This window comes from Pseudomonas monsensis (assembly GCF_014268495.2).
Classification (GTDB): Bacteria; Pseudomonadota; Gammaproteobacteria; order Pseudomonadales; family Pseudomonadaceae; genus Aquipseudomonas; species Aquipseudomonas monsensis.
The window spans coordinates 2,774,005-2,889,347 of sequence record NZ_CP077087.1 but is presented as its reverse complement, the minus strand read 5'-3'; the positions used below and the strand labels follow the sequence as shown (position 1 = coordinate 2,889,347).

Annotated in this window: 91 protein-coding genes and 1 pseudogene (1 of these 92 running past the window's edge); 45 read left to right on the top strand and 47 right to left on the bottom strand. The window is 59.4% G+C overall.

Features of this window, described 5'->3' with window-relative positions:
- The 8 genes from HV782_RS12660 to HV782_RS12625 all read right to left on the bottom strand — a co-directional run.
- A protein-coding gene (locus HV782_RS12660; RefSeq protein WP_217890350.1) for a two-partner secretion domain-containing protein crosses the window boundary here: on the bottom strand, positions 1–9,657 show its 5' portion. Its footprint begins 1,692 nt before the window's first position; only the first 9,657 of its 11,349 coding nucleotides appear in the window; it begins with the start codon at positions 9,655–9,657; the stop codon falls past the left edge of the window.
- Between the two features lie 370 nt (positions 9,658–10,027).
- A complete protein-coding gene (locus HV782_RS12655; protein ID WP_217890360.1) occupies positions 10,028–10,579 on the bottom strand; it encodes a hypothetical protein in 552 nt (183 codons plus the stop codon).
- A 70-nt stretch (positions 10,580–10,649) separates the two neighbouring features.
- The gene (locus tag HV782_RS12650; protein WP_217890349.1) at positions 10,650–11,015 is read right to left on the bottom strand and encodes a hypothetical protein; all 366 of its coding nucleotides are present in this window, start codon (positions 11,013–11,015) and stop codon (positions 10,650–10,652) included.
- Positions 11,016–11,025: 10 nt separating this feature from the next.
- Positions 11,026–11,334, bottom strand: a complete 309-nt coding sequence (locus HV782_RS12645; RefSeq protein WP_217890348.1) for a hypothetical protein — start codon at positions 11,332–11,334, stop codon at positions 11,026–11,028.
- A 111-nt stretch (positions 11,335–11,445) separates the two neighbouring features.
- On the bottom strand, positions 11,446–11,847 hold the full coding sequence (locus tag HV782_RS12640) for a hypothetical protein (protein ID WP_217890347.1): 402 nt from the start codon (positions 11,845–11,847) through the stop codon (positions 11,446–11,448).
- A gap of 161 nt (positions 11,848–12,008) precedes the next feature.
- Complete coding sequence (locus HV782_RS12635; RefSeq protein WP_186747173.1) at positions 12,009–12,299, bottom strand: hypothetical protein; 291 nt, start codon at positions 12,297–12,299, stop codon at positions 12,009–12,011.
- 6 nt (positions 12,300–12,305) lie between these two features.
- On the bottom strand, positions 12,306–25,229 hold the full coding sequence (locus HV782_RS12630) for a two-partner secretion domain-containing protein (RefSeq protein ID WP_186747175.1): 12,924 nt from the start codon (positions 25,227–25,229) through the stop codon (positions 12,306–12,308).
- 24 nt (positions 25,230–25,253) lie between these two features.
- Positions 25,254–26,960 (bottom strand): ShlB/FhaC/HecB family hemolysin secretion/activation protein, encoded by a 1,707-nt coding sequence (locus tag HV782_RS12625; RefSeq protein WP_128614418.1) that lies wholly within the window; start codon positions 26,958–26,960, stop codon positions 25,254–25,256.
- A 523-nt stretch (positions 26,961–27,483) separates the two neighbouring features.
- On the opposite strand from HV782_RS12625, the gene HV782_RS12620 reads away from it, so the two are divergent.
- Positions 27,484–28,302 (top strand): alpha/beta fold hydrolase, encoded by an 819-nt coding sequence (locus tag HV782_RS12620; RefSeq protein ID WP_123467908.1) that lies wholly within the window; start codon positions 27,484–27,486, stop codon positions 28,300–28,302.
- A gap of 120 nt (positions 28,303–28,422) precedes the next feature.
- Here the strand turns inward: HV782_RS12620 and HV782_RS12615 are convergent, their stop codons facing one another.
- Complete coding sequence (locus tag HV782_RS12615) at positions 28,423–34,368, bottom strand: peroxidase family protein (protein WP_186747177.1); 5,946 nt, start codon at positions 34,366–34,368, stop codon at positions 28,423–28,425.
- Positions 34,369–34,441: 73 nt separating this feature from the next.
- On the opposite strand from HV782_RS12615, the gene HV782_RS12610 reads away from it, so the two are divergent.
- Entirely contained in the window at positions 34,442–35,920 is a 1,479-nt protein-coding gene (locus HV782_RS12610) for a sensor histidine kinase (protein ID WP_186747179.1), read from the top strand.
- On the opposite strand, the gene HV782_RS12605 is transcribed toward HV782_RS12610, so the two are convergent.
- Positions 35,921–36,619: a response regulator gene (locus tag HV782_RS12605; RefSeq protein WP_128615413.1), complete on the bottom strand. Its 699-nt coding sequence runs from the start codon at positions 36,617–36,619 to the stop codon at positions 35,921–35,923. It abuts the gene before it with no gap.
- 315 nt (positions 36,620–36,934) lie between these two features.
- Between HV782_RS12605 and HV782_RS12600 the strand changes: the two genes are divergently transcribed.
- From HV782_RS12600 to argE, 7 genes are all read left to right on the top strand, one after another.
- On the top strand, positions 36,935–38,671 hold the full coding sequence (locus HV782_RS12600; protein ID WP_128615414.1) for a type I secretion system permease/ATPase: 1,737 nt from the start codon (positions 36,935–36,937) through the stop codon (positions 38,669–38,671).
- A complete protein-coding gene (locus tag HV782_RS12595) occupies positions 38,672–40,018 on the top strand; it encodes an HlyD family type I secretion periplasmic adaptor subunit (protein ID WP_186747181.1) in 1,347 nt (448 codons plus the stop codon).
- Positions 40,019–40,028: 10 nt separating this feature from the next.
- Complete coding sequence (locus tag HV782_RS12590) at positions 40,029–41,363, top strand: TolC family outer membrane protein (RefSeq protein ID WP_189655908.1); 1,335 nt, start codon at positions 40,029–40,031, stop codon at positions 41,361–41,363.
- Positions 41,364–41,549: 186 nt separating this feature from the next.
- Positions 41,550–42,869 carry a flavin-containing monooxygenase gene (locus HV782_RS12585; protein WP_186747185.1) on the top strand — a complete coding sequence of 440 codons (1,320 nt, stop codon included), beginning with the start codon at positions 41,550–41,552 and terminating at the stop codon, positions 42,867–42,869.
- A gap of 55 nt (positions 42,870–42,924) precedes the next feature.
- Positions 42,925–43,341: a RidA family protein gene (locus HV782_RS12580; protein ID WP_123467902.1), complete on the top strand. Its 417-nt coding sequence runs from the start codon at positions 42,925–42,927 to the stop codon at positions 43,339–43,341.
- 154 nt (positions 43,342–43,495) lie between these two features.
- On the top strand, positions 43,496–44,173 hold the full coding sequence (locus HV782_RS12575) for a DUF1028 domain-containing protein (protein ID WP_123467900.1): 678 nt from the start codon (positions 43,496–43,498) through the stop codon (positions 44,171–44,173).
- On the top strand, positions 44,170–45,318 hold the full coding sequence (gene argE / locus HV782_RS12570) for an acetylornithine deacetylase (protein ID WP_128614315.1): 1,149 nt from the start codon (positions 44,170–44,172) through the stop codon (positions 45,316–45,318). Before HV782_RS12575 ends, argE begins: the two co-directional genes overlap by 4 nt.
- Before the next feature lie 18 nt (positions 45,319–45,336).
- Here the strand turns inward: argE and HV782_RS12565 are convergent, their stop codons facing one another.
- Positions 45,337–46,248, bottom strand: coding sequence for a LysR family transcriptional regulator (locus HV782_RS12565; RefSeq protein WP_186747187.1), 912 nt, complete (start codon positions 46,246–46,248; stop codon positions 45,337–45,339).
- A 351-nt stretch (positions 46,249–46,599) separates the two neighbouring features.
- On the opposite strand from HV782_RS12565, the gene HV782_RS12560 reads away from it, so the two are divergent.
- Together HV782_RS12560 and HV782_RS12555 are read left to right on the top strand one after the other, a co-directional pair.
- Positions 46,600–48,015 carry a purine-cytosine permease family protein gene (locus HV782_RS12560; protein ID WP_186747189.1) on the top strand — a complete coding sequence of 472 codons (1,416 nt, stop codon included), beginning with the start codon at positions 46,600–46,602 and terminating at the stop codon, positions 48,013–48,015.
- 101 nt (positions 48,016–48,116) lie between these two features.
- Entirely contained in the window at positions 48,117–48,740 is a 624-nt protein-coding gene (locus tag HV782_RS12555) for a glutathione S-transferase family protein (protein ID WP_186747191.1), read from the top strand.
- A gap of 13 nt (positions 48,741–48,753) precedes the next feature.
- Here the strand turns inward: HV782_RS12555 and ptrR are convergent, their stop codons facing one another.
- The gene (gene ptrR / locus HV782_RS12550; RefSeq protein ID WP_128614320.1) at positions 48,754–49,632 is read right to left on the bottom strand and encodes a putrescine utilization regulator PtrR; all 879 of its coding nucleotides are present in this window, start codon (positions 49,630–49,632) and stop codon (positions 48,754–48,756) included.
- A 103-nt stretch (positions 49,633–49,735) separates the two neighbouring features.
- On the opposite strand from ptrR, the gene HV782_RS12545 reads away from it, so the two are divergent.
- Positions 49,736–51,127: an aldehyde dehydrogenase family protein gene (locus HV782_RS12545; protein ID WP_186747193.1), complete on the top strand. Its 1,392-nt coding sequence runs from the start codon at positions 49,736–49,738 to the stop codon at positions 51,125–51,127.
- 87 nt (positions 51,128–51,214) lie between these two features.
- Here HV782_RS12545 and HV782_RS12540 read toward each other — a convergent pair whose 3' ends face one another.
- Positions 51,215–52,750: an MFS transporter gene (locus HV782_RS12540; RefSeq protein ID WP_186747195.1), complete on the bottom strand. Its 1,536-nt coding sequence runs from the start codon at positions 52,748–52,750 to the stop codon at positions 51,215–51,217.
- Between the two features lie 103 nt (positions 52,751–52,853).
- On the opposite strand from HV782_RS12540, the gene HV782_RS12535 reads away from it, so the two are divergent.
- From HV782_RS12535 to HV782_RS12525, 3 genes are read left to right on the top strand one after another with little or no spacing between them, the layout of a single operon-like run.
- Entirely contained in the window at positions 52,854–53,774 is a 921-nt protein-coding gene (locus HV782_RS12535; protein WP_128615307.1) for a LysR family transcriptional regulator, read from the top strand.
- A 54-nt stretch (positions 53,775–53,828) separates the two neighbouring features.
- Positions 53,829–54,425: a paraquat-inducible protein A gene (locus HV782_RS12530; protein WP_123467881.1), complete on the top strand. Its 597-nt coding sequence runs from the start codon at positions 53,829–53,831 to the stop codon at positions 54,423–54,425.
- On the top strand, positions 54,422–55,111 hold the full coding sequence (locus HV782_RS12525; protein WP_123467879.1) for a paraquat-inducible protein A: 690 nt from the start codon (positions 54,422–54,424) through the stop codon (positions 55,109–55,111). Before HV782_RS12530 ends, HV782_RS12525 begins: the two co-directional genes overlap by 4 nt.
- Here the strand turns inward: HV782_RS12525 and ydiJ are convergent.
- Entirely contained in the window at positions 55,044–58,070 is a 3,027-nt protein-coding gene (gene ydiJ / locus HV782_RS12520) for a D-2-hydroxyglutarate dehydrogenase YdiJ (protein ID WP_186747197.1), read from the bottom strand. The two genes, HV782_RS12525 and ydiJ, sit on opposite strands and share 68 nt — an antisense overlap.
- A gap of 158 nt (positions 58,071–58,228) precedes the next feature.
- Between ydiJ and HV782_RS12515 the strand changes: the two genes are divergently transcribed.
- On the top strand, positions 58,229–59,113 hold the full coding sequence (locus HV782_RS12515) for a LysR substrate-binding domain-containing protein (RefSeq protein WP_123467875.1): 885 nt from the start codon (positions 58,229–58,231) through the stop codon (positions 59,111–59,113).
- Between the two features lie 141 nt (positions 59,114–59,254).
- Here HV782_RS12515 and HV782_RS12510 read toward each other — a convergent pair whose 3' ends face one another.
- The 6 genes from HV782_RS12510 to HV782_RS12485 form a co-directional block, all read right to left on the bottom strand.
- Positions 59,255–59,860, bottom strand: a complete 606-nt coding sequence (locus tag HV782_RS12510; protein WP_186747199.1) for a DUF6338 family protein — start codon at positions 59,858–59,860, stop codon at positions 59,255–59,257.
- A 113-nt stretch (positions 59,861–59,973) separates the two neighbouring features.
- On the bottom strand, positions 59,974–61,593 hold the full coding sequence (locus HV782_RS12505; protein ID WP_186747201.1) for a GMC family oxidoreductase: 1,620 nt from the start codon (positions 61,591–61,593) through the stop codon (positions 59,974–59,976).
- Between the two features lie 154 nt (positions 61,594–61,747).
- Positions 61,748–62,965, bottom strand: a complete 1,218-nt coding sequence (locus HV782_RS12500) for a mandelate racemase/muconate lactonizing enzyme family protein (protein WP_186747203.1) — start codon at positions 62,963–62,965, stop codon at positions 61,748–61,750.
- Between the two features lies 1 nt (position 62,966).
- Positions 62,967–64,286, bottom strand: a complete 1,320-nt coding sequence (locus HV782_RS12495; protein WP_186747205.1) for an MFS transporter — start codon at positions 64,284–64,286, stop codon at positions 62,967–62,969.
- 156 nt (positions 64,287–64,442) lie between these two features.
- Positions 64,443–65,867, bottom strand: coding sequence for an aldehyde dehydrogenase (gene aldA / locus HV782_RS12490; protein WP_186747207.1), 1,425 nt, complete (start codon positions 65,865–65,867; stop codon positions 64,443–64,445).
- A gap of 163 nt (positions 65,868–66,030) precedes the next feature.
- Positions 66,031–66,963: a LysR substrate-binding domain-containing protein gene (locus HV782_RS12485; protein ID WP_123467863.1), complete on the bottom strand. Its 933-nt coding sequence runs from the start codon at positions 66,961–66,963 to the stop codon at positions 66,031–66,033.
- 186 nt (positions 66,964–67,149) lie between these two features.
- Here HV782_RS12485 and HV782_RS12480 point away from each other — a divergent pair, with 186 nt between their 5' ends.
- Positions 67,150–68,328: a hypothetical protein gene (locus tag HV782_RS12480; RefSeq protein ID WP_186747209.1), complete on the top strand. Its 1,179-nt coding sequence runs from the start codon at positions 67,150–67,152 to the stop codon at positions 68,326–68,328.
- Between the two features lie 153 nt (positions 68,329–68,481).
- Entirely contained in the window at positions 68,482–69,357 is an 876-nt protein-coding gene (locus HV782_RS12475; RefSeq protein ID WP_186747211.1) for a LysR substrate-binding domain-containing protein, read from the top strand.
- Positions 69,358–69,481: 124 nt separating this feature from the next.
- On the opposite strand, the gene HV782_RS12470 is transcribed toward HV782_RS12475, so the two are convergent.
- The 5 genes from HV782_RS12470 to HV782_RS12450 all read right to left on the bottom strand — a co-directional run bounded on the left by HV782_RS12470 (position 69,482) and on the right by HV782_RS12450 (position 74,636).
- Entirely contained in the window at positions 69,482–70,846 is a 1,365-nt protein-coding gene (locus HV782_RS12470; protein ID WP_186747214.1) for an MFS transporter, read from the bottom strand.
- A 161-nt stretch (positions 70,847–71,007) separates the two neighbouring features.
- Positions 71,008–72,441: an NAD-dependent succinate-semialdehyde dehydrogenase gene (locus HV782_RS12465; protein WP_186747216.1), complete on the bottom strand. Its 1,434-nt coding sequence runs from the start codon at positions 72,439–72,441 to the stop codon at positions 71,008–71,010.
- Entirely contained in the window at positions 72,438–73,472 is a 1,035-nt protein-coding gene (locus HV782_RS12460) for an aldo/keto reductase (protein WP_128615807.1), read from the bottom strand. Before HV782_RS12460 ends, HV782_RS12465 begins: the two co-directional genes overlap by 4 nt.
- 10 nt (positions 73,473–73,482) lie before the next feature.
- Complete coding sequence (gene fae, locus HV782_RS12455; protein ID WP_008043405.1) at positions 73,483–73,995, bottom strand: formaldehyde-activating enzyme; 513 nt, start codon at positions 73,993–73,995, stop codon at positions 73,483–73,485.
- Positions 73,996–74,300: 305 nt separating this feature from the next.
- Positions 74,301–74,636: a hypothetical protein gene (locus HV782_RS12450; RefSeq protein ID WP_186747218.1), complete on the bottom strand. Its 336-nt coding sequence runs from the start codon at positions 74,634–74,636 to the stop codon at positions 74,301–74,303.
- 185 nt (positions 74,637–74,821) lie between these two features.
- Here HV782_RS12450 and HV782_RS12445 point away from each other — a divergent pair, with 185 nt between their 5' ends.
- Complete coding sequence (locus HV782_RS12445) at positions 74,822–75,061, top strand: hypothetical protein (protein WP_123467847.1); 240 nt, start codon at positions 74,822–74,824, stop codon at positions 75,059–75,061.
- Between the two features lie 64 nt (positions 75,062–75,125).
- Here the strand turns inward: HV782_RS12445 and HV782_RS12440 are convergent, their stop codons facing one another.
- A complete protein-coding gene (locus HV782_RS12440) occupies positions 75,126–75,323 on the bottom strand; it encodes a DUF2188 domain-containing protein (protein ID WP_186747220.1) in 198 nt (65 codons plus the stop codon).
- 224 nt (positions 75,324–75,547) lie between these two features.
- Here HV782_RS12440 and HV782_RS12435 point away from each other — a divergent pair, with 224 nt between their 5' ends.
- Positions 75,548–75,910 (top strand): NUDIX hydrolase, encoded by a 363-nt coding sequence (locus HV782_RS12435; RefSeq protein WP_123467843.1) that lies wholly within the window; start codon positions 75,548–75,550, stop codon positions 75,908–75,910.
- 4 nt (positions 75,911–75,914) lie between these two features.
- On the opposite strand, the gene HV782_RS12430 is transcribed toward HV782_RS12435, so the two are convergent.
- Together HV782_RS12430 and HV782_RS12425 are read right to left on the bottom strand one after the other, a co-directional pair.
- On the bottom strand, positions 75,915–76,157 hold the full coding sequence (locus HV782_RS12430; RefSeq protein ID WP_123467841.1) for a DUF1652 domain-containing protein: 243 nt from the start codon (positions 76,155–76,157) through the stop codon (positions 75,915–75,917).
- A 185-nt stretch (positions 76,158–76,342) separates the two neighbouring features.
- Positions 76,343–77,290, bottom strand: a complete 948-nt coding sequence (locus HV782_RS12425) for an ABC transporter substrate-binding protein (protein ID WP_128615803.1) — start codon at positions 77,288–77,290, stop codon at positions 76,343–76,345.
- A 295-nt stretch (positions 77,291–77,585) separates the two neighbouring features.
- On the opposite strand from HV782_RS12425, the gene HV782_RS12420 reads away from it, so the two are divergent.
- The 4 genes from HV782_RS12420 to HV782_RS12405 all read left to right on the top strand — a co-directional run bounded on the left by HV782_RS12420 (position 77,586) and on the right by HV782_RS12405 (position 80,647).
- Entirely contained in the window at positions 77,586–78,569 is a 984-nt protein-coding gene (locus tag HV782_RS12420; RefSeq protein WP_186747222.1) for an aliphatic sulfonate ABC transporter substrate-binding protein, read from the top strand.
- 60 nt (positions 78,570–78,629) lie between these two features.
- Positions 78,630–79,472, top strand: coding sequence for an ABC transporter permease (locus HV782_RS12415; protein ID WP_128615801.1), 843 nt, complete (start codon positions 78,630–78,632; stop codon positions 79,470–79,472).
- Between the two features lie 47 nt (positions 79,473–79,519).
- On the top strand, positions 79,520–80,098 hold the full coding sequence (locus HV782_RS12410; protein WP_186747224.1) for an SOS response-associated peptidase family protein: 579 nt from the start codon (positions 79,520–79,522) through the stop codon (positions 80,096–80,098).
- Between the two features lie 276 nt (positions 80,099–80,374).
- Entirely contained in the window at positions 80,375–80,647 is a 273-nt protein-coding gene (locus tag HV782_RS12405; protein ID WP_123467831.1) for a hypothetical protein, read from the top strand.
- A 55-nt stretch (positions 80,648–80,702) separates the two neighbouring features.
- Here HV782_RS12405 and HV782_RS12400 read toward each other — a convergent pair whose 3' ends face one another.
- The 3 genes from HV782_RS12400 to HV782_RS12390 form a co-directional block, all read right to left on the bottom strand.
- Positions 80,703–80,849, bottom strand: coding sequence for a hypothetical protein (locus tag HV782_RS12400; protein ID WP_177490660.1), 147 nt, complete (start codon positions 80,847–80,849; stop codon positions 80,703–80,705).
- A gap of 63 nt (positions 80,850–80,912) precedes the next feature.
- Positions 80,913–81,224 carry an AzlD domain-containing protein gene (locus HV782_RS12395; RefSeq protein WP_177490661.1) on the bottom strand — a complete coding sequence of 104 codons (312 nt, stop codon included), beginning with the start codon at positions 81,222–81,224 and terminating at the stop codon, positions 80,913–80,915.
- On the bottom strand, positions 81,224–81,922 hold the full coding sequence (locus HV782_RS12390; protein ID WP_128615799.1) for an AzlC family ABC transporter permease: 699 nt from the start codon (positions 81,920–81,922) through the stop codon (positions 81,224–81,226). The genes HV782_RS12395 and HV782_RS12390 overlap by 1 nt, the downstream gene beginning before the upstream one ends.
- A 141-nt stretch (positions 81,923–82,063) precedes the next feature.
- Here HV782_RS12390 and HV782_RS12385 point away from each other — a divergent pair, with 141 nt between their 5' ends.
- A complete protein-coding gene (locus HV782_RS12385; protein ID WP_123467825.1) occupies positions 82,064–82,450 on the top strand; it encodes a DUF2784 domain-containing protein in 387 nt (128 codons plus the stop codon).
- Here the strand turns inward: HV782_RS12385 and HV782_RS12380 are convergent.
- Positions 82,447–82,974 carry a DUF3087 domain-containing protein gene (locus tag HV782_RS12380; RefSeq protein WP_123467823.1) on the bottom strand — a complete coding sequence of 176 codons (528 nt, stop codon included), beginning with the start codon at positions 82,972–82,974 and terminating at the stop codon, positions 82,447–82,449. The two genes, HV782_RS12385 and HV782_RS12380, sit on opposite strands and share 4 nt — an antisense overlap.
- A 222-nt stretch (positions 82,975–83,196) precedes the next feature.
- Between HV782_RS12380 and ppnN the strand changes: the two genes are divergently transcribed.
- Positions 83,197–84,570: a nucleotide 5'-monophosphate nucleosidase PpnN gene (ppnN, locus tag HV782_RS12375; protein ID WP_123467821.1), complete on the top strand. Its 1,374-nt coding sequence runs from the start codon at positions 83,197–83,199 to the stop codon at positions 84,568–84,570.
- A gap of 240 nt (positions 84,571–84,810) precedes the next feature.
- Positions 84,811–85,545: a substrate-binding periplasmic protein gene (locus tag HV782_RS12370; protein ID WP_123467819.1), complete on the top strand. Its 735-nt coding sequence runs from the start codon at positions 84,811–84,813 to the stop codon at positions 85,543–85,545.
- Between the two features lie 131 nt (positions 85,546–85,676).
- On the opposite strand, the gene HV782_RS12365 is transcribed toward HV782_RS12370, so the two are convergent.
- On the bottom strand, positions 85,677–87,071 hold the full coding sequence (locus HV782_RS12365; RefSeq protein ID WP_186747226.1) for an FAD/NAD(P)-binding protein: 1,395 nt from the start codon (positions 87,069–87,071) through the stop codon (positions 85,677–85,679).
- Positions 87,072–87,635, bottom strand: a complete 564-nt coding sequence (locus HV782_RS12360) for a helix-turn-helix domain-containing protein (protein WP_123467815.1) — start codon at positions 87,633–87,635, stop codon at positions 87,072–87,074.
- A gap of 85 nt (positions 87,636–87,720) precedes the next feature.
- On the opposite strand from HV782_RS12360, the gene HV782_RS12355 reads away from it, so the two are divergent.
- The 7 genes from HV782_RS12355 (at position 87,721) to HV782_RS12325 (ending at position 94,961) form a co-directional block, all read left to right on the top strand.
- Complete coding sequence (locus HV782_RS12355) at positions 87,721–88,656, top strand: DMT family transporter (protein WP_123467813.1); 936 nt, start codon at positions 87,721–87,723, stop codon at positions 88,654–88,656.
- Positions 88,657–88,903: 247 nt separating this feature from the next.
- Positions 88,904–91,822, top strand: a complete 2,919-nt coding sequence (locus HV782_RS12350; protein ID WP_186747228.1) for a monovalent cation/H+ antiporter subunit A — start codon at positions 88,904–88,906, stop codon at positions 91,820–91,822.
- Positions 91,822–92,166 carry a Na+/H+ antiporter subunit C gene (locus HV782_RS12345; protein ID WP_008085854.1) on the top strand — a complete coding sequence of 115 codons (345 nt, stop codon included), beginning with the start codon at positions 91,822–91,824 and terminating at the stop codon, positions 92,164–92,166. Before HV782_RS12350 ends, HV782_RS12345 begins: the two co-directional genes overlap by 1 nt.
- Complete coding sequence (locus HV782_RS12340) at positions 92,163–93,842, top strand: monovalent cation/H+ antiporter subunit D (RefSeq protein ID WP_186747230.1); 1,680 nt, start codon at positions 92,163–92,165, stop codon at positions 93,840–93,842. The genes HV782_RS12345 and HV782_RS12340 overlap by 4 nt, the downstream gene beginning before the upstream one ends.
- A complete protein-coding gene (locus HV782_RS12335; RefSeq protein WP_123467807.1) occupies positions 93,839–94,327 on the top strand; it encodes a Na+/H+ antiporter subunit E in 489 nt (162 codons plus the stop codon). Before HV782_RS12340 ends, HV782_RS12335 begins: the two co-directional genes overlap by 4 nt.
- Complete coding sequence (locus HV782_RS12330) at positions 94,324–94,602, top strand: K+/H+ antiporter subunit F (RefSeq protein WP_123467805.1); 279 nt, start codon at positions 94,324–94,326, stop codon at positions 94,600–94,602. The genes HV782_RS12335 and HV782_RS12330 overlap by 4 nt, the downstream gene beginning before the upstream one ends.
- A complete protein-coding gene (locus HV782_RS12325; RefSeq protein ID WP_186747232.1) occupies positions 94,599–94,961 on the top strand; it encodes a Na+/H+ antiporter subunit G in 363 nt (120 codons plus the stop codon). Before HV782_RS12330 ends, HV782_RS12325 begins: the two co-directional genes overlap by 4 nt.
- Before the next feature lie 123 nt (positions 94,962–95,084).
- On the opposite strand, the gene HV782_RS12320 is transcribed toward HV782_RS12325, so the two are convergent.
- A complete protein-coding gene (locus HV782_RS12320; RefSeq protein WP_186747234.1) occupies positions 95,085–95,525 on the bottom strand; it encodes a DUF3995 domain-containing protein in 441 nt (146 codons plus the stop codon).
- A gap of 94 nt (positions 95,526–95,619) precedes the next feature.
- Here HV782_RS12320 and HV782_RS12315 point away from each other — a divergent pair, with 94 nt between their 5' ends.
- Both HV782_RS12315 and HV782_RS12310 read left to right on the top strand, forming a co-directional pair.
- Positions 95,620–96,009 (top strand): DUF2946 domain-containing protein, encoded by a 390-nt coding sequence (locus HV782_RS12315; RefSeq protein ID WP_186747237.1) that lies wholly within the window; start codon positions 95,620–95,622, stop codon positions 96,007–96,009.
- 92 nt (positions 96,010–96,101) lie between these two features.
- Positions 96,102–98,234: a TonB-dependent receptor gene (locus HV782_RS12310; RefSeq protein WP_186747239.1), complete on the top strand. Its 2,133-nt coding sequence runs from the start codon at positions 96,102–96,104 to the stop codon at positions 98,232–98,234.
- A gap of 96 nt (positions 98,235–98,330) precedes the next feature.
- Here HV782_RS12310 and HV782_RS12305 read toward each other — a convergent pair whose 3' ends face one another.
- From HV782_RS12305 to HV782_RS12295, 3 genes are all read right to left on the bottom strand, one after another.
- Positions 98,331–99,347, bottom strand: a complete 1,017-nt coding sequence (locus HV782_RS12305; RefSeq protein ID WP_186747241.1) for an ABC transporter substrate-binding protein — start codon at positions 99,345–99,347, stop codon at positions 98,331–98,333.
- 129 nt (positions 99,348–99,476) lie between these two features.
- A complete protein-coding gene (locus tag HV782_RS12300) occupies positions 99,477–99,674 on the bottom strand; it encodes a hypothetical protein (RefSeq protein ID WP_123469150.1) in 198 nt (65 codons plus the stop codon).
- Positions 99,675–99,679: 5 nt separating this feature from the next.
- Complete coding sequence (locus HV782_RS12295) at positions 99,680–100,129, bottom strand: hypothetical protein (RefSeq protein WP_163005233.1); 450 nt, start codon at positions 100,127–100,129, stop codon at positions 99,680–99,682.
- A 421-nt stretch (positions 100,130–100,550) separates the two neighbouring features.
- Here HV782_RS12295 and HV782_RS12290 point away from each other — a divergent pair, with 421 nt between their 5' ends.
- Both HV782_RS12290 and HV782_RS12285 read left to right on the top strand, forming a co-directional pair.
- Positions 100,551–100,802: a hypothetical protein gene (locus tag HV782_RS12290; protein ID WP_128615792.1), complete on the top strand. Its 252-nt coding sequence runs from the start codon at positions 100,551–100,553 to the stop codon at positions 100,800–100,802.
- A 48-nt stretch (positions 100,803–100,850) separates the two neighbouring features.
- Positions 100,851–101,087 (top strand): DUF2789 family protein, encoded by a 237-nt coding sequence (locus HV782_RS12285; RefSeq protein ID WP_123467791.1) that lies wholly within the window; start codon positions 100,851–100,853, stop codon positions 101,085–101,087.
- A 6-nt stretch (positions 101,088–101,093) separates the two neighbouring features.
- Here the strand turns inward: HV782_RS12285 and HV782_RS12280 are convergent, their stop codons facing one another.
- The 3 genes from HV782_RS12280 to HV782_RS12270 all read right to left on the bottom strand — a co-directional run bounded on the left by HV782_RS12280 (position 101,094) and on the right by HV782_RS12270 (position 103,639).
- Entirely contained in the window at positions 101,094–101,297 is a 204-nt protein-coding gene (locus HV782_RS12280; protein ID WP_123467789.1) for a hypothetical protein, read from the bottom strand.
- A gap of 109 nt (positions 101,298–101,406) precedes the next feature.
- Entirely contained in the window at positions 101,407–102,630 is a 1,224-nt protein-coding gene (locus HV782_RS12275) for a methyl-accepting chemotaxis protein (protein ID WP_437180220.1), read from the bottom strand.
- Between the two features lie 604 nt (positions 102,631–103,234).
- Positions 103,235–103,639, bottom strand: coding sequence for a TraR/DksA family transcriptional regulator (locus tag HV782_RS12270; RefSeq protein ID WP_003225981.1), 405 nt, complete (start codon positions 103,637–103,639; stop codon positions 103,235–103,237).
- 443 nt (positions 103,640–104,082) lie between these two features.
- Between HV782_RS12270 and HV782_RS12265 the strand changes: the two genes are divergently transcribed.
- The 5 genes from HV782_RS12265 to HV782_RS12245 all read left to right on the top strand — a co-directional run bounded on the left by HV782_RS12265 (position 104,083) and on the right by HV782_RS12245 (position 108,214).
- Positions 104,083–104,991 (top strand): MurR/RpiR family transcriptional regulator, encoded by a 909-nt coding sequence (locus tag HV782_RS12265; RefSeq protein WP_186747245.1) that lies wholly within the window; start codon positions 104,083–104,085, stop codon positions 104,989–104,991.
- Positions 104,992–105,053: 62 nt separating this feature from the next.
- The gene (locus HV782_RS12260) at positions 105,054–105,659 is read left to right on the top strand and encodes a glutathione S-transferase (protein ID WP_186747247.1); all 606 of its coding nucleotides are present in this window, start codon (positions 105,054–105,056) and stop codon (positions 105,657–105,659) included.
- A gap of 2 nt (positions 105,660–105,661) precedes the next feature.
- Positions 105,662–106,780, top strand: coding sequence for a DNA alkylation repair protein (locus tag HV782_RS12255; protein ID WP_186747249.1), 1,119 nt, complete (start codon positions 105,662–105,664; stop codon positions 106,778–106,780).
- Between the two features lie 150 nt (positions 106,781–106,930).
- Positions 106,931–107,755: an AraC family transcriptional regulator gene (locus HV782_RS12250; RefSeq protein ID WP_186747251.1), complete on the top strand. Its 825-nt coding sequence runs from the start codon at positions 106,931–106,933 to the stop codon at positions 107,753–107,755.
- Between the two features lie 72 nt (positions 107,756–107,827).
- Entirely contained in the window at positions 107,828–108,214 is a 387-nt protein-coding gene (locus tag HV782_RS12245) for a cupin domain-containing protein (RefSeq protein WP_186747253.1), read from the top strand.
- A gap of 80 nt (positions 108,215–108,294) precedes the next feature.
- On the opposite strand, the gene HV782_RS12240 is transcribed toward HV782_RS12245, so the two are convergent.
- Positions 108,295–109,191: a hypothetical protein gene (locus HV782_RS12240; RefSeq protein ID WP_186747255.1), complete on the bottom strand. Its 897-nt coding sequence runs from the start codon at positions 109,189–109,191 to the stop codon at positions 108,295–108,297.
- 513 nt (positions 109,192–109,704) lie between these two features.
- Between HV782_RS12240 and HV782_RS12235 the strand changes: the two genes are divergently transcribed.
- Positions 109,705–110,259 carry a hypothetical protein gene (locus HV782_RS12235; RefSeq protein ID WP_186747258.1) on the top strand — a complete coding sequence of 185 codons (555 nt, stop codon included), beginning with the start codon at positions 109,705–109,707 and terminating at the stop codon, positions 110,257–110,259.
- A 358-nt stretch (positions 110,260–110,617) separates the two neighbouring features.
- On the opposite strand, the gene HV782_RS12230 is transcribed toward HV782_RS12235, so the two are convergent.
- The 4 genes and pseudogenes from HV782_RS12230 to HV782_RS12215 all read right to left on the bottom strand — a co-directional run.
- Positions 110,618–111,259, bottom strand: a complete 642-nt coding sequence (locus HV782_RS12230; RefSeq protein ID WP_186747260.1) for a hypothetical protein — start codon at positions 111,257–111,259, stop codon at positions 110,618–110,620.
- A 187-nt stretch (positions 111,260–111,446) separates the two neighbouring features.
- A complete protein-coding gene (locus HV782_RS12225; protein ID WP_186747263.1) occupies positions 111,447–111,932 on the bottom strand; it encodes a M15 family metallopeptidase in 486 nt (161 codons plus the stop codon).
- Between the two features lie 119 nt (positions 111,933–112,051).
- Positions 112,052–112,990 carry a hypothetical protein gene (locus tag HV782_RS12220; RefSeq protein WP_186747265.1) on the bottom strand — a complete coding sequence of 313 codons (939 nt, stop codon included), beginning with the start codon at positions 112,988–112,990 and terminating at the stop codon, positions 112,052–112,054.
- A 291-nt stretch (positions 112,991–113,281) separates the two neighbouring features.
- Positions 113,282–113,515 (bottom strand): annotated as a pseudogene (locus HV782_RS12215) (DUF2235 domain-containing protein); the annotation flags it as partial.
- A 158-nt stretch (positions 113,516–113,673) separates the two neighbouring features.
- On the opposite strand from HV782_RS12215, the gene HV782_RS12210 reads away from it, so the two are divergent.
- Positions 113,674–114,836 (top strand): IS3 family transposase gene (locus HV782_RS12210; RefSeq protein ID WP_217890346.1). Its coding sequence is split into 2 segments (ribosomal slippage): positions 113,674–113,935 and positions 113,935–114,836, totalling 1,164 coding nucleotides; the frame shifts between segments, so codons are not numbered across the junction.
- 55 nt (positions 114,837–114,891) lie between these two features.
- Here HV782_RS12210 and HV782_RS12205 read toward each other — a convergent pair.
- Positions 114,892–115,254, bottom strand: a complete 363-nt coding sequence (locus tag HV782_RS12205; RefSeq protein WP_186747740.1) for a DUF6124 family protein — start codon at positions 115,252–115,254, stop codon at positions 114,892–114,894.
- Between the last annotated feature and the right edge of the window lie 89 nt (positions 115,255–115,343).

Here is a 115,343-nt window from a genome sequence, read left to right as displayed (position 1 = left end):
GATGTCGATTTTCAGGCCATCGACTGCCTTGATAACGATATTGCCCTTGGCGATCATCTGGGTTTGGCGCAAGGTCTCGTCGGTATTGCCGCGACCTTTGGAGGACACCCAGCCAGCGCTGTTGTTGGTCTTGGTATGGTTTTCGTCATGGAGGTCCTTGACCCCCTGAAAAGTAATCGACCCGCCACTGTCCAGTGTGATGTTGTTACCGCTGTCCAGCTTGGCAACCTGATACAGCTGATCACCTTTGCTCGACAGCGTCAGATTGCCACCGGCCTTGATTTCGGAGCCGACGTGCTTAATGTCGGTCACTTCGTCGTGTTGCATCTTCAGCTTGCCGAAGCTGCCTTTCTTCTTCATGTCATACAGCGAGTAATCCGTATCTTGCGCGGCCAGGAGTTCTAGGCGGTCTCCCGCAACCAGGTAGGCTTCATCACCCGCAGTAACGCGGCTGGAAATCACACTGAGGTCTTTGCCCGCCTCGAGTTTGACGTCGCCACCCGCGGTAATACCGGACATAACCTGAGTGACATGATCCTCCTGACGCTTCTCTTTCTTATTCTTGGAGTTCGAATGTTCTTCATCCGCCGCCGAGCTGATCACCAGATTCTCGGTAGCCTTCATCGACACATCACGCTTGGCATCGATCTCACTGGCAATCACATTGATGTCGCGCTTGGCCTCGGCCTTGAAGTCACGTCCGGCATCGATATCTGCGGCCAGTTGAGTGATATCACTGCTGCTTGCCCTTGAACCCAACGAAACGCTGTCATTGACTTGCACGGAGACCACATTGACATCGCGCCCGGCATTAAACGCCATGTCCTGACCGCTTTTCAGCACGCCGCCGATGACGTTGATGTCGTTGGCCGCTTTGACGGTCAGGTCGTTGGCGGCTTCGATTCGCGCTGCGTTATCGGCAAAGTCCTGATGCCGGGTGACGGTGCCGTACTGGTCGTCCATCGAGGTGATGGTTCGTTCGTTGATCACATCGCCGGTGCGAGTGGTCAGGCTGACGTCCTTGCCGGCAATGATGCCGCCGGCCTTGTTGACGATGCTGTTGGTGGCCAGCAGGTCCAGACGATTGCCCGCCTCGATCGAACCGCTGTTGACCAGGTCCTTGCCCGCTGTGGCGGACAGGTTGTTGGTGGCCTTGAGCGTGCCGACGTTGTCGAGGTTTTCACCGGCGATCAGCGTCACATCCTTACCGGCAATCAGCGCACCGGTTGGGCCGAGGCGGCCATTGGCTTGCGCCAGATACACCACCGGCACCAGGACTTTTTCGCCATTCACTTCATGCTCTTCGAGCCAGACGATGTCGTGCGTCAGCGCCGCGACTTGCTGCGAGGTGAGGCCGACGCCGACCGACAGGTTTAGCGCGTCCTTGCTGGCGATGGCGTTGTTCATCAGGTACTTGAACATGCCCTCATTGGAGGTTTGGCCGTCGAGGAAAGCCTGGCCGGTGCGGGCGGTGACGGCTTGCTGGATCAGGCGTTGTTCGTAGAGTCCATCGCCCAGGCGTTTGGCGCTCAGATCGGGGTTGTAGCCGAGTTTGTCGAGCAGGTAGTCGGAACTCATGAACGACTTGAGGTTGGTGAGTGCCGGGTTGGTTTCGATCAGGTATTTGTGCGGATTCGAGGGCGCCGTGGTGTCTGGCAGACCAGTGACACGCGTGACCGGACGGGTGTCGATCGACTCTTTCATGTCGTTGCCGCGGTTGGGCCTGCCCGTGCCCGCAGAACTTTCCGGCACTTTGACTTCGACCGTACTGGCGACGGCCTGAACCATGCTTGGCGTGCGATGGAACGTATCCACGGCGCGGGTGCTATCTGATACCTGCGCAGGGGCATCAATGAACAGGTTGCGCGGCCCGCCACTGCTGGCGGCGACCATATGATCCTGGGCATTCACCGACTCGCTGCCGACCGTCCACGTCGGGGCTGGCCCGGTGTTGCTGGCCGCAGCGCCACTGGTGCCCTGCCCGCTCAAACGAAACAAACCGTTCTCGCCCGTCGGCAGAGCGAAACCCGGCAGGCTCAGCGGATTGACTTGCTGTTGTGCGAGATCGGGCGGCAGCTGGCTGTTGATGCGCACAACGACGGTGCCGCTGTTTCCGACCGAGGTATCGGCAACTTTATTGGTGCCACCGATTGAGCTGTAGTCCTGATGGATAACACTGTTTTCAACTTCGCGGGTGGCGGTGATCGAGACTTTGCCGCCCGCCTGAATCACTGCGTTGCGCGAGTTGTTGGTATCAGCTGCACCGCTGCTGTTAACCGGGTTTTCGACTGCAACGCGGCTCTCGTAAGGCGTCAGTTCGCTCGGTAAGGCGAGCAAATTATTCGGGTCATACATCGATGGCGTTGACGTTTCAAAGCCCGCGCTGAATCCAGACATGGCCCGGCCATATTTACGACTACCGACGTTTTCGCCTGTCTCGGCGTCAACGATGACGATGCCATTGCCCACGGTTTTGGCGATCGCTTTACGGATCAGGCCTTCCGGCGCGATGACGTAGTACACAAACGGGAAATCGGGGTTGTTGCGCTGGTTGTACGGCATGATCACGTCGGCCATGAATTGCGCCGTGGAGCCAGTGCCCATCTCGAAGTTGTACTGACGCGTGACTTCGACGGTGCCGCTCTTGGCACCGATATTCTTCAAGCTGTCGGCGGTGATGCTGATGTTGCCGCCCGCCGCTAGCGTACTTTTGCTGTTGAGGAAGGTGCCGCCGGTGAACGTAAAATCCTTGCCGACGTTGAACACCGCCGAAGCGCTGGTATCGGTGTCGAAGAATTGATAAGTCTCGCGGCTGGCGAGGAAGTTATTAAAGGTGCCGCCAACGCAGTCACCACACGTCGCCGCGATGAACCCGGAAATGAGCTTGCGTTCAACCGACGCCGTCGGCCCTTCTGTGCGGTTTTCAAATACATCGGCGCTCAGCGTGAACCCGCGTCCGCTCTCCATCGAGCCGGAAATGTTGTACACCCCCGCTGCCCGTGCCGCGCCGGCGTACCCGCCGATCACCACATCGCCCAGACCGTAAAAATCACCGTGCTGGTTGGTCAGCGTGCTGACGCCGAGGGTCATGTTATTGCCGCTGAAAATCAGCCCGCGATCATTGAGCAACGAAGGCGTATTGATGATGAGGTTCTGCGCCGCGCCCAAGGTGCCGGTGTTGGCAACGCCGCCCGCGTTGATCGTCAGGTCGTCGCTGGAGGTCATGCGCCCGGCGTTGCTGAGCTGGCCGCCGATATTGAGAGTCGACGCGGCACCCACCGCGAAACTGCCGCCCGCCGCGACGTTCATCTGCGCGGCGGAAAGGTAAGCGCCGCGCTGACTGGTCAAGCGGCCGCTGCCAGCATAGGTTCCGCCGATTTGCATATCGAGGATGCCGTCACTGGCGATCAAGCCATCGTTGCTCCAGTTGCCGCCACGGATCTGCAGGGAATCGGAAGCCAGCAATTTACCGCTGGCGGTCTGGCTGAATTGGCCGACATTGACGTTCAGGCGACCGGCCTGAATGACGTTGGAGTTGCTCCAGCTGTCGGCGTTGAGTTCCAGCAGCCCACCGGTGACGATGCTGCCGCCGGCGCCGATGACATTGGCGGTAGAGATGTCGAACTTGCCGCGCCCGACGTGGTTGAGTTGCCCGCCGGCATTGAGGAGGCCGCCGACAGCCAGGGTCATGTCGGCGTTGGCGGTTTCCAGCACGCCGTTGCGGTTGTCGAGCAAACCGCCGATCTGGAACAGGGTTTTGCCGGTGTTGCCCAGCGAACGCAGACGACCATTCTGGTTGTCGACGCTGGCGGCTTTTACGCTCAGTTGGGTATCGCTTTCGATGACACCCGTGCCGTTACGCAACGCGCCGCTGAGACCGAAATCGATGCGGTTGGCAGCGATCTGCCCGCCAGCGTTTTCCAGATTTGTGCCGGTGACGGCCAACAGTCCTCTCGAATACAGCACACCACTGCTGTTATCCAGCGCTGCCGTGGTAATGCTGCTGTCGGCCGACTGCGCGGAAATCCGCCCGCCGTTGTTGTTCAGCCCAGCCAATGCAGTAAGCGTCAGGCTCTGCGCCTGAATGATGCCGCCCTGGCGATTGTTATTGAGGTCGAAGCCGTTGCGCAGCACACCCACGGTGCGTGCTTCCAGTGCACCCTTGATGCTGGACAGCGTGCCGCCACGGTTATCGATGTTGGCCGCTGTGACAAAGACATTGCCGCTTTGCGCGATGACCTTGCCGCTCTGGTTGTCGAAGTCACCGCTGACTTCAAGGGTCAACGCGCCTTCGCTCTGGATCGAACCTTTGCCGTTACGCAGGCTGGCTGCGCTCAGTTGCACGCCGGCCTTCTGGCTGTAGATCAGACCGTCGGCGCTATTATTGACGGCGCCCGTTGCGGAGATCTGCAACTGGTCGTTCGCCGCGACGGTGCCCTTGTTGCTGTTGTCCAGCGAAGCGGTGCGCGCCTCCAGTGTTTTCTGGCTGGCGATCTGGCCGTTCTGGTTACGCAGATCGGTCACACCCTTGATCAACATCGCGCCGCTGCTCGCCAGTTTGCCGGCGTTGTTGTTCAGCTCGCCGCTCAGGTTGAGGGTGATCGCAGCGTTGCTGGCGATCTGGCCGCCGTTATTGTCCAGACCTGTGGCCGTAGCGGTGAACGCCTGTTCGGCATTGATTGAGCCGCCGGCATTGGTGAACGCTGTGCTGACGACATCCAGTGCCGCGCCGCTGTAAATCAGGCCTTGGCTGTTATTGAGCGCACCGCCCAGCGTCAGGGTTTGCCATGCGCCACTGCTCAGATTGCCTTTGTTGCTGTTGTCGAGACTGTCCGCCTTGAGGTGAAGATTGCCTTGGGCGACTACAGCCCCCGCGTCGCTGTTAAGCAGCGCATTGTTGAGATCGACCGAGACATCGGCGAACTTGCTGGAGAGCGTGCCGCTGTTGCGGTTGTCCAGGCTGTCGGCGTTGACGGTGAGTCCTTGCCAACCGGAGATCAGGCCTTTCTGGTTGACCAGCTCGGTGCCACGCAACAGCAGTTTTTCACCGCTGATGATTTTGCCGGCGCTGTTGTTCACGGCTCGGGCAATCAACTCGAAACCGAGCTTGCTGGAAATCTCACCACTCTGGTTGTTCACGTCACGCAGGCGCTTGAGCGTCAATGGCCCTTGCGCCGTGAGCACGCCGCGCTGGTTGTCGAGATCGCCATTGGCCAGATCGAGAGTGACGGCTTTGTCACCCACGAGGCGTCCGCCGTTCTGGGTCAGGGATGTCAGCTTCAGATCAATGTCACCGCTGGCGGAAACTTCGCCGCCGTCGCTGGAGTCCAGTCCGGTGGCGGCCAGCGTCAGGTTGCCGTGGCTGTTGATCAAGCCACTGTCGCGGTTGTTCAAATCGGCGCTGGTGATCTCGAGAGATTGCGCCGCGCTGATCAGGCCTTTGGTGTCATTGCGCAGCAGACCGTCAACGGTCAGGCCGAGGTCGCCACGGCTGACCAGGTTGCCGCCGCTGTTGTTCAGGCTGGCAGCGCTCGCGTCGATGGCGGCTGCGCCGATCATGCCTTTGACGTTGTCCAGTGCGGCCGCGATGCGCAGGGTCAGGCCCTGATTGCTCAGGAGTTTGCCGTTGCTGTTGGCGAGGCTTTGCGCGGTCAGGGTGAACGCTTCGGCGCTGGAAATTGTGCCGCCCTGGTTGTTGACGCCGTTGAGTTGCTTGAGCAGCAGTGTGCCCGGAGCGTTGATCAAACCGCCGATGTTGTTCAACTGGCCGTGGTTCAGGTCCAGGCTTAGCTGCGTGTTGCTGAACAGCTTGCCGCCCTGTTGATCAAACCCGCTGACCGAAGCCGTCAGCGCGTTCTGACTGCCGATACTGCCATCGCCACTGTTAGTGACCTGGCCGGCAGTGAGGTTCAGGGTGTCGGCGCTGCTCAGTCGACCGTTGCTGTTATCAAAGGCGTCGGTGGTGACCGTGACGGCACCTTTACCGCTGAGCGTGCCCTTTTGACGGTTGTCGAGGCTGGCGCTGTTCAGTACCAGCGCGCCGTCGGTGACGATCTGGCCGCCCTGATTGTCGATGCTGGCGTCGCTGTCCAGCATCAAGTCCGCTGCACTGGACAGACTGCCTTTTACGTTGGTCAGTTTCGCGTTGTTGACCGTCAGCGTGCCTTCGCTGCTGACCTTGCCCGAAGTGTTATCAAAGGCGCCGGTGAGGTTCAACAGCATGCCTTGCTGACTGAGCAATTCGCCGTCGCTGTTAATCAGCGAGCGCCCCTGCAGATTGAACTGCGAGCCCGCATTGATCAGGCCTTTGGTGCGGTTGAGCACTTCATCGACGGTCAGCGTCAGGGCGGTGCCGGTGAAGATTTTGCCGCCGTCGCTGTTATCGAGTTTTTTGCCCGTAATCTGCAAATCGCCGTTGCTGCTGACCTCACCGCCACGGTTGTCCAGGTCAGCGACGGTCAGGGTCATGTCTTTGCTTGAGCCCAGCAGACCGTTCTGCCGATTATCGAACTGATCGGCTTCCAGTTTGAGGACGCCGGTGGCGATCAACTGACCATTCTGGTTGTTGACGGTTTTTGCCTGCGCGCTGGCATCGACCTTGCCGGCGATATTGCCTTCACGGTTGTCCAGTTCGTCAGCAGTAACGGTCAGTTGGCCGTCAGCGATGACCGTGCCGAGTTGGTTATCCAGGGTCTTTTCGGTGGTGAGCAACAACTCGGCGCGACTGCTGATCAGACCTTCGTGGTTGTCCAGACTGCCGCTGTGGCTGTCCAGCGAGGCGGCGGAGATGACGCCTTTGAGGTTGTTCAATGCCGCCGCAATGCGCAACGTCAGGCCCTGCTGACTGAGCAGTTTGCCGTTGCTGTTGTCGAGATCATGCGCGGCGAGCAAGAAGGCTTGCTGACTGGAAATTTCCCCGCCCTGGTTGCTCACGCCGTTGAGGTTTTTCAGCAGCAGCGTGCCGGGGGCATTGATCAAACCGTTCTGGTTGTTCAGTTGGCCATTGTTCAGATCGAGGGTCAGATCAGTCTTGCTGAACAGCTCACCGCCCTGTTGATCCAGCCCGGTGAGCGAAACATCCAGCGCCTGCTGGCTGGCGATGCGGCCGGTGGCGTTGTTGACCTGCCCTGACTTGAGCGTCAGCGCCGCTCCGCTGGAAAGTTTGCCACCCTGGCTGTTGTCAAATCCGCCGGTCTCGACCCGGCTGTTGCCTTGGCCGTAGATCACACCTTTGCGGCTGTTATCAAGACTGCCGCTGTTGACGGTCAGCAGGCTGTCGCTGCTGATAGAACCGGCCTGATTAAGCAAAGCGCCAGTGCTGGAAAGTATCAGGTTGCCGGCACTGCCGAGGCTGCCGTTGCTGTTGTCGATGCGCGCAGCATCGACGGTCAGCGTGCCGTCGCTGCTGATCGCGCCGAGCGAATTGATCAGCGCGTCATCAAGGGTAATCACCAGACCGTTGAGGCTGCTGAGATTGCCGCCGCTGTTGTCCAGCGTGGTGCCGGTAACGGTTACCGCGCCCTTGGTGGCGGCGATCAAGCCTTTGCTCCGGTTGATCAGCTTGGTGACGCTCAGCCCAATGTTACTGCCGGAGAGGATTTTGCCGCCGTCGCCGTTATCCAGACGCAGGCCTTTGACGTTCATCAGCAGGTTGCTGGAGATTTCGCCACTGCGATTGTCGACGTCGTCGACCGAGAGTGTCAGCGCTTTAGTCGTACCGACCAGCCCGCCGTTGCGGTTGTCGAGGGTCTTGCCGGTCAGGCTCAAATTGCCTTGGGCAACCAGCGCACCACCCTGTTGTTGCAGCAGGCCGATGGTTGCCAGCAGGTCGCTCTGACTGGAAATCCGTCCGGCCGCGTTTTGAATTTCGGCAGCGGTCAGGTTGACGGTGCCGACCGCACTGACCAGACCACCGCTGTTATCCAGCCGGGTGCCGACATAAGTCAGGCCAGCCTTGCCGCTGATCACGCCTTTTTCGCGGTTATCCAGTTGCACAACACTCAAGGTCAACTGCTGGTCGGCCTGAATCACCCCGCCCCGGTTGTCGGCGACATCACTGCGCACGGCCAGCGTGCTTTTACCGATGACTTTACCGTCGCTGTTGAGCAAGGTGCCGGCCTGCAGATCGACGGCGCCTTTGGCAGAGATATCACCCTTGTTGCGGTTGTCGAGCGTGCCACTGATGTGTGCAGTCAGGCTGCCATCGCTGACCAGCGCCCCGGCTTCACGGTTGTCCAGACTGGCAGCTTTCAGATTCAGCGAACGCCCCGAACCGAGCGCGCCGTCGCGGTTGTCCAGCGCACCGCCGAGATCGATATTCAGGCCCAGGTCACCGAGAATCTGCCCGCTGTGGTTATCGAGCATGCCGCCAGTGATGGCGATGTTCTGACCGCTGAGCGTACCTTTCCGGTTATTCAGAGAAACGGCGTTGACCGTCAGGTTGCGGCTCGCGGTGAGACTTTTGCTGCTGTTGTCGAGTTCCTGCGCGGTCAGGCTCAGATCACCGTTGGCATTGCGGCTGCCGTCGGCGTTGACGCCCGCCTCGATGGCGCCAGCGTTGGTCAGTTGACCGCCAGCGCTGAGGTTGATGCTGTCGCGGGCCGCGAGGGTCTGACGGTTGGACAGGTTGCCTTGGGTCTGCACATTGAGCGCGGTGCCGGCATAAACCGGGCCGCGTGCGTCGAGGCTGGCAGCCTTGACGTTGACCATACCAGTGGCCGAGGTGTCAGCCAGACTCAACTGGCCGTTGGCATCGAGCTGAATATCACCGCCGCTGGCAATCAGCTTGCCGTCGAGCTTCACCCCGACCCCGGCCTCAGTGCCGACCAGTTTGATCGCCCCGGCATACATTCCGCCGAGGGCTGAGGAGTCGATGGCCAGTTGCGGCTTACCGCTGCCATCATTGGCACGGGCGGTGGCATTGAGAGTTTGTGCATTGACGTCGTTGCGCCCGGCGACAATCGTCAGGTTCTGTGCCTGAATCTCGGCGTTGATTTTCGCGCTGCGGGTGATGATTTCGAAGCGGTCGACATTGGTCGCGTTAAGGCCCGTGCCCTCGATGGCCACCGTGCCCTGATCAACCTGAAAACGATCCAGGCGACCGTTATCGAGCACCGGTTTACCGGTGGTCAAAGTCACGCGCGGCGAATTGATAAAACCGCAACCGTTGCAGGTAATGCCATAAGGGTTGGCGACAATCACCCGCGCCGACTGCCCCGCCACTTCGGTGTAACCGCGCAACTGGCTCGGGTTGCCGCTGATGACTTCGTTGAGAATTGCCTGCGCCGAACCGCTGTTTTTCAGGTTCGGGTTGTCGATGATATGCCCGCCCAACTGGGTGAGATTATTCTGCGTCGAGCCGTTGTTGAGGATCAGTCCTTGCGCGCCGACGTTGTAATCGTGGAACTGGTTGTGCGACAGACCACTGGCGTTGGGCGTGGCGATGTTGATGATCGGCACGCCATTGCCGGCGCGATCAAGCGACGTATTCGGGTTGGCCACGACGATGCCGTCGGCCTGTGCCCACATGGGTTGCCAGAACATGACGTTCGCCAGCACAAATGCCAACCCGCGCTTGGGCATGCCCAAAAAACGCTCACGGTCTTTTACGGCCGCACAAGGTTGGAACGCAAGAAAGGCGAACTGACGAACGTCCATGTCAATGATCTCGAGAAGTTGCTTTAGATGAAGAAGTCGATGCAGAAATAGATCGGTGCTTCGCGCTAGGTCAGCGCGTCCGGCCGTCCCGGGGAATGAGCAACGTCACACCGGCGACGCCCTTGAGCTCGATGCTCTGGATGGGGAACAGCGGGTATCAGTGGCGCCGCCGGGAGTCGATGCTGTGGCGACGAAATAAAGTGGAGACATGCACAGCAAAGCTGCGCACAACCTCGCCGCGAGGGCGGGTGAGGACATGTTCGATCCCTTGAAACGAAAGCGATATCAAAATAGTGGCGCGATATTAGATGGCCATCATTTTGACGTCAATCTTACGTTTCGACCGCCTGTCGCTACGTGCGGGGGATTTTTAGTTTTTGGACGTCACAGCAATTCGTTGATCCGGCTGGCTAACATCGTAAACATGCTGCTCGCAACCCTGCCCGACAAACTGAAACTCCACCAGGTAGACCTTGCTTCGTTCCGGCGTAAAAGTACTGTTCAGCGGCCCGCAGCTATAAGTGTTGCCGGTACCCATTCCGTTGGAACGCCCCGAGACCTCGAAGGGTTCGTCGGCATTGGCTTGCGTTTCCAGCTGAGGGAAATGTTTGAAGGTGGCGCTGTTGGCCGCTTCGTTGAATTTGGCGATCCAGGCGAACACCTTGCCTCGCCCGGAATCCACCACAGTACCCAACACTTCCATTCGCCGATCGGGATCTGAAGCACGGCGGACGGAGAACTCGACAGGGTATGTGTAGCCTGTGGCTTTCATGATGACTTTGGCGTGTTGTTCATCCGTGGTGACTTTTTTTTGTTGAAGTTGGATGCCATCCTTTAAAAGAGTGGGGGAAGAGTCTCTGACGTTCGAATGGCAGCCTGCAATCAGGAAAACCAGTGGAAACAAAAGTCCCGTTCTAATCAATTTTTTATCACCCCGTAAAGACGTAGCGGGCAGGCTTATCGAACTCAATAAACCTGCCCTGCAGCAACCGTTAAATAATGTCCAGAAGCTGTAAGTCCGACTCGACCTGCAAAGCATCCTGTTCAGACAACTGCGACATAAGAAACGCTAACCCATCCACCTCAATAATCCCTTTTATATGGGCGACTGCAAAATCAAAAGCCACCTTGGGCTCTCTACCCGCCGACAACACAAGTCCGGCAGTCTGGAGCATTAAATTTTCAACTGGAGTAACAAAACTTTCCTCCATCTCATTTAATGCATAGCCGACTTCAAGCTCCCCTTCAACCCAGGAAAAACCCGACTTTTTGTTCTTCCTGATTTTAGTTCTGCAGTAAATGGGATAGTAGTAAAACATTCGCTGCATTATCTCTTTATAACTTAAAATCGCAGACATGATGAGTCCCTCAACATACTATGGCCGTTGGCACGTTCAGCGGCCCGCAGCTATAAATATTGCCGGTACCCATGCCGTTGGAGCGCACCGACACATCGAGGGGTTCGTTGGCATTGGCTTGCGTTTCCAACTGAGGGAAGTGCTTGAACGTGGCGTTATTGGCTGCTTCGTTAAGCTTGGCGATCCAGCAGAACACCTTGCCCCGAGAAAGGTCTCTGACGTGGGTGTTGCAACCTGAAAGTATGAAAACCAACATAAAAAACGATAGCGTTTTAGCCAATTTTTTAACACTCCGCTCCAGCGTTACAACGACCAACACTCTCAATTTAGCCCGCGAAGACTCACGCGCCACCAACGGTTAATTGAACGACTCAATAACCCAAGTCAGCAGAACCCGCGGCGACGTGCTACCTGTATCGCGACACTCCTCTTATAACCCGCCCAGAAGGTTCTTGTATTTCTCACAAACCGACCTACTGGACAGAGTGGAATCGTCCACGTCATTTAAAACACAAGGCCAGGCTTTCGCAAAACTCAAAAAAACCTTCAGATACATTAACTTCGCGTGCTCAGTATGATCTAGATTAATCTCAATCATTGTCTGCGGAGTAGCCCCGAGAGCATCCTGCCATTCTTGCTGATCTTCGGCATCATAAAACTCATCAAGAATATCTTTTGAGTGCAGGGCCAACCAAATATCTGAATCATCCTCACCAACGCCACCGCGAGAAGGTTTTCCGGCACTCACGAACCCGCCATGTTCCAGGAGCACGGCTTTAAAATCATCCGCGCTCAACTTTTCTGATGATAGGATCATTGCCGACAATGACATAATTAAAGCCCTTCTTTTAGCTCCTTAAAAATGCACTGCACATAATGTGAGACGGACTACACGACAATACAAAAACGGGGGACAAAAAAGGTGGCGGATTTAGTTTCGGCTGGATTTGTGATCCTTTTCCGCGAAAAAACAAATCTGCCACCTTTAACTTCTCAGTTACTTGGACCAACTGGAAAAACCTGATCCCAGAGAATCGATGTGAGATATTCCTTGGCATCTGCCTCGTCATCTGCCGGATATACGACATAGTCATCGTTGTCTAGCAGCAAAACCCAGGATACAGAGTCATCTTGATAAAGAGATTCAAGTTCCCGCTCGATATTCGATCGCTGTTCCGGATCATCCAGCATACGCCTTAACAAACTTTGAGCTTCCGAGTCACTCAGCCCTACCTCTACCGAAAATACCGACCTCAAAACATTAACCACACGCGAGTAGTTCATAAGCAATCACCTAGCTGGAAATATAGTAATGGTTTGCCATGTATTACTTGCTTTATCAAGTTCATAGGTTGCCTGAACGCTGCGCAAGTTCGGCACCAAATTCGGCGCACCTTGCATAGAAGGGGACAATTTACTTCCGCCAACGCGCTCAAATCCACGCCCGAGATCGACACCGAGATCACCTACGTCGGATGGCTTGATGGTAACGACCGTGGCCCCTGGATCCCTCGCTATCGCTGCTTGAAGCGCACCATTATTGCGAACGGATTGATCTGCAAAAACAAGCAGCTCATCTGAGTTGAAAGCAGATGACATAGGTGGAACGATAGTTTTCCCGTTTACAATTTTGATACTGCCGTCAGGTGCTTGGCCGCTCACTGCCCTATACATTAGCTCGCCATCGGTAACGGCCCCTCCGTGTCGCTCAAAAGAATGCGCGTTGGGGTGGCTGGTTAAAAGGTCGACGGACTTCTTGTCGATCGAAATCGAATTTTTCGCGCCTGCGCCGAGAATCGAACTGCCTAATCCCCACGCATTCAATAAACCTTCTACACCCCATATGACCCGTTCGGACGTCGTAGCGGATTCTCCCGTAATCGGATTTGATCCACCAGCGGCCATATAGCCTTGGCACCCTATCCCAATCACACCTGACCCGCCACAACCGGCAGTGAAAAGCTCATTGGAAAGGCCCTTAAGCTGAGCTTCTGCACTCTGCTCATTCAAGTCATTTTTAACTTGCCATCCTATCGCCTGCGCGAACGTGGCGGGTTGCAGAACCCACTCTTCTCCCTGATTCGTCACAATGGTCTTGTCGGTGGCAACGCAATAACCATTCGGTGATGTGCCGCAGACGATCACATCTCCTGGCTTGGTAGTGACAACAGAAGCACGTGTGAAATCGTTATCCTCCGCTATTTGCTCCTCTTTTAAGACGCTGAAACCTTTAGCGATGAGCCCCGCGATCTCACTGGATAATCCATCGCAATAGCTAGTTGAGGCCCCTTGACACGACTTCTCGTACCTTCTTTGCAACTCCTTCAGTGAAAGCCTTTCTATGTCACTCAGATGATTGTTCTCAACAGCATTTTTCGCTGTCCCGGCGCCGAGCGCTGCGTCAAAGGCACTGCCCGCCGCAAGCGCGCCGGACATCCCACCGGCGAGAGTCGATAGAGCCGCTACTATTTGCTTTTCCGACTCGGTCAACTGGCTTGCAGATTTCTCCGGATATAGCAGGCGAGCTACCAATTCACCGGCGGTGGCTCCCGCAGCACCAGCCAATGCGGAACCACCTTGCGCCTTCGCCAGAACCGCTCCAAGTACGGCATGTGCCATCAGGTTGGCCGCATCGTCCCCTTCCGTCAGCTGTTTAACGGCTTGAGCCAGGTATGGTGCCGCTCCACCGCCAATAGCGGCGGCGATGTTTCCACTCAAAATCCCCTGAACAATTCCCGCAACTGCCTGGCTGGCTTTCTGGAAGCTGCTGCCTGTGCCGTAATCGCGCTGAACTTGCTGACTGACTTCTTCAGGGGTGGGATTGGCCACACCACTGTCATTCAACTTGTCGCGAGCAGCTTGGTAGGCCTCACTTCCTGGATCCTGGGCCTCCTTCATCTTCGCCGCAGCAACTGCGCTCCCGATGCCCCTCACCAATTCGATCGAGCTCTTCACCAGCTCGATTCGCTCTTTCATGCCACCTTCGTCGGGCTTGTCGAGCCGTTCGTTGGCATTTGCCGTGTCCCGATTCAAACCGACCAGATCTTGTGCGCCCTCAGGATCGCGAATAATGATCGTGCCTTCGCTGACTGCACTACGAGTGTGACTTTTGTCCGAATCGTTGAGAGAAATGCCGTAAAGTCCGCCCACCGAGCCGAATGCTCCAGCCCCACCGTAACCTCCCGAGAGGCTGACGCCAGCAGACTGGGCATCGATTTCACTGACGTTCTTGATGTCCCGAGTAATGAGTCGGTCGGTTATGAGAATGTTTTTATCTGGCGTGGCATCGCTGGCAATGACGCCACCTTCAAGGGTAGTGGTTTTACCAACATCAATGGTGTAACCACCCGCACCTGCGAATAAGCCGGTCTGATCGGTGACGGCTTTGTACTCACTGTTCATATTGCCTGCAGCCAGGTTGGCCGAAGCGGTAACAGTTGCGCCGTAGCAGAAGGGTGGAATACAAATGCTGGCACCGAAACCGCCGCTGCCTTGCTTGTTTTTCTGCTCTTCGGTGTCCTGACGGGAAATGATATTGAGGTTGCCGTCGATCAGCGCCTTGATGCTATCGGCGCGAACCTGAGCGCCAGCCAATGTCGTATCACCGCCGCTATGAATCAGGAGCGAGCCACTGTCTACAGTACTGTTGACCTGCGTAACAGAACTTCCGTTACCCATACCCTTCGCAACTTGTGCGCCAAGATCCAGTGTGAAGCCGTTTTGTTGGCCAATGTTGAAGCTGGCGCCGATAGCCGTCTTGTTATTACTGTTGTGGTTGGACCAATCCGACGTGTTCTGCGCGCTTTCCACAATGACATTGTTATTGGCAATCAACGAAGTCGCAGCGGCTTTGAGACTACTGCCAATGATGTGAAGATCGCCGTCATTTTCTGAAGCGTTACCATTGGCAATGATGGATAGGGTACCGCCCGCATTGACGGTACTTTGCTTCGCCGTTTGACTTTTGTAGTCGCTGGTACTTTTGCTATGGGTATTGGCGAGCTCAGTGCCAATTTTAATCAGCGAACCGTTGCTGGCCGTACCGCCTTGCTTGTCGGCAAATCCGGTTTTTTGATCATTCGCATCCGATGCCATACCGCCGAGGTTATAGGCAGCCAAGGCCGCCTGCGCAAGTTTCACCGCCTTGAGTCGCGGATCATCCGCGTTTTCGGCAGCCTCCACCGCAGAACGAATAGTATTGACGGTGTCGATAATTGCACCGCCAACAACGCGTCCCACAGCAAGACTATTGGATTTATCGACGGTGCTTTGCTGCGATGTTTCCATACCTGCGCTGATGGTGACATTCGAGCCACGAATGCTCATGTCCTTGGTGCTGATCAGGTCACTGGCAACGACACTTAGATCCCCATTCGCTACGAGGCTGACATTACCTTTACTAGAGCCAATAGTGCTGCCGGTCAGAGTCGTCTGCGAAAACGTGCCGTTATGCTTCTGATCACTGATCGACAGATGCTGATTACCGGTAATGTCATCAATACCAAGATTGTTCGCCGTCAGCACACCCGTCAGATCACGATTCTTCTCCTTGTGCATCTCGGTGCGAGTGAAAGTGTTCTGCGCCGCGTTAATGGTCAAGTCACCACCGGCACGGACAGACAGGTCATTTGTACTGACCAATGCAGAACCTGTGATGGTGGCATCACCTTTGGCATTGACAGCAATGGTGTCGCCCGAGATTAGGCTTCCCACAGCAGTTGTCTGAGTTTCAGCGAGTTGATCCTGGACCTTACTCGACTTCAAACCACCCCAACTGCTTTTGCTTTGGCTCCGTTCGTGGCGGGCGCTACTCGAGTCCGTAACCGCCAGAATTTCCACATCGTTACCAGCGCCTAGGCCGACGCCCGCTTTTTCAGAGATGACATCGCTGCCTTTGATCGTCAGATCATTGCCGGCACTCAATACATTTTTCCCCACCGCGGTGACCGAGCTGGCGACGTTGGTGATCGAACTGGTCTCATCAAGTTGGGACTTCTTCCCTGATGAAGATTTCTTGGTCTTGCTATAGAAGCTGTAATCCGAGTCCTCGGCTGATTGCAGCACCAGATTTTCGCCTGCTACGAGATAAGCCTCATTCCCCGCACTCACCCGGCTGGCAATCAAATCCAGATCCTTGCCCGCACTCAGCGTCACATTCCCGCCCGCCGTCACGCTGGTAGAAACCTGACTGACATGATCCTCCTGACTCGTCACCTTCTTGGTCTTGGTGTACGAGTGCTCTTCATCCGCCGCCGAGGCCAGGGTCAAATCACCCACGGCACTCATGTTCACATCGCGTTTGGCGTCGATCTGGCTGGCAACCGCTGAGATATCCCGGCCGGCGTTCACCTTCAGATCCTGACCGGCATTAATGGCCGAACCATATTGAGTAATCGTCTGATCCGTGTGCAAACCACGTTGACCACCTGAGACCTGCTCAGCCGAAACGAGGTTGACGTCACGCCCAGCATTGATCGTGGTGTCCAGGCCGCTTTTCAGCACGCCACCGGTGTTGTTGAAGTCCTGCCCGGCCTTGATGGTCAGGTTGTTGGCCGCTTCGATACGCGCAGCGCTATCAACAAAGTCGCTGCGCTCACTGCGGTAGCCGCTGTCGCTTTCGTGGGTGGTGACGGTGCGTTCGTTGATGATGTCGCCACGGGTGGTGGTCAACGACACTTCTTTACCCGCGATAACGCCGCCGGATTTGTTGATCAGGTTGTTGCCGGCCAGCAGGTCGAGGCGATTGCCCGCTTCGATCAGGCCACTGTTGACCAGATCGTTGGTGGCGGTGGCCGACAGGTTGTTGTTGGCCTTCAAGGTACCGGCGTTGTTCAGGTCCTTGCCGGCGATCAGGGTCACGTCGCTGCCCTGGATCAAGGCGCCGTTCGGGGCCAGGCGGTTGTTGGCGTTGGCCAGGTACAGCACTGGCACCAGCACTTGCTCGCCGTTGACTTCGGCGGTTTCCATCCAGACGATGTCGTGGGTCAGCGCCGCGACTTGTTCGGAGGTCAGGCTGACGCCCACCGCAAGGTTGAGCTCGTTTTTGCTGGCGAGTGCGTTGTCCATCAGGTACTTGAACAGGCCGTCGTTGGACGTCTGCCCGTCGATGAACCGCTGACCGGTACGAGCGATCACGGCTTGCTGGATCAGGGTCTGCTCGTAGAAGCCGTCACCCAGGCGCTTGGCGCTTTGATCAGGGTCGTAACCGAGGTTGGACAGCAGGTAGTCCGAGCTCATGAACTGCTTGAGGTCGGTCAGTACCGGGTTGGTTTCGACCAGGTATTTCTGCGGACTGGAATGGCCGGTACTGGCCGGAACACCCTGCACCCGGTTGATGGTGAACGCAGTGGAGCGCCCCGGCAGGGTCGCGCCGCTGGCGTCAGTTGCCGGCGTGCTGACGTCGATCGCACTGGCACCGCCAACCTGTTGCTGGGTCTGGTGATCGACGGTGCTCAGGTTGACGTTGCTGGCTGAGGCCGAGGCATTGTTCGTCAGAAGAATGTTGCGCGTCTGCACGCCTGGCAACGTTTGATCGCGCTGGCTCGGGTTGACGCTGGCGCCGCCCATGGTCCAGCTCTGCGGGCCGGTCGCGACCGGGGCGGTGCTTTCCTGACCGCTCAGGCGGAACAGGCCGTTCTGCCCGGTCGGCAGCGCGAAGCCCGGCAACACCACTGGGTTGACCTGCTGCTGGGCGAGGTTCGGCGGCAGTTGCTGATTGACAGTGACGCGCGTGGAGAACTGGCTACCACCCGCTCCGGTGCCGGTGCGCGGACCGCTACCGATATAGGTGTAGCCCGGACGTACGACACTGTTATCAATGTTGTTCTGGGCGGTGATGTTGACCGCGCCTGCGGCTTGAATGACGGCGGAATAGCTCTGGTCGCTGCCGGCGATTTTACGAGTGCTGCCCAGCCCCGGCAGTTCCCGTTCGGTCATGCCGATGAAGTTGGCGATACCGCCCTGCAGACCACCCAGATTATTGGCGTCGTAGCCACTGCTTTCATACCAGTACTGGTTGGTGAAGGCACTTGCTGCGCTGTACCAGCCACCCGCGTTACGGGTGCGCTCGGACATGTAGATGCGGGTGGTTTCGGTCTCACCGGTTTCCACGCCACTGTTGGTCAGGTTCGCCACGTTGGCCGTGAAGTTGCCCGCCGTGGCGATGGTGCTGCTCTGGTTGAGCAGGTCACCGCCATTGATGCTCAGGTTGCTACCTGCGGTGATGCTGGACGCAGCGCTGGCCGCAGTGACCTCGAGTTTTTCGCGCTGCACGATCTCCCAGGCGTGGTTCTGCTTGCCGCTGCAGTCACCGGCGTTGACCCCTTCGATACAGGTGACTTCACCGATGCGCGCGGTGTAGATGCCGGCGTTGTTGACCGTGAGCACGTCGCGGATGTTCTGGATCGAGCTCGCCGCCAGCGTCATGCTGCCGTCGCTTTGCAGCGATGCGGAGCGGTTGACGATGGAGTTCGCCAGACCGCCCTGGCCGTCGCGGTCAATCATCAGATTGCCGAGGCTGTAGACGTTACCGTAGTAGTTATTGAAATCGGCAACCCGCAGCGACATGTTCCTGCCGCTGAAAATCAGGCCGCTGGCGTTGACCAGATTACCGGTGGTCAGAGTCAGGTCAGTGCCGGCGGCCGTGGTGCCGTAGTTGCGCACGCCGCCGGCATTGATGGTCATGCCCGCGCCGGAAGTCAGGCGACCGGCATTATCCAGTTGGCCACTGACATTGAGCGTGGTCTGGCCACCCCCGGCGATGCTGGAGGTGGCTTCCGTAAGGCTGACTTGTGCAGCGTTCAGGGTCAGGTCGCCCTGACTGGTGAGGCGCCCCGGGCCCCAATAAGCGGCACTCAGGCCGACGTTCATGCTGCCGTCACTGGCCAGCAGGCCTTCGTTGAACCAGTTGACGCCGTTGCCGGTGAAGCTGTTGGAGGCGAGCAATTGGCCGCTGGCGGTCTGGGTCAGGTTGTTGACGTTGACGGTCAGGCGCCCGGCCTGAATCGAACTGCTGTTGGTCCAGGTGTCGGTGCTGATGGTCAGGCCACCGCGGGTAACGAGGGTGCCGCCGGCGTTGATGACGTTGTTAGTGGAGATGTCAAACGTGCCGGTGCCGACGTGCAACAGGTTGCCAGCGGTATTGAGGAAGCTGCCGGCGCCGAGCGTCAGGTCGGTGTTGGCGGTTTCCAGCGTGCCGTTGCGGTTGTCGAACAGGCCGCCAATCTGGAAGTTGGTTTTGCCGCTGGTGCCGAGGGCACGCAATTGGCCGGTCTGGTTGTCGAGGCTGGCGGCCTTGATCGCCAGGGTGCTGTCGCTCTCGATGATGCCCAGGCGGTTGTTCAGCGCACCGGTCAGGTTGAGGTCGATCTGCTGGCCGGCGATCTGGCCGTCGTTGTCGCCGCTGTTGTCGAAGTTGTTGCCGGTGACGTTGATTTTGCCTTTGGCGTAGAGCCCGCCATTGCGGTTATCGAAGTTGCCGGTCACGACGATGGCGTCGCCGCTTTGTGCGGAAATACGGCCGCCATAGTTGTCGAGGCCCATCGCCGCATTGAGGTTCAAGCGCTGGCCCTGAATCACCCCGCCCTGACGATTGTTGTTCAGGTCATAGCCGTTTTTCAGCACACCGGTCAGGCGCGCGGTGAACGCCGCTTGCAGGCTGGCGAGGACACCGCCACGGCTATCGAGCTGGCCGGCATTGATGGAAAGATCACCGGTGGTGGCGAGGATTCGGCCGCTCTGGTTGTCGATATCGCCGGTGCTGACAACGGTGACGGCGCCTTGCGCCTGTACGGTGCCCTTGGCGTTGGCGAGGCTGGCGGCCTGGACTTGCAGGTCGCCGTTCTGGCTGTAGATCAAGCCATCGGCGCTGTTCTGGATGGCGCCCGCTGTGGTGATGGTCAACAGGCCGCTGGCGGCGACGGTGCCACGGTTGCGGTTGTCCAGACCACCGCTCAACAGGGTCATCAGGCCCTGGCTGGCCAGTTGGCCGCCCTGGTTGTTGATCTGCGTGGCGCGTTGCAGCAACAGCGTGCCGCCACTGGCGAGTTTGCCGTTGGTGTTGGTCAGGGCACCAAGCAGGTCGAGGGTCACGGCGCCATTGCCGGCCAGACTGCCACCGGTGTTATCCAGGGTGGTGCCGGTGAAGCTCAGGTCCTGTGTGGCGTTGACGGTACCGCCGGCGTTGCCCAGCGTCATGGCTTGCAGCGCCAGGGTCGCATCGGTGGCGATCAGACCACCCGCCGCATTGTTCAGCAAACCGCTGACAGTCAGGGTTTGCGCCCCGGTGCTGGAGACCACGCCGTTGTTGCTGTTATCCAGATTGGCTGCGGTGACGCTGAGGTTTTTCTGGGTGACCAGTGCCCCGGCGCCGCTGTTGAGCAAATCCCCGCTCAACGTCACGCTGAGGTTGCCATCACTGGCAGAGAGCGTGCCCTTGTTGCGGTTATCGAGGCTGGCAGCGTTGACCGTCAGGCCTTGCACCCCGGAGACCACCCCGTTCTGGTTGACCAATGCACCGGTGTTGAGATTCAGCCGATTGTTGCTGACCAGCTTGCCGTTGCTGTTATCGAGGCTGCGGGCAACAAGGTCGATACTTTGGCTGCTGGCGATCTTGCCGCTGCGGTTGGTCAAGTCACGCAGGTGCTGAATGCTCAGTTGGCCTTCGGTGGTGATCAAGCCACCGTCGTTGTTCAGGTCTGCGGTGGCTGCAGCGAAATCAATGGCAATTGCACTGCCCAGCAGCGAGCCGTTCTGGTTGTTCAGACCGTTGCTGTTGATAGTCAGGCCCGTGGTGGCATTGATCAGCCCCAGGTTCTGGTTGGTGAGCAGGCCGTCGAGGTTCAGGTCCAGATTCGCGCGACTGGTCAGTGTGCCGCCGCTGTTGTCGAGGCTGGCGGCTTTGATGTCCAGCGCGGCGGCGGCAATCAGGCCTTTGAGGTTGGTCAGCGCCTGGTCGATGCGCAGCGTCACGGCCTGATTGCTGAGCAATTTGCCGTTGCTGTTATCGAGGCTGCGCGCCGTCACAGTAAACGCCTGGGTGCTGGAGATCTCACCGCCGTCGTTGTTGACGTCCTGAAGGTTCTTGAGCATCAGCAACGGCGCGCCGATCAGGCCGTTCTGGTTGTTCAGTTGACCGTGATTGAGGTCCAGATCCAGCGACGTATTGCTGAACAGCTGACCGCCCTGCTGATCCAGACCGGTAACGTTCGCGGTTAGGGCGGCATTACTGGCGATACGGCCGCCGTCCTGGTTGGTCAGTTGGGTCGCCTTCAGATCCAGCGTATCGCCACTGTTCAACTTGCCGTTGTGGCTGTTGTCGAGCGTACCGGTCTGCACCACCATCGCGCCTTTGGCGCTGAGGCTGCCGCCGTTGCTGTTGTCGAGGCTGGCACTGGTGAGGTTGAGGCTGGCGTCAGTGACGATCTGGCCACCGCGGTTGAGCACCACGCCGGTGGTGGTCAGTGTCAACGGCCCGGCAACGGACAGGCTGCCGAGGTTGTTGGTCAGACTCGCCGCCGTCACGCCAAGGCTGCCCTCGGCGCTGATCAGGCCCTGGCTGTTATTCAGATCGCCGCTCAGGTCGAGCTTCAGATTGCTCTGGCTCAGGAGCGCACCCGCAGTGCTGTCGAGGCTGCGTCCGGTCAGGGTCAGGTCGGTCTTGCCCGACAGCAGGCCCTTGGCGCGGTTGAGTACTTCGTCGACGGTCAGGGTCAACGCACCTTGCGCAATCAGCTTGCCGCCGTCGCTGTTGTCCAGACGACTGCCGAGCAGCGTCACGTCAGCCTGGCTGGACAGCTCGCCGCCACGGTTGTCGACCGCATCGACCGTCAGTTGCAGCGCGTCATTCGCGCCGACGAGACCGCCGTTACGGTTATCGAGGCTGTTGCCGGTGAGCTTCAGCCCGGCGGTTGCCACCAGTTCACCGTGCTGGTTATTGAGCGTCGCGACGTTGGCGATAACCTCGGCTTTACCGGCAATGTGCCCTTCGCTGTTGTCGACGCTGTCGGCTTTCAGGTTCAGCTCATCGTCAGCGATCAGCGTACCGCCCTGGTTGACCAGTTGACCGTCCACCGTCACCCCGAGGGTGCCACGGCTGGTGATCAGGCCGCCGCTGTTGTCCAGTCGAGCGCTTTTGACATCCACGCTCTGCGCGGAAATCAGGCCTTTGACGCTGGCCAGCAGTTGCTCGATGCGCAGGGTCAGGCCCTGATTGCTGATCAACTTGCCGTTGTTGCTGTTATCGAGGTTTTGCGCGGTCAGGGTGAACGCCTGGGCGCTGGAGATTTCACCGCCCTGGTTATCGACATCCTTGAGGTTTTTCAGCACCAGCAGCGGTGCATTGATCAGGCCGTTGCGGTTGTTCAACTGGCCGTGATTGAGGTCGAGGCTCAGGGAGGTTTTGCTGAACAGTTGACCGCCCTGCTGATCGAAGCCGGTGACCGTTGCGGTCAGCGCTTTTTCGCTGGCGATCCGGCTTCCGGTGCCGTTGCTCACCTCAGTTGCGTTGAGGTCCAGGGTGTCGCCGCTGATCAAACTGCCGCCGGAGGCGTTGTTGAAGACGCCAGTCGTCAGCGCGGTCGCTTTCTTGCCGCTGATCAAACCGCCCTGACTGTTATCCAGACTTTGTGAAGCGAGGCTCAGCCCGTTGTCGGTGGCGATCGAACCCGCCTGGTTGTTCAGGCTGCCCGTGATGGTCAGCGCCAGGGCGCCGGCGCTCGACAGATGACTGCGGGTGTTATCGAGACTGCCGGCGTGTACGGTCAACGTTCCTTCGCTGCTGATCAGGCCTTCGATATTGCTCAAGGCATTATCGAGACGTATATCCAGATTGCCCTGTCGGGTCACGAAGCTGCCGCCGCTGTTGTCCAGGCTTTGCCCGACCAGCGTCGAGTTGCCCACACTGAACAGTTGTCCGAGGGTCTGATTGATGACCCGGGCCACAGTCAAGCCAAGGGTAGTTCCGGCCAGGACCTTGCCGCTGTCACTGTTGTTCAGGCTTTGACCGATGACGCTCACATCGACGGTGCTGGAGATTTCACCGCCGCGGTTGTCGATGTCATCGACCGTCAGTTTCAGCGCGTTTGTGGTAGATACCAGACCGCCGTTACGGTTATCCAGCGACTGGCCGGTGAGCAACAAGGCGCCTGGAGCGACCAGCTTGCCGCCCTGGTTGATGAACTGCGCCACGTTGGCAGTGAGATCGGATTGGCTGGAAATGCGTCCGGCGCTGTTGTCAATGCGCGTCACGCCGATAATCATCGGCCCGGTCGCGCTGAGCAAACCGCCACGGTTATCCAGTTGCGTGCCGGTGTAGTTGACGGCGGCCTGGCTATCGAGCAGACCTTTGTCGCGGTTGTCGAGTGTGCCAACGCTGAGTTGCAGGTCTTTGGTCGCGCGAACTTTACCGCCGCGGTTGTCCACGGAATCGCTGCGCAAGGTCAGGCGATCCTTGCCGACCACGCTGCCGCCACGGTTGTCGAGACTGCCACTCTGGACATCGACCAGCCCTTTGGCGCTCAGGTCGCCGCTCTGGTTGTCGAACAGGCCAGTGATGCGTGCAGTCAGACTGCCGTCGCTGACGAGGCTGCCTTCATGGCTGTTGTCGAGGCTGGCGGCGGTGATGCTGACGCTCGCACCGGAACCCAGCACGCCGTTGCGGTTGTTCAGCGCGCCGATCAAGCCGATGTTCAGCGCCACGTCGCCAGTGACCTGGCCGTCGCTGTTGTCCAGCGTGATCGCGTTGATACGGGTGGTGCCGGCGCTGGAGATCTCGCCGTCGTGGTTATTCAGATCGCCGAGATCGGCGCCGAGGTTGCCGCTGCTGCTGATCACGCCCTGCGTGTTGAGCACCTTGCTGGCGTTCAACTGCACCGTCGAGTTGCCGAGAACGTTGCCCTTGTTCTGGTTGTCCAGGGTGGTGGCCGTGAGGCGCGTGGTCTGCTGGGCGCTCAAGGTGCCGCCCTGGTTGTTCAGGGTTTGCCCGACGTTCGCCGTCAGGTTGCGACTGGCGATGATGCTTTTGCCGTTGTTGTTGAGGTTCTGCGCACTCAGGTTCACGTCGCCGGCGTTGTTGCGGCTGTTGTCGGCGTTGACCCCGGCTTCGATGACGCCGTTGTTGCTCAGGTTGCCACCGGCGCTGAGGCTGATGCTGTCGCGCGCGGCGAGACTTTGCTGGTTGCTCAGATCACCCTGGGTTTGCACGTTCAGAGCGGTGCCGGCGTAGACCGGACCTTGGGCATCAAAGCTGTTGGCCTTGACGTTCACGGCAGTGGCCGCCGAGGTCTGCGCCAGGGTCAATTGACCGTTGGCATCAATCTGGATATCGCCACCACTGGCGGCCAGATTGCCCGCCAGTTTCACCCCGACCCCGGCCTCGGTGCCCACCAGTTTGATTGTCCCGGCATACATGCCGCCCAGCGCCGAGGAGTCGATGGCCAGCTGCGGTTTGCTGCTGCCATCATCGGCGCGGGCCGTGGCATTGAGGGTTTGCGCGTTGACGTCGTTGCGCCCGGCGACGATGGTCAGGTTCTGCGCTTGAATCTCGGCGTTGATCTTCGCACTGCGGGTGATGATTTCGAAGCGGTCGACGTTGTTGGCATTGAGGCCGGCGCCTTCGATGGCAACGCTGCCCTGATCGACCTGAAAACGATCCAGACGACCGTTGTCGAGCACCGGCTTACCGGTGGACAAGGTCACCCGTGGGGCGTTGATGAAGCCGCAGCCATTACAGGTAATGCCATACGGGTTGGCGACGATAACGCGTGCCGACTGCCCCGCCACTTCGGTGTAGCCGCGCAACTGGCTCGGATTGCCGCTGACGACTTCGTTGAGAATCGTCGACGCCGAACCGCTGTTTTTCAGGTTCGGGTTGCCGATGATGTGCCCGCCCAACTGAGTGTTCGACGTTTGCGTCGCACCGTTGTTGAGGATGACGCCCTGAGCACCGACGTTGTAATCGTTGAACTGGTTATGCGACAGACCGCTGCCGTTGGGCGTGGCGATATTGATGATCGGCACGCCGTTACCGGCGCGGTCCAGCGAGGTGTTCGGGTTGGCCACGACGATGCCGTCGGCCTGCGCCCACATCGGTTGCCAGAACATGACGTTGGCCAGCAGAAACGCCAGTCCGCGCTTGGGCATGCCGAGGAACAAATCACGGCTTTTCAAGGCGGCGGAGGGCTGGGCTGCAAAAAAGGCGAACTGGCGAACGTCCATGTCGATGATCCCGAAAGGCTGTAATTAGATGAAGAAATCCAGGCGGAAATAGATCGGTGCTTCGCGCTCGGTGAGCACATCCGGTCGTTCCAGGGAATGGGCGAATGTCACGCTGGCGGCGACGTGCTGGCCGCGGGCGAACAGTTCCAGCGAGTTGCTCGACATGCGCCCGTGCTGATCACCGTTGTAGCGACCGTTCTGGATCACGCCCTGGTCATAGCCGATGCTGGTGCCGTATTCGCTGAACACCGGTTGCAGCCATTGGGCCGTGACCGGACGCGCCCAGCGCAGATCGTTGCGCCAGTAACCGCCGCTGTCGCCGGACAACGACTGATCCTTGTAACCGCGAATCGACGACGAGCCCCCAAGGCTGGTGCGCTGCGGGCTGAACAGCACATCTTCGCTGCGCTGGCCGGTCATCAGGCTGCTGAAACTGAGCGACTCACCCCACAGCTTGAACGGCTGCAGATAGCTCACGGTCGCGGTGTATTTGCGGTAGCGCGCATCCGGTTCGCCCGGACCCGGATCGTGACTGCCCTGGGCGTCGAACGCGCCGATGCCTTCCTGCATGCCCATATCGAAGTTGACGAAAGCATTGCCGATGCGACGGCCATGGTTGATGCCGAACTGCGCTTCACTGATGCGATTGCTGCTGAGCTTGAGCTTGCTGTCTTCGATGAAGTTGTTGGTGCGCAGGTACGACAGGCCGGTGCTGAGCGAGGTCTTGCTGACGGCATCGCGATAAATCACCCGCTCGGCGCGTACCTGGTGGTTTTCGCTGTCGCCGGTCTGTTTGAAGTTGTAACCGTTGGCGGCGATCTGCGAGCGGTAGTCGCTCTGGCTGTAGGTGTAGGTGAAGTTCCACCAGCCCCACGGCAGGTTGTAGTTGAGCATGGCGTTGCTGGAAGTGTGCTGGTGATCGGTCATCGCATCGTGACCGCCACGCAGGCTCAACTGATCGGCCAGGCCCAGCGGGCTGTCCCAATCGAACGTCGTGCCCCACTGCTGCTCGCCGGTGCTGCGCTGGCCATCGTTGCTGCGCGAAAGGCCGGCACGCCAGGGTTTTTGCGGGGTATTGGTCACCAGCACCGTGCTGCCACCCACATTCTCGCCCGGTGACAGCTCCATCTTGGCCTGATTGGACGGCAGGCGATTGAGCTGATCGACCATCTGCTCGATTTCGCGCAGATTGACCAGCTCACCGGTCTTGCCAGGAAATGCCATCGCCAGTTCGCGGTCCGACAGCTTGCTGTTCTCGGCGCCCTTGAGGCCTTCGAGTTTGCCTTCGACCACCAGCACTTTCAGGTGGCCGGCGGACAGGTCCTGCTGTGGCAGGTAGGCGCGACTGGTGACCAGCCCCTTCTCGATGTAGTAGTCGGTGATGACTTTCAGCAACGCGTTGAGTTGCGGCACACCGAGACATTCACCGATGTAGGGTTTGAGCAGGCTGTTCCTGTCGCGCTCGGAGAGGCTGTCGGCGCCCTTGAGTTCGATGTCCTTGATCAGAAAGCAACGGCTATCCGTGGGCGCCGTCGGTGGCGCAGGTTTGGCTTCTTTACCCGGCAGGTCCTTGAGTTCTTCCAGTCGCCGTTGCTGCTCTTCGAGCAAACGGTTCTGGCGATCGCGAATCAGATCGGTTTCCCCGGGGGTGGGGGCGGCAAACGCAATTTGAAGCGGAGACAGGCACAGCAAAACTGCGCACAGCCGCGCCGCGAGGGCGGGTGAGGACATGTTCGATCCCTCGAGACGAAAGTGATATCAAAATAATGGCGCGATATTAGATGGCCATCATTTTGACGTCAAACTTAAGTTTCTACCGTCTGTCGGGGATTCGTGCGGGTTTTCCCCAGTGTTCTACAGCAAGCCGGGTGGCCACCTCATCGGGCGCCAATAAGCGACCCTCTGCAGACCTGAGTTCCCGTTTGCGAATCGGCTGTCGATGTTATGCATCGACCATCACCGAACCTGGCTCACCCGGCGCGTACATGAACCCCGCCCCATTGCGACAACGCGACGATCACGGTTTGCAGGGGCCGGCCAGCGGACAGGCATTGCCCTGCAGGCTTCTGCGTTTCACGCCTTCATACTCCCTCGAATAATCGCTCGAAGTTGCACCAAAGAACCTGGCGATCAATCAGACGTCATTGCAACCCAGCACCTGCATACAAGTCGCCCGCCTGCTTTGCGCAGATAGTGAAGGCTGCCATTCCGGCATCTGCACGCCCATCAGCGAACCCTGACGCAAGGAGTTTTCATGAGCACGTTCTTCACTCACGACGGCATCGAAATCTATTACAAGGACTGGGGCAGCGGTAAGCCCGTGTTGTTCAGCCACGGCTGGCCGCTGGATGCGGACATGTGGGAATACCAGATGGAATACCTGAGCAGCCGCGGTTACCGCACCATTGCCTTCGACCGTCGCGGCTTTGGCCGTTCCGAACAGCCTTGGCACGGTTACGACTACGACACCTTCGCCGATGACATCGCGCAGCTGATCAAGCACCTGGACCTGCGCGAAGTCACCCTGGTGGGCTTCTCCATGGGCGGCGGCGACGTCAGCCGCTACATCGCCCGGCACGGCAGCGAGCGGGTGGCTGGCCTGGTGCTGCTGGGCGCGGTGACGCCGTTGTTCGGCCAGAAAGCCGACTTCCCGCAAGGCGTCGACAAGTCGGTGTTCGACGGCATCAAGGCGGGCCTGCTGAAAGATCGCGCACAGTTCATTGCCGATTTTGCCGCACCGTTCTATGGCACCAACCAAGGCCAGAAAGTCTCCGATGGCGTGCTCACGCAAACCCTGAACATCGCGCTGATGGCCTCGCTCAAAGGCACAGTGGATTGCGTCACCGCGTTCTCGGAAACCGACTTCCGCCCGGACATGAGCAAAATCGACGTGCCGACCCTGGTGATCCACGGCGACGGCGACCAGATCGTCCCGTTCGAAACCACCGGCAAACAGGCGGCGGCACAGATCAAGGGCGCTGAACTGAAGGTCTACGCCGGTGCGCCGCACGGGTTTGCAGTGACGCATGCGCAGGCGTTGAATGAGGATCTGTTGGCGTTCCTCAACCGCTGAGCGGCCTTGCGTGAGGATTTGATTCAGCCGGTGCCGAACTCAATTCCTTGACCGCCAAGTGCCGTTCACGAAAAAGGCGCCCCTTTCCTGAGGTGGGCGCCTTTTTTACCGGTTGCCGATTCAAACCACGCCAACAAAATCACTCGCTGTCAGCGCAACATGCCCAACCAGATCTATTTGAATATCCGCTCCAGATCCCGAATTTACATTGCCCTCCACATAGGTGTGATCCACGCCGCCAACGTTCACGAAGTGGTACTTCAGTTGTGACTGATTGCTGAACTCGGTACCCACGCCATTCCATTCGCCGAGGAACGTGAAATCCTGATTACCGGCCGAACCGGCGCCGGAAGTTCGCGAGTCAATCAGCGACAGATCAATATGGTCCTGCCCCTGAGTGAAATCATTGATGACATCGCGCGTGAGAACCGTCGTTCCCGAGTCGCCTGTGGCAGAGAAAACGAACACATCATTGCCTGTGCCGCCGGACAAGGTGTCGCGATTGCCGCCGCCCTCGAGCGTGTCACTGCCACCTCCGCCAGCGAGTGTGTCGCTGCTGCCCTGCCCCGTCAGGACGTTGTTGCCAGCATCACCGGTCAAGGTGTTGGCGCCGCTGCTGCCGATCACGTTTTCAACGTTGATCAGCGTGTCGTTGCCAGTCTGCGAGCTGCTCGCCAGACCGGTCGCCAGGTTGACCGTGGCACTGGCCGACGTACCCGACAAGTCGTATGTGTCATTGTCACCACCACCGTCGTAGCTGTCGTTGCCGTCGTTGACCGAGGCGCGCAAAGCGTCATTCCCCAGGCCGCCAAACACGCTGTCCAGGCCTTGCCCACCCACCAGCGTGTCGTTGCCGCTGCCACCGTCCAGCCAGTCATTGCCGCCCTGACCTTGCAGCACGTTGCTGGTGCTGTCGCCCAGGATATGATCGTTGCCAGAGCCACCGTTGACGTTTTCAATGCCGGTCAGGGTGTCACTGCCGGTCTGAGTGCTGGTTGAGGTGCCTGCCTGCAAATCTACCGTGGCCGCCGCCGAGGTGGCGGAGAGGTCATAGGTGTCGGTCCCGGCGCCGCCGTCATAATGGTCGTTACCATCGTTGAGCGACGCCAGCATTGTGTCGTTGCCACCGCCCCCCGACAGCGTGTCATTGCCGGCCAGCCCGGTGAGCTGGTTGTTGCCACTATTGCCGGTGATGACGTTGTCCAGAGCGTTACCCGTGCCATTGATATTGGCCGAGCCGAGCAAGGTCAGGTTTTCGACGTTGGCCCCCAGGGTGTAACTGATCGACGACATCACAGTGTCGGTGCCCTCATTGAGGTTTTCCTGCACCACATCGCCATTGGCGTCGACCATATAGACGTCGTTACCGACATTGCCACGCATCGTGTCGTTGCCGCTACCGCCATCCAGCAGATCCGAGCCGAGACCGCCATTGAGCACGTCGTTACCTGAATAGCCCATCAGGATGTCCTGATAGTTGGTGCCGTTGAGGGTATTGCTGAAGAAGTTGGTGCCCTCGATGAAGCGTCCGACCGCTTCCGTCGGATCTGAAGTCAATTGCTCCACGGTGCCGTTATTGTCGGTGTAGGTGGTCAGCACTCGCACCTGCTGACCAAACTGCGCCGAGGTCGGGGCAAAGGTCGAAGCATTGGCGCCTGCGATGTTCAGCCACGCGGCGCCCACCAGTGCTTGCCATTGATAGGAGAAGCCGCTTGGGCCCGGCAAGCCGTCGGCATCTTGAATCGCCGACGTGTTGGCGGTCAGCCGATACTGCGTTGGCACTGGCCGGCTCGGCGTGGCGGGCGCGGTGGCAAATCCCGACACTGCAACATTGCCGGTGGGCAAATGGTTGGTGATGCTCAGATTGACCGTGCGATCGGCGAAGCGCAGTTTCTCGACACCGATCACGATGTCGGTGCCGTCGACATTCGCAGCACCCACGCGCAGATCCACCACCTTGAACGCGGTGATCAACTCGCCCCCCGGACGGGTGTCGGTGAACTTGGTGATGCTGTAGTCGGCGAAGTTGCCACTGAGGATCGCGGTATCGGCTGCGCCATCGGCCGTACCGGGCGCAGCATGGTTATCACCCAGGATGAAATCCGGACGACTGGCTTGCAGGCCGGTGAAATGCTCGGCAAAGCCCTGACTGGCGAGCAAGTGATTGAGGTCGGCAAGTTTGATCGAGTCGCCGACGATTACATCATTACCGCCGTTGCCTTGGGCGACGTCGTCGCCGCTGCCGCCAATCAGCCAGTTCTCGGTGGCGCTGCCGATCAGGCCGGCCGTCGGATTGGCCGGCACGGCACTGTTGGGCCGACTGTCACTGAAGCGCGAACCGATCAGCCCTTCAATGTCGGTGAGCAAGGCGTTGAACGGCTGGAACAGCACGCCAGTGCCCGGGGCGGCGACGATATTCTGGTTGTTCAGATCCGCCGCCGCATCCAGCGCAATGTTCACATCGCTGAATGCGGCAATGTCGAAGCCGACATCACCAATGGCCTCATCGCCATCGCCCTGACCTGGAGCACCACCGAGGCCCGGCAAGAGAATATCGTCGCCGGCACCGCCGAACTCCTGGTCACCGGTCGAGCCGCCGGAAATGATGTCGTCGCCGTCTTCGCCGAACAGGATGTCCGGGCCGTCACCACCATAGATTTCATCGTTGCCGTCGCCGCCATGCACCAGGTCGGTGTCGCCACCGGCATCGATGTAATCGTTACCGGCACCGCCGTACAGTTCGTCGATCCCGGCTTCACCGTAAAGGTGGTCATTGCCGTTGCCGCCGATCACCACATCCAGGACGCCGGCACTGGTCCCGGCATAAATGGTGTCGTCGCCATCCCCGCCATCGAGGAAGTCTTCGATGTCGCCACCGTAGATCACGTCGTTACCGGCGCCACCGTAGATATGGTCGGCACCCGACTTGCCATCGAGGATGTCGTCGCCACCCTCGCCATAGATCGTATCGTCGCCGTCGCCGGCATCCAGCCAGTCGTTATAGTCGGTACCGACCAGCACTTCGTGGGAGTTGTAGCCTACGGCTGCGGTGCCGTCAGGGTTCTGGCCCTGATCCGGCCGGTAGTCACGGATATAGGTTTGCGCGGTATGGGTTTCCGGATTGCTCAAGCTCACCAGCAAGCCGTTGCCACCAATCCCACCGACGCCCCCGGTGGAGTAGACCCCCAGGTGGTTGGCTTCAATGAGCGTGCCGTACTTGTGCTCGCTCTTGTACGCGGTCGGACTGGCGCCCGAGTCGGTGTAACTCAACTCGATGTAGCTGTCGGCATAGCCAAACACATCCCCGGCCAGGTGCCGTGCGTCGGTGGTGCGTTCGATGATGTCCTTGAACTGCTCGGTGACCACCTGCTCGTTGAGGTTGGTCATCGCCGGCAAGCCGAGGTCGAGGCGGAACAGGTAGTAGAAACGGTCACCGTCCATCAACCGTTCCATCTGATCCTCGAAGATCGCATTGAAGGTGGTCCCCAGTTGCCCGGTATAGACGTGCTTTTCCGCCAGACCGCCGATCCATAGATCGATCGCGTTGTAACCGTCATAACCGGCCACGTGATTGCCGGCAGGATCGGCTGCGCCGGAGAGGAAATAGGCCGCTTGCTCTGCCGTCACACTGCCACCGGCGTAGTTGGTGGTCACGCCCGTCGCATCGGCATCGATGATCGCCTGGGCGTGCGCCACATCACCGTCGAACGAATAGGCCGCGATGAAGTTCACCAGCGACTCGGGGTGAATCATGTTGTTGGCGAAGTCACTCCAGCTGGTATAGGGCGTCAGGCCGTCGACGATCAGGTTAGTGTGGTGCTGCGCACCGGCCGGCGAGGCCCGTTCCGCGATCAGCGCATCGTGGATCTGCTGCCGTGCCTGGTTCAGGGTTGGCAACCCCAGATCCCGACCACGCGCCAGGTTGATGGTCGCCAGGTCCAGTGGCTGGCCAAGCAAGCCTTGTTGCAACGCCGGGGTGACGAACTCATCGATTTCGTTGCTGATCTGCCGGGTCATCCCCAGCGCAATTGCGGTGGGTCCCACTTCGGCAAAACCGCCCGGATTGAGAAACGCCTGCTCCAGCGCATAGTGGGTGATCGCGCCGGTCAGGTCGTAGCCACCACTGGCGTTTTTCTCCAGAGCATCAATGGTCTCGCGCAGTTGCGAGTGGCCGAAGCGGAATGCGGCCTGACCGTACTCCAGCGAGATATTGGTGTTGATCCCCGAGTCATAGGTGACGAATTCGGGCAGATCCGGCGTGATCAACCGGGCGTACTGGTCGATCGCCACGTGCTGGTATTCCATCTCCACGGTGAGTTTGGCGGCGTAGAACAATTTGTCCTGATCCCAAGACACCGTGACGCCGTCGGCCAGGGTGAAGTTGCCATTGGCGTCGCTGTAAAAACCGCCGCTGCCATTGCTGATCTGCACTTGCCAGTTGTGCCGGACATTGACGTCAGTCTGGCTCAGCACTTCGTTCTGCAGGTTGATCAGCTGCACATTGTGATCTTCGTGGAACACGTGATGGATCGCCGTGAGACCGAAGTTTTCGTTCACCCGTCCGTCGCCGGCAATGTAGTGATCGCCCACCGATTGCAGCAACAGTTCGTTGGCCACTGCGTAATCGGCACTGCCCGCTGCCGCGCTGATGGTGAAATCAGCAAAGTTGACGAAGCTGAACAGATTCTTCGGCCCGGCATTATCGTAATTGACGACCATGCCGTAAGGGTTGTTGGCATCGAAGGTGATGCTGGTGATGTGCGCGTCCAGCGACATCAGTCGGGCCTGGTCGATGTGCGCATCATCGAAGTGCGGGTTCATGTCCAGCAACAACGCCTCACGGGTGTACACCGCCTGCACGCCAGCGGTGTTGGGATCGGCATCGAGCACATGCCCATGGGCATCGCGCACGCGGAAGTTGGCGATGTCGTCCCAGGTCAGATCATCACGACCGGTGGCCAGCACATGGGCGCGCAATTCGCTCAAGGTCGGCAGGGTCTGGTGGGTCAGTACGCCGTTGAGTGTCCAGGCGGCTTCATCGCTCAGGGTCGTGCCATCGAACAGCGCCGCGCCGGCAATGAATTGCCCCGGGTGATTGGGATCGGCCACCCACTGGCGCAACAACTGCGTGACCGCGTCATTGGAGCCGTAGGTCTGGTTCTGATCGATGTAGGGCGAGTCGAGGTTGACGTACTGCGCCTGCCCCTGCCCGTCCACTTCAGCCACGGAGGCCCGGTGGACCTTGATCGAATACACCGGCTGCCCATCCGGACCGATCGTGCCGTAGAGCGGATCGTCCGGCGCCAGCGGAATGGTGATCGTCGCGTTCTGGTTGGGCTTGTTGATGAAGTCCAGGCCGTGGTCGAAGAATTGCCCGAACAGGGTGAACCAGCCGGTGGTCGACGGATCGCCTGACACGGTGTTCTGGTTGCGGATGTAGTACTGGCCGGAGTCCGGCGCACTGGTGTCGACTTCACCGATGGTGCCGAGAATGCCCGGATCGGTGACGATCGCCACGCCCGTGGCGGTGTGCTGGATATGGCCATTGGCGTCGGTGGCGAAGGTGACCCCGCCGCTGACGATGGTCTGGCTGATCATCCGCGGGGTGTAGTCCACCAGCGATGCTGTCGGATCGCTATAGAGTGAACTACTGTCAGTCATGGGCGTGGCGCCTGCCGGAACGCCGGCGCCGGCCAAGGCGTCGTTACTCAGATTTTGCTGGACGTAGTGGTTGTAGTCCGAATGGGTCAAACGGATGAAGTTCTGCCCGAAACTGCCCCAGCTTTGCCCGTCCTGAGTCAGGTTGTTGAAATGGCCGGAGACGTTGCGCAGACCGATCGGATCGCGGGCGCCGTTGTACCAGACGGTTTCACCGGGCGGTGTGTCGAGTGGGTTGAAGCTACCAAGCAAGCCGAGCACATGGACATTGCCATCGGAACCGTCATAGCCGTATAGCGGCTGACCGGCGCTGTCGTAGCCAACGATATGGATGGTCGGAAACGTCACCTGTTGCTCGAGGAACGAAATATCGTTGCTGTTGAGGGTGAAGCGCTTTAGCTGGTACATGGCAAACTCCGGATATCCGTTGGCTCGCAAGGTTTTTCAACCGACTTACCACGATCATCAGGAAATCGACGCGATGGCAAAAGATGCAAAAGTCCAATCAAAAATCGAGACTTTTGTCGCCGATGAGTCTGAGACTTTGGTCGAACCCAGACCTGTCCACGGAAGACTCTGGCGCTGGCGCTTCAAGCAGCGCACCCGCCATCTGAGCCGCTCCACCCAGTTTGTGCTGGCCGCTGCACTGATCCTCGGGCTGACGATGTTTTTCGTCGGCAAACTGGTGAGTGCACGCATCGAGCGTGCAGCCGTGCAGAGCGCTGCCGAAGCGGGCGCGCATTACATGGAAGCGTTTCTGGAGCCGTACGTGCAGGAGATGAGTCGCGATAACGGCCTGTCCCCGACCAGCGTCAAATCCCTGGATCGGCTCATGGATAGCCGCTCGCTGAAGCGACACATCGTCTCGATCAAAATCTGGCGTGGCGATGGCACGGTGGTCTACAGCACAGACAAATCCATCACCAACCGCCAGTTCCCGATGGATGAAATTGCCGAGGCGCTCAAAGGCAATGTGGTCACCGACCTTGAAGACCTGGATCAGGAAGAGAACGAATTCGAGCGCAAGCTCAACGTACCGCTGTACGAAATCTACGCGCCACTGCGCGAATTCAGCACCCGGAAAATCATCGCCGTGGGCGAGTTCTACGAAAAAGCCGAAAGCCTGGAACAGGAAATCAACCGCGTCCGTCAACAAGTGTGGATGGTGGTCGGCACGGCTACGCTGGCGATGTTGACGCTGCTGTTTTTCATTGTCCGGCGTGGCGACCAGATCATCCAGCGTCAACAGGTGACCCTGCGAATGCGGCTGTTGGAGCAGACCCGCCTGCACATCAGCAACGCCGCCCTGCATCGCAAAATCAACACCGCGACCCAAGAGTTCTCGCGCATCAACGAATTGACCCTGCGCCGCATTGGTGCCGATCTGCATGACGGGCCGGCCCAACTGCTGACACTGATTCTGATCCGCCTGGATGACTTGGCCGAGCACTGCACAACACTGGATCAGGAGTCGCTGGAAACCATCCGCGGCGCCGCTACCGACGCCTTGCGTGAGGTGCGCGACCTTTCGCGAGGCCTGGCCCTTCCGGAAATCAACGACCTGACCCTGACGCAGGAACTGCAGCTGGTGGCCCAGCGGCATGAACAACGCACAGGCAGCAAAGTGCAGTTGAATATCGAAAATTTGCCAGACGCGGCACCACTACCGGTGAAGCTGTGCCTTTACCGTTTTGTGCAAGAGGCACTGAACAATGCCTACCGACATGCGCAGGGCAAAGGCCAGAGGATCATCGCGCATCACCAGGAAGGAACACTGACCATCACCGTCAAAGACGACGGGCCGGGCATGGCGGCCGACGCTTTAGTGGTCGATGGCCACGGACGAAACCGGCTGGGGCTGGCCGGTTTGCGCTATCGCGTGGAGTCACTGGGCGGCGTGTTCAGTATCGAGTCCTCACCGGGCGTCGGCACCGCCATCAGTGCACAGTTGCAGTGGTAATCAGGACCCCCCGTGAACATCCAGAGGCGTTGGCGCCGGGCTGATGTGCAATCGCCCGACAGCCTCGCGCTCCCAGTGGCGCCTGAGCGCCGTGACCGCTTCCACCCGGTTGCGTGCATGCAACTTTTGCATCACGCACGTCATGTAGTACTTGACGGTTTTTTCGCTGATGAACAGCTTGGAGGCCACCTCTTTGTTGGTCAGGCCCTTCGAGACTTCGCGGATAATCTGCTCTTCCCGATGAGTGAGGTCGATCTTGCGGACTTCGGCTTCATGTTTCTTGAAATTGCTCAACAGTTTGTTGGCGAACTCTGGGGTGATAAAGGTTTCGCCCCTGGCAATCGAACGGATCGCCAGCACCAGATCCGGTCCGCTGACGCCCTTCAACACATATCCGCGCGCACCCGCTTCCAGGGCTGAATAGGCGTCATCCTCAGACTCTGACACCGTCAGCATCAGCACTTTCACCTGCGGTAATTGCGTGGAGATGAACTTCACTGCGGCAAATACGTCGCCCGGCATATTGACGTCCATCAGCATCACGTCCGGTCTCATCCGCTGAGCAATATCCCGTGCCTCGTCGGCATTGCCGCCTTGTTCCACGACTTGCAGATCTGCCCTTTTTCTCAACGTGTTGGCAACACCTTCACGCAGTAGAGGGTGATCATCGGCAATACCGATGCGGATAAACGGATTCATAACGCGCTCCTGAAAAGGCCATGCGTATTGACGCCCATTGATTAATAGCAGCTAACCCGCCCGGCCGCAGGGCTCCGACCCATTGCAGACCGGGTCGCCAGCGCAAAAATTAGACTTAGGTCGGGCGATTTTTCGCCGTCAACAAGTCATCCGCTTAACAAGCGGCGACAAAATAGACGGGCAAGCCATTGTTTTTGAATAAACAAAAAACCGTCAGAAATATAACGCCAGTGAAAACCCGGACCTGAAGGTCATCCGACCAACAGTCGCTCTCCTACGCTGAGGTACATCAGGCCACGGCACTGGAACCTTGCGATGAACACGAAAAAACACCCGCGATCCGAGTTTGCCGACGTGTTTTTTCGGCTGCGCCACACGCTTTATTCGCTGGCCGGATTCAGTGGCGTGATCAACGTGCTGATGCTCTCTCCTGCCATCTACATGTTGCAGGTGTACGACCGGGCGCTGGTCAGCAGCAACCTCACCACCCTGATGATGCTGACCTTGCTGATGATCGGCCTCTACACCCTGCTGGCAATGCTCGAAGTCGTGCGCACCCGTGTGATGATCCGGGTCGGCAACCGGCTCGACATGGCCCTCAACCGTCGAGTGTTCACCGCCGCGTTCGAGCGCAACCTGCAACGTGCCGGCGGCAACCCCGCCCAGGCGCTGCAAGACCTTGCCCAGGTGCGCCAGTTTCTGACCGGCAATGGGCTGTTCGCCTTTTTCGATGCGCCGTGGACGCCAATCTACCTGTTCGTCGCCTATCTGATTCATCCGTTGCTGGGTATCGTCACCTTGTGCGGCTCGCTGATTCTGGTGGCACTGACCTGGCTCACCGAAATCGCCACGAAAAAGCCCCTGGCCGAAGCCAACATGGCCGCCCAGGTTTCAGGCACATTCGCCAACAACAATCTGCGCAACGCCGAAGTCATTGAAGCGATGGGCATGCTGCCGGCGATCACCGGGCGCTGGTTCGGCAGCCACCTGCGGATTCTGCAGATGCAGACTATGGCCTCGGATCGAGCGGCCTACATCAGCGGCCTCGGGCGTTTCGTGCGTATCACCCTGCAATCACTGATCCTCGGCACCGGTGCGTTGCTGGCCATCGAGGGCTCGATCACCCCGGGCATGATGATCGCCTGTTCGATCCTCAGTGGCCGGGCACTGGCACCCGTGGAGCAATTGATAGGAGCCTGGAAACAACTGCTGACCAGTCGCCGTGCGTGGTCGCGCCTGCGCGACCTGTTGCAGGATTTCCCGGCCCGCGCCGATGCGATGAAACTGCAAAAACCGTTGGGCATGATCTCGGTGGAACACCTGCACGCCGGTGCACCGGGCATGACGCAAGCCATCCTTCACGGGCCCAACTTCAACCTGTCACCCGGTGAATCACTGGGCATCATCGGTCCTTCTGCGTCGGGAAAATCGACACTGGCGCGTTTGCTGGTGGGCATCTGGCCCGCACTCAGTGGCAAGGTGCGACTCGACGGTGCCGACGTCTACCTGTGGAACAAACAGGAACTGGGCCCGTGGATCGGCTATCTGCCGCAGGACGTGGAATTGTTCGAAGGGACCATCGCCGACAACATCGCGCGCTTCGGCAATGTCGACAGTGAAGCAGTGATCATCGCCGCCAGGCGCGCCGGCGTACACGACATGATCCTGCGCTTTGCCCGAGGTTACGACACCACGCTGGACGTCGATGGCAACCCGTTGTCCGGTGGCCAGCGCCAACGCATCGGCCTGGCCCGCGCGCTGTATGGCGAACCTTCGCTGATTGTGCTCGACGAACCCAACGCCAACCTCGACGACGCCGGCGAGAAAGCACTGATCGAAGTGCTGGAGGATCTGAAGCAGCGGCGCTGCACCACGGTGTTGATCAGCCATCGGCCGAGCATCCTCGGCACTGTCGATAAAGTCCTGATGCTGCGCGAAGGCAGCACCCAGTTGTTCGGCCCACGGGAAGAGGTGTTCGCGGCGTTGCGTCAAACCAGCGTGCTACCGACCGTGGGCTCACCCACCCTGTCAGCCGTGCGCGGGAGAGAGTAAATGGGGGCCTTGAGTGTTGACCCGCATGGCCAGGAACTGCTGCGTGCAGTGGCCGAGATCGACGTCGACGACCGACGCCCGGCGCGCTGGGGCGTGCTGTTGGTGATCGTCGGCTTCGGCAGTTTTTTACTCTGGTCATGGCTCGCGCCGCTGGACGCGGGGATCGTTGCCACCGCCACGGTCAAGGTCACCAGTAACCGCAAGGCCATTCAGCACCAGACCGGCGGCACCATCGACGCGATTCTGGTGCGTGAAGGCGACAACGTCAGAAAGGATCAGGAACTGGTCAGGCTCGATGCCACTCAGGCGCTCTCCGAGCAAGGGGTGGTCAACGCCCAATTCATCGCCACGAAAACCATGGAAAACCGTCTGCAAGCCGAGCGCGACGGTTTATCGGAGGTGGTCTTCGACCCGCTCATGCTGCAGCGCTACGCCGACAATGAGCACCTGAGCGAGGCGATCCGCCTGCAGCGTCATCTGTTCGAAACGCGCCGCGCCAGTCTGGCCGGCGAGCTCGACATCCTGCGCGAATCGCTCAACTCGGCGGACGCGCAAATCAAGGGGCTGCAGCGCGTCTACAACGCCCGCTCATCACAGATTGGCTTCCTCAATCAGGAACTGACCGGCGTGCGCCAACTCGCCGCCGAAGGCTACGTGCCGCGCAACCGCATGCTGGAACTGGAGCGCACCGGTTCCGACCTGAATGCCTCTCAGGCCGATAACCTGAACAACATCGCCCGCGCCCGGGGGCAGGCGGCCGACATCAAGTTGCGCATCATCCAACGCGAATACGACTACCGCAAGGAAGTGCAGTCGCTGCTGGCCGATGTGCAAAAGGAAAACAGCGCCCTCACCGATCGCTTGCAAGCGCTGGACTATCAGGTGCGGCACACGGTAATCCGCTCGCCCATCGACGGCATGGTGCAGGGCTTGAGCGTGTCGACGGTCGGCGGGGTCATCGCCCCCGGTTTCAAGATCATGGAAATCGTCCCCGCCCATGAGCCTTTGCAAATCGACGCGATGATTCCGGTGCAGGCCATCGACCGTATGAACCCCGGGCTGCCGGTGATGATTTCGTTCCCCGCGTTCAACCATGTGCAGACGCCCAACATTCCCGGCAAGGTGCTGACCATCTCTGCCGACCGCCTGATGAGTGAGGACAACAAGCAGCCCTATTACCTGGCCCAGATCGAAGTGACCCAGGCCGGCATGGCCATGCTCGGCGACAATCACATACGTGCCGGCATGCCCGCCTCGGTCACCATCAAGACCGGGGAGCGCAACCTGCTCAGCTACCTGTTGAAACCTCTGCTCGACCGCGTCAACAGCGCGTTCAAGGAGCAATGAAGTGCATGGCCTGCGCCGAGTGATCGGGGTTGCCACGCTGTTGGGGCTGGCACAATCGGCCGCAGCACTGGATCTGCGCGAGTCGTGGAACCTGATGCAATTTCAGGGTCCCACCTTGCTGTCAGCCGGGTACGAGCGTGATGCCGCTCTGGAAAACCGCGCCATCGGCAAATCCGGCCTGCTGCCGAAAATCGGGATCACCGCGTTCGACAACCACATCAACGGCACGCAGCAACAGCCGGACTTCTACGGTAACAATCACACCAACGACCTGAACTACGCCTCGCGCGGTGCCACCCTGCAACTGCGCCAGCCATTATTCAACAAGCAGAAAATGGCCGAGTATCGGCAAGGCCAGTATCAGGCCGAGTACGGTAACGCGGTGTACGACGGCAAGGCCCAGGACTCGGCGGTGCGCCTGGCCGGGCGTTACTTCGACGTGCTGCTGGCCCATGAAACGGTCAAGCTTTCAACGGCCAAACTCAACGCACTGAATGAACAGGTGGCCTCAACTCAGCGCCGTCGCGAGCTGGGCGACGGCACCGTCACCGATGTCGACGAAGCCGTGGCGAGACGCGATCTCGCTCAGGCTGAACTGATCGAGGCACAAGACAGCCTTGTTGTCGCCAGACGCCAGTTGCAAGAGTACGTCGGTGAAGCACCCGAGCAGATTGCGACGTTGCAGGAAGCCTTCCCTACCCCGCCGTTGCGACCCGATAACCTGCAGGAATGGATCATCCGCGCGGGCGCCGATAATCCGTCGGTCCGCGCCCGTCGCTTGAATGTCAACACCGCCGATGAAGAAGTGGCCAAAGCCAAGGCAGGCCACTGGCCGACGCTTGATCTGGTGTTGGGCTACACCGCCGCCGACAGCGAGACCCTGTCGACGCAGAATCAACGCAACCGTTACACCTCGGCGGGAGTGGAGCTGAACATTCCGCTGTACAGCGGTGGCTACGTGAGTGCCCGCGCCCGGCAAAGCGTGGCCACCCGGGACCAGGCTGAAGAAGATCTAAATGCCACTCGCGAAGAAATCATCTCGGGGACCACTCGCGAGTTTCGCGCCGTACAAAGTGGTGAAGCGCGCATTCATGCGCTGGAAAAAGCCGTCAGTTCCAGCGAGCGCTCGCTGTTGTCGTCCAGAAAAGGCTTTCTGGCAGGCAGCAGCACCAATATCGACATCCTCAACGCCCAGGAACAGATCTTCAACGCGCGCCGCGACCTGTTCGAAGCCAAACTCCGCTACCTGCTGGCGAGGCTGCGGCTGGCGGCCGACGTCGGCGCACTGGGCGACGACGACATCGAAAGCGCCAATGCCTATCTGGGGCCCCGGCTGTCGTTCTGAGCCTGGCCGGGCAGCCGTGCAGCCCTTGATATACGCGGACTCCGGGCCTCTGCATCAGAATTTTATCTTCACATCCCAGCTTAATAATATTTTACCGATCCCCCCCTCCTCCCTAGTCTGACCGCAAGCAAAACGGACAAGCCAACAGCGCCCGAATCCCACTGCCTTGCTAGGAAGGATGTAGAGATGACCACTGAAATAATAAAAACAGACACGCTGATCGTGGGTGCCGGCCAGGCGGGCGTAGCCATGAGCGAGCACCTGAGCAAACTCGGTGTGCCGCACCTGGTGCTGGAGCGCAATCGCATTGCCGAACGCTGGCGCACCGGGCGTTGGGATTCGCTGGTGGCCAACGGTCCGGCGTGGCACGACCGCTTCCCGGGGCTGGAATTCGATGACGTCGATCCCGACGGTTTCGCCCCCAAAGAGCGCGTAGCCGATTACTTCGAAGCCTACGCGAAGAAATTCAACGCGCCGATCCGCACCGGTGTGGAGGTAAAAAGCGTGGTGCGCAATGTCGGTCGTCCGGGCTTCACCGTCCAGACCTCTGAAGGCGTCATCGAAGCCAGCCGTGTTGTCGCCGCAACCGGCCCGTTTCAGACGCCAGTGATCCCGGCGATTGCGCCCAAAGACGCGCGTCTGCTGCAGATTCACTCCGCGGATTACCGCAATCCAGAGCAATTGCCGGCAGGCGCCGTGCTGGTGGTCGGCGCCGGTTCGTCGGGCGTGCAGATCGCCGATGAACTGCAACGCGCCGGCAAGCAGGTGTACCTCTCGGTCGGCGCCCACGACCGCCCGCCTCGCGCCTACCGCAACCGTGATTTTTGCTGGTGGCTGGGCGTGCTCGGCGAGTGGGATCAGGCGGCAATGAAACCGGGGCGCGAGCACGTGACCATCGCGGTCAGTGGTGCTCATGGCGGGCGCACCATCGACTTCCGTGGCCTGGCCCATCGCGGCATGACGCTGGTCGGCGTCACCGAGTCGTTCAACAACGGCGTGGTGAGCTTCAAGCAGGACCTGATCGACAACCTCAAGCGCGGCGACGAAAACTATCTGGCGCTGCTCGACGCGGCCGACGCCTACATCGAGCGCAATGGCCTGGACCTGCCGGAAGAACCCGAGGCGCGGGAAACCTTTGCGGACCCCGAGTGCGTGAAACACCCACTGGCCGATCTGGACCTGGTCAAGGCCGGGGTCACGTCGATCATCTGGGCCACCGGGTTCGCCGTGGATTATTCGTGGCTGCAAGTCGCGGCGTTCGATGACAAAGGCAAGCCCGTGCATCAGCGCGGTGTGTCCAGCGAGCCGGGGGTGTATTTCCTCGGTCTGCCGTGGCAGTCACGGCGTGGTTCCTCGTTCATCTGGGGCGTGTGGCACGACGCCAAACACGTCGCCGATCACATCGCCACCCAGCGCAAGTACCTCGACTATCGCGATGCCGAGCAGCGTGAAGCCGCCCTGCATTCGAACGCACACAGCAAAGCCGCCGACACCGTCGACGCCTGATTCCCCTTTTCCACCGGCGCCGGTGCGCCGGGCCTTTATTCGTCAGGAGCCTCACATGAGCCAGCCCACTCACACCCGCATTCGCATGTTCAACACCAAAGACACCTACCCCAACCAGACGCTCGACAACGACCTGTGTCAGGCCGTGCGTGCCGGCAACACCGTGTATGTGCGCGGTCAGGTCGGTACTGATTTCGATGGCAACCTGGTCGGCCTGGGTGATCCCCGTGCGCAGGCCGAACAAGCCATGCGCAACGTCAAGCAACTGCTGGAAGAAGCCGGCAGCGACATGAGCCATATCGTCAAGACAACCACCTACCTGATCGACCCGCGTTATCGCGAGCCGGTGTATCAGGAGGTCGGCAAGTGGCTCAAAGGTGTGTTCCCGATTTCCACCGGGCTGGTGGTGTCGGCGCTGGGTCAACCGCAGTGGTTGATGGAGATTGATGTGGTTGCAGTGATTCCTGAGTAAGGCATCACACCGAGTCGCGGCTATCGCTGGCAAGCCAGCTCCCACAGGGTTTGGGGTTGTTTGAAAGCTTCCTGATCGACCCGATACGTTTGGGAGCTGGCAAGCCTGCGATGAGGCCTTCAAGGACAACATCTTCCTGGAAAGGAGCAAGCAAATGACCTTCTCTATTGCCGCCCGCTGCCCCGAAACCGGCCAGTTCGGCGTCGCCATCAGTTCCTCCAGCATCGCCGTCGGCGCGCGCTGCCCGTGGCTGTTGCCCGGTGTGGGCGCGGTGTCGAGCCAGAACATCACCCTGCCCTCCCTCGGTCCGGAGGTGCTCGCGCTGATGGAGCAAGGCCTGGCTCCCGACGCGGCACTGGACCAGGTGCTCACGCGCAACGGCTACAGCCAGTACCGCCAGATCACCGCCATCAACCACCTCGGCCAGACCGCGCATTTCAGCGGTTCGCAGACCCTTGGTGTACATAACGCAGTGGTCGGCGAGCAATGCGTGGCCGCCGGCAACATGCTCGCCGGGCGCTCGGTGATCGAAGCGATGGTCAGCGCCTTCGAAGACAGCGAAGGCCAACTGGCCGACCGCTTGCTCAGAGCCCTGCACGCCGCCCAGGCCCTCGGTGGCGAAGCCGGTCCCGTGCACTCCGCCGCCGTGGTGGTGGTCGGCGAACAGACCTGGCCGATCGTCAACCTGCGCGTCGACTGGGCCGATGAAAACCCGATCGGTCAGTTGCAAACGCTGTGGGACGCCTACCGCCCGCAGTTGCAGGACTACATCGACCGCGCCCTCGATCCGGCCAAGGCACCGGGCTACGGCGTTGCCGGTGACGACCGATGAACAGCGTCGAGTTGCTCGAAGTGCTGGTGGGGTTCGACACCACCAGCCGTGAATCCAACTTGCAACTGATCGAGTTCGTGCGCGATTACCTCGCCCGATTCGATGTGCCCTGCGCGCTGATCTACAACGACGAACGCAGCAAGGCCAATCTGTTCGCCACGATCGGCCCGGTGGATCAACCGGGCATCGTGCTGTCCGGGCATACCGATGTGGTGCCGGTCGATGGCCAGCCATGGACACTGCCACCGTTCGAACTCACTGAGCGCGACGGCAAGCTGTTCGGGCGCGGCACCGCCGACATGAAGGGCTACATTGCCTGCGTACTGGCCCTGGTGCCGGCGCTGGTGAACGCGTCATTGCGCAGGCCGGTGCACATCGCCCTGTCCTACGATGAAGAAGTCGGCTGCCTCGGCGTGCGTTCGCTGCTCAAGGTGCTGCAACAGCGCCCGATCAAACCGCTGCTGTGCATCATCGGCGAACCCACCGAACTGAAACCGGTGCTCGGCCACAAGGGCAAACTGGCGATGCGTTGCGAGGTGCACGGCCATCCGTGCCATTCGGCCTATGCGCCGCTCGGGGTCAACGCCATCGAATACGCCGCCGAACTGATCGGCGAACTGGGTCGCCTCGGCCAGCAACTGAAAGCGCCGGCGCATCATGACCCGCGTTTCGACCCGCCCTACAGCACCGTGCAAACCGGGGTGATCAGCGGCGGCAAGGCCCTGAACATCGTGCCCGCCGATTGCCGCTTCGATTTCGAGATCCGCGCCCTGCCCTCGCAGGATCCGGCCTTGGTCGCCGCGGCACTGAAAACCTACGCCGAACGCGAAGTGCTGCCGCGCATGCGGGCGGTCAGCGCGCAGAGTGATATCCGCTTCAGCGAGTTGTCGGCATATCCGGGCCTGGCCACCGCTGCGCAGAGCCAGGCAGCCGAGTTGATTGCGTCATTCTGCGGCTCTGCGGCGTTCGGCACCGTGGCGTTTGGCACCGAAGGGGGCTTGTTCGATGCGGTGGGGATACCCACGGTGGTCTGTGGCCCCGGCAGCATGGATCAGGGCCATAAACCGGACGAGTTCGTCAGCCTCGATCAGTTGCAGGCTTGCGATGACATGCTGCAACGGATGCTTGCCTCGATCAGCGTCTGAAAACCGGCTCGGCGGCCCTCACGGGTACAGCCGGGCCAACTCTTCGCGGCAATGATCGACAAACAACTGCACCGGTTTGGTCAGTTGCACCCGCCGCAGCCACGCGGCCGACAGCCCCGAGCCGGTCACGGTTTCCGCCAGCGGCACACACACCACTTGCTGACCGTCATAGGTGTAGTCGCTGAACGGCTTGGTCACCAGAATCGAGAAGCCGAATCCATTGCCGACCATGCCGCGCACCATCTCGATCGACGGTGAGCTGAAGACGATATTCGGCGTCAGTCCGCGTTCTTCGAAAATGCTCACGAAGTAGGTTCGGCTCGGCACCACATCGAGCAAAATCATCGGTTCCAGCACCAGATCGTGCAGCGAGACTTTCGCCTGTTGCGCAAAGCGATGGCTGGCCGGCAACAAGGCGTAAGGCTGTTGCGGCGGCATCAGCGGCGTGGTTTCGATGGTGCTGTCGAGATCGTGTTCGAACATCATCGCCACGTCGATACTGCCGGCGGTCAATGCCTGCACCAGCTCCTGCTGCTCGCCATCGCGTATGCGGATTTCCACTCCCGGCCAGCGTGCCTTGAAACCGGCGATCAGGCGCGGCAGGTAGAGCGGTGCGACGGTTTCGAAACAGCCGATATCAATCTGCCCCGCCACCACATCGTTATCGGCCAGGGCGTTCTGCTCGAACTCATGGGCCACCCGCAACAGCTCCAGCGCCTTGCGATAGAACCGTGAGCCGCTGGGCGTCAGGGAAACACCCTGGGCGTGATGGCGGATGAACAGCTGCACACCGAAACTTTCTTCCAGGTGTTTGATCGCGGTCGAGACCGACGGTTGCGCGATGTAGAGCTTGCGCGAAGCTTCGGCAACGCTGCCGCAATCGGCGGTGGTGACGAAGTATTTGAGCTGGCGCAGGTTGTAGGCAGCCATGAGCACCTCCGGTGAAATAAGTCTGGCAGTACTTTTGTGGCGAGGGCTTCATCCCCCTTTGAAGGCGCAGCAGTCCCCTGCTTTTTTAGATCAAAAGAGGGGCCGCTTCGCAGCCCGACGGGGATGAATCCCCTCGCCACGGGACCCGGCAGATCCTGATATGAAAACAGGGTTGACCATACCGGAGCCCCCCACCAGCCGAAGCATATTTTTTTTAAGGTCTGTAGCAACAAACTTACTAATTTATCTATTCCGGGGCTTTGCACATGATCGCTTCAACAAGAATTGCGCCGCCCGTGCCGGCGCTTACCGAAGTACGTCCACGTACTCATCCTTGCCTTGGAGTCCGTCATGGCTACCGTTGCATCCACCTCCGCTCCGCTGATTGAAAAACACACGATAGGATACGTGCCCCCGGAAGATCGCCACGGAAAGGTCAGGGATCTGTTCACGCTCTGGTTCGGCGGCAATATCGCGCCGTTACCCATCGTCACCGGGGCGCTGGGCGTGCAGTTGTTTCACTTGAATCTGGTCTGGGGCATCGTTGCCATCCTCGTCGGCCATCTGGTCGGCGGCGTGCTGATGGCGCTGCACTCGGCGCAGGGCCCGCAAATGGGCATTCCACAGATGATCCAGAGTCGCGCGCAGTTCGGCTCGCTCGGCGCCTTGCTGGTGGTGTTGATCGCCGGCGTGATGTACATCGGTTTCTTCGCCTCCAACATCGTGCTGGCCGGCAAGTCATTACACGGTGTGGTCGACAGCGTGCCGGTGCCGGTCGGCATCGTCATCGGCGCGTTCGGTTCGGGGATCATCGGCATCATCGGCTACCGCTTCATTCACGTGCTCAACCGCATCGGCACCTGGGTGCTGGGGATCGGCATCGTCGTCGGTTTCGGCTACATCTTCACCCATATCCAGACCGATGACTTCCTGACCCGTGGCAGCTTCAACCTCTCCGGCTGGTTGGCCACCGTTTCGCTGGCAGCGCTGTGGCAGATCGCGTTTGCGCCGTACGTGTCCGACTATTCGCGGTACTTGCCGGCCGACGTGAAAGTCTCGTCGACGTTCTGGACGACCTATCTGGGTTCGGCGCTGGGCTCGAGCCTGGCGTTCATCTTCGGTGCCGTTGCCGTACTGGCCACACCGGTAGGCATGGACACCATGGATGCGGTCAAACTCGCCACCGGCTCGATTGGCCCGCTGATGCTGGTGCTGTTCCTGCTCAGCGTGATCAGCCATAACGCGCTCAACCTGTATGGCGCGGTGCTGTCGCTGATTACCCTGGTGCAAACCTTCGCCTACCGCTGGATCCCGACCGCCAAGAGCCGGGCAGTGATTTCGATCATCGTGTTGCTGGCCTGCTGCTTCGCCGCCGTCGGCGCGTCGAAGGACTTTATCGGGCACTTCGTCGACATGGTCCTGGTGTTGCTGGTGGTGTTGGTCCCGTGGACGGCGATCAACCTGATCGACTTCTACGCCATCCACAAAGGCCAGTACGACATCCAGTCGATCTTCCAGGTCGATGGCGGCATCTACGGCCGCTACAACCCGCAAGCATTGCTGGCATACGCGATCGGCATCGCCGTGCAGATCCCGTTCATGAACACGCCGCTGTACGTCGGCCCGGTGTCGGCGCATATCAACGGAGCAGACCTGTCATGGCTGGTGGGCTTGCTGGTGACGTCACCGCTGTATTTCTGGCTGGCCAATCGCGACACGGCCTACCGTCGGCGCATGACCAGCGGCAAACTGGCGAGCAGTCTGTGAGATTGTCCCGATAGCCTAAAAAAAGGCCCGCCTCGTGCGGGCCTTCTGCATGGCGCTGTGGTATTTCTTTGAGTCCGACGATGACGGAACAAGGACCGCCAATGCTGCGAATACTCGGCAAAGCCTCATCAATCAACGTGCGCAAAGTGCTGTGGACCTGTGCTGAACTGCAACTGCCGTTCGATCGTGAAGACTGGGGTTCGGGATTCCAGGCGACCCACACACCTGAGTTTCTCGCGCTGAATCCATGCGCCATGGTGCCGGTGATTCAGGACGGTGATTTCACGTTGTGGGAATCGAACACGATCATTCGTTATCTGGTGGCCAATTACCCCGGCGCAGACCTCTACCCCACCGAGCCACGCGCCCGCGCGCGCGTCGATCAGTGGATCGACTGGCAGGCCTCGGAGCTGAACCGCTCATGGTCGTACGCCTTCACTTCCCTGGTGCGCCGCTCGCCGGATTATCAGGACAGCGCCGCATTGGCCCGCGGAATCGAACAGTGGTCGAAGAACATGGACATCCTCAACCGGCAACTGGAGAAAACCGGCGCGTATGTCAGCGGCGAGCGTTTTTCGCTGGCGGATATTCCCATCGGGCTGTCGGTGAATCGCTGGTTTGAAACGCCACTCGGACACCCGGACTATCCTGCCGTCAGGACGTATTACGAACGTCTGAGCCAACGCGAAGGCTTCCGTCTCTACGGCAGAAACGGCACGCCGTGACACAAAGTGTCAATTACCCTTCTGCGCGCACCACCCCACGCTCTTCCAGCAAGCGCACAAACATGCTCAAGCTACGCGACACCGTGCCCCGGCGCCACACCAGCCACGTCGTCAAGTAACGAAAATCCGCCGCCAGTGGCCAGACACTGACCGTGGCGCTGCCGGGCATGCTCTGCAACATTTTGCGTGGCATCAGCGCCAGCCCGGCACCGGCGCTGACGCAGGCGAGCATGCCGTGGTAGGACTCCATCTCGAAAATCTTGCCTGGCACGGCAGCGTCGGTGCTGAACCATTTTTCGAAGTGGTGCCGATAAGAGCAGTTGGAACGGAAGGCATAGATATTCTCGCCATTCACATCTGCCGCACGCTGCACCGGTGCGTGATTGAGCGGTGCAATGACGACCATTTCTTCCTCGAACGCCGGCACGCCTTCCAGCGCCGGGTGCAGCACCGGGCCATCGACGAACGCGGCCGCCAGGCGCCCGGAGAGCACGCCGTCAATCATCGTCCCGGACGGGCCGGTCGACAGGTCCAGATCAACCTTGGGATGCAACTGGTTGTACGCCGCCAGCAGCTGCGGGATGCGCACCGCCGCCGTGCTTTCCAGCGACCCCAGCGGAAACGCGCCCTGCGGTTCTTCACCCGCAACGGTGGCCCGCGCTTCCTGCACCAGGTCGAGTATGCGCCGCGCGTACTCGAGAAAACTCCAGCCGGCCGGTGACAGGCGCAATCGGCTTTTCTCGCGAATAAACAGATCGACGCCCAGATCCTGCTCCAGCTGTTTGATTCGTGTGGTCAGGTTCGACGGCACGCGATGGATCTGCGCCGCGGCGGCGCTGATGCTGCCGTGCTCGGCAACGGCCTTGAAGATTTCCAGCTGCACCAGATCCACAGTCATTCTCCAATCGTGAAAGAAACGATCTTTATTATTCAGTTTCCAGAAAACAAACACCAGCCTACTCTGGGCCCATCCACTGAACTCGCAGGAGCCAGCCATGAGCCAGATTTCCAGCCAGACCCACGCCATCTCGATCAACCCCGCCACCGGCGAGCAGATCGGTCACTACGCCTTTGAATCAGCCGAGGCCCTCGACGCTGCGCTGACCCGCGCCGCGTTCGGTTTCTCGAAGTGGAAACGCAAGCCGCTGCAAGACCGCTCCCGTGCCCTGAGCGCATTGGCCGGTGCCCTGCGTGACAGCGCCGAAGCCATGGCCACCATGATCACTCTGGAAATGGGCAAGCCCATTGCCCAGGCCCGTGGCGAAATCGAAAAATGCGCCAGGCTCTGCGAGTGGTACGCCGAACACGGCCCGGCCATGCTCGACGCCGAGCCGACCCAGGTGGAAGGCGGCAAAGCGCGAATCGAGTACCGCCCGCTCGGCCCGATTCTCGCTGTGATGCCGTGGAACTTCCCGATCTGGCAAGTGCTGCGCGGTGCAGTGCCGGCGCTGATCGCCGGCAACACCTACGTGCTCAAGCATGCGCCGAACGTGATGGGCAGCGCTTACCTGCTGCGCGATGCTTTCAACAACGCCGGCTTCGCTGAGGGCGTATTTGAAGTGCTCAACGTCACCCCGGAAGGCGTTTCGACCGCCATCGCCGACCCGCGCATCGCCGCCGTGACCCTGACCGGCAGCGTCCGCGCCGGCATGGCCATCGGTGCTCAGGCCGGTGCTGCGCTGAAAAAATGCGTGCTGGAGCTGGGCGGTTCCGACCCGTTCATCGTGCTCAATGACGCCGATCTCGACGAAGCCGTTCAAGCTGCCGTCATCGGTCGTTACCAGAACTCCGGCCAAGTGTGCGCTGCGGCCAAGCGCCTGATCATCGAAGAAGGTGTGGTCGAGGAATTCACCCGCAAATTCGTCGAAGCGACGCGCAAGCTGAAGGTCGGCGATCCGTTGTCCGCCGACACCTACATCGGCCCGATGGCACGTTTCGACCTGCGTGACGAACTTGATCAGCAAGTGCGCGACACCCTCGAAGAAGGCGCCACGCTCCTCCTCGGCGGCAGCAAGGCCGAAGGTCCGGGCAACTATTACGAGCCGACCGTGCTGGCCGATGTCACTGACCGCATGACCTCGTTCAAACAGGAACTGTTCGGCCCGGTGGCGTCGATCATCACCGCCCGCGATTGCGCGCATGCGGTGGCCCTGGCCAACGACAGCGAGTTCGGCCTGACCGCGACGATCTACACCGCTAACGTACAACTGGCCCAGCAACTGACCAGCGAGCTGGAGACCGGCGGCGTGTTCATCAACGGCTACTCCGCCAGCGACCCGCGCGTGACCTTCGGCGGCGTGAAAAAAAGCGGTTTCGGCCGCGAACTGTCGCACTTCGGCGTACGCGAATTCTGCAACGCGCAAACCGTGTGGCTGGATCGCAAATAATCGCTGATCCCAGGCGTTACCCATCTCCCTGCAGGCCTGCGCCTGCACGGGTTTTGCGGGAGCGACCGCAGCCACAAGCGTTGGCTGTCATGTCGCGACCTGCTGCGCTTCCGTGACAGTCAGCCCCTTGCTCAACAACCCCAGCACCACCGCCGCCGAGACCAGAGTAATCAACGTGAGGATGTGCAACAGATATTGAAACGCCGACGCATACCCGTCCACCAGACGTTCCTTTGTCAGCCCCGCAACGGTGTTGATTGCATGGCCCCTATCGCCGGTGGTGACCCGGTGTGCGGTCTCGGCAATCAGCGCCGCATCGACACTGCCTGCCACTGCATTTGTCAGATCGGTTTGCAACAGCGAGGTCAGCACTGCGGCGACAACCGCCAGCGCAATGCCCTCACCCGCCACTCGCACAGTGTTGAAGATCCCCGCCGCCATCCCAGCGCGCGCTTTCGGTACAACGCTGACCGACAAACCATCCATCAAGCCCCACGGTAAACCGGTGCCAATCCCGATCAACACCATCGCCATGACCAAGGCGGATTTCGGTTCGCCGATGTTGTACAGACTCAACGCGTGCAACCCTGATGCAGCGATCAGAAAACCAATCCCCGACAAGATCCCCGCCGAAACAAACCGGGTCATCGACGCCGCCAGCATCGGCACCACCAGCATCGGTGCCGACAGCGCCAGCAACAGCAGGCCGGCGTCGATTTCGCTCAAGCCTTCCACGCCGATAAAACGCAATGGCAGCATCACCACCAACACGATGTAGCAAAAGCAGGTGCCGATCGGCAGCATCTGTACGCCGATAAAGCGCGGAAAACCAAACAGGGTCAGATCGAGCATCGGGTGTTTGACGCGCATTTCGATCATCACGAACGCCGCCAACAACAATGCCGATGCACTCAGCAGACCAACCACCAGCGGGCTGCCCCAACCGCTTTCCGGGGCCTGAATCACGCCGAAGGTGAACAACGCCAGCATCGTGCTGAAGCTGATCGTGCCCGGCCAATCCAGCCCCATGGCATCCGGGTTACGACTTTCGCGCATGCGTGGCAGGCCGAAGACCATGGCGATCACCCCGATCAACGCGGTAAAGACAAAAATTGCCCGCCAGTTGAATGCCTCGATCAACGCGCCAGCCACCAAAGGCCCGAACGCCAGACCGATACCGAACGTGGTGCCGAGGACGCTGTACGCACGGGTCCGCGCATGGCCTTCGAACTCTTGCGCCAACGACGCCGAACCACTGGCCAACGCCGCCGCCCCCGCCACACCTTGAACGCCGCGCAGCACGTCCAGCCAGAACACCGAAGGCGCCAGGCTTTGCGCAATCGAGGCGCCAGTGAACAGCAGCATGCCGAAGGTGAACAAGCGTTTACGCCCATAGACATCGGCCAACGCCCCCGCTGCCATCAACAAGCTGCCGAACGACAACATGAAGGCATTGGTGATCCACGTCAGCGCGACGGGGCTGCCGCCCAAATCACGGCCAATGGCGGGGGTTGCCACCGCGCCACCGGTAAAACTCAAGGGCAATACCAGTGCCGACAGGCAGACGGCCGCGAGGATCAACCGCTTGTTACGCGCTCCTTGCAGTTGAGTGACAGGTGTCATGAACTCTTCCTTTTCAAAAAAATGCCAGGCTGCGACTGTAAGGGCGTGCTACTGATGTGATAATCCCAACAAATTTGCATAGCTTTGTGAAAGGCATTCACAGATGAAATCCCCTTCAGCGGCCGATCTTTCGGTCTTCGTGTGCACCGCGCAGCAGTTGAATTTCAGCAAAGCCGCCATCGAGCTGGGTCTGACGCCTTCGGCCCTGAGCCATTCGGTGAAAGCGCTGGAGAATCGCCTCGGCGTGCGCCTGTTCAATCGTACGACCCGCAGCGTGGCGTTGACCGAGGCTGGAGAGCGCCTGTACGCGCGGCTGAAACCGGCGTTCCGCGACATCGACGATGCTCTCGAAGACCTCAACCATTTTCGCGACAAACCCTCGGGTAACCTGCGTATCACCTCGGGGCGTCAGGCCTGCGAACTGGTGGTGCTGCCGATTGCCAGTGAGTTTTTGCTGGCGTATCCGGACATCCGCCTGGAAGTGGTCGAGAGCGACGCATTACTGGATATCGTTGCCAGTGGCTTTGACGCCGGGGTGCGCTTCGGCGATCGACTGGAGGCGGACATGGTGTCGTTGCCGATTGGCCCGCCCCTGCGTTCGGTGGTGGTCGGTTCACCGGTCTTTTTCCAACGTCATGTGGCGCCGCAAAAACCTGAGGACTTGCATGATTTGCCGTGTATTCGTCATCGGTTCCCCAGCGGGTCGATGTATCGGTGGGAGTTCGAGCACGGCGGTATTGCTCAGGACATCGAAGTCAACGGGCCGCTGACCCTCGGTGATGTCAGCCTGATGGTCGGTCCGGCCTTGCAAGGACTGGGGCTGGCCTATGTGTTCGAAAACATGGTCAGCGAGCACCTGACATCCGGCCGGCTGATTGAAGTGCTGGCTGACTGGTGCCCCTATTACCCGGGGCTGCACCTGTATTACCCAAGCCGCCGGCACGTACCGGCGCCGCTCAAGGCCTTCATCGACTTCGTCCGCGACACCCCGCTCCTGCAGGGGCATGGGGCAAGCGTTCGATGACCGGGGGATCAGCGTCTATAGTCAACGGGTTCCTGCCCTGAAGGCCCGTTGTCCATGGTCAACACCGAACAGCTGATCATCTGCGAGCACTGCGACTGCGTGTACGAGAAAGTCGCCCTCGCCAAACACCAGAAAACCCTGTGCGTACGCTGCGGTGGCGTGTTGCAGCGCTATAACGGTCTGACCGTCGAACAGCGTCTGGCGCTGTCGTTCACCGCGTCGATGCTGTGGCTGTTCGCCAATTTCTATCCGGTGATGAGCATCAGCATGAAGGGCCTGAAAAACAGCGCAACGTTGTGGGACTCGGTCCTGGCGTTGAGTCAGGGGCCGATCACGTTCATGGCGATGGTGGCGGCGATTTCGATCATCATTGCCCCGGCGTTTCAACTGGTGCTGTTGATCTGGGTGTTGAGTTTCGCCCTGTCCTCCCGGCGCGCGCCGGGGTTCAAGGTGTGCATGCGCTGGCTGGAAACGCTGCGCCCGTGGAGCATGCTTGAAGTGTGTCTGCTGGGGGCAATGGTCGCAGTATTCAAACTGGCCGGGCTGCTCGATGTGCTGCCCGGCATCGGTCTGTTCGCGCTGGCCGTGCTGAGCCTGATGATGATCCGCATCGCCGGCCGCGACATTCGTGATCTATGGGACATCCTGTGAAGCGACCACCGACCGCCAGCGAACTCAACCTGTGTCTGTGCCACAGCTGCGGCCTGGCCTGCGACATGACCGACGAGCCGCACGAATGCCCGCGCTGCGAGGCCCCCCTGCATCGACGCAAGAGCAACTCGCTGAACCGCACCTGGGCGTACATGTTCGCCGCGCTGGCGTTTTACGTACCGGCCAACCTGCTGCCGGTGATGAACACGGTGATGCTCGGCAACGGCGCCGACAGCACGATCATGAGTGGCGTGCTGGAGTTCTGGGAGGGGGGCGCGTGGGACATCGCCCTGATCATCTTTATCGCCAGTATCGCAGTGCCGGGGATCAAGTTCGTCGCCCTGACGCTGCTGCTGATCACCGTGCAACGCGATAGTGGCTGGGCGCGCCGTGAGCGCTCGAAGCTGTTCCGTTTCGTCGAGCTGATCGGCTATTGGTCGATGCTCGACGTGCTGGTGGTCGCCCTGGTCGCGGCGCTGGTGAAGTTTCAGGCGCTGGGTGATATCGAGCCACGACCGGGCATCCTGTTTTTCGGCCTGGTCGTGGTGTTCACCATGCTCTCGGCAATGAGCTTCGATCCACGGCTGATCTGGGACAACACCCCGGACGACGAGCCGCTCAGCGACGCAGCACCTCCAGCAACACCTGCAACGGATGGCGCAGCGCCTGATCCGACTGGCGCTTGACCTGGCTGCGGCATGAGTAACCGGTGGCCAGCGCTTCGCCCTTTTGCGCCGGCTCAGCGATCTGCCGTGCCCACGACTGTTCATAAATCACTGCCGACGTTTGCCGGTTGCGCGCCTCATGTCCGTACGTCCCGGACATGCCGCAGCAACCGGTGGCCTGGGTCGCCAGGCTCAAACCCACGCGCTCGAAAACCTGCTCCCACTGCCGGGTCGCCGCCGGCGCATTGGTCTTTTCCGTGCAATGGGCCAACAAACGGAAGGCACCGGCGTTGGCCTGAGGCGTTTGCTGCGGCATGACCTTGAGCAGCCACTCCTGCACCAGCGCCACTTCGGGACAGTGCTCCATGCCCGGCACCTTGAGGTATTCCTGGCGATAGACCAGGGTCATCGCCGGATCGAGGCCCAGCAGCGGCACACCGATATCCGCCAGTTCACGCAATTGACGAGCATTGCGCAGCGCGGCCCGATTGAACGCCGAGAGGAACCCCTGCACATGCAGCGGCTTGCCATTGGCGTTGAACGGCGCCAGGTAAACCTGATAACCGAGGCGTGATATCAGCTCGACCAGATCCGCCAGCAACGGTGCCTCAAAGTAACGGGTGAAGGCATCCTGCACCAACACCACGCTGCGTTCGCGTTGTGCCGGCGTCAGCGCCGACAACGTCGCCGCCGTCGCCGGTTGCACCTGCCAGCGACGCATCGCCGCATGGAAATCGAAGCGGCTGAGCAACGGCACATCGACCATTCCCCCCAGGCGTTCGAGCAGACCGCGAACCAGCGCGGCGCCCATCACACCGTTGTACAGCGCCGGAATCCGCGCCATGTAAGGGATGCTGTATTCCAGCGAGGCGATCAGATAGTCCCGTGCCGGGCGCAGATAACGACTGTGGTACAGCTCCAGAAACCGCGAACGAAACTCCGGCACATTGACCTTCACCGGGCACTGGCCGGCGCAGGACTTGCACGCCAGGCAACCGGCCATGGCGTCGTACACCTCATGGGAAAAATCGGCATCCTGGCTGCGGCTGTTGCGCCAGCGTGTCCACAGGCTGCTGAAAAATGCCGGACGACGGATCGTATCGCAAAGCACATCCACCCCCGCCTCGCCCTGCAAACGCAGCCATTCGCGAATCAGCGATGCACGCCCCTTGGGCGACTGCGCACGTTCACGAGTGGCCTTCCACGACGGGCACATGGCGTCGTCGGGGTCGAAGTTGTAGCAGGCGCCGTTGCCGTTGCAGTGCATCGCCGCACCGTAGTCCTGCCAGACTTTTTCGTCGATCTGCCGATCGAGCTCGCCACGCAACGTGACTTCATCGATTTTCAACAACGCCGCGTCGGTGTTGGCCGGGGTAGCGATCTTGCCCGGGTTGAACTGGTTGAACGGGTCGAATGCCGCCTTCAGCGCCTGCAGGGCCGGATACAGTTCACCGAAGAACGCCGGTGCGTACTCCGAACGCAGGCCCTTGCCGTGCTCGCCCCAGAGCAAGCCGCCATAACGCTGGGTCAGCGCGGCGACGCCATCGGACACCGGGCGCACCCGCGCCGCTTGCTGCGGATCCTTCATGTCGAGGATCGGCCGCACGTGCAGCACGCCGGCATCGACATGGCCGAACATGCCGTACTGCAAACCGTGACTGTCGAGCAGCTCGCGCAGCTCGGCGATGTACTCGGCCAGGTGCTGCGGCGGCACGGCGGTGTCTTCGACAAAGGGTTGCGGGCGTGCCTCACCGGCCACGTTGCCCAGCAGGCCGACCGCACGTTTGCGCATGCCGTAAACCTTGTTCACCGAGGCATGACCGACAGCCAGCGTGTGCCCCAGACGTTCGACGGTGCGGTCGCTGCCCAAGTGCGCGACAAACGCCTCGACTCGGCCCTGCAGCTCATCGGCATCATCGCCGCAAAACTCGACGAGGTTGATCCCCAGCGTCGGCCGCGCGGCACTTTCCGGGAAGTATTCGGCGACGCCGTGCCAGACGATGTCCTGCATCGCCAGCAGCAACACTTTCGAGTCGACGGTTTCGATCGACAGCGGCTTGAGCGCCATCAGTGCCCGTGCATCGCGCAGGGCATCCATGAAACCGGCGTAGCGAATGTTCACCAGCATGGTGTGTTTGGGGATCGGCAACACATTGAGCCTGGCCTCGACCACAAACCCCAACGAGCCTTCAGCGCCGCACAGCACACTATTGAGGTTGAAGCGGTTGTCCGCCTCACGCAGGTGCGCCAGGTCGTAACCGGTGAGGCAGCGATTGAGATCGGGGAAGCGTTCCTTGATCAGCGCGCCCTGTTCATCAATGATCTGCCGCGCGCAGCGATAGACTTCACCGACGCGATCTTCGCGGGCGCACTGGGCAAGCAACTCGCGCTCATCAAGCGGCTGACCGTGCAAATGCTCGCCACCGCGCAGGATCATGTCGAGCTCGAGCACGTGGTCGCGGGTTTTGCCGTAAGTGCAACTGCCCTGGCCGCTGGCGTCGGTGTTAATCATGCCGCCGACGGTGGCGCGGTTGGAGGTCGACAGTTCCGGAGCGAAAAACAGCCCGGCGGACTTCAGTGCCGCGTTGAGCTGATCCTTGACCACCCCGGCCTGTACGCGCACCCAGCGCTCTTCAACGTTGATTTCCAGAATGCGGTTCATGTGCCGCGATAGGTCGACGACGATGCCGTCGGTCAGTGACTGACCGTTGGTGCCGGTGCCGCCGCCACGCGGGGTGATCACCACTTTCCGATAAGCCGGTTCGGCGATCAGTCGCGCGACCCGCGTCACATCCTCGGCGTCCATCGGAAACACCGCCGCTTGCGGCAGGCGCTGATAGATCGAGTTATCAGTGGCGAGCACCACGCGGCTGGCGTAATCGGCGCTGATTTCACCGCGAAAGCCGCTGGCTTTCAGGGCGTTGAGGAACTGCTGGTAATCGGCGGTCAATGCAGTGGCGGGCGACAGCTGGGCAATCATCGGTCAGGAATCTCGGTCAAAATCGGGCCGTGTGGCGGTGAACAGTTGTGCGCAATGAATGATTGCGTCACGCTCCCGCCATCTCATGGTGCTTATGTTCATTGCTTGGCGCCATCGGGACAAACGTAAAATCGACCCACAATCCACGACTAAAACGAATGAATCCGCGAACACTCACGCCTTCCATGTCGTTGTTGCTGGCCTTCGAGGCCGCCGCACGGCATGAAAGCTACACCCGCGCCGCCCATGAACTGTCGCTGACGCAAAGCGCGGTCAGCCGTCAGGTGCAGATTCTCGAGAAGATGCTCGGCATGCGCCTGTTCAGCCGCGAAGGCCGGCAAGTGGTGTTGACCGATGTCGGCCGCATGTATCAGCGCGAGCTGGCCGAAGCGCTCGGGCAGATCCGCAGTGCGACGCTTCAAGCCATGGCGTTTGGTTCCGGCATTCACAGCCTGCGTCTGGCGACGCTGCCTACCTTCGGTTCGAAATGGCTGCTGCCACGGCTCAAGGACTTCTACACCGCACACCCCGGGATGACCGTGCACTTGCATTCGCGCATCGAAGCGATCGACTTCGATACCAGCGAGATCGACGCGGCGATCTGCGTCGGTGGCGGTGAATGGCCGGGGCTGAGCGCCCTGCCCCTGCACACCGAAGAACTGGTGGTGATCGCCAGCGCGCAATTAACGGCAGCCGAACGTCAGGACGCCGAACAGCAGATTGCCGGACAACTGCTGCTCAACGTCAGCAGCAATGCCCAGGCCTGGGCGGAATGGTTCACTCATCACGGCTTGCCGCACCGCAGCATGCGTATCGGACCGAGCTTTGAAATGACCTCGCACCTGATTCAGGCCGTGCGAGCGAATATCGGCGTGGGGCTGGTGCCGCGGATTCTGGTTGACGATGAATTGCTTAACGGCGAGCTGCTGCAACTGGGGGAACCGATCACCAGTCGGCGCAGCTATTACCTGGTGTATCCGCCGCGTAACGAGGCGTTGCCGTCGTTGAAGGCGTTTCGGGACTGGCTGGTGCGATCGCTATGAATTATCGCCTCACCCGAGTGAGCAATCACCGTTTTGGCGGAGGCGGAGCACTAGGACCACGAGCAGTTTGTGGCGAGTTTCTGTCGTTCGAACCAAGGTAGCGGGCCACTTCTGGCGGCATGGGTCTCGGTGCTTCGGCGGTCATGACTGGCCCTCTTTTATGGTGGTGAATTCAACCCACTGAACTTTCGACGAATCTATCACCAACAGATCTGCTTCAAAAGGCTGGGCAATGCCATCGTCGCCTAACCATTTCGGGCTCTGCATCACAAACTGTCCATTCGCAGGTTCGGAAGGCCATTCACAAGGCCAGCCGAACAGGCGCCGTTCATCGTTCAAATGCAGCGTAATGAGCCGATCATGTCGCGCAAAGGTGCTGTACCACTGACTGGGATACGAGGTTTTTCTGGTTACATTTCGAAATCGTAACCAAGCATGCAGCTTGTCATTTGACGCAAGATTGCAGGATAGAAACCCGAGCATCACTGAAACAACAAATGCCCAGATTGCCTGCGCTTTGCCATCCCATATTCCTACAGAAACCCCCTTCGCCCCCACCCATAAACAGATTGCCCCGACTCCCAACACCACCCCATGAATCACAAACGTAAAAATCAACGCCTGCACAATCTGCCCAAACGTGTCAGGTCGCTTGAATGCGGTGAGCGTGTAAAAAATCCAGGTCGAAACAAACCCGGGGATGAGGTACTGCAACAACGGAATAACTTCTTTGACCAGATCGTCCATGATCCGTGGCTCCTTGAAAGACTTGCCGGCCCGATAAGTGACCGGCAATCAAAGCCTAGTGCACGCTGAAAAAGGCCCTCGCCGCGATCTGTCACAGCGCATTACGCCAGCCGCTAAACCTGCGCATCCTGCAGAATCAGATCCGCGCCCTTCTCCGCGACCATCAGCACCGCCGCATGGGTATTGCCCGATGTCACATTCGGGAAAATTGACGCATCGACGACCCGCAACCCTGCGAAACCATGCACTTTCAGGCGCTTGTCGACCACCGACGTCTGCTCGTCCGTCCCCATCGCACAGGACCCGCACAGGTGATAGATCGAGCCACAGTTGTCGCGAAAGTACTGCAACATCTGCTCATCGGTTTCCACCGCTGGCCCCGGCAAGACTTCATCGACGGTGATGCTCCTGAGCGCCGGGGCGTTCATGATCTTGCGCATCAGGCGACTGCCCTGGATCACCTCATCAATGTCCTTTTGTGTGCTCAGGTAGTTCGGGTCGATCAACGCCGCATCCCGTGGATTTTTCGAGGCGATTTCGACGTGCCCGCGACTGGTAGGCCGGCACGGATTGAAGCACAGCAGGAAGCCTGAATACGGCTCCGGCTTGAGGCTGGCCTTGTTGTTTTTCGGGATCTGGTACGACAGCGGGTTGAAGTACAACTGCAGGTTGGGATGCGCCTGCTGCTGGTCGCCACGGAAAAATCCGCCGGCCTGATTGACGCTCATCGCCAGCGCGCCCTTGCGGGTGAGCAGGTATTTGAGGCCGAGCTTTAGCTGGCCGAACAGCGAACTCAGTTCATCGTTCAACGTCGGGATATTGGCCTTGTAGTAGTAGCTGACGCACAGGTGATCCTGCAGGTTGCGGCCCACCGCTGGCAGGTGTTTGACCAGCGGAATCTGGTGCCTGGCGAGCAGCTCGCGATCGGCCACGCCGGACAACTGCAGGATCTTCGGCGTATCGACCGCGCCCGCACAGAGGATCACTTCCTTGCGCGCAGTAAACGTGCGCACCACCCCGTGCTGGGTAATCGAGATACCGCTGGCACGCTGCTGTGCTGCGTCAAACAGCACACGATCCACCAGTGCGTAATGCTCGACAGTCAGGTTCGCCCGGCTCAGTGCCGGATGCAGATGAGCGAAGCTGCTGGAACAGCGCTGGCCGTTTTTGGTGTTGACGTCGTAAAGACCTGCGCCCTCGAATTTCGCCCCGTTGAAATCGTCGCTGCGCGGATAGCCGAGCTGCGAGCAGCCTTCAAGAAACACATCGCAGATCGGGTGGGTCTGGCCCTTCATCGGGGTGATGCTGATCGGACCGCTGCCGCCGTGGTATTCGCTATCGCCCAGCGGGTGATTTTCCAGTTTGCGAAAGTACGGCAGCACGTCCTTGAAGCCCCAGCCGTCGTTGCCGCTGGCCGCCCAATCGTCGAAATCGTGGGCCTGGCCACGCACGTAAATCATCGCGTTGATCGAGCCGGAACCACCCTGCACCTTGCCGCGCGGGGCGTAGATTTCGCGATTGCCCAGTTGCTTCTGCGGCTGGCTGTAGTACATCCAGTTGAAGGTCGGGTTGTAATACATTTTGGCGAAGCCGACCGGGATCCTGAACCACAGCGAGCTGTCTTTGCCGCCTGCTTCCAGCAGCAGCACCGTGTATTGCCCGGAGGCCGAGAGCCGATTGGCCAACACGCAGCCAGCGGCGCCTGCGCCAGCGATGATGTAGTCGTATGTCATGCACGGTTACCGCGTAAGTCGTTGTACAAAAATCGGAATAGACACTGCGATCGCCTGTAGAAGCGAGCCTGCTCGCGATGGCGTCGTATCAGTCACCACTTTCAGAGGATGACCCACCGCTATCGCGAGCAGGCCCACTCCTAAAGGGACGGTGTCAGCCACGCGCAGGCGATGTGTCTTTCACGTCAACTGGCACAGGTGCCATTTGCAGGTGCAGGCGCTCGCCGGTGTACGGCGAGTGTTTGCGCACCACCTCCATGTTCAGCTCGACGCCCAGGCCCGGCTCGGTGGACGGAATGATGTAGCCGTCCTCCCACTGCAACGGCTTGGTCAGTACCGCGGCGTGGAAGCCGCCCCAGGTCTCGATGCTTTCCTGAATCAGGAAGTTCGGGGTGCAGGTCGCCAGCTGGAAACTCGCCGCTGCGCCAATCGGCCCGTTGTACAAATGCGGGGCGATCTGCGCGTAGTAGGCCTCGGCCATGCTGGCGATTTTCTTGGCTTCGAGCAGGCCGCCACAGCGCGCCACGTTCATCTGCAGAATCGACGCACCGCCGGCCTGCAACAGCTTGAAGAATTCGTACTTGGTGGTCAGGCGCTCACCGGTCGCAATCGGGATGCTGGTCTTCGCCGCGACTTGCGCCATGGCTTCTTCCTGGCCTGGCGGCACCGGTTCTTCGAACCACAGCGGATCGTACTTCTCCAGGCGCTTGGCCAGACGAATCGCCGACGACGGCACCATCTGCCCGTGAGTCCCGAACAGCAGGTCGCACTTATTGCCCACTGCTTCGCGGATCTTGTGGCAGAAGATTTCGCAGCGCTCCAGCACTTCCAGCGAAATCTGATGCCCGGAGTACGCGGTGTACGGGCCGGCCGGATCGAACTTCAGCGCGGTGAAGCCTTTGTTCATGTTTTCGACGGCGCACTCGGCCGCCAGGTCCGGGTCGTCGTAGTCGTATTCGCCACGGCTGTTGACCGGGTACAGGTAGGTGTAGGAGCGCAGGCGCTCGTTGACCTTGCCGCCGAGCAATTCGTAAACCGGTTTGTTCGCCGCTTTGCCGATGATGTCCCAGCAGGCCATTTCCAGACCACTGACCACCCCCATCATGGTCAAGTCGGGACGCTGGGTGAAACCGCTGGAATAGGCCTGACGGAAGAAGCGTTCGATATGGTGCGGATCCTGGTTGAGCAGATAGCGTTCGAATACGTCTTCGATGATCGGCAGCATGGCTTTCGGGCCGAAGGTCGCGGCGTAGATCTCGCCCACGCCTTCGATGCCGCAGTCGGTCTTGAGCTTGACGAACAGCCAGTACATGCCGCCAACGTGCGGTGGCGGTACGGCGACGATATGGGTTTCAAGGGCGATGATTTTCATGTCAGGCACCTGCTTTATTTAAAGTTTTGCGATTGATTCGGGCGCGCAGGGCCACGGCAGCCAGGGTGCCGATCAGACCGATGGCGGCGATGTAGCCGAAGTACAGCTGGTAGCCGAGGGCGCCGGGGAAGTGCTCGGTGAGGTAGCCGTTGATCAACGGAATGAAGGCATCCGGCATGTAGCCAACCACCGAGACAATGCCGATGGCCAGGCCGGTGATGCGCAGCGGAATGTTGCAGCTGTCGAGGATCGCCCAGTACAGACCGCGAATCGCGTAGGTCATCAGGCCGATGAAAATCACCGTGGCGATCAGCAGCCCCATGCTGTTGAGTGCCGGAAAAACGATCAGGCCGACGATCGCCAGACTCGCCAGTAACAGCGCGACGATCAGCACCGAGATGTTCGAGAACTTGTCCCCCAGCCAGCCGCCACCGATGCCGCCGATGGGACGCATCCACAGCTTGATGGTAGTGATGGTGCCAGCCATGACGGCGGTCAGGCCGCTGCCTTGCAGGTAGTCCGAGAAACTGTAGGTGGCCCAGAAGATGTGATAGCCGCAGAACACGATCGCAGTGACCAGCCACAGCTCGGGAATCTTCACCAGCGTCGCCAGATCCGTGAGCAGATTGAACTTGCCCTTCTCCACCGGCGGCGTGTCCGCCATCGACTTCGGATCCTTGATCAGCACCAGCACACAGCCGATGGCGATACAGGTGAAGGCGTAGAGATAGACCACGTGCCTGAAGCCTTCGGCAGTCGACTCACCGCGGGTTTCGGTGGCAAAGGCGAACAGTGCCAGCGCAACCGTCGCCAGCAGCGCCTCGACCAGACCGCGACCACCATCAAGGATGCCGAAGAAGCGCCCTTGCTCGGTATGGTGCGCAATCATCTTCACCCGTTTGAGCACCGAGGCCCAGAAGGTCAAACCGGTGGTCAGGCCCCAGCAACCGAAGATGATCATCAGCCCGGTCAGCGAAGGCGCCGTCGAGTACCACAGGCCCAGTGCCCCGGTCGCCACCAGCGAGAAGAAAATCAGAAAGCGCGGTGCAATGCGATCCGCCAGCCAGCCGCTGGGCAAATAACTGAGAAGAAAAATCGTGCCGAGCATCGAGTACAGATAGCCCAGTTCACTGTGACTGATCTGGAACACTTCGAGCATCGTGGTCTGGTAGACCTGACGCAGGTACAGAATCGGGTAGATCGCGCCGGCGGCCAGCACCAGCAACATCAATTGGAAATAGCGACTTCCCTTGTCGCCCTGGCTTTTCACAGCCGAGTTGGAACCCTGAACAGCGGCAGCAGAGGATGCATGCTTGGACATTGAAGTGACCTCGGGCAACCCGTGCTCCGGGCGCCCCTGATAATTGTTTTTATTAGATAAAATCAGCTGCGAGTTTCAAGCTACAAGCGGCAAGCCAAAGCCCGTCACCGTTTGCCCTTACTGGCAGCTTGAAGCTCGCAGCTAGCAGCTGCTTTTCTAGTACTTCATGACCACGAGTCGGGTCTGGGTGAATTCGAGCATCCCGTGCTTGCCGTCATCGCCGCCCAGGCCCGAGCGTTTCCAGCCGGCGTGATAGCCCTGATACGGGTCAGCCGGGGTGCGGTTGACGTACAACTCGCCCGCCTCGATGGCGTTGGCGACTTTCTGCGCGGTGCGGTAGTTCTCGGTGTAGAGCACCGACGCCAGGCCGAACTGGTGGTCGTTGGCCAGGGCCAGCGCTTCGTCGATGTCGCGATATTTGAGCACTGGCAGCACCGGGCCAAAGATTTCTTCCTGAACGATTTCCATGTCCTGGCGGCACCCGCTGAGCAGGGTCGGCGGATAGAAATGCCCGGGACCTTGCGGCAGCACGCCGCCGCTTTCGAGCACGGCGCCGGCGGTGATGGCGCGCTCAACCATGGCGTGGATGTTCTGCTGCGAACTGGCGTTGACCAGCGGCCCCATCAGGCTGGCATCCGTGGCGCGGTCACCGAACTTGACCTCGGCGATTTTGGCCTTGAGCAGCGCGAGGAATCGGTCGTGGACACTTTCCTGCACGTAGACCCGCTCCACCGCCGTGCACAACTGCCCGCAGTGGGTGGTCTTGGAGGCGATGATCGCGCTGGCGGCGGCTTCGAGGTCAGCATCGGCTTCGATGATGGCCGGGGTCTTTCCGCCCAATTCCAGCGACGGCTTGGCGATGTTGGCCTTGCAGTAGTCGAGGACAATGCGCCCGGCGTTGACGCTGCCGGTCAAGGTGATCAGGCCAACAGCTTTATGCGTGCACACCGTGGCAGCGGTGGCGTGATCCATGGTCAGGATATTGATCACACCGGCCGGCATGCCCGACTGCTGCACGGCTCGGGCGATTTCGAATGCCGAGGTCGGGGTGTTGTTGCTCGGGCGCACCACCACCGTGTTGCCGGCAATCAGCGCCGGGGCAATCTTGCGCAGCAAGGTGTAGACCGGGTAGTTGAACGGAATCAGGCACGCGACGACGCCGATCGGCTCGCGGTGCAGAAACAGGTTTTCGTCGGGGCTGTCACTGGGAATGATCTCGCCTTCGATGCGCCGGGCCCACTCGGCGTGGTAACGGGTGATCTGCGCGGCATAGCGCGCTTCGTTGCTCGCGTCGCTGAGACTTTTACCGGATTCAGCGGCCAGGGCGGCGCCGATGGATTCGGCACGCGCCTCAAGCGCGGCGGCGAAGGCGCGCAAGTGTTCGGCGCGCTCGATACTGGTCAGTTTGCCCCAGACTTTTTGTGCGGTCGCCGCAGCATCGACGGCTGCCGTGGCTTCTTCGGTGGTTGCCGCCGACACATGGCCGAGCAACGCTTCGGTGGCCGGGTTGTAGACCGCGATCAACGCCGCGCTGGCAGGCTCGACAAACTGGCCGTTAACAAAATTTCGCTCGATTCGCATGTGCTTCGCCCATCGTTTGTTTTTATCAGTGCCACCAGTCTTGTCATCGGTGGCGGGTTGAACAAACGATTTAAAGGGCGGGCAAACATTCGAAAAATGCAGGTTACCCTCGCATCAGCACAAATCCCCTACAGGCTCACGCCTACAAAAGGCCTGTGGTGTGTCAGGAAGCTGCGGTCGACGGCTCTAATTGGCGCTGCGCCAGCCAGATTTCCGCTTGCAGCCATTGCGCAAACACCTGCAACTGAGGCATCTCGGTCTGCTCCGGCCGGGTCACCAACCAGTAAGACTGATGCCCTTCCACGTGCACATTCAGCACCTGGGTCAACTGCCCACTGGCCAGTTCCGCCGCGACCATGTGCCAGTCGGCAATGGTGATGCCCAGCCCGTCGGTGGCAGCCTGAATCGCCAGGTCCAGCAGGTCGAACTCGTAGCCGCCCTGGGTATCGACGCCACTGATGCGCGCCGCGTCCAGCCAATGCTTCCAGGTCAGGTAACGCTGATCTTCCTTGGCCAGCACATGCAGCAGCGTCAGGCGATTGAGGTCGATGCCCTGCTCGCCGCCCTCGCGGGCATACAGCGACGGTGCGCACACCGCGATGTGCCGCTCCTGAATCAGCAGCGAACTGTCGAGGCCGTCCCACTCACCGTCGCCAAAACGGATCGCGCAATCGAGGGTGCTGGTTTCCGCCAGGCTGTCCTGCAAACGCGTGGTGATGCTCAGTTCCAGCTCCGGGTGCTGCTCGCGCAAGCGTCCCAGGCGCGGCATCAGCCAGCGACTGGTGAAGGTCGGAGGTGCGTTGATGTGCAGCCGGTTGGAATGGGTTTTCTGCTGAATGCTGCGCACCGTCAGTTCGATCTTGTCGAACGACTGGTGCAACGCCCGCAGCAGGACCTTGCCGGCGGCCGTCAGCTCCAGATGATGGTGACGGCGTTCCAGCAGGCTTTCGCCGAGCTGTTCCTCCAGTTGCCGCACCTGACGGCTGACCGCACTCTGGGTGACGTTAAGCAACTCGGCGGCGCGGGTGAAGCTGCCGGTGCTGCCGGCCACTTCGAACGCCTTTAGCGCGTTCAGACCGGGCATTTTGCGTTTCATATCAAGGCACTCGAAAACCACTGACAAGGCGCAAAGCATCCCACGACTGCGCCGGACTGTCCTACAGGATTTTCTGAGTAACATGCATTCGATGCAGGTTTGCGTATCGTTTTTATCGTTTGTTCAACCTCCGGCGGAGGGCAAAACTGCGCGACATCTCTAATAAAAACAATCGAGAGCCGCTCCATGCCCTTCCCTGTCTCTTTGCGCCTGCGCACCACCTCCATCGTTCTGTTCTGCAGCGTTGCCGCTCCGGCGATGGCGGTACAAGTCACCGACAACCTTGATCTTGGCGGCGCCGTTCGCGCGCGCTGGGACGTGGACCCGGATCGCGACATTCAGAAGTTCGGCCTAGACACCGTATTCCTCAGCGCCAAATACAATTCCGACAGCTGGATCGGTGAGGCGCAGTACCGCTTCTACGGTCGCTCCTACCCTTACCAGTACACGAAAAACTACGGTGATATTCAGTTCGCCAAGTTCGCCTGGGCTGGCTACAAGTTCAACCCGGACCAACAAGTGCAGGTCGGCCTGAACACCGTGCCGTTCGGCTTGCAGCCGTACTTCGGCAGCACCTTCTACGAAACCCTGGGCAACGTCATCGGCCTGGAAGACGTGCAACAGATCGGCGCCAAATACATCCAGCAAAGCGGTGACTGGAACATCCAAGGCGGTTACTACCTGCGCCCGGCGTGGCAAGGCAAAGGCACCAGCAAGGGCGTCACTTATTCCAGCGTGGTGTCCGGGGCCGACAGCTACGTCGCCGACGGCAGCGACAACCAGGAACGCAACACGGTGGTGCTGCGCGTGGCAAAAGCACTGGATCTGGGCCCATGGAAATCAGAAGTGGGGATTTCCGGCCTGACCTCGACCCTGGAAAACAAGGACACCGACAACGATGGCCGGCGCAACGCCGTGGCCATTCACTATCTGGGCAAGAACGGCCCGTGGGGCGTGCAGTTGCAGGCGGCGCGCCAGCAGATGTCGCCGCGCAATCCCGGCAGCGATGAAGTGGTGACCCTCGGCGGCTACGACGGCACCTACAACGTCGCCAGTCGCGGCAATCTGTACGTCGCCGATCTGAGCTATGACGTGGGTGGTAAATACCTGTTCGATCAGGTCAGCGGGATCAAGCTCTACGCCAACTACAGCGCCTTCGACAAATCTGCCAGCGGCTTCAAGACCTCTGAGCGGATGATCCTCGGCAGCTCGTTTTCAGTGAGCAAATTGTGGGTGGCGACCGAGTGGTTGTTCGGCCGAAACGATCCGTACATCGGTGGCAGCAGTTACACCCAAAGCCTGGGCGCGGGGGGGCTGGATCAGTGGGAAAACCAGTTGTATGTGAACGTCGGTTACTACTTCTGATCCTGATGCGTTGGTGTTCATGACATAGCCTGCTCGCGATGGCGTGCGTGTAAACAACACTTGCATCCGCCCTCCACCAATAGTGAGATACGCCCAAAGGAAAAACCTGCAAAACAACAATAAACCGGGCCACCGGATCGGAGTTCCATCTCCATGCGTCAACTGCCCTCGCTCAACACTCTGCGCGTGTTCGAAGAAGTCGCGCGGCATCGCAGTTTCAGTCAGGCCGCGCTGAGCCTGAACGTCACCCAAGGCGCCGTCAGCCGCCAAATCAAACAGCTTGAAGACTATCTCGGCGTCGCGCTGTTCGTGCGCACCCCGCAAGGCCTGTCGCTGACCGAAGCCGGCAGCAACCTCAAACCTCATCTGGCCGAAGCCTTCGACCACATCGAACGTTCTCTGCAAGCGGTGCGCGTGCCGAATCTGCGCCAACGCTTGAAAGTGCTCGCGCCGCCGACCTGGGCCACCCGTTGGCTGTCGCCGCACCTGCGCACGTTCTGTCAGCGCTACCCGGACATCAACCTCAGCGTGACCAACCAGATCGGCCACGACAGCCTCACGGAAGTCGATTGCCACATCCGCTTCGGCCTCGCGGCAGCGCCTCACTGCGTCAGTCAGTTGCTGGTGATGGAACGGCACATCGCAGTGGCGAGCCCGGAGCTGTTCAACGGCGATCAGCCGCCGGATCTGCGGGAATATCCATTGCTGCACATCCTCCACGACGGCAAACGCTTGAAGGTCTGGGAAAACTGGCTGGCAGCCATGGGCCGCGATGACATTGATGCCGCACAGGGACTGGAATTCAGCACTCTGGACCAAGTGATTCACACCGCACTGGCCGGCGGTGGACTGGCGGTGATCGACCGCCAGATGATCGAAAAGGAACTGGCCAACGGCAGCCTGTTGCCGATCACCCCGATTGAAGTGATCGGCCCTTATGGTTATTGGCTGGATGTGGCGAATGACAAGCAAGGCCTGTCGAAAGTGAAGCTGTTTACCGATTGGTTGAGTCTGGTCAGTAACCCCTGACCCACCAAAGATCCAATGTGGGAGCGGGCCTGCTCGCGAAGGCAGTGGGTCAGTCGACATTGCGTTCGAATGACCTGACGCTTTCGCGAGCAAGCCCGCTCCCACAGCTTTTTGTGGCAGACCGTCAGATCGGGGTGGCCACTTTGGCCACTGCGATGGCACTCCCCTCCACCGGACTCTGCGCCTTGCACGCCTGACTCAGCGTCAGCGACTTGGTCTCCGGTGCCCACGCCCATGACAGCCACGCGCCAAGCGCCAGGATCGCCGCAAGAATACCCATGGTCGGGCTCAGGCCGATCCCCGCCACGCTCACCGGTAGCAGAAAGGTACTGACCGCCGAGCCCAGGCGACTGACCGCCGTCGCCAGGCCAATGCCACTGGCGCGTACTTCGGTCGGGAAGCTTTCTGCCGGGAACACCCCGACCAGATTGCTCACCGCCGACAGCACCAGGGTGAACAGGCCGAACACCAGCACCATCAGCCATGCCGCACTGCCCGGCAGCACCGCCAGCAGAAACAGCGCCACCGCGAGGATGATGAACGAATTGATCAGGAAGCCGCGCCGGCTGAACTTGATCGTGCACCAGATGCCGATCAGCGCGCCGAGGATCAGCAGCATGTTCAACATCAGCTCAGTACCGAAGCCTTCGGCCAGGCCCATCTTCTGCAGGATCGACGGCAGAAAGGTGTAGATCGCGAAGTACGGCATCACGATGCAGACGAAGAACAGGCAGTTGAACGCCGTGCGTTTGCGGTACTCACGGCTGAACAGCACCGCGTAGCCGGAACGGGTTTGCGTGGTGCGCGTTTCGTCCAGTTCGACATTCTCGCCCAGATGCTTTTTGACAATCGCCCGCGCCTCGGCAATGCGCCCCTGATTGACCAGCCAGCGCGGCGATTCCGGCGTGCCGATGCGCGCAATCAGAATCAGTGCCGCCGGGATCGCTGACGACGCGAGCATCCAGCGCCAGGCGTCATCGCCAAGGCTGAGCATCGCCGTGCCAACGAACGTGGCGGCGACATAACCGAAGGTCCAGATCACGCTGAACGAGCCAAGCAACACACCGCGATGTTTCTTCGGCGAGAACTCGGCGAGCATGGCGTGGCCGACGCTGAAATCACCGCCCAGACCAATGCCGATCAACACCCGGCAAAGGAACAGACTCATGGCGGATTCGACGTAGAACTGCATCACCGAAGCGAGGGTAATGAGCACGAAGCTGACGAGAAAAATCTTCTGCCGGCCGACCTTGTCCGAAATCCAGCCGAAAAACAGACTGCCGAGAAACAGCCCGATCAACGCCGACGCGCCGATCAGGCCCTGCCAGAACGCATCCAGCTGCATCTGCGGGCTGAGCAAGGTGAACGCGATGCCGATCAGGCCAAGGATGTAGCCGTCGGTGAAGTGCGCGCCGAAGGTCAGCCCGGCGATCTTGATATGAAACCGGCCAATGGGCAGGTCGTCGATTTTTACCGATTGAGCGGACATGTTCGTCTCCAATTGTTGTTATTGACGGAGAAACGGATTGCGCTTGCTTTATCTGTAGGAGTGAGCCAGCTCGCGATGTTGGCGGGTCAGTCAACATACGCTCAGCTGACCCACCGCTATCGTCGGAACAGGCTCACTCCTACAGAGGTTTTGCGTTGGGGTCAGAGGCCACCCATCAACAGGTATTTGATCTCCAGATAGTCATCCAGACCGTACTTCGAACCCTCGCGTCCAAGGCCCGATTCCTTGATGCCGCCGAATGGCGCGACTTCCGTGGAAATGATCCCTTCGTTGATCCCGACCATCCCGGCTTCCAGGCCTTCGGCCATGCGCCAGACCCGGCCGATATCGCGGCTGTAGAAGTACGCCGACAAACCGAATGGCGTTTCGTTGGCCCGCGCCAGCACCTCGGCCTCATCCTTGAAGCGGAAGCACGCGGCCACCGGGCCGAAGGTTTCGTCCTGGGCGATCAGCATGTCGCCGCTGACCTCAGTGAGGATGGTCGGCTCATAGAAGGTGCCGCCGAGTGCATGACGACGACCGCCGCACAGCAGTGTGGCGCCCTTCTCCAGCGCATCGCTGACATGGCTTTCGACCTTGGCCAGCGCGGCGGTGTTGATCAGCGGACCTTGCTCGGTTTCTCCATCCAGCGCACTGCCGACGCGCATCGCCGCAACCGCTTCGGCAAGCTTGCCGGTGAAGGCTTCGTAGACGCTGTCCTGAATGAAGAAGCGATTCACGCACACACAAGTCTGCCCGGTGTTGCGGAATTTCGAGGCCATCGCGCCTTTGACCGCGGCGTCCAGATCGGCATCGTCGAAGACAATGAACGGCGCGTTGCCACCGAGCTCCAGCGAGACTTTTTTCAGGGTGTCGGCAGCCTGACGCATCAGCAGTTTGCCGGTGCGTGTCGAGCCAGTGAACGACAGTTTGCGCACGATGCTCGAGGCTTGCAGCGCACCGCCAATCGCCACCGCATCGCCGGACACGATGTTGAACACGCCCGCTGGAATCCCCGCCTGTTCGGCCAGCACCGCGAGGGCAAACGCCGACAGCGGCGTCTCTTCCGACGGTTTGAGAATCATCGTGCAACCCGCCGCCAAGGCCGGGCCGACCTTGCGGGTGACCATCGCCAGCGGGAAATTCCACGGGGTGATCGCGGCGACCACACCGATGGCTTCCTTGACCACGATGATCCGTGCATCCGCCTTGTGGCTCGGGATCACGTCGCCGTAGGCACGCTTGGCTTCCTCGCCGAACCACTCGAGAAAACTCGCCGCGTAGACCACTTCGCCCATCGCCTCGGCCAGCGGCTTGCCTTGTTCGCGACTGAGCAACGTGGCCAGGTCCTTCTGGTGGGCGAGCATCAGATCGCTCCAGCGTTTGAGCCGTTGACTGCGTTCCTTGGCAGTGAGTCCGCGCCACATCGGCAATGCACGGTTGGCGGCTTCGATGGCCAGACCGGTCTCCTCGGCGCCAGCTTTCTGCACGTCGGCAATCAGCTCGCCGTTGGCCGGGTTGCGCACCGCATAGGTCTCCCCGCCCTGCCCCCACTGGCCAGCGATGAAGTTGCCGTGACGAATCAACGCGCTCATGCCACCGCCCCCTGCAAAGTGAAACGCTCAAGGCCCGGACGCGCCGTGCGCAGGATGCGTTTACCGGCGGTGTAATCGTTGATCACGTCGCACGGGGTGTAATTGCGCTCCAGTTCGTGCAGCTCATCGGCATCCAGTCTGGTCTCCAGCGCAGCCAAAGCACTGTCGAATTGCGCCGTGGTGTCGGCACCGACCAGCATGCAGTCGACCCCCGGATGACTGGCCACCCATGCCTGGGCAATTTGCGCATTCGACACGCCACGGGCGCGTGCCACGCGCTGTACCGAATGGGCGATTTCGAACGAGGCTTCATCGCTGTACATCTGCTGAGTGAAGAAGTCGGTCTGGTTGCGGGTCGATTGCACGTCGCCGGTCAGCAGGCCACGGGCCAACGGGCTGAACACCGAGACGCCGATGCCCTGGTCGCGACAGAACGGAATCATCTCGCGCTCTTCTTCGCGGTAGGCGCAGTTCAGCTGCAACTGCATGTTGATCGGCTTGACCCAGCCGTTGCGTTCGCAGGCCATGAGGATCTTCGCCAGTTGCCCGGTGAGCATGGTCGACACGCCGATGTAACGCGCCTTGCCGGAACGCACGATGTCGTTCAGTGCGCCCATGGTCTCTTCGACCGGGGTGTTGACATCGAAGTAATGCAGCATGAACACGTCAACGTAATCCATGTCCAGACGCTTCAGCGAGGCGTCGATGCTGTCCATGATGTGTTTGCGCGAATGGCCGCTGGCGTTGATCCCGCTGCGGGTGCCGTAGCCGACCTTGGTGGTGATTACCAGGTCCTCGCGGCGGGCCAGGCGCTTGACGATGCGCCCGACCACTTCTTCGCCGACCCCGGCGGAATAGAAATCTGCCAGGTCGATGAAGTTGACGCCGTTGTCCAGCGCATGGGCAACGATCGGTTCGCTCTGTTTTTCATTGAAGATCCACGGCTTCCAGTCCGGGGTACCCATGTTCATGGTGCCCAGGCACAGACGGGAAACTTGCAGGCCGGAGTTGCCCAAACGAATGTATTGCATGGCGCGGACCTCAGGCTTTTGGCGTGTAGAAAGGATTGCTGATGTGGTTGACCACATCGGCCAGTTGCGCGGTTTCCGGCTTGCCGGTCAGGGCGGCGCGAATCGCGGTGCGGCAGGCGTTGTAGTTGTTCAAATAGACCGCATCGAGGTCGTCGCAGGCCGGATTGACCCAGTTGGCGGTAACGATCGCCCACTCGTCTTCGGCTTCCGGCGGCAAGGTGCCGTCGAGCAGCGCTTCAAGCACGGCTTTGGCAATCCCGGCCTGCGACGCGCCCCAGGTGGCGTTGCCGTGCAAGTCGCTGCTGATTGCAGCCTTGTTCACATACAGGGTCATCGGCTTGACCGGGATGTTCGGCTGGGCGATCACCATGAACGGGCAATGGCCCTGGCTCGGCGACGCGAGGCTGTTGGCAAACGCCTGCCCGGCCGGGCCATTGCGCGGGCCGATCAGGATATTGATGTGCGCGGCGTTCACGCCCGGGCCTTCGAAACCTTCACCGATGTACAGGTCGAGTTCTTTCATCAGTCATTACTCTTTTGCGCTACGAGGGATGGTCGATCGCTCACACGGGCCGAATGGCCGGTGCGCTCAATAACAGGCGTGGGGAGGTGCGGCGGGAGAAAAGGGGCATGGCTGCAAACGCTCTCTGGTTGTTATTGATGAGCTGTGTTTGCGATTTTTTAACACCGGGGCTGGCGGTGCCTGTAACCATTAAAAATCATGGGGCCATGAGTTTTGGTCATAGCCCTGGATGCGCATTCCGACAGGCGAAAAAAAAAGCAGAAACCGTTGATACGGTTTCTGCTTTTTTTGCACCCGAAATGCCCTTAAAGGCAATCGCGCACCGATTTGCGCAACGATCCGGACTTGGCCCACGGCGGCCCCTGATACAACGAAACCCGGCTGCCGTCCTTGTACTTGACGATATCGAGAATCTCGTCGGCCGTGATCACGCTGGGCGCGGTGATGCGATAACCATTGGATATCGAAGTCTGCGCGGTCTTGGCGACATCCTGTTGCCACAACGGTAATACGCACGCGGCATAGTCCTTGGGGGGCTTGGCACTGGTCTTGCTGATATTCGGCTCTCCCGGCACCAGCGATGCCGGCAACGAACAACCCGCCAACATGGCCAACGCCACCCCCCCGATCCATATCCGCATGGTGTATCCCTGTTCTGAAAAAAAGTGAATGTAACGTGTAACCGGGTACACATCCATCGTGGCACTGCGCCCGCGATGGCGTTTGGACAATTTTTTACATCCATCAGTCCAATGGCAGACGGGCCTTGCCCCACAGACAAGAAATGCGACTACTCTGTTTTACCGAGAATGTTCTGGAGGTGATCATGCGGCTCAATGAATACGAACACGAACTTCAGCGCGACCTGCAAAGCGTTGCATCGGATCTGCGCTGGTCGGCAGTTGACCTCAAGCGCATCGCTGAACTGTTGCGCAAATCCGGCAACGAGGCGGACGCGCAAACGGTACTGAGATCCTGCGAGGTCCTGCAAAGCGATGAGGAGCGGTTGCAACTGTATGCCAAGGAAGTGAAGGCCCGCGCCATCAGCCGAACCAAAGTGCACTGACACCGCTCGTCTGCCCCCGCAAACAAAAGCCCCGGCAAACCGGGGCTCTTTCATTACACAGGCTTCAACTGCCCGTGTGACTCTGCACACGCATCGCGCGTTTTTTGTAGCCGGGCAGTGCAGCGGCATACGCCAGCGCTTCCTCTTTGCTGCCAAATGACGCCAGCCGATCGCCTTGCGTGCACACCCGCCACGGACCGTTGTTCACGCTGAGCACGTCGTAACCGTTCATGTGCATCCTGTTCAACATTGGAGTGCTCATGGGGTACCTCCCTTTTCGCTAACAGTGGATCCAGCTTCACCGGCTCACCTTACACCCTGATCCGTACGAGAGGCCGACCGGGCGTCGCGACATTTGCCTGTCAAGGGACAGGCACTTTTCGCGCAAAACGTATCTCCAACGTCCGACGGAACCTTTAAAACCGGGCCCGGCTCAAATATTGCAGTTTCGTTTCATTTTTATGTCACTCCCAAATCAGGTAACAGATGAAAGTACGCGCGACCGTCATTTGCGAACAGGACCGCCATGTGCTCCTGGTACGCAAGCCCCGCTGCCGCTGGACATTGCCCGGGGGCAAAGTCGAGCCAGGGGAAACCCGGGCAGAAGCTGCCACGCGCGAATTGCAGGAAGAAACCGGACTGGATGCTGACGACATGTTGTATGTCATGGAACTGCACAGCGGCAGCACCCAGCATCACGTCTACGAAGCGTCAGTGACGAATATCGAACGGTTGCGCCCGCAAAACGAAATCATCGATTGCATCTGGCATCCGCTGGACGCCGTGCAGAACCTCAGCACCAGTGACGCGACGCTGCGCATCGTGCAGGCATTTCAACGGCGTTTATGAAGGTTTAACCGGCGAACGCCCGGCGCCCGGCGCTCATTTCCGTGCGCAACTCGCCGATGAAGTTGGACAGGTCACGGATCGTCACGAGATGTTCCGGGGACACCCCATTGAGTAGCAGTTCGACACGGCCGCTGTCCGGCTCATACACCTTGATCTGCAGCAGGCCCTGCGCAGTGGGCACGCAATCGCACTTCAACGCAGGAAAGCCGGATTCGACAATCCGGCAAATATCGGCGATGGCCAGCATGGGAGGACGCCTCGCAGGCGATGAGTCGGTCGACCCGTTCAGCATAGATGAGCCCTGTGTGTCGCGCCCGATACAAAATGCCAACCGGGTCACATCTTCCAGTCACATCCTCAGTGGGCGTCAAGATCCCGGATCCTGCCCCAAATGCCCGGCAGTGCGAGCCAGATGTGGTCGCGCTGCTCGTTTCAATGCGTCAGCGCCTGCTGAAAGGACGTGTCGATGATCCCGGCAGTGGCCAGCGGTGCCGGCAGCGCCTTGACCTTGAACAGAAAGTCCGCGGTGCTTTGCAGATCGGCGGCTGCCTGCTGATCGACCGGACCGACGCTCATGTGCGCCTGACGCAACCAGTGCCGTGAAACCGCCTGATCGAGATTGGCTTTCTTCGCCCACAGATCGGCGTACTCATCGGTGTGGCTGTCGACCCAGGCCCGCGCCTGCTTCAAACGCCCGAGAAAATCGGCGATCGCTTCGCGCTTGCTGTCGATTGAAGGGGCAGACGCGGCGATGGCACTCAAGCCCGGCATCAGGTTTTTCGCGGTCAGAATCGGCCGCGCACCGGAAAATACAATCTGTTGCGAAATGTACGGTTCCCACACCGGGAAGGCGTCGATGCTGCCCTGTGGCAAAGCGGCAGCGGCATCAATGGGCATCAGTTTGACGAAATCGACGTAGTTTTCCGGCAAGCCGCCCTGCTCCAGCGCACGCAGGGTCAATTGCTGGCTCCAGGCACCAGGCCAATAGGCGACCTTCTTGCCTTTTAGATCAGCGATGGTGTGTACCGGTGAATCCTTTGGCACGAGCAGCGCGATGGTGTCGGGGTTCTGCCGCGAAACGCCGATCAGCTTCACCGGCGCCTGTTTCGCGGCCAGGAACAGAAAGCCCGAATCCCCCAGAAACCCGAGGTCCAGCGACCCGGTCTGCAAGGCCTCGGCGAGCGGCGCGGCGGCCTGGAAATGTTTCCAGTCAACGCTGTAAGGCGCACCTTTCAACACGCCGGACGCTTCTATCGAGGCGCGGATGTTGTAGTAATTCTGGTCGCCGACATGCAGGACCAGAGGTTCGGCAGCGTAAGACAGTGGTGAGACGAACAGCGCAGCAGTCAGCGCGGTGCGTAGGAAACGGGAAAGCTTCATGACGAGTCCTGCAAAGGGGATTTGCATAGACCATAACGCTCTTAATAAAAGCTTTTGAAATTCGATTAATGCATAAGCTCATCACCGTTGATCTGGACTGTTGGCCTCGCAACAGTGCCGCGCCACACTGTTCTTCAGGCAACACTTCCAACCTTGCAAAGCGCCGAAAAACCCTTGTAATCCGGGCAGTCCGCACACATGGCACAGAGCCTGCAATATTCCATTGATGCAGGAAGCATTCGATAAAAATATCTTTTTGGACATAAGCAACTTGTGCCTTTGCCGGAGCGCTCCCATGAAATCGTTGTTGCCGTTTCCCCGCCTTAAAACGTTGCTGGCCGCCGGCGCCCTGGCTCTGGGCCTGCAACCGCTGGCTCACGCCGAAACCGCGCCGGCGCAAGTCCATCTCGACTACGCCTACTACTCGCCCGTCAGCCTGGTGCTGAAACACTTCGGCTTCCTCGAAAAAGCCCTGCCGGACACCCAAGTCAGCTGGGTGCTGAGCCAGGGCAGCAACCGCTCGCTGGAATACCTCAATAGCGGTGGCGTCGATTTCGCGTCCAGCGCCAGCCTCGCCGCCGTGCTGAGTCGCGCCAATGGCAGTCCGATCAAATCGGTGTACGTTTACAGCCGTGCGGAATGGACCGCGCTGGTGGTGCGCAAAGACTCGCCTTACCAATCCATCGCCGACCTCAAAGGCAAGAAAATTGCCGCGACCAAAGGCACCGACCCGTACCTGTTTACCCTGCGCAGCCTGCAACAGGCCGGGCTGAACAAGGACGATGTGGAACTGGTGCATCTGCAACATCCGGACGGTCGGACCGCCCTGGAAAAAGGCGACGTCGATGCCTGGGCCGGCCTCGATCCGCACATGGCCGCCAGTCAGGTGCAGGCCGGTTCGCGCCTGCTGTACCGCAACCCGGCGTTCAACAGCTATGGCGTGGTCAGTGTCACTGAGGCATACGCCAAGGACCATCCGCAGACCATCGCCACGGTGATCAAGGCTTACGAGCAGGCGCGCGACTGGGCACTGAAAAATCCTGACGAGTTCGCCGCCCTCCTCGCCAAAGAGTCCGGTCTATCGCTGGATGTGGCCAGACTGCAGCTGTCGCGCACTGACCTGAGCAGCCCGCAACTGACCGCCAACGATGTGCTCGCCTCCAAGTCCGCCGCACCGATTCTGGTGTCCGAAGAACTGGTGCGACGTGGCGTCAACGTCGATCAGGTCATCGACCAGTTGCTCGACAGTGGTGTGCAGCAAGCCGTCGCCCGCCAGTAATCGACCAGACTCACGGCCAATCCGCGCGCGTCGCGGATTGGCCGTGTGCGGAGCCAAACCATGTCCCGTTACAGCAAAGCGTTGTCCGCGCCACTCACCGTGGCGCGCAAACGCACGCCTGCCATCCATCCTGCATGGCAACGCCGACTCAAAGGCCTGACCTTGCCGCTGTTGATCATCGTCGCCCTGGAAATCATCGTGCGTAGCGGCTGGTTGCCGTCCCACCAGATGCCAGCGCCGAGCGAGATCGCCCTGACCCTCACCGACCTCGCCGAGGGCGCCTTGTGGAAACACATCGCTGCGAGCCTGATTCGCGTGCTGCTGGGTTTCGCCATCGGCGCCAGCCTGGCGCTGGCGTTTGCCGCGTGGGTCGGTTTGAGCCGCGAGGCCGAGGCGTATCTGGAACCGACCTTCGCCGCGCTCCGCGCCATTCCAAGCCTGGCCTGGGTGCCGTTGTTGCTGCTGTGGCTGGGTATCGACGAGACGTCGAAAATTGTCTTGATCGCCATCGGCGCGTTCTTTCCGGTATACGCCAATGGCGTCGCGGCCATCCGCAACATTGATCGCAAATGGGTCGAGGTCGGGCGCATCTATGGTTTCAGCCGCTGGCAACTGGTGCGACGGATTCTGCTGCCCGCCGCCCTGCCCGGACTGTTCACCGGGTTGCGCAGCGGCATGAGTCTGGCGTGGATGTTTCTCGTCGCCGCCGAATTGATTGCGGCGACCAAAGGCCTGGGTTATCTGCTCAGTGACGGGCGCGAAACCTCGCGTCCGGACATCGTGCTGGCGGCCATCATCGTCCTGGCGTCGCTCGGTAAACTCAGTGATGGTGTGCTCGCCGTCATCGAACGACGCTGGCTGATCTGGCGCGACACGTTCACCGGTCAGGACGCCAGGGATTGAGTCCGCAACAGCGACTAAGCTGACAGCTCCAGCCGGAGATTCAGCCGATGTGCGGACGACTCTCGCAGTACCGCGGTATCCACGATTTCGTGGCGGTGTTGAGCACTCCCGATGCGCTGCTCAATCATGTTGGCGACGCACCACTGAATCGCTACAACGCCGCGCCGATCAATGCGCGGGTGGAGAAAGTCGCGCACGGCCCGTTCTTCCGGGCGATCTGGCGCCATCGGCTGATCGTACCGGTGGACAACTGGTTTGAATGGGTCGACGCAGCGGACAACACCCGACAACCATGGCTGATCCGTCGGGCAGACCGCTCAGCGGTATTCTGCGCGGCCATCGGTCAGTTTCCGACAGCGGATCGCGAGCCGCGAGACGACGATGGTTTCGTGATCATCACCGCCGACAGCAAGGGCGGTATGCTCGATATTCACGACCGCCGGCCGGTGGTATTCAGCGCAGCACTGGCAAACGAATGGCTCGACCCTGCCACACCTGGCGAACGCGCCGAACAGATGCTGCTGTTCGAAGGCGAAGGCAGCGAAATGTTCGAATGGCACAAGGTCGACAAGGCCGTCGGCAACGCGCGCAACCAGGGCGCCAGCCTGATCACCGCAATCCCGTAAACATCCGCCGCCTCCACCCGTTATCTATGACGCTGCCGAAGGCTGCGCCTTCGGGTGACGCAGGATCGTTACAGAGGGTGTTTCATCAATGAAACAGGGCGAAAAACAGACGTTTGAGCGAACTAACCGCCTGTCTGACATTTCACTCGTCATACATACATTTAGAGGCACTACGGATAGCATGCGCGCCGCATTTCCGATTGGCATACCAGTTGACTAAATAGTCAACAAATCAGGAATTCCCTACAACTTTTACAAACCTTGCAGAGAAATAAGTTGCGCGACGATTTTGCAATCAAACAGGTCAGCGGCCTGGAGTGTATTTATCTGTCGATGACAGAACGCTTTGAACTCGACTGTTTTATCGGCCACTACATCAAGACCCGAAACCTGCGTGCCGTGCCCGACATCGAACGCCTCCTGCGCACCACCCTCGAAAGGTATCCCGGCCATCCGCCGGTGATGGTCAACGAGCTCAATGCGTGGATCGACCGAACCTTGGGCTATCGGGCTTCACACCCCGATTTCACGCAGGTGGACGATCTCTGAAACAACGAAAAAGCCCCGCTTGTATGCTTGTGCGGGGCTTTTTCGTGGCAAACGATCAGAACTTGCGGTCGGGGTCCGACAGCTCTCTGCCATCGTCGTGTTTCCAGGTTTGTTCCTTGTGTTTTTCCCGCTCGATTTCTTCTTGCGTGGGCTCGTCGGTATCTTCTTCATCCGCTTCCGGATGCTTTTGCTCAGTCGCCATGCGCACCTCCTGTCACAAGTAAAAGGTCATCCTGAAAGCGTAGAACAGTTTTCATCCGGCAACTTACAGCCACCAACGCAACAGAAAAAAGAACGCCATGCTCAATAGCATGCTCAGTAAAGTATTGCGGGTGTAGATGACCAAGGCGATCGCCACCAGCGAACTAAGCAAATACGGATTGTCCCACTGCAGATTCAGCTGTTTTTCCGGCATGAACACGATCGGCCCGCAGATCGCCGTGAGCATCCCCGGCACCGCAAAACCGAGAAACTGCCGGGCATTGCTGCTCAAGCGCAAGGGCAACCGCGGCTCAAGAAACACATAGCGATTGAGAAACACCAGAATCCCCATGCCGACAATCACTGCCCAAACCATCATGTGCGCCCCCGATACAGTTTGTTGCAGATAAACCCCGCGGTCATGCCCGCCAACCCCGACAACACCAGCGCCGAGCCCCATTGCCAGTAGCTGAACAACACCGAGCAGAACAACGAGACCGCCACGCACACCACTGTCGGGACATTGCGCACCACCGGGGTGATCAAGGCGATGAAGGTCGCAGCAATCGAGAAGTCCAGGCCCAGATGTTCAAGGCCCGGAATACTGCTGCCCAGAACGATACCGGCCAGCGTGAACAGGTTCCACGCAAGGTAAAACGTCAGGCCGACACCGAGTGCATACCAGCGATTGAACTGCTGCCGGTCATGCTGACTGGTCAGGGCAAAGAGTTCGTCGGTGAGCAAGAAGCCCAGGCCGATGCGCCAGCGCCCCGGCAGCGGCGCAATCACCGAACGCATGCTCATGCCGTACAACAAATGTTGCGACGTGAGCAGCAGCGTGGTCAGCAGAATCGAGAACATCCCGGCACCGCCCTTGAGCATGCCGATCGCCACCAATTGCGCGGCACCGGCGAACACGATGCTCGACAGGCCCTGCCCCTGCAGCGGCGTGAGATTGGCTTCGATCGCCATGGAGCCGGCCAGCAGCCCCCACGGTGCGGTCGCCAGCGATAACGGCATGATCGCCGCCGCGCCGCGAAGAAAGGCACTGCGCGGCATGAGTGAGTCAGACATAACGCTCTTCATCCGGAAAACAGCCGCTGACTCTGCCAGCGAAGCGGGGTTAGTGGCTTGAACAATCTTGCGCACTTACCGCCGATTTTCACCCTGAGCGGCGTAACATACGGCCATTCGCAAACGCGTCAGGGAGACGACATGCTGTATCGAATCGCAGCCGACGGGCTGGTGCTGTTTCATTTGTCCTTCATTCTGTTCGTGCTGTTCGGCGGGCTGCTGGTGCTCAAGTGGCCACGCTTGATGTGGCTGCACCTGCCGGCCGCGGCCTGGGGCGTGGCGGTCGAAGTGTTGCACCTGACCTGTCCGCTGACCTACTGGGAAAACCTGATGCGCCACGCCGCCGGGCAAACCGAATACGCCGGCGGCTTCATCGAGCATTACATCTGGCCGATCATTTACCCGGCCGGGCTGACGCCGCAGATCCAACTGGCACTCGGCAGCGTGGTGCTAGTGGTCAATCTGTTGGTTTACGGACGCGCGATCCGTCAGTGGAAACTGCGCCGCACCAGCCGGATACCGTTTTAGCGGGAGGCGGGTTTCAACGCTTCGAGCCAGGCCGGATCCAGGCGCTTCTGGTCAAGATCCAGACCCAGCGCCTGCATCCGTTCCTTGTGTGCTTCGACTTCCCGCTGCAACTGCGCATGGTCGCTGGAGTTACCGTCCAGTTCGTGCATCTGGGTCAACCCCAGATGATAGAAACGCAGCACCTTCATCGCCGCCGGATCATTCTGCGCCACCGCCGCCGTCACCTGGTGCATCACGTTGGTCACGCTCATCAGACTGCGCTTGAGCCGCCAGCTATAGACCGCCGGCGCCATCCACGCCTGATGCCAGAACTGCCCGCGCAACAACGCCGCCGTCAGCAGAAACGCGACGAACACCCCGCCGACATTGAAGCGCAGGTTATCCCCGCCAGCTTCGCCGAACAGCGCCACCGCCGCCGTGGAAAACCCCATCGCCAGCACCAGGAACAGCGCGGCGATGATGATCGTGCTGCGGCGGGTCTGCTGGCGAAACGTTGCTGCATCCATCGGCTGAATCTCGAACATCAGGCATGACTTCCTTGAGCGATAAAAAGGGCAACGGAAAAAACTCGCTGCGCATTATCGCCTCTGCGCGCGATTTAGCTATGCTGGGGGCCCTTTTCATCTTTTCAGCGTCCAACGGGGACATGGCGGTACCGCGCAGATCGTGCCATCTTCATTCATGGATACACACTATTCGGATGCCATCCGCCTGGTTCGGGATGACATCGTTTTAAGGATCATTGCATGACCCAACGACACGTAATCAATGCCTCGGTCAGCCCGAAAGGCAGCCTGGAAACCCTTTCTCAACGTGAAGTTCAACAACTGAGCGAAGCCGGATCCGGCAGCACCTACACCCTCTTCCGCCAGTGCGCCCTGGCCATTCTCAACACCGGCGCCCATGTCGATAACGCCAAGACCATCCTTGAAGCCTACAAAGACTTCGAAATCCGCATTCACCAGCAGGATCGTGGCGTGCGCCTGGAACTGCTGAACGCTCCGGCCGACGCCTTCGTCGACGGCGAAATGATCGCCAGCACCCGCGAGATGCTGTTCAGCGCTCTGCGTGACATCGTCTACACCGAGAACGAACTCGACAGCCAACGCATCGACCTCAGCACCTCGCAAGGCATCAGCGACTACGTCTTCCACCTGCTGCGCAATGCGCGCACCCTGCGCCCAGGCGTGGAGCCGAAAATCGTCGTCTGCTGGGGCGGGCACTCGATCAACACCGAAGAATACAAATACACCAAGAAAGTCGGCCACGAACTGGGCCTGCGCAGCCTCGACATCTGCACCGGTTGCGGCCCCGGCGTGATGAAAGGCCCAATGAAAGGCGCGACCATCGCCCACGCCAAACAACGCATCCACGGCGGGCGCTACCTCGGTCTGACCGAGCCGGGCATCATCGCCGCCGAAGCGCCGAACCCGATCGTCAACGAACTGGTGATCTTGCCGGACATCGAGAAACGTCTGGAAGCGTTCGTCCGTGTCGGCCACGGCATCATCATCTTCCCGGGCGGCGCCGGGACCGCCGAAGAGTTCCTCTATCTGCTGGGCATCCTGATGCACCCGGACAACGCCGGTTTGCCATTCCCGGTGATCCTGACCGGGCCGAAACATGCCGCACCGTATCTGGAGCAACTCGACGCCTTCGTCATCGCGACCCTGGGCGAAGCGGCGAAACAGCACTACGAAATCATCATCGACGACCCGACTGAAGTGGCGCGGCAGATGACTCAGGGCCTGAAAGCCGTGAAGCAGTTCCGCCGCGAGCGCAACGACGCGTTCCACTTCAACTGGCTGCTGAAAATCGACGAAGGCTTCCAGCGCCCGTTCGATCCGACCCACGAAAACATGGCCAACCTGAAACTGCACCGCGACCAGCCTCCGCACGAACTGGCAGCCAACCTGCGCCGGGCGTTCTCCGGCATCGTCGCCGGCAACGTCAAGGACAAGGGCATTCGCCTGATCGAAGAACACGGGCCGTACCAGATCCGCGGTGACGCGGCGATCATGCAACCGCTCGATCTGCTGCTCAAAGCCTTCGTCGCCCAGCACCGGATGAAACTGCCGGGCGGCGCGGCGTATGTGCCGTGCTATCGCGTGGTGGCGTAACCCTCACCGCTGATGCGACTCCCTGTGGGAGCCCGCCTGCTGGCGATAGGGTCATCAGATTCAACATCATTGTTGACTGATAATCCGCTATCGCCAGCAGGCGGACTCCCACAGTTGTTTAAGGGTGAACCCGACGCTGCCAATCCGCCTTTATTTCTGACACAAAAGCCCCGTACTTTCCTCACGACAGCCAGCCTCGGCCCGTACTAAGCTTCGCGATCAATTTTTCAGGGACGAGTCATGAAACGGATTGCCGCATATTTGCTTTCAATGTTGGCTCAGACGGCCAATGCGGCGGATCTGCAATTGCTCACCGACTACCACCCGCCTCTGCATTTTCAACAAGGCGAGCAGTTAGTCGGCTTTGGCGTAGATATCGTGCGCGCACTGGCTAAAACAACCGGTGATCAGATCCATCTCCAACAAGTCCCGCTGCTCCGCGCGCTGCGTATGGCTAGCGACACCCCGGACACCGGCGTCTTCACCGTATTGCGCACCGACGAACGCGACAATCGCTACCAGTGGGTCGGGCCGCTGATCGAAGTGGAGACTGCGCTCTATGCGCAGGACACTCGCCAACCGCGTGTACGCAGCCTGCACGAGGCCGACCGGGCGGGCCGCATCACCGTGCCGCGCAAGTGGCTGGTCTACAGCTATTTGCAGAAGCAGGACCTGAACAATCTCTATGGCGTGGAAACCCCGGAGCAAATGATGCGGCTGTTCAGCCTGGGGCGTACCGACTTCGTGGTGACTGACACGCTGTCCTTTGCGTCCCTTGCCCGCGAACAGGGCATGGAGCCCGGGCGCTTGCAGTACCAGATCCCGTTGATGAAACAGGACACTTACATCGCCTTCTCGCTGCAAACCGACCCGCGTCAGGTTGCGCGTTGGCAGCGGGCGCTGGACAGCTTGCGCGCCGATGGCCGCCTTGAGCAGATTCGCCAGCGCTGGCTGGTGGGGGCACTGCCGAGATGATCATCGGTTGAGCGGGCCCCATCGCTGGCAAGCCAGGCTCCCACAGATTGCGCAGTGCCAGCAAAATTGTCGCCCTACCTCGGCCCCTGTGGCAGCTGGCTTGCCAGCGATGGGGCCGTAAGCGAACGAGCTCAAATCACCAGACGCGCCGCCAACGCCTTGGCCTGCGACGCCACATCCGTCACCGCCGTGCTCTCCCACCACATCCCCCGCAACGGCGGCCCCATGGCGAACAGACGACGCGCCTTGTCCCCCTCTGCGTCCAGCACCGCGCCATCTGTTGCCGCCGCAATCCCCAACGCCAACGGCCCCGGCTGCACCAGCCCACGTGCCAGCAGTTGCTGCGGCAGCGGTCGTGCCACCCGCCGCCAGTCATACTCGATGCCACTGGAGTTGATCAGCGCCGCACCCTGCACCGCACAGGTTTCAGTTTCGCCACGACGCCGGATACGAATACTCACCCCGGCGTTCGCAGTCGGCTCAAGCCCCTTGAACGATGCGGCTTGAATCCGTAAACGCCCTTCACCACGCAACCGCTCAACCAACTCGGCACTCAGCGGCGGCGAACGATGGTGATGACTTTCCCACCACGGCCGCACATGCCGTACGAATTGTCGACGTTGCACGTCAGTCGCCTGACTCCACAAACGTGCAATGTGAGCGCGAACCGTGTCCAGTGGTGCCTGCCAGTCAACGCCCTGGGCGATGGCATCCCGACAATGTCGACGCAGTTCGCGCAACAGCTGTCGCGGCGTACGAATGCTGTAATCCGCAGCCAGGAAATCCGTCCACGCTGGCGGTTGCCGCCGCACATGGGGCAGTAGCCCGTGACGGGAGAACACTTCGATCGGCCCACGATGCCCGGCCTGTTCCAGCGACACCACGGCATCGACCATGGTCAGGCCAGAGCCGATGATCAGCACGGTCGAGTGTGGATCGAGCAAGCGCATGGCGTTCACGTCCCACGGATCGAGCGCGGCGGCATTGAGGCCGCTGGAGTGCTTTTGCGGCGTGCGCGCAGCCGGGAACATGCCGGTCGCCAGAACCGCAAAGGCGCCGCTCACCTGTCGACCGTCATGCAACGTCAGTTGCACCGAGTCGGCGTCCGCCTGCAAATCGACGACCTCCGCGCACAGGTGCACGACGCTCGAGCCATGTTGCGCACCGATACTCCGGGCCTCGGCCAGACGCTGTTGCACATACACGCCAAACAACCCGCGCGGCGGAAACAGCTCGCTGATCGGCACGGCCTGCGCGGCAGACTCCGGCCAGCCACCGCCAGCAATATGTGCGCTGAGCCACTGGGTCAGGTCATCGGGATTGTCCGGGTCAACGCTCATTCGCGCCGCGTTACCGTTGAGCGTATGGCCCGGTTCGACAGCGCTGTACGCTTCACCCCGGCCAAGCTCCGCACGCGGCTCGACGATCAGGATGCTGCGCGGCCCTGGCAAGCGCAGCAGTTGCACCGCCAGCATCGTGCCACTGAGGCCGCCGCCGATGATCAGGATATCCGCGCTCTGCGTCATTCAAATCACCACATTGCGTACAAACCACGCCGCTACGTCGCCGTCATTGCGATAGCTGTGCGGCTGGTTGCTGGCAAACATGAAAAACTCACCCTTGTTGATCTGCTGCCGTTGCTCACCGAGCATCAGTGTCAGGCAGCCTTCGAACACATAAATCTGCTCGCTCCAGCCATCGGCGTCCGGTTGCGAGGGGTAGACCTCGCCGGGTTGCAGGCACCATTCCCATTGCTCGACTTCACGGGTCGCGGTGGCTTTGGACAGCAGCACGGCCTTGCTTCCCGGCATCACGCCGGCCCAGGCCACTTCATTGATGCGGCTCGGATCGCGGGCGTCGGGCGCCTGGATCAAGTCACTGAAGGCCACGTCGAGGGCTTCAGCCACCCGGTCGAGAGTGGTCAGACTGACATTCTTCTCGCCGGCCTCGATCGCCACCAGCATCCGCCGACTGACGCCGGACTTTTCCGCCAACGCCGTCTGACTCATGTCCGCCGCGTGACGCAGACGCCGAACGTTCTGGCTGACGTGTTGAAGGACGGACGTTCTTTGGCTGGAATCTTTGTGCACTATATTGCTCACTCGGTGGGGTTGGGCAGTATACTGCGCAACGTTAGGCGCATTGTGCGTCCTCTTTTTTACAGTGCGCAAGGTCATGACGACAGTGAACGGTTCTTCCCCCCCTCTTCGCTTCTCCCGCTTCAGCAAGGCCGAGTGCGTGCTGGTGCTGATCACCATGGTCTGGGGCGGCACTTTCCTGCTGGTGCAGCACGCCATGACCGTCAGCGGCCCGATGTTTTTCGTCGGCCTGCGCTTTGCGGCGGCCGCGTGCATTGTCGCCGCCTTTTCCTGGCGGCATCTGCGTGCACTGACCCTGTTCGAACTCCGGGCCGGCGCCTTCATCGGCGTGGCGATCATGCTCGGTTATGGTTTGCAGACGGTCGGCTTGCAAACAATCCCGAGCAGTCAGTCGGCGTTCATCACCGCGTTGTACGTGCCGTTCGTGCCGCTGTTGCAATGGCTGGTCCTCGGGCGGCGGCCGGGGCTGATGCCGAGCATCGGCATCATGCTGGCGTTTACCGGGTTGATGCTGCTGTCGGGGCCGTCCGGCGCCTCGTTGAATTTCAGTTCCGGTGAAATCGTCACGCTGATCAGCGCGATCGCCATTGCGGCCGAAATCATTCTGATCAGCACCTATGCCGGTCAGGTTGATGTGCGTCGCGTGACCGTGGTGCAACTGGCGACGACGTCGGTGCTGTCGTTCCTGATGGTGGTGCCGACCGGCGAGATGCTTCCGGATTTCTCCTGGACCCTACTGGTCACCGCGCTGGGACTGGGCGCCGCCAGTGCGGCGATTCAGGTGGCGATGAACTGGGCGCAGAAGAGTGTTTCGCCGACTCGGGCCACGTTGATCTATGCCGGTGAACCCGTGTGGGCCGGTATCGTCGGGCGGATTGCCGGGGAGCGGTTGCCGGCAATTGCGCTGGTGGGCGCAGGATTGATTGTCGCGGCGGTGATTGTCAGTGAGTTGAAGACTAAGGGTAAGGCCGCAGAAACCGATGTTGAGCTGCAGCGAGAAACGCAGGGCTGATCGGCAATACCTTCAGCGCCTGCGCCAACGCTTTCGCGAGCAAGCTCGCTCCCACACTGGAATGTATTTCAAAATGAGGGAGCGAGCTTGCTCGCGAAAGGGCCATCTGCCACACCTTCCCTTGGCCTGAAATAACGCCAAACACAAATTTTGAGACTACTTTGTAGGATTCTGAGACATCCTGGCGTTTGGTGATCAGGGAGCTGGCACGTATGATGCTTCACAAACTTCCGCAGATTAGAAGCCTATGTCCCTGATAGTTCTACTGCTTCTGCCATTCATTGGCAGCTGTCTGGCAGCGGTGCTGCCACACAACGCGCGTAATACCGAATCTCTCCTGGCAGGCCTGGTCGCTTTGATCGGCACTGTCCAGGTCGCGATGTTGTACCCGCAAATTGCCCACGGCGGCGTGATCCGCGAAGAGTTCATGTGGCTGCCGAGCCTGGGCCTGAACTTCGTGCTGCGCATGGACGGCTTCGCCTGGCTGTTCTCGATACTGGTCCTGGGCATCGGCACCCTCGTCTCTTTATATGCCCGTTACTACATGTCACCGGATGATCCGGTGCCGCGTTTCTTCGCGTTTTTTCTGGCGTTCATGGGCGCCATGCTCGGCCTGGTGATTTCCGGCAACCTGATCCAGATCGTGTTTTTCTGGGAGTTGACCAGCCTTTTCTCGTTCCTGCTGATCGGTTACTGGCACCACCGCGCCGACGCCCGCCGCGGCGCCTACATGGCGCTGATGGTCACCGGGGCCGGCGGATTATGCCTGCTGGCGGGGGTCATGATCCTCGGCCATGTCGTCGGCAGCTATGACCTGGACAAGGTCCTGGCCGCCGGCGATCAGATTCGCGCACATGCCCTCTACCCCATTCTGCTACCCCTCATCCTCATCGGCGCCCTCAGCAAAAGCGCGCAGTTTCCTTTCCACTTCTGGCTACCGCACGCCATGGCGGCGCCCACGCCGGTTTCGGCTTACCTGCACTCGGCGACCATGGTCAAGGCCGGGGTCTTTCTCCTCGCACGTCTGTGGCCGTCGCTGTCCGGCAGTGAGGAATGGTTCTACATCGTCAGCGGCGCCGGTGCGTGCACGCTGTTGCTCGGCGCGTATTGCGCGATGTTCCAGAACGACCTCAAAGGCCTGCTGGCCTACTCGACCATCAGCCACCTCGGCCTGATCACCCTGCTGCTGGGCCTCAATAGCCCGCTGGCAGCGGTCGCGGCGGTGTTCCACATCCTCAACCACGCCACGTTCAAGGCCTCGCTGTTCATGGCCGCCGGCATCATCGACCACGAAAGCGGCACCCGCGATATCCGCAAACTCAGTGGCCTGATCAAACTGATTCCGTTCACCGCGACACTGGCGATGGTCGCCAGTGCCTCGATGGCCGGCGTGCCGTTGCTCAACGGCTTCCTGTCGAAAGAAATGTTCTTCGCCGAAACCGTGTTCATCAATGCGACGGCGTGGGTCGAAGCGGCACTGCCGATTGTCGCGACCATCGCCGGTACGTTCAGCGTCGCCTACTCCCTGCGCTTTACGGTTGATGTGTTTTTCGGTCCGACCGCCACCGACCTGCCGCACACCCCGCACGAACCGCCGCGCTGGATGCGCGCGCCAGTAGAGTTGCTGGTATTTACCTGCCTCGTCGTCGGCATCTTTCCGGCGCAGGTGGTCGGCCCGCTGCTCGCAGCGGCCGCCCTGCCAGTGGTTGGCGGCACGCTGCCGGAATACAGCCTGGCGATCTGGCACGGTCTGAATGCGCCGATGATCATGAGCCTGATCGCCATGTCCGGCGGCATCGTCGTCTACCTGTTGCTGCGCAACCAGCTCAAGCACGGTCGCTTCAAATACCCGCCACTGATCGGTCGCTTCAACGGCAAGCGCCTGTTCGAACGCAGTCTGGTGGTGATGATGCGCATGGCCCGGCGCGTCGAACGCCGACTTGGCACCCGCCGCCTGCAAATGCAACTGTTCCTGATGGTATTGGCCGCGGTGCTCGCCGGCCTGATTCCGATGCTGCACAGCAGCCTGAGCTGGGGTGACCGGCCGAAGATTCCCGGCTCGATCGTCTTCGTGACCCTGTGGCTGCTGGCAATCGCCTGCGCCCTCGGCGCCGCGTGGCAGGCCAAGTACCACCGTCTCGCCGCCCTGACCATGGTCAGCGTTTGCGGGTTGATGACCTGCGTGACCTTCGTCTGGTTCTCGGCACCGGATCTGGCGCTGACACAACTGGCGGTCGAGGTCGTCACCACCGTATTGATCCTGCTGGGGCTGCGCTGGCTGCCACGCCGGATCGAAGAAGTCTCGCCACTGCCGAGCAGCCTGCGCAAAGCGCGCATTCGCCGCCTGCGCGACTTGCTGCTGTCGATTGCCGTGGGTGGCGGCATGGCGTTGCTCTCCTACGCCATGCTGACGCGCCAGACGCCGAACGACATCTCCTCGTTCTACCTCAGTCGTGCCATGCCCGAGGGCGGCGGCAGCAACGTGGTCAACGTGATGCTGGTGGACTTCCGTGGCTTCGACACCCTGGGCGAAATCACCGTGCTGGTCGCCGTGGCGCTGACCGTGTTCGCCCTGCTACGTCGCTTCCGCCCACCGAAAGAAAGCCTGCAGTTGCCGGCCCAGCAACGCCTGCTGGCGCCGGACGTGGTCACTGACCTGGTCAACCCGCGTTCGGCCAGCGACACCGCGCTAGGCTTCATGATGGTGCCGGCGGTGCTGGTGCGCCTGTTGCTGCCGATTGCGCTGGTGGTGTCGTGCTACCTGTTCATGCGCGGGCACAACCAGCCGGGCGGCGGATTTGTCGCCGGCCTGGTGATGTCGGTGGCGTTCATCCTGCAATACATGGTCGCCGGTACGCAGTGGGTCGAAGCGCAAATGAGCCTGCGCCCGTTGCGCTGGATGGGCACCGGCTTGTTGTTCGCCACCGCCACCGGGCTGGGCGCAATGGCGGTCGGTTATCCATTTCTGACCACCCACACCTGGCATTTCACCTTGCCGTTGCTGGGCGATATCCATATCGCCAGTGCGCTGTTCTTTGATATCGGCGTGTATGCCGTGGTTGTCGGTTCGACGCTGTTGATCCTTACCGCCCTCGCCCACCAATCGGTACGCGGTCACAAGACTGCATCGCTGCCCAAGTCCGTCGCCAGCAAAGGAGCCGTCTGATGGAAGAAGTCATCGCAATCGCCATCGGCGTACTCGCCGCGTCTGGCGTCTGGCTGATCCTGCGGCCACGGACATTCCAGGTGGTGATGGGCCTGTGCCTGCTGTCGTACGCGGTCAACCTGTTCATCTTCAGCATGGGCAGCCTGTTCATCGGCAAGGAGCCGGTGATCAAGGACGGCGTCACCCAGGACTTGCTGCACTACACCGACCCGTTACCGCAAGCACTGGTCCTCACCGCGATCGTCATCAGCTTCGCCATGACCGCGCTGTTCCTCGTCGTGCTGTTGGCCTCGCGCGGCCTGACCGGTACCGACCACGTCGACGGCCGGGAGCCTAAAGAATGATGGCGATGACTCACCTGATCGCCGCGCCGATCCTGCTGCCGCTGCTGACCGCCGCCATCATGCTGATGCTTGGCGAGAAACACCGACCGCTGAAGGCGAAAATTAACCTGTTCTCCAGCCTCGTCGGGCTGTTCGTTTCGGTGATGCTGCTGCAATGGACACAGACCACCGGCGTGCCCGGCTCCATCGGCGTGTACCTGCCGGGCAACTGGCAGGCACCGTTCGGCATTGTGCTGGTGGTCGATCGCCTGTCGGCACTGATGCTGGTGCTGACCGGGATCATCGGCGTCAGCGCGCTGCTGTTTGCCATGGCCCGTTGGGACGGCGCCGGTTCGAGTTTCCACGCGCTGTTCCAGATTCAATTGATGGGCCTGTACGGCGCATTCCTGACGGCGGATCTGTTCAACCTGTTCGTGTTCTTCGAAGTGTTGCTCGCCGCGTCTTATGGCCTGTTGCTTCACGGCTCGGGCCGGGCACGGGTGTCATCGGGGCTGCATTACATCTCGATCAACCTGCTCGCCTCGTCGTTGTTCCTGATTGGCGCGGCGCTGATCTACGGCGTCACCGGCACATTGAACATGGCCGATCTGGCGCTGAAAATTCCGCTGGTATCGGAAGCCGACCGTGGCTTGCTGCACGCTGGCGCGGGGATTCTCGCGGTGGCGTTTTTGGCCAAGGCAGGCATGTGGCCGTTGAACTTCTGGCTGGTGCCGGCCTACTCCTCGGCCAGTGCGCCGGTGGCGGCCATGTTCGCGATCATGACCAAGGTCGGCGTCTACACCCTGCTACGCCTGTGGACACTGCTTTTTTCCGGCCAGGCCGGGGCCTCGGCCTTCTTCGGCGGCGACTGGCTGATCTACGGCGGCATGGCGACCATGGCTTGCGCGGGACTGGCGATACTTGCCGCGCAACGCCTGGAGCGCATGGCCAGCCTGAGCATTCTGGTGTCGGCGGGGATTCTGCTGTCGGCGGTGGGTTTCGCCCAGCCGAACCTGATCGGCGCCGCGCTGTTCTATCTGGTCAGCTCGACCCTGGCGCTGAGCGCGTTGTTCCTGCTCGCCGAGTTGATCGAGCGCTCGCGTTCGGCCAACGAAATTCCGCTGGAAGACGAAAGCGAACTGCTGCCACGTCCGCAAGAGTCCTTGCAGCCACCCAAGGGCATCAACCTCGATGACGAGCAGAAAGCCGTGGTCGGTCAGGTCATCCCGTGGACCATGGCGTTCCTCGGCCTGAGCTTCATTGCCTGCGCGCTGCTGATCATCGGTATGCCACCGTTGTCCGGTTTCATTGGCAAACTCAACCTGATCGGCGCCTTGCTCAATCCGCTGGGGCTGGGCACGGGCGCACCGATTTCCAATGCGGCGTGGGCGTTGCTGGCGTTGTTGATCCTGTCCGGGCTGGCCTCGTTGATGGCGTTCTCGCGCCTTGGCATCCAGCGCTTCTGGACACCCGAGGAGCGCCCGTCGCCGCTGCTGCGCAAACTCGAATGCGCACCGATTTTCCTGCTGCTGGGGTTGAGCATCGCCCTGACCTTCAAGGCTGAACCGCTGCTGCGTTACACCCAGGCCACCGCCGACGCGCTGAACAATCCGCAGCAATACGTGATGGCCGTGCTCGGCACCCGCGCCGTGCCAAGCCCGGAAGCCAAAGCCGCGATGCTGGAGGTGCAGCCATGAAGCGCATTTTCCCGGCACCGTTGCTGTCACTGGCCCTGTGGGTGTTATGGCTGACGCTGAACCTGTCGGTCAGCCCGGGCAATCTGTTGCTTGGCGCAATACTGGGGTTCGCCGCGCCATTGATGATGCGCAAGTTGCGCCCGAAACCAGTACGCGTTCGCCGTCCGGGGACAATTCTGCGCCTGTTCCTGCTGGTCGGGCGTGACGTGATCATGTCCAACCTGATCGTTGCTTGGGGCGTACTCAACGCCGGTCGCCGCCCGCCCCGCTCACGTTTTATCAAGGTGCCGCTGGACTTGCGCGATGCCCATGGCCTGGCGGCGCTGGCAATGATCTGCACCGTGGTGCCCGGCACCGTGTGGTCAGAACTGGCGCTGGATCGCAGCATTCTGTTGCTGCACGTGTGGGATCTGGATGACGAAGCGCAGTTCATCGAGCACTTCAAGCGCACTTACGAGCGGCCGCTGATGGAGATTTTCGAATGAGCCCGTTACTGTCGAACGCGATTCTGCTGACGTTGTTCCTGTTCTCGCTGGCCATGGTTTTGACCCTGGTGCGCCTGTTCAAGGGGCCGTCGGCGCAGGATCGAGTACTGGCCCTGGACTACTTGTACATCATCGCCATGCTGATGATGCTGACCCTCGGCATTCGTTATTCCAGTGACACTTACTTCGAAGCGGCGCTGCTGATTGCGCTGTTCGGCTTCGTCGGCTCGTTTGCCCTGGCGAAATTCCTGCTGCGTGGCGAGGTGATCGAATGAATGCCGATTTGTCTTTATGGGTCGAGATCCCCGTGGCGATCCTGCTGGTGCTCAGCGGCGTGTTCGCGCTGATCGGTGCGAGCGGATTATTGCGCATGAAGGATTACTTTCAGCGCATGCACCCGCCAGCCCTGGCCTCGACGCTGGGAGCGTGGTGCGTGGCATTGGCGTCGATCATTTGTTTTTCGGCATTGAAATCGGGGCCGGTGCTGCACGCCTGGCTGATTCCGGTTCTGTTGGCGATCACCGTACCGGTCACCACGTTGCTGCTGGCGCGGGCGGCGTTGTTCCGCAAGCGCATGGCCGGGGATGATGTGCCGGCCGAGGTCAGTAGCCGGCGCACCGAAAGCGGCAACTGAAGCTTTGTATTATCTGCAATGACGCTATCGCGAGCAGGCTCACCACTACACTTGGAATGCGTTCCTCTGTAGGAGTGAACCTGCTCGCGATAGCGCTTTCCAGATCACCTAAAACCTCAAACCTCAAACCCAGGCCACCGCCAACAACCCCGCCCCTAGCGCCAGACACAACGGCGAATACACCCACGTATCCAGTCGCGCAAACCGTGAATCCTTCACCTCTTTGAAGAAGCCCACCAGATTCGAATCGCCAATTGCCCGGGCAAACATCAACAGCGCAATTGCACTGATTACCCATTGCAGCCAGCCGTCATGCACCGCCGGCATTCCCCAGCCGACGCGCATGCAGATGAGGCCGGCAATCGCCAATAACGCTGCCGCCACCAGCAGCGTGATCCAGCCTGAAGGCTCGAAGGCCGGTCGTACTGTCGCCACCAGCCCCTGCACGGGAATCTGTGGCACTGCGGCTACCGCCGCCCACTGCCCACCCAACGCCCAATACACATGCACCAGGCTGATGATTGCAAAAATCGTCACCAGCCACTGAGCCAATACGAAGGTCATGCTTGAGAGTCCTTTCAAAAGACTTGAACAAATCATCCTAGTCGGCATTTTTTCAAGTGCACGACCGATCAGCGGTACGGTAAAGTGCCGCCCCATGAAATTCTCCCGTTCCGATCGCTCACTGCTGGCCTGGATGCTCTATTGCTGCGTCCTGTTCAATGTGTTCGCCTGCAGCATCGGTCACGGGCAAATGGTCGGCATGCAACTCAACGGCATCGGCGGCCAGTTCTGTACGGTCGACCCGGCCACTCAAGCACCGCTCTCGCCAAATCCCGTCGAAGAAAAACTGCCGACCCTGAGCAAGGCGTTCGGTTGCCCGCTGTGCTCTGTCGGCGGGGGCATGGGCCCGGCGTTCAACTCCAGCCTGACCCTTGCGGTGCTGCCCGAACAACACAGTCCGCCGTTGGCGCCTGTCGTCAGCGCCGACCTCCCTGCCCGCTTCACCTGGCCCTCGGCCAACCCTCGCGCCCCACCGCTCGCCTGAGTGTCTTCGCCCTATTGATTTGTCAGCCCACTGCGCCAACGCGCGGCGTTTGCCTGTGCGCTGACACCTAGCCAAGCATTCAGGATTCAATGATGAAACAACTCACTTTGCTGGCGAGCCTGTGCGGCTGCCTGTCCGTTAACGCCTGGGCGCAATCCGCCGTGGATCTGGCGCCGATCACCATCAATGGCGAGTCCGGCGCCGAACCGGGCTTGAGCCTCGACCAATCCAGTGGCATGGCCTCGCGCCTCGGTCTGAGCGTGCGCGACACACCCGCGTCGGTGGCCATTGCCAACCGCAACGACATCGAACGCCACGGCGCACAAAATTTCCAGGACGCCGCCAACACCCTGCCCGGGGTCAATGCCAGCGCACCGCCGGGTTTCGGCGGCTTCGTCTCCTATCGCGGCTTCACCAGCAGCCAGATTACCCAGATGTTCAACGGCATCAACGTATCCGGCGGCCTCGCCCGGCCGGTGGATGCGTGGATTTACGACCGGGTGGAATTGCTCGGTGGTCCGTCATCGCTGGTCAATGGCGCAGGTTCCGTCGGCGGTTCGTTGAACTACGTGACCAAACTGGCCAGCCGCGATGAACAGGCGACTGAAGGTCGGGTCAGCTACGGCACCTACGACACCACCGAAACCGCCTTCGGCCTCAACCACGCCCTGACCGCGCCGAATGCCGATGTGCAGCACTACGCGCGTCTGGATGTCAGTCACAACACCAGCAACGGCTACATCGACCGCCAGGAACGCGATGCCTGGAGCGTGGCGTTCTCGCTGCTCAGCGACCTCACGCCGGACCTGTCGCACACCCTCGCCCTCGAATATCAGGACGAGCACGAAGACAGCCCGTACTGGGGCACGCCGGTGCTCAACCCCAAGGCCGGTGAGTTGAAAATCGACAGACACAACCGCTTCAACAATTACAACGTCGAAGACGGGCGCTACGAACAACGGACGATCTGGCTGCGCTCGATCATTGATTACCGGATCAACGACAGCACCACCCTGCGCAACACGCTGTATCACCTCGACAGCCAGCGCGACTACCGCAACCTCGAAACCTATCAGTACAACGCCGACAACACGGCGGTGAATCGCTCCACCGCGTATCAGGTGCGCCATCAGGGCGAGCAGAACGGCAACCAGTTCGAACTGCGTCACGACAATACGTTCTTCGGTCTCGATACAACGTGGTCCGGGGGTTTCGAATACAAGGTCAACCAGACCACCAACTCACCGCTCAACGTCAAAGGCGCGAGTACGGTGGACCCGAACAACTACCGGCCAGGGCATTTCTACGACATTCCCGGCACCAACCCGAAGTTGATCAGCGACAAGACCAATGAAGTCACGACCAAGGCACTGTTCGTGGAAAACCGTCTGGCGCTGACCGACAGACTGTCGCTGCTCACAGGCCTGCGTTACGACGATATCGACCTCGACGTCACCAACCATCGCACAGTGACCGCCACCAACCCCAAGCACCTCAAGCGCAGTTGGGAGCCGGTGACTGGTCGCGTCGGCCTGACCTGGCAATTCATCCCGTCGGCCAACGTCTACGTGCAATACAGCACCGCCGCCGAGCAACCGAACGGTACTCAGGACTTTGATGTTTCGACGGGTAAACAATGGGAGATTGGCAGCAAGTTCGACTACCTGAACGGGCGAGGCTCGGCGACCGTCGCCGCCTACACCATCGAGCGCAAGGACTTCGCCGTTACCGATCCACTGGACCCGACCAGCAGCATTCCAGTCGGCCAGCAGACCTCGAAAGGCATCGAGATTGCGAGTTCGTTGCGTATCACCGACAAGCTGTTGGCCGAAGGCAACTTCGCCTGGGTCGATGCGCAGTACGACGACTTCACTGAAAAGAATGCCGCCGGTGTCGTGGTGTCGCGCAAGGGCAATACACCGACCAACGTGCCGGATCGCGTCGGCAATGTGTGGCTGACCTATGACTTTTCGCCGCAATGGCAAGGTGGGGTCAATGCGCGTTACGTAGCATCGGTGTATGCCGACACCGCCAACACCATGACCGTGCCGTCGTACACGCTGTTCGGCAGCTTCCTCAGCTACAAGGTTGATTCACACACCACCGTCACCGGGCGGGTGCGCAACCTGACCAACGAGGTGTACGCCGAGTTTGCGCATGTGTCGCCGGCTTACTATCTGGGCACGCCGCGCACCTTTGAATTGGCGGTGCAGACTCGATTCTAAAAGCTTGAAAGCATCGCGAGCAGGTTCACTCCTACAGGGAAACGCATCCCAAATGCAGGAGTGAGCCTGCTCGCGATGGCGTCAGCCGCAACCCCTCTATTTCAGATCAGCCGCCACCTTATCCGCCACATCCTTCGGCAACCATGCCTGCCACACATCCGGATGCGCTTTCATGAAGGCTTCAGCCGCTTGGCGTGGCGCGGTGTGTTTTTCACTCATGTCTGCCAGCGCCTTGTTCAGCGACTCGATCGGAAAATCGACCTTGCTGAAGAATTCGGCAATCTGCGGGTACTGCTTTTGAAACGGCGTAGACACGCCAATCGACAGCTTCGAGGCCAGCGACCGGGTCGGTTTCGGATTCGGATTGTCGGCGTCGGTCAGGGTCTTCCATGCCTCGGCATCAAACGGCGGCTCTTCCAGTTGCACCAGTTTGAATTTGCCCAGCAGCGGTGTCGGCGACCAGTAGTAGAACAACACCGGTTTGCCGCGACGAATCGAAGAACTGATCTCGGCGTCCAGTGCCGCTCCCGAGCCACTGCGGAAATTGGTGAAGTCATCCTGCAGGCCATATGCCGTCAGCTTCTGCTTGTTGACCACTTCCGAGGTCCAGCCAATGGGGCTGTTGAGGAACCGGCCCTTGCTCGGGCTCTCCGGGTCCTTGAACACATCCTTGTACTTTTTCAGGTCACTGACGCTGCGCAGGTCCGGCGCCAGCGGCTTGATGCCTTTGGCCGGATCACCCTTGATCACGTATTCCGGCACCCACCAGCCTTCGGTCGCGCCCTTGACCGTATCACCGAGACTGACCACCTTGCCCTCGGTTTCTGCCTTGACCCACACCGGACTACGCCCGGCCCACTCCTCGCCAATGACCTGAATGTCATTGTTGGCCAGCGCGGTTTCCAGGGTGATGGTGGTGCCGGGCAGCGTGTCCGTCGGCAATCCGTAGCCCTTCTCGACGATGATCCGCAGGACATCAGTGATCAGGCTGCCGCTTTCCCAATTCAGGTCGGCAAAATGAATCGGCGCCTGCGCGGCCATCAGCGGTGGCGCCGACGCCAGCAAAGCGAATGCGGCCGCGCTGGCGGCCAACAACCGTCGAAATCCGTTCATGCTTTTTGCACCTCGTGCTGTTCACAGCAATAGCAGGATGGCCTGATGGAAGACCGCAAGCCTCTGAATACTCAGTCAACTGACTGTAGCCGAGGTTCCTGCTTTTTCCGGGGCGTATCCCGGACGAGGTCAGGTTTCAGACTTTTCCTGCAAGCTTTGCAGCTCGCGTCTGACCATGCTGGCGTATTCCGCCGGGCGCAACGTGTAGATCTGCGATGCCACCCACCCCAGCCACGCGCCCTGCAATCGGGCTTTCGCATCGAACAGACGCCGGGCCTCTTCACGCGCATTATCGAGGTGGTGCACATGAAAATCAGCGCGACTCACAGCATTCACTCGCTGGCCTTGAAGGTCACCAGTTCGCCCTTGCGCCATTTGGCGGCCTTGGCGGTGACGGCTTTCAGGGTTTTGGTCAGGCCTTCCTGCAGTTGCTCATTGGCGGCGAACACGGTCACCACACTGTGGCCTTCCTTGAACAGGATCGCGTGACCATCGGCGGTGTCGACAAAGGCGTAATCGCCCAGGCCGTAGACCGTCAGTTTGATTTCACGAAAACGGATATCCATCTTGCCGCCTTCGCGGCTGGGCAGGACCGACGCGCTGAAATGATCGCCAACCTTGAGCTTGAGCCCCGGTTTGTCATCGACCACCAAGGCACTTTCGGTGTCGATCTCGGCCACGTAAATGCCTTCGGCGTTTTGCTCGGTGATGTAAACAAAACGCGACTGGAACAGCTTGACCAGCTTTGCACGCAAATCACCGAGCACGAACAAAGCATGCATATCGAGGTTACTGACTGCCAAAGAAACATCCCCACATCTGAAAAAACCGTGCACGGAAAACGCGCGCGGCAAAAAACGGCCAGGCCGACAGAACTGCCAAGTGACTCAAATAAAAGTCCGAGTGAGCGGAGCGCTCATTTATCGCGAGGTGCGTAAGACTACTGGAATGTCACTCGCGAAACTTGCTCCGATGTCGCCAAAGTTCGAAGGAAGATTCCTTACTGACGCTCAGAGAAAGCTGACTACGAACTTTAGGGAAAATTCTCACGAAAAAAAGCATTTTTCCGACATATCGCCCGTGAAAAATTGCTTTAGATAAGCCCTGTCGTCAACAGGTACTGGCGATTCTAGAGCAGCAACGCTCATTACGACTACCCGCAACGGCCAGTAAATGCCGGCCGACCGATGAAAAGGACTTCATATGTGCACCCTGACTCACTTTGCCACTCCCGTAGAGGCCAGGCACAAATCGACGCTGATCTTCCATGTCAGTGAAACGCCCAACCCGACCCCACGCTTTCAAGTCGTGCCGGCGGGCATTGCCTTCTTTCACATCAAGGAAAAATCCACCGGTCGCGTCAGAGGTTTCCGCGAAGACCATAACGAAGCCTGTGCCTTGGCTCGTTCACTTGAAGCGCAAATCGAACTCCTGGCCGGCGACTGCCTCAGATAAAGGGAGTGATCGACTGCGCCATGTCGGCGCAAAACCAAGGAGTAAACGATGGAACTGCCAGCATACGACCTGAAAACCCTGTTCGACCAGTTGGGCCTGCCCTCGGAAGGCAGCGCTATCGACGACTTCATCGAAGCGCATCCACTGCCCGCCGATGTCAAATTGATCGAGGCCGACTTCTGGTCGCCGCAACAGGCGCAATTGCTCAAGGAATGGTTACGCGCCGACGGCGAAGAAGCCGTCATGGTCGATGAATTGAACGTGCGCCTGCACCCCGGCAAGTAAGCCTGATCAGTGCAGACTGTCAGCGGGCTCGGCCTGCAATTGCGCGAGCCACGCAGCCTTGCACTCTTCGGCCTCGTCGCGGCTGGCAAATGCGGTGCCGCGTTGCTCCCCGTTGAGCAGCACCACCCAGCAAACGCTTTGCCCCCTTGCGCGCAAACCGGCGGGTACACCACTGCCGATCATCACGGCGACATCAACCCGGCATTGCATGCCGACCTCCTGAATTAATTAGCTACCTAACTAAGCCGGCAGACTAATGCTTTCATTCGGAAGGAAAAAGCAACGCCGCTGCACAGAACCCTTGCCTCAACGGTAACAATCAGCGCGGGGTCTCCGGTTTGTAGCCCAGCCGCAATCCACCCCAGTGACGTCCCTTGATCATGATAGGCACCGACAAATCGTGCATCAATTCGCCGGTGTCGCGGGTGTAGGTTTGCAACAGCACCGGTTGCTGATGACTGCCACAGCGTATACCGGTGCGGTCGGCGAACTTGCGTTTGGTGCGATTGTTGACCGCATCAACCTGCACATCCCCGGTCAACGGCTGGCTGAACACCTGGTTATGCGTAGGTACATAACCCTGCTGCGTGCAGGCGATGGCGAACACCAGACCTTCATGGCGCGGCAACAAGGGCTCTTGAATCGCCGGCAGCACCTGATCGGTGTAACGGTCGAAACGGGTCTGGTACTTGGCCGGTTGAGTATTGGGAATCGCCTGATACTGGCGATCGAACAGATCCTCCAGACTGATCCGCCCCTGTTCGACATCCGCCTCGAAACGCGCCGCGATCTGACTCGCCCCCTCACGCGCCAGGTCATAAATACGCTGGTGATAGTCATCCAGGCCAACCTCAGCCAGACGTTCGCTGATGGTTTCGGCCTGCCCTTCCATCTGCACCGCCGCTTCGGCGAGACGACGGGTCTGTTGATCGCTGATCGCCAGGTCGCTGCGCATCTGCTCGATGGCCTTAAACAGGCTGTCGAGTTGCTCGCGATTGGTTTCCGCGCCCCGGGCGATTTCACCGACCTGAGTTTCCACGCCGGCCGCCAGGCGTGCGATGTTTTCCAGGTGCTGCCCGGTGTTTTCAACCTGTTCGACGCCGGTGTGCAGGTCGCTGGACAACTCGCGGATCTGTTCCACGACCTGTGCAGTCCGTTGCTGAATGTCGGCAACCATCTCGCCGACTTCCCCCGTCGCCGACGCCGTTCTGGCCGCCAACCCGCGCACCTCATCCGCCACCACGGCAAAACCGCGGCCATGCTCGCCGGCCCGAGCCGCTTCAATCGCCGCGTTCAACGCCAACAGGTTGGTCTGACTGGCAATCGACTGAATCACCAGCGTCACCCGCTCAATATCGTCGCTGCGCAGGCTCAACGCCTCGATCAGTTCGCGGCTGGCATTGGCGCGCTGGCTGAGTTGATGCATGCGCGAGATGGAATCGACCAGCTCGGCACGTCCCGCAGCACTGCTGTGATGGGCCTCACTGGCGGCTTCCAGGGCTTGGCGACTGAGCTGCGAAGTGGCGTGCTCGGTCGCAATCATCACCTCGGCATTGCTGACGATCCGCGCCGCCGCGTCGAGTTGCGATTCGAGTTTGTTCGCCAGTTCCTTGACCGAAAACGCCACCCCCGCCGCCGACAACGCGTTGTGGCTGGTGGTGTAGGAAAGATCGCGGGTCAGTTCGGAAATGGCACTGCCGGTGTCGGCAGGCGGTGCATCGAGGACGGTTCGCGAGCGCAGGCGCGGCAGCCAGACAATCAGCACCGCCAGTGGCATGCCAATGTACAACGACCCTTCACCCAGGGTCATGCCGGCCAACAACAGCATCAGGGCGATGCTTTGCAGGGTCGGTGCGATCCAGCGGTTTTTCGGCAAAAGCACTGGTGCAGGCAAAGCCCCAACCAGAGATCCATCTCTCGTCATATCAACACCCCACGCTTGTTCTCATTGTTGTGACTGCATTAAACGCCACTACAACGCCATTATCTATGGTCCGTTAGTCGCGGGGTCTGCAGCAGGTCAATGGAACGGCTTGGAAATAGTGCAGACGAGCAAAAGCAAAGATCGCAGCCACGGCACCCCTTTTGGAGCTGCCGAAGGCTGCGATCTTTTGCAGGCGCCCCCCTTTCAGGGGGCCGCCATGGAATCAGGCCTGACGCTGGTGCTTGTCGATCTGCTCGTGACGCTCTTGAGCTTCGATGCAGTACTTGGTGGTCGGGCTGATCAGCAGGCGTTTCAGGCCAATGGCCTCGCCGCTGTCGTCGCACCAGCCAAAACTGTCTTCCTTGATGCGCTCAAGGGCTTGTTCCAGTTGCGGCAGCATGCGCTGGTCGCGATCAATCGCGTTCACCAGCCAGGTGCGCTCTTCTTCAACCGAAGCTGCATCCGCCGGGTCGGCCGGGGTGTCCAGGCTTTCGATGGCGATACGGTTTTGCTCAATGCGCTCGTGGGTTTCGACTTTCATGTTCTGCAACAGCTCAGTGAAGAAAGCGTGTTGCTCTGCATTCATGTAGTCATCTGCCGGCATGGCCAGCAACTTGTCCTTTGTCATTGATATCTCTATAAAAAAACGTGCATTAAGGCGAATTAGGGAGCGTTCCGGCGAACCGTGTCCGGTCGACGAAAAGGCATCGTTTATTGCAAACGCCACCCGGCACTCAATTTACGAAGGGGCGGCAGTCTAAGGCCCGATTGAGGCCTCAGCAACTGTAAATACTGGGAATTTGTCCGACAACACCCGTTAACAGCTCTGACACAGGCGTCGTGGCGGTCATCGGAGTGCGTTTATAGCAAGAAATTCAGTCGAGCGGCTGTATATAGAAGACAAACGGCTAAACCAGCGGCAACCGGTCGCATTTTTTTCAGCCATGCCGCCCGCGCAGTGCATCGTTTCAGCTGCGCAGACGCCGAAAAACTCCCCAGCCAACTGCTCGCACCCCGCCTATTATCAGGCACACCGCCATCGTGTGATTTGATCAGCCCTAAGGACACCTTATGCCCCGCCCCGATCTGCCGGCCACCGACGAGCCCACTCTCGCCAGCCCCCCGATCAATGCCGAGCGTCTGCTGCAACTGATCACCGACGAATACGACACCCTGCCGCGCCAGCTAAAACGCATCGCCAGCTACATGAGCCAACAAAGCGACCGGATCATGGTCGATCGCATCAGCGACATCGCCCGCGAATGCGAAGTCCACCCCTCCGCCATCGTCCGCTTCTCGCAGCGCTTCGGCTTCAGCGGTTTCAGCGAAATGCAGGCATTGTTCCGCACCGCCTACACCCACAAAGCCTCGCCGGCACAGAACTACCAGCAACGCATCCGCAACCTGATCGCCAACCCGTCGCAGCAAACCAGCGACGGCGACCTCGCCCGCGAATGCATCGACGCCACCCGCTCCGGCATCGAACGCCTGGGCCGTGAACTTGACGACGTCGCCTTCGAAAAAGCCGTCGATCTGATCGTCAACGCCGACAACATCTATGTGGTCGGCGTGCGCCGTTCCTTCGCCGTCGCCGACTACCTCGTTTACAACTTGCAACACACTCACAAGCGAATTCAGTTGGTGTCAGGGCTGGGTGGCAGTTATCGCGAGCAGATGCGCAGCGTCCGCGAAAATGATCTGGTCATCGCCATCAGCTTCACCCCCTACGCCAAGGAAACCCAACATTGCCTGCGCTACGCCCGCCAGCAAAAGGCCAACACCCTGATCCTCACCGACAGCCACCTCTCGCCACTGGCCAGGCACGCCAACAGCCTGTTGCTGGTGAATGAAGGCAGCGCATTGGCGTTTCGTTCGCTGAGCGCGACGCTGTGTTTGTGTCAGGCGTTGTTTGTGGCGGTGGCCTATCGGCTGGAATTGAATGTCGACGAGATTCACGAACAACCCGGCTTCGACGACTGACATTTGCCTCAGCCTCGGCTAGGTTATGCCTTCCCACTCGGTTCGACTTGAAGGAACGCGTCATGAAACTGATCGGCATGCTGGACTCCCCATACGTGCGCCGCGTGGCGATCTCCGCCAAACGCCTCGGCATCGACCTCGAACACGAGTCAGTCTCGGTGTTCCGCCACTTCGAGCAATTCCAGCAGATCAACCCGGTGGTCAAAGCGCCCACGCTGATCCTCGACGACGGCGTCGTCCTCATGGACTCGACCCTCATCCTCGATTACCTCGAAGCCAGTTCCGGCAAAAGCCTGCTGCCCGCCGACCTCAAACAGCGCGCCCACGCCCTGCGCCTGATCGGCCTGAGTCTCGCCGCCTGCGAAAAAGCCGTGCAGCTCTACTACGAACGCAACCTGCGCCCGGCCGACATTCAATACCAGCCATGGGTCGAACGCGTCGAAGGCCAACTCGCCGCCGCGTTCACCGCCCTCGAACAGGAACTGGAAAAAACCGGCCTGCCCACCGACGGCACCCTCACCCAGGCCGGCATCAGCCTCGCCGTCGCCTGGAGCTTCACCGGCCTCGTCGCCCCCGACCAGATCGACACCCGCCGCTACCCACACATCGCCCAATACACCGCCTACGCCGAAACCCTCGAAGCGTTCGTCAGCACCCCGATGACCTGACCATGAGCACCACCGACACCGCCGCCCCGGCGTTAAAGGAAATCTTCAACGCCGAGCGCTTGCAGCACATCGCCACCGAAATGAGCGCCGTGTACCCGGCGTTCAAGGCCAAGGCATTTCTCAAACATGCCCAGGACGGACTCGCCGAATTATCGGTAATGCAACGCATGGCCCGCGTCAGCGAAAGCCTGCACGCCGTGTTGCCGCTGGATTACGAAGATTCCCTCGAAGTGCTTTTCGAACTTGCGCCAAGACTGAACAGCGGATTCGTCAGCATGTGCCTGCCGCACTACGTCGCGAGCTACGGCGGCCACGCCTTCGACACCTCCATGGACGCCCTGAAATACTTCACCACCTTCGGCTCCTCCGAATTCGCCATCCGCCACTTTCTACGCAGCGACCTGGAACGCTCGCTGGAGCTGATGCACGACTGGACCCACGACGAAAACCACCACGTTCGACGCCTCGCCAGCGAAGGCAGCCGCCCTCGCCTGCCTTGGTCGTTTCGGTTGGAAGCGGTGCAGGCGGATCCGCAGTTGGCCGCCGGGATACTGGATCGGTTGAAGACGGATGAGAGTTTGTACGTGCGCAAGTCCGTGGCGAATCATCTGAATGACGTGACCAAAGAGCACCCGGAGTGGGTGTTGGACACGATTGAAGGTTGGTCGTTGGAGAACAAGCACACGGCGTGGATTGCCAAGCATGCGTTGCGGAGTTTGATTAAGCAGGGGGATGTGCGGGCGCTGACGGTGATTGGCGCGGGGGCGAAGGCTGAGGTTGAGTTGTTGGATGTGCGGGTTGAGCCGGCGGTGGTCAGGTTGGGCGAAGCGATTACGTTGTCGTTTGTGGTGAAGTCGACGGTGGCGCATGAGCAGCGGTTGGTGATTGATTATGCGATTGACTATGTGAAGGCGAATGGCGGGGTTTCGGGGAAGGTTTTTAAGTTGAAGACGGCGGGGTTGGCTGGGTTTGGGGAGATGGTTGTGGGGAGGCGGCAGGTGATTAGGGATTTTACGACGCGGAAGCATTTTGTTGGGCGGCATGGGGTGCGGGTTATGGTTAATGGGGAGGTTTTGGCTAGCACGGTATTCGAAATAGTCGCCGGATTACGTCACGTATAGGATCCGTTGATCTGGCAGTAACACTGATTGATATGGAATTACGGATAGGGCAACTTTCGGCCAAAAGCAGACATCTAAATACCCGCACTTGTATATTCCCGACAGATAGACTCTCACCACCAACGCGCAGAATCGGGAAGGTACACATTCATGGATCAGAAAAATGACCAAGCTGGCAATGTCGACTGGGTCATTCGCAGTGTTCAACCTGGAGGAATCGAGCGTATCGAAGCGTGGTTTGGCAGCCACGGCTACGATCCGCATCGCCATGACACCTATTCGATCGGTCGAACGTTGGCAGGCGTGCAGAGCTTTCACTACGCAGGCTCGCTGCGCCACGGTGTTCCCGGCAACACGCTCGTGCTTCACCCCGACGAACTCCACGATGGTATGGCCGGCACCGATGCAGGCTTTCGTTACCGTATGGCTTACGTTGATCCCGCACTAATCCAGAACATCCTGGGGGGAGAACCCTTGCCCTTTATCGCGGGGGGAATTTCGAGCGATCCACGTCTGTTCCATGCCAGTGCAGCTTTCGTGCAAGCAGTGGATCATCCACTGGAGACACTGGAGGAACAGGACGCGCTTTTTGACTTGGCAATGGCGTTGCGTGCCGTCGGTGGCAAGCCACGCGGGCGCAAGCGTCTGGATTACTGCGCAGCCGAGCGCGCCAGAGCGTTCATCCTGGAACATCTGCATTCATGCATTACGCTGGATATGCTGGAGCGGGCTAGCGGGCGCGAACGCTGGAGCCTGTCACGCGACTTCAGAACACTTTACGGTACGAGCCCTTACCGATTTGTCACCCTGCGCCGCCTGGATCGGTTCCGCGCATTGGTGCTTGAAGGTTTCACCTTGGTAGATGCGGCCCTCGTCGCGGGTTTCCACGATCAAAGTCATATGACGCGACACTTCACCCGCTGCTACGGAATACCGCCCATGCGCTGGCTGGAACGATTGCGGGCCGCACGCTGACTTGCAGGATCGTACAAGAGCGCCCTGTTCCATGCGCTATAGGCTGGCGACTTCAACCACAGAGGATCCGTCATGTCAGAGCTCCGTCATCAACAATCATCAGTTCCTGTAAACCTGGCACGCAAGGCTTCACTCATCGATCAGCAATGGAGCCCCAGGGTTGTTGCAGAGATGAATGACTACCAGTTCAAGGTTGTGCGAATCGAAGGCGAGTTCATCTGGCACTCACATCCTGAGACCGACGAAGCATTTCTTGTCCTGGAAGGCACCCTGCGCATCGACCTGCCGGAAGGCTGCGTTTATGTGAATCCCGGTGAACTCTATGTGGTACCCCGTGGCGTTGAGCATCGAACGGCTGCTAAAGGTGAAGCAAAACTGATGATGATCGAGCCTCGAGGTATTTTGAACACAGGGCATGAAAATGGCGAAAGAACTGCCTTGAACGACGTCTGGATATAATCCAACGCCACCCTGTGCAAAGCCTGTGCTGAGTTGGAATAGTTGACCTTGGCCGGCAGCTATCGGCCAGGAGCGGACATCTACGCCCAAGAGCGCGACTTGGGCCACTGCTCTCTAGGCACTTCAAGGCGGGCTTTGATTCCCTCTGCTAATGCATGGCAAAAATCTGTGTACTCAGATCGACGCCAATGCCCTGACCTTGACTTGAACAGCCTGTAAGACACCCTTACGTCAAAGTCAGTGGCCCATATGGTTTCGGGGGACTCACTTTCTATTCGATATACTCGCCCCAGATCGAATGGTTCAATCTCGAAGGAGAAGTGTGGATTCGAAAGTATCAGTTTTCTCCCATCCAGAGATAGTGTGCTTCCTCTAGGAAGGATTGAGTACCCACCAAAGTCGTGAGCGACCTCCGGTAGAAAGTCGAAGTATCTGAATGTGGATTTACGAAGCACAGAACCTTCTAGCAGTACTGTATCTCCATTGGCATCAGCTTTTTTGCGAAAAGCTACTCGATAGGAACCAGGAGATGAGTACTTTTCAGAGCGCCAATCTCTAAAATCTGACGCGATATAAGATATGGCATTTATCAATAATAATTCGGCGCCTACCGATGGGGCGTCCTCTATTCCTAGGTCGTTGTTAAGGTAGGTTATCGAGCCATTGTCCTGATATCGGAGCAGTCCGCAATCTCCTAGGTGATAAAATGGAATTATGTAGTTGAAAACTTCCATTTTATCTGTAAAGCATGAGTATGTGTTAAAGCTGGACTTGAATGAATCTTCCTTTAGCTCAACAAATATTGAATAAACAAATATCACAAAAGCGCCGAGCATCGTCATCCAACTGGCTGCTAGAGATTTAGAGCTGAAATTTGGAATCACCACCCTAAATAAGAGTATGAGTAGGCAAAGCGCAATTAGGGAGACGAGGATGGCCTCAAAAGCAAATTCGTATTCGAAGAATTTCTTAAACATTGCATCCTCGGTGTGGTTAGGGGAAATGAGGCCAGAGTAGATTAAACGTGCTACGCAATGCGCGCAGGTGTGGCCTGTGAGGTTGTACCCTACCTTTTTATCCTAACGTCAGCGTTGGGTCGACAGTGCCAGGTCACGAACGGCTCGAATCGACCCACAGCGGCTGCTGCGGACCAGCAGAAAACGGCCAGAAGCGGACGTTCGCACACGACCGCTACCGGCCAGAAGCGGACATTCCCAAGCGACCGCATACGGCCAAAAGCAGACCATGGAAATTCAGCTAAGCTCTGTCAAATGGCCAAATCTCTAGTTCAGGCTTCCTTTTTAGCTCGCATTCTGCATTGGGCGTAGCACTCAATAAAACGGGAAGTTAAAGATTGAGAAGGCTGTTTTACCATTGAGCTTGCTGTAAATATTTCCAGTTAACACAGTCACGGTGGGGCTGTTATAACTAGGATGGTAACTGAGGTCGGCACAGCTCTTAATAAGTGATCTTATTTATAGGGATGGTTTATGAGTAGGGCCTTTACTGCATGCAAGCAAATAATCAAGAATCGAGGCGCTGCGCCTGACGCTTTTCTCAACGAATTGATAGATTGGGCGATAAATGCACCGGATGAGATTTTCTTACCAAACAGTGCTCATGACATTTACTCCAGTGTTGTTTCCGACTTAGGGCCGTGGCGTGGAACAAAGCATCGAAAAGCTGTAATGCTAGAGGTGTTGAGAGTGCTAGGTGGTTTTGAAAGCTCGTGGGATTGGAATGAAGGGGTAGACCAAAACAATCCTGGATCTAACACGCCATGCACAGAGGAGGCTGGGATATTCCAGTGCTCTGGAAATTCGATGTCATTTGACCCTAGCTTGAAGCAATTGCTGATTGCGGTCTCTGGTAAAACCGACTGCGATACCTTTCGACATGTGACAAAAGACAATCATAAATTTGCCATTGAGTATTGCGCGAGGCTTATTCGCCTTACCGTGAACCATCATGGGCCCATAAAGCACAAGAAAATCAACAAATGGCTCCGCAAGGAAGCAGTCGAGGAATTCGAAAATTTTCTTTAGAAGGTTCCTGGCGCAATTAGATATGACCTTAATCAAGTTTGGAGCGCATATATTTAAATTGAATTAGGAGCCCTTGCATGAAAGCACTATTCCCGGATGGAGCGCTGGCATTGATGCTGACTGGATGAGGCACTAACCCTCTCCACTTTGATACCTATATTTGTGAACACTAACGGCGGAGAAGCGGTAGCGCCTAAAACCAATATAGGAGGGAGTCATGACTCAAGTAGTTGCTGCGCTCTGGAGGGGCTGAAGTCATATGGCAATATTTTTAAGCTGGGATGGCAGTCAAACTAATATAGATAAAATAAACGCTTATGACTGAGTGTTTGCCAACTCAAGTCGCCCTTGGCGCTCTCTACCTGAATAGATGGAGTCTTTCATTGGGCGAAGAAATCACTGGTAGTAGCTTGCTAGCGGTAAACCATGATACTCCAAACGCAATCAGGCCTACTCGCTCACAGTAAAACGTAAGGCGAGGAATGGTGCTGGATAGTTTATCACCCGATACATGGTCTACTACCATAAGCAGCATAGATACAATAATTGATATTCCGCAAATAGCGTATATTCTCGAGCGTCGTAATGCTTCGACATGCCCTTTATCTAAGGCGCGACAGTGGAATAAATAGCAAAAGTAAGCGAGTATTGAAAACATTGCCGCTGCGGAAACATAGTGCGCAATAGATACAAAACCGCTTGATCTGCCACACCCGCATGGAAACATGGCAACGCCAAATGCGGCAGCTGCTACTATTTTGCTGAGGATCATTTCCTTTCTAGAAAAACCATTATATGCAAGCATGAATGCTGATATCGCGAAGAGAAATCCAACAAGCAAATTGCGCGCCCAGCCATTCTCATAGTAAGAGGCGCTTATAGATGTTATTGGGGTCTTAGAGAAGAAGCTTGTAATGTTCGCAAGGCTTATGGCAATCACACCTATTTGAAATTTTATTGTGTTGCTATCAATCTCGGGAAAGTTTGGTGTGGATAGCATATTTTTCTCCATTAATATTAATTAATTGATTGAGGTCAAGTGCTTTCATAGTTATGCATTTTTTCGCTTCACCCGCAGATGCGCATTGGTGATCCGAAAGCCATCAGCGCCAAACACTTCTCCAATCTAAATTTAGAGTGCCTATGTATCAGTGGAACGCATTGCATCCAAAATCACCTATATGCCTTTAGTTAATGAATCGATTAACTTCGAAATGCATAGGATCATTGAACGCTTTGCCCCAGGTGAATCCTAGGGATTCCAATATGGGTGCCACCGGGGCCACCGAGTCCCCAAAACCGGGGTCATCTTCGTTTAGGTCAATAGCAATACCAAATGCATGATTCGAGGGTAGCTTGCTGAGGGCGCCGCTTGTAGGCTTGCGCAGTCTAACGTTGAGAGTTCCGGCGCAGGTTTTAACGTGTTTTAGTAAATCTTGTTCTTCTATAATCTCGAATGCCTTCAAAAGCTGTGTATGTGCTAGCTTATGAACCCTTAATATGCCTCCGCCAGCGCCAGGAATATTTTTTAGCTGCGGGATGGTTAACTTAGTAACATCAGCAAGATCAAAGCCGCTTAAGAAAACAATTTTGTCCCCACGCTTCCACTCTGGGCTCAAGGTGCGGAATCGTACAGTTCCAAATAGTGGGTGTTCAAAAGAGCTCTCGGGCATTAGTTTTCTCCTTCAAATATAGGCGGGAGTGACTGCTGCAGCTTCGGGGTCATGCAATGCATTCGAGCCACATAGCATCAAAAAACGGGTCAGAGAATCTATCTCTGGCCCGGTTCCAGTTAGAATGTAGTCGGAGCAAAGTCCCCAGACATACAGCGTATGTATCGGTTGTAATTCTCAATAACCGCAACTGCTTTCTGATTGTCTTCAAGAACAGTGCTGCTAAGAGATGATTTAATTACGGATTGAGCTTTAGGTGTTGGCTTTACATCCTTCGGATCAACTTGCTTTATCAAGTTAATTGCTTCTTCAAGCTTGAATGAGTCTGTTTCAATTTGGTTGATCGCGCTGAGCTGCAATCCGACAAGATTCGAGGTGGCTTCTGCATTGATTTCCCGAAGAATTCGCTGGGATTTTTCGATGTTAGCGGCAGCGTTATTCAGGGTCTCAGCGAGGCTCGTGATGGTCATGTAGTCGTTAAGTGCTACGGCATTTCCTATATCGATATTCTGTATTAATAATGATTTCCCGCCGCTCGACGTAGAGATTGCGGCATCTTGTGCCGTAATACTTGAAAGCGGATTTACAACCACCATTGCCTTAATAGGTGTGCCCGCTGCAACGGCAGCCTTATCAGGCATCTGGAGCCCGAGCATTGAAGCCAGCGGAGTAGCGGCACATGTCAGCTTTGAGGCTGTAGCTCGTGATACAAGGGCTTGAGTTTTGAAGTTGGCGTATCTGGAAAAACCCATCGCTGTCAAAGCGATTCCAGCAGTAGCTTTATAAAGATCCGAATGAGCATTCGTTGCTGCACCGATGACTGCACCGCCAGTTGCAGATAGGGCAGTCACATCGGAGATTACCCTGGCATCTTGTGCGCCGTCGTAATATTGCCTGTACTCCTCGCTAAGGTTCGTTAACAGGCAATAAGAGTCGGCCTGTGGTGGACATTCGGTAACCACGGTCGGCCCGGGCACATCAACAAATTTAGGGGATCTGAGGTTAGCGCAACCGGTCAAAGCGAGGGTGCAAAGCGCTGCAAGAACGATCCTTCTCATTGTTAGTCTTCCTTGGTCGAGGCGGTTCTACCAAGGAAATGTAGATCAGTAATACCAATGTGCCACCCAAACTCTCGAAAATTAGCCATTGTGGTGAGCGTCATCTGACACAATTTGATGCTGGTGCAAAGGTAATCAGCTCCCACTCTAGCGGGTGGTTGCGTCTACTGAGGTGGCGGCTTCTGGCCGAAAGCGGACCTTCGTTGAAACCAGCATTGACGTGGTAGCTGTCAAAGATGATTACTAAAAACAACACCAGTGAAAGACGGGCAGGAGAAGCGTCTCATGCCCCGGCGCAATCGGATGCTGCGCCCCACACAGCAATCCAGCCGCCGTGTTATCCGCATTGTTCCCAGTGCCATCAAAGAACACCCCAATCCTCAACGCGATCCCGATTTTCTCAGGTTCGCGCGCAGGTTCTTTTCCGTGCTTCTCATACTCTGCCCAACGCTGGGCGTGGATGTCGACGGGTTTGGCTTCTTCGTAGCGGTGGTTTTTCGCGGGGTTTAGGACGTAGCCGCCCAATCCTTGATTCCTTGTTCTGATCCTTGAGAACGGGCCGAAGGGTGACAGCGGAGGCATTGTGGCGCAAGGCGTTGCCCTGTGCCAGCGCGGGTACTGTAGTGGTCTAATGAAACCGGACACCCATTTAGGCGAGAATGCTCGCCAGATAGAGGTGTCTGATGACCAAACAACGTCGTTCCTTTTCCGCTGAATTCAAACGCGAGGCCGCAGGCCTCGTGCTCGATCAAAGCTATAGCCATATCGAAGCCAGCCGCTCGCTTGGTGTGGTTGAGTCCGCGTTGCGCCGCTGGGTTAATCAGCTTCAGCAGGAGCGCACCGGCGTTACTCCGCAGAGTAAAGCGCTGACGCCAGAGCAACAGAAAATCCAGGAATTGGAAGCTCGAATCGCTCGACTTGAGCGGGAGAAATCCATTTTAAAGAAGGCTACCGCGCTCTTGATGTCGGAAGAGCACGAGCGCACACGCTGATTGATCAGTTAAGTACCCAAGAGCCGGTCGATTGGCTTTGCGCAGTCTTTGATGTCACTCGTTCGTGTTACTGCGCCCACCGCCTCAGGCGCCGAAATCCCGACGTTGAGCGGCTTCGGTTGCGCAGTCGGGTCAACGAACTTTTCACGCAAAGTCGAAGCGCTGCCGGTAGCCGCAGTATCGTGTCGATGATGCAGGAAGACGGCGAGCAGATCGGGCGGTTTAAGGTGCGAGGCCTGATGCGGGAACTGGCGCTAGTCAGCAAACAACCTGGATCACATCCCTACAAACAAGCGACGGTCGAGCGGCCTGACATTCCGAATATCTTGAATCGAGAGTTTGATGTTCCGGCACCCAACCAGGTCTGGTGTGGCGACATCACCTACATCTGGGCTCAAGGGAAATGGCATTACCTGGCAGTCGTTCTGGATCTCTACGCACGTCGGATTGTGGGCTGGGCGCTGTCAAACAAGCCGGATGCGGATCTGGTCATCAAGGCGTTGGACATGGCTTATGAGCAGCGTGGCAGGCCTCAAGGGCTAATGTTTCACTCGGATCAGGGCTCGCAATATGGCAGCCGTCAGTTTCGCCAACGGCTCTGGCGTTACCGCATGCGCCAAAGCATGAGCCGTCGTGGAAACTGTTGGGATAATGCGCCGATGGAGCGTGTGTTTCGCAGCTTGAAAACTGAGTGGATACCAACCGTGGGCTACATGACAGCTCAAGAAGCGCACCGCGACATCAGTCATTACCTGATGCATCGGTACAACTGGATTAGACCGCACCAATTCAACAACGGACTGGCCCCAGCTCAGGCCGAGAAAAAACTTAACGTCGTGTCCGGGATTAGTTGACCACTACATACGGCTTCTGATGTGACGAGGGTTTCCCCTCGTCGTGTTGGGGGCGTTATCGGGGGACTTCGACGTTGTCCAGTGCCTGGTTGACGGCGATTTCGCCGAGCATCACGACTTGGGCGATGCCCAGTGCGGTTTTGCGGTGGGCAGTGTCGAGGACGGCGGCGAAGTTGTTGAGCATTTCGCTGGCGGAGCCGAGGGTTTCGCTGGCGTTGGCCAGGAGGGATTCGGTGTCGTACTTCGGGTTGGCGAGATACATGCGTTCCGGCTCCTGAGCGTTGGCCATGATGTGGCTGGCCGGGAGCAGGTAGTGGTCGAGGGCGCGTTCGGCGGCTTCGTGGAGTTTTTTGGAACCGAGGGATTCGTAGGGGGATGCGGGGTCGGTTTCTGGCGGGTTGGGTGTTGGTTTGATCATGGTGAAACTCCTGGTTGTTCATTAGGAGCTACCACCATCACTTGCAGATGATGGGTGGCAGCTATGCGCGGGTCTGCAAGACCGGGAAA

Coding starts and splice junctions, on each gene's coding strand:
- HV782_RS12650 (WP_217890349.1), bottom strand. CDS start 11,015: ATGTCTGCGATTTTAAGTTATAAAGAGATAATGCAGCGAATGTTTTAC.
- HV782_RS12640 (WP_217890347.1), bottom strand. CDS start 11,847: ATGTCATTGTCGGCAATGATCCTATCATCAGAAAAGTTGAGCGCGGAT.
- HV782_RS12635 (WP_186747173.1), bottom strand. CDS start 12,299: ATGAACTACTCGCGTGTGGTTAATGTTTTGAGGTCGGTATTTTCGGTA.
- HV782_RS12630 (WP_186747175.1), bottom strand. CDS start 25,229: ATGGACGTTCGCCAGTTCGCCTTTTTTGCAGCCCAGCCCTCCGCCGCC.
- HV782_RS12625 (WP_128614418.1), bottom strand. CDS start 26,960: ATGTCCTCACCCGCCCTCGCGGCGCGGCTGTGCGCAGTTTTGCTGTGC.
- HV782_RS12620 (WP_123467908.1), top strand. CDS start 27,484: ATGAGCACGTTCTTCACTCACGACGGCATCGAAATCTATTACAAGGAC.
- HV782_RS12615 (WP_186747177.1), bottom strand. CDS start 34,368: ATGTACCAGCTAAAGCGCTTCACCCTCAACAGCAACGATATTTCGTTC.
- HV782_RS12610 (WP_186747179.1), top strand. CDS start 34,442: ATGGCAAAAGATGCAAAAGTCCAATCAAAAATCGAGACTTTTGTCGCC.
- HV782_RS12605 (WP_128615413.1), bottom strand. CDS start 36,619: ATGAATCCGTTTATCCGCATCGGTATTGCCGATGATCACCCTCTACTG.
- HV782_RS12600 (WP_128615414.1), top strand. CDS start 36,935: ATGAACACGAAAAAACACCCGCGATCCGAGTTTGCCGACGTGTTTTTT.
- HV782_RS12595 (WP_186747181.1), top strand. CDS start 38,672: ATGGGGGCCTTGAGTGTTGACCCGCATGGCCAGGAACTGCTGCGTGCA.
- HV782_RS12585 (WP_186747185.1), top strand. CDS start 41,550: ATGACCACTGAAATAATAAAAACAGACACGCTGATCGTGGGTGCCGGC.
- HV782_RS12580 (WP_123467902.1), top strand. CDS start 42,925: ATGAGCCAGCCCACTCACACCCGCATTCGCATGTTCAACACCAAAGAC.
- HV782_RS12575 (WP_123467900.1), top strand. CDS start 43,496: ATGACCTTCTCTATTGCCGCCCGCTGCCCCGAAACCGGCCAGTTCGGC.
- argE (WP_128614315.1), top strand. CDS start 44,170: ATGAACAGCGTCGAGTTGCTCGAAGTGCTGGTGGGGTTCGACACCACC.
- HV782_RS12565 (WP_186747187.1), bottom strand. CDS start 46,248: ATGGCTGCCTACAACCTGCGCCAGCTCAAATACTTCGTCACCACCGCC.
- HV782_RS12560 (WP_186747189.1), top strand. CDS start 46,600: ATGGCTACCGTTGCATCCACCTCCGCTCCGCTGATTGAAAAACACACG.
- HV782_RS12555 (WP_186747191.1), top strand. CDS start 48,117: ATGCTGCGAATACTCGGCAAAGCCTCATCAATCAACGTGCGCAAAGTG.
- HV782_RS12545 (WP_186747193.1), top strand. CDS start 49,736: ATGAGCCAGATTTCCAGCCAGACCCACGCCATCTCGATCAACCCCGCC.
- HV782_RS12540 (WP_186747195.1), bottom strand. CDS start 52,750: ATGACACCTGTCACTCAACTGCAAGGAGCGCGTAACAAGCGGTTGATC.
- HV782_RS12535 (WP_128615307.1), top strand. CDS start 52,854: ATGAAATCCCCTTCAGCGGCCGATCTTTCGGTCTTCGTGTGCACCGCG.
- HV782_RS12530 (WP_123467881.1), top strand. CDS start 53,829: ATGGTCAACACCGAACAGCTGATCATCTGCGAGCACTGCGACTGCGTG.
- ydiJ (WP_186747197.1), bottom strand. CDS start 58,070: ATGATTGCCCAGCTGTCGCCCGCCACTGCATTGACCGCCGATTACCAG.
- HV782_RS12515 (WP_123467875.1), top strand. CDS start 58,229: ATGAATCCGCGAACACTCACGCCTTCCATGTCGTTGTTGCTGGCCTTC.
- HV782_RS12510 (WP_186747199.1), bottom strand. CDS start 59,860: ATGGACGATCTGGTCAAAGAAGTTATTCCGTTGTTGCAGTACCTCATC.
- HV782_RS12505 (WP_186747201.1), bottom strand. CDS start 61,593: ATGACATACGACTACATCATCGCTGGCGCAGGCGCCGCTGGCTGCGTG.
- HV782_RS12500 (WP_186747203.1), bottom strand. CDS start 62,965: ATGAAAATCATCGCCCTTGAAACCCATATCGTCGCCGTACCGCCACCG.
- HV782_RS12495 (WP_186747205.1), bottom strand. CDS start 64,286: ATGTCCAAGCATGCATCCTCTGCTGCCGCTGTTCAGGGTTCCAACTCG.
- aldA (WP_186747207.1), bottom strand. CDS start 65,867: ATGCGAATCGAGCGAAATTTTGTTAACGGCCAGTTTGTCGAGCCTGCC.
- HV782_RS12485 (WP_123467863.1), bottom strand. CDS start 66,963: ATGAAACGCAAAATGCCCGGTCTGAACGCGCTAAAGGCGTTCGAAGTG.
- HV782_RS12480 (WP_186747209.1), top strand. CDS start 67,150: ATGCCCTTCCCTGTCTCTTTGCGCCTGCGCACCACCTCCATCGTTCTG.
- HV782_RS12475 (WP_186747211.1), top strand. CDS start 68,482: ATGCGTCAACTGCCCTCGCTCAACACTCTGCGCGTGTTCGAAGAAGTC.
- HV782_RS12470 (WP_186747214.1), bottom strand. CDS start 70,846: ATGTCCGCTCAATCGGTAAAAATCGACGACCTGCCCATTGGCCGGTTT.
- HV782_RS12465 (WP_186747216.1), bottom strand. CDS start 72,441: ATGAGCGCGTTGATTCGTCACGGCAACTTCATCGCTGGCCAGTGGGGG.
- HV782_RS12460 (WP_128615807.1), bottom strand. CDS start 73,472: ATGCAATACATTCGTTTGGGCAACTCCGGCCTGCAAGTTTCCCGTCTG.
- fae (WP_008043405.1), bottom strand. CDS start 73,995: ATGAAAGAACTCGACCTGTACATCGGTGAAGGTTTCGAAGGCCCGGGC.
- HV782_RS12450 (WP_186747218.1), bottom strand. CDS start 74,636: ATGCGGATATGGATCGGGGGGGTGGCGTTGGCCATGTTGGCGGGTTGT.
- HV782_RS12445 (WP_123467847.1), top strand. CDS start 74,822: ATGCGGCTCAATGAATACGAACACGAACTTCAGCGCGACCTGCAAAGC.
- HV782_RS12440 (WP_186747220.1), bottom strand. CDS start 75,323: ATGAGCACTCCAATGTTGAACAGGATGCACATGAACGGTTACGACGTG.
- HV782_RS12435 (WP_123467843.1), top strand. CDS start 75,548: ATGAAAGTACGCGCGACCGTCATTTGCGAACAGGACCGCCATGTGCTC.
- HV782_RS12430 (WP_123467841.1), bottom strand. CDS start 76,157: ATGCTGGCCATCGCCGATATTTGCCGGATTGTCGAATCCGGCTTTCCT.
- HV782_RS12425 (WP_128615803.1), bottom strand. CDS start 77,290: ATGAAGCTTTCCCGTTTCCTACGCACCGCGCTGACTGCTGCGCTGTTC.
- HV782_RS12420 (WP_186747222.1), top strand. CDS start 77,586: ATGAAATCGTTGTTGCCGTTTCCCCGCCTTAAAACGTTGCTGGCCGCC.
- HV782_RS12415 (WP_128615801.1), top strand. CDS start 78,630: ATGTCCCGTTACAGCAAAGCGTTGTCCGCGCCACTCACCGTGGCGCGC.
- HV782_RS12410 (WP_186747224.1), top strand. CDS start 79,520: ATGTGCGGACGACTCTCGCAGTACCGCGGTATCCACGATTTCGTGGCG.
- HV782_RS12400 (WP_177490660.1), bottom strand. CDS start 80,849: ATGGCGACTGAGCAAAAGCATCCGGAAGCGGATGAAGAAGATACCGAC.
- HV782_RS12395 (WP_177490661.1), bottom strand. CDS start 81,224: ATGGTTTGGGCAGTGATTGTCGGCATGGGGATTCTGGTGTTTCTCAAT.
- HV782_RS12390 (WP_128615799.1), bottom strand. CDS start 81,922: ATGTCTGACTCACTCATGCCGCGCAGTGCCTTTCTTCGCGGCGCGGCG.
- HV782_RS12385 (WP_123467825.1), top strand. CDS start 82,064: ATGCTGTATCGAATCGCAGCCGACGGGCTGGTGCTGTTTCATTTGTCC.
- HV782_RS12380 (WP_123467823.1), bottom strand. CDS start 82,974: ATGTTCGAGATTCAGCCGATGGATGCAGCAACGTTTCGCCAGCAGACC.
- ppnN (WP_123467821.1), top strand. CDS start 83,197: ATGACCCAACGACACGTAATCAATGCCTCGGTCAGCCCGAAAGGCAGC.
- HV782_RS12370 (WP_123467819.1), top strand. CDS start 84,811: ATGAAACGGATTGCCGCATATTTGCTTTCAATGTTGGCTCAGACGGCC.
- HV782_RS12365 (WP_186747226.1), bottom strand. CDS start 87,071: ATGACGCAGAGCGCGGATATCCTGATCATCGGCGGCGGCCTCAGTGGC.
- HV782_RS12355 (WP_123467813.1), top strand. CDS start 87,721: ATGACGACAGTGAACGGTTCTTCCCCCCCTCTTCGCTTCTCCCGCTTC.
- HV782_RS12350 (WP_186747228.1), top strand. CDS start 88,904: ATGTCCCTGATAGTTCTACTGCTTCTGCCATTCATTGGCAGCTGTCTG.
- HV782_RS12345 (WP_008085854.1), top strand. CDS start 91,822: ATGGAAGAAGTCATCGCAATCGCCATCGGCGTACTCGCCGCGTCTGGC.
- HV782_RS12340 (WP_186747230.1), top strand. CDS start 92,163: ATGATGGCGATGACTCACCTGATCGCCGCGCCGATCCTGCTGCCGCTG.
- HV782_RS12335 (WP_123467807.1), top strand. CDS start 93,839: ATGAAGCGCATTTTCCCGGCACCGTTGCTGTCACTGGCCCTGTGGGTG.
- HV782_RS12330 (WP_123467805.1), top strand. CDS start 94,324: ATGAGCCCGTTACTGTCGAACGCGATTCTGCTGACGTTGTTCCTGTTC.
- HV782_RS12325 (WP_186747232.1), top strand. CDS start 94,599: ATGAATGCCGATTTGTCTTTATGGGTCGAGATCCCCGTGGCGATCCTG.
- HV782_RS12320 (WP_186747234.1), bottom strand. CDS start 95,525: ATGACCTTCGTATTGGCTCAGTGGCTGGTGACGATTTTTGCAATCATC.
- HV782_RS12315 (WP_186747237.1), top strand. CDS start 95,620: ATGAAATTCTCCCGTTCCGATCGCTCACTGCTGGCCTGGATGCTCTAT.
- HV782_RS12310 (WP_186747239.1), top strand. CDS start 96,102: ATGAAACAACTCACTTTGCTGGCGAGCCTGTGCGGCTGCCTGTCCGTT.
- HV782_RS12305 (WP_186747241.1), bottom strand. CDS start 99,347: ATGAACGGATTTCGACGGTTGTTGGCCGCCAGCGCGGCCGCATTCGCT.
- HV782_RS12295 (WP_163005233.1), bottom strand. CDS start 100,129: ATGCATGCTTTGTTCGTGCTCGGTGATTTGCGTGCAAAGCTGGTCAAG.
- HV782_RS12290 (WP_128615792.1), top strand. CDS start 100,551: ATGTGCACCCTGACTCACTTTGCCACTCCCGTAGAGGCCAGGCACAAA.
- HV782_RS12285 (WP_123467791.1), top strand. CDS start 100,851: ATGGAACTGCCAGCATACGACCTGAAAACCCTGTTCGACCAGTTGGGC.
- HV782_RS12280 (WP_123467789.1), bottom strand. CDS start 101,297: ATGCAATGCCGGGTTGATGTCGCCGTGATGATCGGCAGTGGTGTACCC.
- HV782_RS12275 (WP_437180220.1), bottom strand. CDS start 102,630: ATGATTGCGACCGAGCACGCCACTTCGCAGCTCAGTCGCCAAGCCCTG.
- HV782_RS12270 (WP_003225981.1), bottom strand. CDS start 103,639: ATGACAAAGGACAAGTTGCTGGCCATGCCGGCAGATGACTACATGAAT.
- HV782_RS12265 (WP_186747245.1), top strand. CDS start 104,083: ATGCCCCGCCCCGATCTGCCGGCCACCGACGAGCCCACTCTCGCCAGC.
- HV782_RS12260 (WP_186747247.1), top strand. CDS start 105,054: ATGAAACTGATCGGCATGCTGGACTCCCCATACGTGCGCCGCGTGGCG.
- HV782_RS12255 (WP_186747249.1), top strand. CDS start 105,662: ATGAGCACCACCGACACCGCCGCCCCGGCGTTAAAGGAAATCTTCAAC.
- HV782_RS12250 (WP_186747251.1), top strand. CDS start 106,931: ATGGATCAGAAAAATGACCAAGCTGGCAATGTCGACTGGGTCATTCGC.
- HV782_RS12245 (WP_186747253.1), top strand. CDS start 107,828: ATGTCAGAGCTCCGTCATCAACAATCATCAGTTCCTGTAAACCTGGCA.
- HV782_RS12240 (WP_186747255.1), bottom strand. CDS start 109,191: ATGTTTAAGAAATTCTTCGAATACGAATTTGCTTTTGAGGCCATCCTC.
- HV782_RS12235 (WP_186747258.1), top strand. CDS start 109,705: ATGAGTAGGGCCTTTACTGCATGCAAGCAAATAATCAAGAATCGAGGC.
- HV782_RS12230 (WP_186747260.1), bottom strand. CDS start 111,259: ATGCTATCCACACCAAACTTTCCCGAGATTGATAGCAACACAATAAAA.
- HV782_RS12225 (WP_186747263.1), bottom strand. CDS start 111,932: ATGCCCGAGAGCTCTTTTGAACACCCACTATTTGGAACTGTACGATTC.
- HV782_RS12220 (WP_186747265.1), bottom strand. CDS start 112,990: ATGAGAAGGATCGTTCTTGCAGCGCTTTGCACCCTCGCTTTGACCGGT.
- HV782_RS12205 (WP_186747740.1), bottom strand. CDS start 115,254: ATGATCAAACCAACACCCAACCCGCCAGAAACCGACCCCGCATCCCCC.